The 115,343-nt window shown below is 69.9% G+C and carries 85 protein-coding genes, 4 pseudogenes and 2 CRISPR repeat arrays (1 of these 91 running past the window's edge); of the genes and pseudogenes, 29 read left to right on the top strand and 60 right to left on the bottom strand.

Annotated elements, in window-relative coordinates:
- The 15 genes from ACGH52_RS00445 to ACGH52_RS00375 all read right to left on the bottom strand — a co-directional run.
- A protein-coding gene (locus ACGH52_RS00445) for a LysM peptidoglycan-binding domain-containing protein (protein ID WP_399936652.1) crosses the window boundary here: on the bottom strand, positions 1-2,210 show its 5' portion. The gene continues 1,225 nt to the left of window position 1, outside the view; the window shows 2,210 of its 3,435 coding nt (coding positions 1-2,210); the start codon lies at positions 2,208-2,210; its stop codon lies beyond the left edge, outside the window.
- A 13-nt stretch (positions 2,211-2,223) separates the two neighbouring features.
- The gene (locus ACGH52_RS00440; RefSeq protein WP_399946576.1) at positions 2,224-2,664 is read right to left on the bottom strand and encodes a pilus assembly protein TadG-related protein; all 441 of its coding nucleotides are present in this window, start codon (positions 2,662-2,664) and stop codon (positions 2,224-2,226) included.
- Positions 2,665-2,666: 2 nt separating this feature from the next.
- Positions 2,667-3,143: a TadE family protein gene (locus ACGH52_RS00435; protein WP_362770663.1), complete on the bottom strand. Its 477-nt coding sequence runs from the start codon at positions 3,141-3,143 to the stop codon at positions 2,667-2,669.
- Positions 3,140-3,562: a TadE family protein gene (locus tag ACGH52_RS00430; RefSeq protein WP_399936649.1), complete on the bottom strand. Its 423-nt coding sequence runs from the start codon at positions 3,560-3,562 to the stop codon at positions 3,140-3,142. Before ACGH52_RS00430 ends, ACGH52_RS00435 begins: the two co-directional genes overlap by 4 nt.
- A complete protein-coding gene (locus tag ACGH52_RS00425; protein WP_210976154.1) occupies positions 3,562-3,777 on the bottom strand; it encodes a hypothetical protein in 216 nt (71 codons plus the stop codon). Before ACGH52_RS00425 ends, ACGH52_RS00430 begins: the two co-directional genes overlap by 1 nt.
- Before the next feature lie 62 nt (positions 3,778-3,839).
- Positions 3,840-4,727, bottom strand: coding sequence for a type II secretion system F family protein (locus tag ACGH52_RS00420; protein WP_399936647.1), 888 nt, complete (start codon positions 4,725-4,727; stop codon positions 3,840-3,842).
- A complete protein-coding gene (locus ACGH52_RS00415; RefSeq protein WP_399936645.1) occupies positions 4,724-5,677 on the bottom strand; it encodes a type II secretion system F family protein in 954 nt (317 codons plus the stop codon). Before ACGH52_RS00415 ends, ACGH52_RS00420 begins: the two co-directional genes overlap by 4 nt.
- A complete protein-coding gene (locus ACGH52_RS00410) occupies positions 5,674-7,164 on the bottom strand; it encodes a CpaF family protein (protein WP_399936643.1) in 1,491 nt (496 codons plus the stop codon). Before ACGH52_RS00410 ends, ACGH52_RS00415 begins: the two co-directional genes overlap by 4 nt.
- Complete coding sequence (locus ACGH52_RS00405; protein ID WP_399936641.1) at positions 7,154-7,981, bottom strand: hypothetical protein; 828 nt, start codon at positions 7,979-7,981, stop codon at positions 7,154-7,156. Before ACGH52_RS00405 ends, ACGH52_RS00410 begins: the two co-directional genes overlap by 11 nt.
- The gene (locus tag ACGH52_RS00400) at positions 7,981-8,703 is read right to left on the bottom strand and encodes an SAF domain-containing protein (protein WP_399936639.1); all 723 of its coding nucleotides are present in this window, start codon (positions 8,701-8,703) and stop codon (positions 7,981-7,983) included. The genes ACGH52_RS00405 and ACGH52_RS00400 overlap by 1 nt, the downstream gene beginning before the upstream one ends.
- 22 nt (positions 8,704-8,725) lie before the next feature.
- Entirely contained in the window at positions 8,726-9,589 is an 864-nt protein-coding gene (locus tag ACGH52_RS00395) for an ATP/GTP-binding protein (protein WP_399936637.1), read from the bottom strand.
- A gap of 17 nt (positions 9,590-9,606) precedes the next feature.
- Positions 9,607-10,017: a secreted protein/lipoprotein gene (locus tag ACGH52_RS00390; RefSeq protein ID WP_399936635.1), complete on the bottom strand. Its 411-nt coding sequence runs from the start codon at positions 10,015-10,017 to the stop codon at positions 9,607-9,609.
- Positions 10,018-10,473: 456 nt separating this feature from the next.
- Positions 10,474-11,394, bottom strand: a complete 921-nt coding sequence (locus ACGH52_RS00385; RefSeq protein ID WP_399936633.1) for a replication-relaxation family protein — start codon at positions 11,392-11,394, stop codon at positions 10,474-10,476.
- On the bottom strand, positions 11,391-14,006 hold the full coding sequence (locus tag ACGH52_RS00380; protein WP_399936631.1) for an ATP/GTP-binding protein: 2,616 nt from the start codon (positions 14,004-14,006) through the stop codon (positions 11,391-11,393). Before ACGH52_RS00380 ends, ACGH52_RS00385 begins: the two co-directional genes overlap by 4 nt.
- Positions 13,982-14,398, bottom strand: coding sequence for a hypothetical protein (locus ACGH52_RS00375; RefSeq protein WP_399936629.1), 417 nt, complete (start codon positions 14,396-14,398; stop codon positions 13,982-13,984). Before ACGH52_RS00375 ends, ACGH52_RS00380 begins: the two co-directional genes overlap by 25 nt.
- Positions 14,399-14,979: 581 nt before the next feature.
- Between ACGH52_RS00375 and ACGH52_RS00370 the strand changes: the two genes are divergently transcribed.
- Positions 14,980-15,525, top strand: coding sequence for an AAA family ATPase (locus ACGH52_RS00370; RefSeq protein WP_399936627.1), 546 nt, complete (start codon positions 14,980-14,982; stop codon positions 15,523-15,525).
- A 9-nt stretch (positions 15,526-15,534) separates the two neighbouring features.
- A pseudogene (locus ACGH52_RS00365) lies at positions 15,535-16,044 on the top strand (NUDIX hydrolase).
- Between the two features lie 218 nt (positions 16,045-16,262).
- Here ACGH52_RS00365 and ACGH52_RS00360 read toward each other — a convergent pair.
- From ACGH52_RS00360 to ACGH52_RS00335, 6 genes are all read right to left on the bottom strand, one after another.
- Positions 16,263-17,342: an NlpC/P60 family protein gene (locus tag ACGH52_RS00360; protein ID WP_399936625.1), complete on the bottom strand. Its 1,080-nt coding sequence runs from the start codon at positions 17,340-17,342 to the stop codon at positions 16,263-16,265.
- A 74-nt stretch (positions 17,343-17,416) separates the two neighbouring features.
- The gene (locus ACGH52_RS00355) at positions 17,417-20,248 is read right to left on the bottom strand and encodes a hypothetical protein (protein ID WP_399936623.1); all 2,832 of its coding nucleotides are present in this window, start codon (positions 20,246-20,248) and stop codon (positions 17,417-17,419) included.
- A 2-nt stretch (positions 20,249-20,250) separates the two neighbouring features.
- Positions 20,251-22,941 (bottom strand): ATP-binding protein, encoded by a 2,691-nt coding sequence (locus tag ACGH52_RS00350; RefSeq protein WP_399936621.1) that lies wholly within the window; start codon positions 22,939-22,941, stop codon positions 20,251-20,253.
- Complete coding sequence (locus ACGH52_RS00345; protein ID WP_399936619.1) at positions 22,938-23,531, bottom strand: hypothetical protein; 594 nt, start codon at positions 23,529-23,531, stop codon at positions 22,938-22,940. Before ACGH52_RS00345 ends, ACGH52_RS00350 begins: the two co-directional genes overlap by 4 nt.
- On the bottom strand, positions 23,528-23,860 hold the full coding sequence (locus tag ACGH52_RS00340) for a hypothetical protein (RefSeq protein ID WP_247700584.1): 333 nt from the start codon (positions 23,858-23,860) through the stop codon (positions 23,528-23,530). The genes ACGH52_RS00345 and ACGH52_RS00340 overlap by 4 nt, the downstream gene beginning before the upstream one ends.
- 5 nt (positions 23,861-23,865) lie before the next feature.
- Positions 23,866-24,801: a conjugal transfer protein gene (locus ACGH52_RS00335; protein WP_399936617.1), complete on the bottom strand. Its 936-nt coding sequence runs from the start codon at positions 24,799-24,801 to the stop codon at positions 23,866-23,868.
- Between the two features lie 705 nt (positions 24,802-25,506).
- On the opposite strand from ACGH52_RS00335, the gene ACGH52_RS00330 reads away from it, so the two are divergent.
- Positions 25,507-26,040, top strand: coding sequence for a CbrC family protein (locus tag ACGH52_RS00330; protein WP_210976138.1), 534 nt, complete (start codon positions 25,507-25,509; stop codon positions 26,038-26,040).
- Between the two features lie 18 nt (positions 26,041-26,058).
- Here ACGH52_RS00330 and ACGH52_RS00325 read toward each other — a convergent pair whose 3' ends face one another.
- The gene (locus tag ACGH52_RS00325; protein WP_399936615.1) at positions 26,059-26,625 is read right to left on the bottom strand and encodes a DUF4253 domain-containing protein; all 567 of its coding nucleotides are present in this window, start codon (positions 26,623-26,625) and stop codon (positions 26,059-26,061) included.
- Positions 26,626-26,917: 292 nt separating this feature from the next.
- Here ACGH52_RS00325 and ACGH52_RS00320 point away from each other — a divergent pair, with 292 nt between their 5' ends.
- Positions 26,918-27,403, top strand: coding sequence for a DUF4265 domain-containing protein (locus ACGH52_RS00320; RefSeq protein WP_399936613.1), 486 nt, complete (start codon positions 26,918-26,920; stop codon positions 27,401-27,403).
- Between the two features lie 38 nt (positions 27,404-27,441).
- Here the strand turns inward: ACGH52_RS00320 and ACGH52_RS00315 are convergent, their stop codons facing one another.
- The 4 genes from ACGH52_RS00315 to ACGH52_RS00300 form a co-directional block, all read right to left on the bottom strand.
- Positions 27,442-27,921 carry a barstar family protein gene (locus tag ACGH52_RS00315; protein WP_399936611.1) on the bottom strand — a complete coding sequence of 160 codons (480 nt, stop codon included), beginning with the start codon at positions 27,919-27,921 and terminating at the stop codon, positions 27,442-27,444.
- Positions 27,922-27,952: 31 nt separating this feature from the next.
- On the bottom strand, positions 27,953-28,324 hold the full coding sequence (locus tag ACGH52_RS00310; protein ID WP_399936609.1) for a hypothetical protein: 372 nt from the start codon (positions 28,322-28,324) through the stop codon (positions 27,953-27,955).
- A 62-nt stretch (positions 28,325-28,386) separates the two neighbouring features.
- Entirely contained in the window at positions 28,387-28,785 is a 399-nt protein-coding gene (locus ACGH52_RS00305; RefSeq protein ID WP_399936607.1) for a DUF6000 family protein, read from the bottom strand.
- Positions 28,740-29,372: a hypothetical protein gene (locus tag ACGH52_RS00300; RefSeq protein WP_399936605.1), complete on the bottom strand. Its 633-nt coding sequence runs from the start codon at positions 29,370-29,372 to the stop codon at positions 28,740-28,742. The genes ACGH52_RS00305 and ACGH52_RS00300 overlap by 46 nt, the downstream gene beginning before the upstream one ends.
- Before the next feature lie 411 nt (positions 29,373-29,783).
- On the opposite strand from ACGH52_RS00300, the gene ACGH52_RS00295 reads away from it, so the two are divergent.
- Positions 29,784-31,283 (top strand): hypothetical protein, encoded by a 1,500-nt coding sequence (locus tag ACGH52_RS00295; RefSeq protein ID WP_399936603.1) that lies wholly within the window; start codon positions 29,784-29,786, stop codon positions 31,281-31,283.
- A 954-nt stretch (positions 31,284-32,237) separates the two neighbouring features.
- Positions 32,238-33,188 (top strand): hypothetical protein, encoded by a 951-nt coding sequence (locus ACGH52_RS00290; RefSeq protein WP_399936601.1) that lies wholly within the window; start codon positions 32,238-32,240, stop codon positions 33,186-33,188.
- A 257-nt stretch (positions 33,189-33,445) separates the two neighbouring features.
- Here the strand turns inward: ACGH52_RS00290 and ACGH52_RS00285 are convergent, their stop codons facing one another.
- A complete protein-coding gene (locus tag ACGH52_RS00285) occupies positions 33,446-34,270 on the bottom strand; it encodes a hypothetical protein (protein WP_399936599.1) in 825 nt (274 codons plus the stop codon).
- 862 nt (positions 34,271-35,132) lie between these two features.
- On the opposite strand from ACGH52_RS00285, the pseudogene ACGH52_RS00280 reads away from it, so the two are divergent.
- Positions 35,133-35,364 (top strand): annotated as a pseudogene (locus ACGH52_RS00280) (hypothetical protein).
- A gap of 211 nt (positions 35,365-35,575) precedes the next feature.
- Positions 35,576-37,130: a CRISPR direct-repeat array (repeat unit 26 nt; unit sequence ACCATCCCCGCGGGTGCGGGGAGCAG).
- Positions 37,131-37,222: 92 nt separating this feature from the next.
- Here the strand turns inward: ACGH52_RS00280 and cas2e are convergent.
- The 15 genes from cas2e to ACGH52_RS00205 form a co-directional block, all read right to left on the bottom strand.
- Positions 37,223-37,579, bottom strand: a complete 357-nt coding sequence (gene cas2e, locus ACGH52_RS00275) for a type I-E CRISPR-associated endoribonuclease Cas2e (RefSeq protein ID WP_399936597.1) — start codon at positions 37,577-37,579, stop codon at positions 37,223-37,225.
- Positions 37,576-38,544: a type I-E CRISPR-associated endonuclease Cas1e gene (gene cas1e, locus ACGH52_RS00270; protein ID WP_399936595.1), complete on the bottom strand. Its 969-nt coding sequence runs from the start codon at positions 38,542-38,544 to the stop codon at positions 37,576-37,578. The genes cas2e and cas1e overlap by 4 nt, the downstream gene beginning before the upstream one ends.
- A complete protein-coding gene (gene cas6e, locus ACGH52_RS00265) occupies positions 38,541-39,329 on the bottom strand; it encodes a type I-E CRISPR-associated protein Cas6/Cse3/CasE (protein ID WP_399936593.1) in 789 nt (262 codons plus the stop codon). Before cas6e ends, cas1e begins: the two co-directional genes overlap by 4 nt.
- The gene (gene cas5e, locus ACGH52_RS00260; RefSeq protein ID WP_399936591.1) at positions 39,329-40,072 is read right to left on the bottom strand and encodes a type I-E CRISPR-associated protein Cas5/CasD; all 744 of its coding nucleotides are present in this window, start codon (positions 40,070-40,072) and stop codon (positions 39,329-39,331) included. The genes cas6e and cas5e overlap by 1 nt, the downstream gene beginning before the upstream one ends.
- Entirely contained in the window at positions 40,069-41,265 is a 1,197-nt protein-coding gene (gene cas7e / locus ACGH52_RS00255) for a type I-E CRISPR-associated protein Cas7/Cse4/CasC (RefSeq protein WP_399936589.1), read from the bottom strand. Before cas7e ends, cas5e begins: the two co-directional genes overlap by 4 nt.
- A complete protein-coding gene (gene casB / locus ACGH52_RS00250) occupies positions 41,262-41,969 on the bottom strand; it encodes a type I-E CRISPR-associated protein Cse2/CasB (protein WP_399936587.1) in 708 nt (235 codons plus the stop codon). Before casB ends, cas7e begins: the two co-directional genes overlap by 4 nt.
- The gene (gene casA / locus ACGH52_RS00245) at positions 41,966-43,735 is read right to left on the bottom strand and encodes a type I-E CRISPR-associated protein Cse1/CasA (protein WP_399936585.1); all 1,770 of its coding nucleotides are present in this window, start codon (positions 43,733-43,735) and stop codon (positions 41,966-41,968) included. Before casA ends, casB begins: the two co-directional genes overlap by 4 nt.
- Positions 43,719-46,529 (bottom strand): CRISPR-associated helicase Cas3', encoded by a 2,811-nt coding sequence (gene cas3, locus ACGH52_RS00240; protein ID WP_399946573.1) that lies wholly within the window; start codon positions 46,527-46,529, stop codon positions 43,719-43,721. The genes casA and cas3 overlap by 17 nt, the downstream gene beginning before the upstream one ends.
- A 327-nt stretch (positions 46,530-46,856) precedes the next feature.
- Positions 46,857-47,434: direct repeats of the CRISPR family, unit length 29 nt; unit sequence CTGCTCCCCGCACCCGCGGGGATGGTCCC.
- Positions 47,435-48,280: 846 nt separating this feature from the next.
- The gene (fxlM, locus tag ACGH52_RS00235; protein ID WP_399936583.1) at positions 48,281-49,477 is read right to left on the bottom strand and encodes a methyltransferase, FxLD system; all 1,197 of its coding nucleotides are present in this window, start codon (positions 49,475-49,477) and stop codon (positions 48,281-48,283) included.
- A 13-nt stretch (positions 49,478-49,490) separates the two neighbouring features.
- Complete coding sequence (locus ACGH52_RS00230; protein WP_399936581.1) at positions 49,491-50,633, bottom strand: lanthionine synthetase C family protein; 1,143 nt, start codon at positions 50,631-50,633, stop codon at positions 49,491-49,493.
- Positions 50,630-53,653, bottom strand: coding sequence for a lantibiotic dehydratase (locus ACGH52_RS00225; RefSeq protein WP_399936579.1), 3,024 nt, complete (start codon positions 53,651-53,653; stop codon positions 50,630-50,632). The genes ACGH52_RS00230 and ACGH52_RS00225 overlap by 4 nt, the downstream gene beginning before the upstream one ends.
- Before the next feature lie 100 nt (positions 53,654-53,753).
- Positions 53,754-53,936, bottom strand: a complete 183-nt coding sequence (gene fxlA / locus ACGH52_RS00220) for an FxLD family lanthipeptide (RefSeq protein WP_308293524.1) — start codon at positions 53,934-53,936, stop codon at positions 53,754-53,756.
- 238 nt (positions 53,937-54,174) lie between these two features.
- Complete coding sequence (locus tag ACGH52_RS00215; protein WP_210976196.1) at positions 54,175-54,597, bottom strand: ATP-binding protein; 423 nt, start codon at positions 54,595-54,597, stop codon at positions 54,175-54,177.
- A gap of 123 nt (positions 54,598-54,720) precedes the next feature.
- Positions 54,721-55,209 carry a DUF6302 family protein gene (locus ACGH52_RS00210; RefSeq protein ID WP_399936576.1) on the bottom strand — a complete coding sequence of 163 codons (489 nt, stop codon included), beginning with the start codon at positions 55,207-55,209 and terminating at the stop codon, positions 54,721-54,723.
- Complete coding sequence (locus tag ACGH52_RS00205; protein ID WP_399936574.1) at positions 55,197-55,625, bottom strand: DUF6415 family natural product biosynthesis protein; 429 nt, start codon at positions 55,623-55,625, stop codon at positions 55,197-55,199. The genes ACGH52_RS00210 and ACGH52_RS00205 overlap by 13 nt, the downstream gene beginning before the upstream one ends.
- 366 nt (positions 55,626-55,991) lie before the next feature.
- Between ACGH52_RS00205 and ACGH52_RS00200 the strand changes: the two genes are divergently transcribed.
- Positions 55,992-57,317, top strand: a complete 1,326-nt coding sequence (locus ACGH52_RS00200; RefSeq protein WP_399936572.1) for a DNA-binding protein — start codon at positions 55,992-55,994, stop codon at positions 57,315-57,317.
- Between the two features lie 50 nt (positions 57,318-57,367).
- Here the strand turns inward: ACGH52_RS00200 and ACGH52_RS00195 are convergent, their stop codons facing one another.
- Complete coding sequence (locus ACGH52_RS00195; RefSeq protein ID WP_399936570.1) at positions 57,368-58,381, bottom strand: NAD-dependent epimerase/dehydratase family protein; 1,014 nt, start codon at positions 58,379-58,381, stop codon at positions 57,368-57,370.
- Between the two features lie 1,002 nt (positions 58,382-59,383).
- On the opposite strand from ACGH52_RS00195, the gene ACGH52_RS00190 reads away from it, so the two are divergent.
- The 3 genes from ACGH52_RS00190 to ACGH52_RS00180 all read left to right on the top strand — a co-directional run bounded on the left by ACGH52_RS00190 (position 59,384) and on the right by ACGH52_RS00180 (position 61,343).
- On the top strand, positions 59,384-59,761 hold the full coding sequence (locus ACGH52_RS00190) for a hypothetical protein (RefSeq protein ID WP_399936568.1): 378 nt from the start codon (positions 59,384-59,386) through the stop codon (positions 59,759-59,761).
- Between the two features lie 269 nt (positions 59,762-60,030).
- Positions 60,031-60,663, top strand: a complete 633-nt coding sequence (locus tag ACGH52_RS00185) for an ATP/GTP-binding protein (protein ID WP_399936565.1) — start codon at positions 60,031-60,033, stop codon at positions 60,661-60,663.
- 371 nt (positions 60,664-61,034) lie between these two features.
- Positions 61,035-61,343, top strand: a complete 309-nt coding sequence (locus tag ACGH52_RS00180; RefSeq protein ID WP_210976107.1) for a hypothetical protein — start codon at positions 61,035-61,037, stop codon at positions 61,341-61,343.
- Between the two features lie 1,249 nt (positions 61,344-62,592).
- On the opposite strand, the gene ACGH52_RS00175 is transcribed toward ACGH52_RS00180, so the two are convergent.
- On the bottom strand, positions 62,593-63,972 hold the full coding sequence (locus ACGH52_RS00175) for an NF041680 family putative transposase (RefSeq protein WP_399946570.1): 1,380 nt from the start codon (positions 63,970-63,972) through the stop codon (positions 62,593-62,595).
- 1,519 nt (positions 63,973-65,491) lie between these two features.
- On the opposite strand from ACGH52_RS00175, the pseudogene ACGH52_RS00170 reads away from it, so the two are divergent.
- Both ACGH52_RS00170 and ACGH52_RS00165 read left to right on the top strand, forming a co-directional pair.
- A pseudogene (locus tag ACGH52_RS00170) lies at positions 65,492-65,686 on the top strand (ISAs1 family transposase); the annotation flags it as partial.
- A 133-nt stretch (positions 65,687-65,819) separates the two neighbouring features.
- On the top strand, positions 65,820-67,280 hold the full coding sequence (locus tag ACGH52_RS00165; RefSeq protein ID WP_399946567.1) for an NF041680 family putative transposase: 1,461 nt from the start codon (positions 65,820-65,822) through the stop codon (positions 67,278-67,280).
- A 166-nt stretch (positions 67,281-67,446) separates the two neighbouring features.
- Here the strand turns inward: ACGH52_RS00165 and ACGH52_RS00160 are convergent, their stop codons facing one another.
- On the bottom strand, positions 67,447-68,433 hold the full coding sequence (locus tag ACGH52_RS00160) for a replication-relaxation family protein (protein WP_399936563.1): 987 nt from the start codon (positions 68,431-68,433) through the stop codon (positions 67,447-67,449).
- Between the two features lie 502 nt (positions 68,434-68,935).
- On the opposite strand from ACGH52_RS00160, the gene ACGH52_RS00155 reads away from it, so the two are divergent.
- Positions 68,936-69,478, top strand: a complete 543-nt coding sequence (locus ACGH52_RS00155) for a hypothetical protein (protein ID WP_399936561.1) — start codon at positions 68,936-68,938, stop codon at positions 69,476-69,478.
- Between the two features lie 81 nt (positions 69,479-69,559).
- On the opposite strand, the gene ACGH52_RS00150 is transcribed toward ACGH52_RS00155, so the two are convergent.
- Positions 69,560-69,982: a hypothetical protein gene (locus ACGH52_RS00150; protein ID WP_399936559.1), complete on the bottom strand. Its 423-nt coding sequence runs from the start codon at positions 69,980-69,982 to the stop codon at positions 69,560-69,562.
- A gap of 585 nt (positions 69,983-70,567) precedes the next feature.
- A complete protein-coding gene (locus tag ACGH52_RS00145; protein ID WP_399936558.1) occupies positions 70,568-70,984 on the bottom strand; it encodes a hypothetical protein in 417 nt (138 codons plus the stop codon).
- Between the two features lie 419 nt (positions 70,985-71,403).
- Here ACGH52_RS00145 and ACGH52_RS00140 point away from each other — a divergent pair, with 419 nt between their 5' ends.
- From ACGH52_RS00140 to ACGH52_RS00110, 7 genes are all read left to right on the top strand, one after another.
- Positions 71,404-71,580 (top strand): hypothetical protein, encoded by a 177-nt coding sequence (locus ACGH52_RS00140; RefSeq protein ID WP_381260530.1) that lies wholly within the window; start codon positions 71,404-71,406, stop codon positions 71,578-71,580.
- A gap of 963 nt (positions 71,581-72,543) precedes the next feature.
- Complete coding sequence (locus ACGH52_RS00135; protein WP_399936555.1) at positions 72,544-73,062, top strand: hypothetical protein; 519 nt, start codon at positions 72,544-72,546, stop codon at positions 73,060-73,062.
- 124 nt (positions 73,063-73,186) lie between these two features.
- Positions 73,187-75,649, top strand: a complete 2,463-nt coding sequence (locus ACGH52_RS00130; RefSeq protein WP_399936554.1) for a hypothetical protein — start codon at positions 73,187-73,189, stop codon at positions 75,647-75,649.
- Positions 75,588-76,778 carry a hypothetical protein gene (locus ACGH52_RS00125; RefSeq protein WP_399936552.1) on the top strand — a complete coding sequence of 397 codons (1,191 nt, stop codon included), beginning with the start codon at positions 75,588-75,590 and terminating at the stop codon, positions 76,776-76,778. Before ACGH52_RS00130 ends, ACGH52_RS00125 begins: the two co-directional genes overlap by 62 nt.
- A 311-nt stretch (positions 76,779-77,089) precedes the next feature.
- Complete coding sequence (locus tag ACGH52_RS00120) at positions 77,090-80,917, top strand: hypothetical protein (RefSeq protein WP_399936550.1); 3,828 nt, start codon at positions 77,090-77,092, stop codon at positions 80,915-80,917.
- Positions 80,918-81,609: 692 nt separating this feature from the next.
- On the top strand, positions 81,610-82,149 hold the full coding sequence (locus ACGH52_RS00115; protein WP_399936548.1) for a winged helix-turn-helix domain-containing protein: 540 nt from the start codon (positions 81,610-81,612) through the stop codon (positions 82,147-82,149).
- Entirely contained in the window at positions 82,074-82,682 is a 609-nt protein-coding gene (locus ACGH52_RS00110; RefSeq protein WP_399936546.1) for an IS630 family transposase, read from the top strand. Before ACGH52_RS00115 ends, ACGH52_RS00110 begins: the two co-directional genes overlap by 76 nt.
- 5 nt (positions 82,683-82,687) lie before the next feature.
- Here the strand turns inward: ACGH52_RS00110 and ACGH52_RS00105 are convergent, their stop codons facing one another.
- From ACGH52_RS00105 to ACGH52_RS00095, 3 genes are all read right to left on the bottom strand, one after another.
- Complete coding sequence (locus ACGH52_RS00105; protein ID WP_399936544.1) at positions 82,688-83,458, bottom strand: hypothetical protein; 771 nt, start codon at positions 83,456-83,458, stop codon at positions 82,688-82,690.
- A gap of 410 nt (positions 83,459-83,868) precedes the next feature.
- A complete protein-coding gene (locus tag ACGH52_RS00100; protein WP_399936543.1) occupies positions 83,869-86,247 on the bottom strand; it encodes a BTAD domain-containing putative transcriptional regulator in 2,379 nt (792 codons plus the stop codon).
- 13 nt (positions 86,248-86,260) lie between these two features.
- Positions 86,261-86,527, bottom strand: a complete 267-nt coding sequence (locus tag ACGH52_RS00095; RefSeq protein ID WP_399936541.1) for a hypothetical protein — start codon at positions 86,525-86,527, stop codon at positions 86,261-86,263.
- Between the two features lie 1,077 nt (positions 86,528-87,604).
- Between ACGH52_RS00095 and ACGH52_RS00090 the strand changes: the two genes are divergently transcribed.
- On the top strand, positions 87,605-89,617 hold the full coding sequence (locus ACGH52_RS00090; RefSeq protein ID WP_399936539.1) for a hypothetical protein: 2,013 nt from the start codon (positions 87,605-87,607) through the stop codon (positions 89,615-89,617).
- A gap of 91 nt (positions 89,618-89,708) precedes the next feature.
- On the opposite strand, the gene ACGH52_RS00085 is transcribed toward ACGH52_RS00090, so the two are convergent.
- The 3 genes from ACGH52_RS00085 to ACGH52_RS00075 form a co-directional block, all read right to left on the bottom strand.
- Positions 89,709-90,647: an SMI1/KNR4 family protein gene (locus ACGH52_RS00085; protein WP_399936537.1), complete on the bottom strand. Its 939-nt coding sequence runs from the start codon at positions 90,645-90,647 to the stop codon at positions 89,709-89,711.
- Positions 90,648-91,010: 363 nt separating this feature from the next.
- Entirely contained in the window at positions 91,011-91,619 is a 609-nt protein-coding gene (locus tag ACGH52_RS00080) for a hypothetical protein (protein WP_399936535.1), read from the bottom strand.
- A 106-nt stretch (positions 91,620-91,725) separates the two neighbouring features.
- Positions 91,726-92,229, bottom strand: coding sequence for a lamin tail domain-containing protein (locus tag ACGH52_RS00075; protein WP_210976169.1), 504 nt, complete (start codon positions 92,227-92,229; stop codon positions 91,726-91,728).
- 234 nt (positions 92,230-92,463) lie between these two features.
- Between ACGH52_RS00075 and ACGH52_RS00070 the strand changes: the two genes are divergently transcribed.
- On the top strand, positions 92,464-92,697 hold the full coding sequence (locus tag ACGH52_RS00070; RefSeq protein WP_247700564.1) for a DUF6207 family protein: 234 nt from the start codon (positions 92,464-92,466) through the stop codon (positions 92,695-92,697).
- A 247-nt stretch (positions 92,698-92,944) separates the two neighbouring features.
- Here ACGH52_RS00070 and ACGH52_RS00065 read toward each other — a convergent pair whose 3' ends face one another.
- Together ACGH52_RS00065 and ACGH52_RS00060 are read right to left on the bottom strand one after the other, a co-directional pair.
- Positions 92,945-93,313 (bottom strand): DUF6193 family natural product biosynthesis protein, encoded by a 369-nt coding sequence (locus ACGH52_RS00065; RefSeq protein WP_399936533.1) that lies wholly within the window; start codon positions 93,311-93,313, stop codon positions 92,945-92,947.
- Positions 93,314-93,356: 43 nt separating this feature from the next.
- Positions 93,357-94,136, bottom strand: coding sequence for a hypothetical protein (locus tag ACGH52_RS00060; RefSeq protein ID WP_399936531.1), 780 nt, complete (start codon positions 94,134-94,136; stop codon positions 93,357-93,359).
- Positions 94,137-95,054: 918 nt separating this feature from the next.
- On the opposite strand from ACGH52_RS00060, the gene ACGH52_RS00055 reads away from it, so the two are divergent.
- From ACGH52_RS00055 to ACGH52_RS00045, 3 genes are read left to right on the top strand one after another with little or no spacing between them, the layout of a single operon-like run.
- Complete coding sequence (locus ACGH52_RS00055) at positions 95,055-95,714, top strand: HNH endonuclease family protein (RefSeq protein ID WP_399936530.1); 660 nt, start codon at positions 95,055-95,057, stop codon at positions 95,712-95,714.
- Complete coding sequence (locus ACGH52_RS00050) at positions 95,711-96,088, top strand: hypothetical protein (RefSeq protein WP_399936528.1); 378 nt, start codon at positions 95,711-95,713, stop codon at positions 96,086-96,088. Before ACGH52_RS00055 ends, ACGH52_RS00050 begins: the two co-directional genes overlap by 4 nt.
- Positions 96,085-96,456, top strand: coding sequence for a hypothetical protein (locus tag ACGH52_RS00045; RefSeq protein ID WP_210976164.1), 372 nt, complete (start codon positions 96,085-96,087; stop codon positions 96,454-96,456). The genes ACGH52_RS00050 and ACGH52_RS00045 overlap by 4 nt, the downstream gene beginning before the upstream one ends.
- Positions 96,457-96,662: 206 nt before the next feature.
- Here ACGH52_RS00045 and ACGH52_RS00040 read toward each other — a convergent pair whose 3' ends face one another.
- A complete protein-coding gene (locus tag ACGH52_RS00040; protein ID WP_399936526.1) occupies positions 96,663-97,790 on the bottom strand; it encodes a hypothetical protein in 1,128 nt (375 codons plus the stop codon).
- Positions 97,791-98,186: 396 nt separating this feature from the next.
- A complete protein-coding gene (locus ACGH52_RS00035) occupies positions 98,187-98,456 on the bottom strand; it encodes a hypothetical protein (RefSeq protein WP_076972320.1) in 270 nt (89 codons plus the stop codon).
- 960 nt (positions 98,457-99,416) lie between these two features.
- Between ACGH52_RS00035 and ACGH52_RS00030 the strand changes: the two genes are divergently transcribed.
- Positions 99,417-103,061: a LamG domain-containing protein gene (locus ACGH52_RS00030; RefSeq protein WP_399936524.1), complete on the top strand. Its 3,645-nt coding sequence runs from the start codon at positions 99,417-99,419 to the stop codon at positions 103,059-103,061.
- Between the two features lie 118 nt (positions 103,062-103,179).
- Positions 103,180-110,127 carry a polymorphic toxin-type HINT domain-containing protein gene (locus tag ACGH52_RS00025; RefSeq protein ID WP_399936522.1) on the top strand — a complete coding sequence of 2,316 codons (6,948 nt, stop codon included), beginning with the start codon at positions 103,180-103,182 and terminating at the stop codon, positions 110,125-110,127.
- 921 nt (positions 110,128-111,048) lie between these two features.
- Here the strand turns inward: ACGH52_RS00025 and ACGH52_RS00020 are convergent.
- The 3 genes and pseudogenes from ACGH52_RS00020 to ACGH52_RS00010 form a co-directional block, all read right to left on the bottom strand.
- Positions 111,049-113,716 (bottom strand): annotated as a pseudogene (locus ACGH52_RS00020) (Helicase associated domain protein).
- Positions 113,713-114,207 (bottom strand): hypothetical protein, encoded by a 495-nt coding sequence (locus ACGH52_RS00015; protein WP_399936520.1) that lies wholly within the window; start codon positions 114,205-114,207, stop codon positions 113,713-113,715. Before ACGH52_RS00015 ends, ACGH52_RS00020 begins: the two are co-directional and overlap by 4 nt.
- Positions 114,197-114,424 (bottom strand): hypothetical protein, encoded by a 228-nt coding sequence (locus ACGH52_RS00010; protein ID WP_121700720.1) that lies wholly within the window; start codon positions 114,422-114,424, stop codon positions 114,197-114,199. Before ACGH52_RS00010 ends, ACGH52_RS00015 begins: the two co-directional genes overlap by 11 nt.
- 243 nt (positions 114,425-114,667) lie before the next feature.
- Here ACGH52_RS00010 and ACGH52_RS00005 point away from each other — a divergent pair, with 243 nt between their 5' ends.
- Positions 114,668-114,964, top strand: a complete 297-nt coding sequence (locus ACGH52_RS00005; RefSeq protein WP_121700721.1) for a hypothetical protein — start codon at positions 114,668-114,670, stop codon at positions 114,962-114,964.
- Positions 114,965-115,343 lie beyond the last annotated feature (379 nt).

Here is a 115,343-nt window from a genome sequence, read left to right as displayed (position 1 = left end):
AGGGGTTGTGGGGTGCTGAGGGAGGCGTTGAGGATCGACGCGTCGGGGAAGTGCTGGGCGGCCGTGCTGGCCGGGGCCACCACGGTGACCGGGACGTTGCCTGCCTTGTCGATGAGGTCGGCGAACTCCCAGGCGGTGTCGGCATCGAGGACCGACGCGCACAGCAGCAGATAGGGCTGGTGCCGGGTGTCGGGCATCTGGTGGGCTTCCAGGAGCCGTTCGGTCAGGTCCCGCAGCGCGTGCGCGGGCTGGCGCATGTGGGCGATCCGCGCGGTGGGCAGCAGCTGCGGCAGATCCTCGCCGAACCCGACGGTGACGACCTCGACGTCGCCCGCCCACGGGCTCATGGCGAGTTCCAGCGCGAGCGAGGTACACATCTCGGTGATGTGCACGGGGTTGCCGTCCAGCAGCAGAGCGGGCATCCGGGCGAGGTTGAGGAGTACCAGGTCTCCCTTTTCGGTGCTGCCGATGGTGACCAGGCCCGGGCAGGGTGCCGGCATGTCACGGGCGGTGTCCTCGTCCAGGAGCACGGCGTCCGAGTCCAGAACCCACCACCCGTCCTTGTCGAGGTCGAACGGCGCCAGCGGCGGGGAGAGGTCGTCGGGCAGCAGGTGGAGGGTGCGGGCCCCGATCCGCGCGGCCCGCACTACCGGCACTCCGGCTCCGTCCTCCTGCCGGGCTGCGTGGTGGGCCATGGTCCGCAGGGCCACGTCCATGCGCGCGGTGCCGCCGGGTTCGGCGGCCGCCGCCAGCTGTGCCTCGGCCGGGGAGGTCTCGTCTGCGATGGCGATGGTCTCGCCGGGCTTGCGGCGGCGCCGTTGCAGGGTGCGGCGCAGGGCGAGCGCGCCGGTGACGGCAGCGGCCAGCAGCGCCCCGGACCCGAACACGATGCGCAGGTCCAGCGGCCCGTCGGCCCGGGCCGACGCCGGCGCGGACGCGGGGGGGTTGGTGGGGGTGGCTGTGGTCTCGGGCGTCTGCGCCGGCGAGGTCGGTGTGGACGGTGACGGTGACGTCGGAGGAGCGCTGGTGGCGGGCTGCGGCGTGGCGGGCGTTGTGGCGGAGGGAGAGTGTTCTGGGCTTGGCTGTGCAGCAGACGGGCTGCCCGGCGTGGCGGGAGGCGGCGGGCTCGTAGGGGGCGGGGCCTGGTCTGGCACGGGTGCCTGAGCAGTGTCCGGAGCTGGTTTGTCCGGCGTCTGTGCGCTGTCCGGTGTCTGAGCAGGTGGGGGAGTGGTCTCCTGTCGGTCGGACTCGCCGGGCGCAGGAGGCGTCTGGGCGTGCTGGTTGGGCACGGTGATCTGCTGTCCCGGGTAGATGACGTCCGGGTCGGTGACGGCGGGCAGACCGTCCGGTTGTGGTGTGCCGCGGCTGGCGGCGAATACGGTGGGCCACTCGTTGCTGTCCCCGAGTTCCTCCTCTGCGATGCGCGACAGGCTGTCGCCCTCATCGACGGTGACCACCTGCACGCTGCTCGTCTTGTCGTCGGCGGCCGTTGTGGCGGTCAGCTGGGTGCGGTCACCGTCCGCGATGGTGTGGTCGGTTGGCATTTGCAGCTGCCAGCCGGCTTGCAGGAAGTTGTTCGACTGGAAGACCTGGCCGTCGGCCATGGTGTGGCCCTCGTTCAGGGCGGCGATCTGGCGCCACCTCTCGCCGTCCCCGAGTTCCTCTTCAGCGATGCTCCACAGGCTCTCTCCCGCTCTGACGGTATGCACCGGTGCCGCCGAGCCCGTCCCGGAGTCCGGCTGCACCTGCGCGCTGGCCAACGGTTCGTTGGCCTGCCCAGGCAATCGGGCCGCGGTTGCAGCGGTCGCCGCTTGCGCGGTGGAGGCGAGAGCGGAACTGGCGGGCAGCAGCACCAGGATGCTGCCGACGAGCGCGGCCGCGGCCCGTTGCGAGGGACCGAACCCGCGCGGTACCCGCCAGGTACGCCCGCGCAGTTGCGCGGCCAGCTCCCGCACGGAGCAGAACGTGAACTGGGCCCAGCCCGTCCAGCCGACGACGAGTAGCAGCGCCAGGAAAGCGGCGCCGGTGTCCTGCCGGTCCAGCAGATGCGCCAGGTCGTCGCGGGTGGCAGCCCAGATGACCGGGCTCGCCCAGGCGAGCAGCAGCGGCAGTCCGATCAGAGCGCCGGCGAGGACGAACAGGCTCACGACGGCCGTGATCACTCCTGCCGAACGGCCTGCTGTTGTGGCGGAGGCGTGGGCGTGGCGCATCAGGGATCTTCCTCTACTCGGGTGCGGTGACGCCGTGCAGGAGCGTGGCGGAGCCTTGGCCGGTGACCGGCATGGAACCGATCCCGACCACCGGCAGGAACTTCGTGGCGTAGGTGGCGGTGGTGTGCACGGTGAGCGTCGTGCCGTCCGCGGCCACGCTCACCGTGCCGGTGGCACCGACCGAGTGGAGGTAGGCCTGCGCCGCGGCGACGGCATCCTGCGGCTTGACCACGATGCTCTCGCCGCGGATGGCCGCGGCCGGGTCGATGGCCTGTCCGCCGGCCCGGGCTGCTTCCCCGGCCACGTGGTCGGCGCGCTCGGTGGCCCGCATCTTGCCGCCCCCGTCGACGGCCACGCCGATGATGCCGATCAGCGCGACGACACAGACGGCCACGAACACGGTCACGCCTCCGCGGTCGTCCCACCGGTGCGCACGTGCCCTCACCCGGGCCATGGTCATGAGGTCCGGCTCCGGAAGGCATCGACCACCGACGTGGCCGTGGAGGTGAGGCTCTTGGACCCCGGCACCCCCGGGAGCAGCAGGTCGGACAGGTTCACGGTGCAGTTCACCGTCACCGTGACGGTGCCGACCTGTCCTGCCGGCACGCTCAGGCCGCTGGTGTCGATGGCGACGCTGCTGGAGGCGCAGGTGATGCCCTGGTCGTCCAGGGATTCGGCGGCCGCTGCCTGGGCTGCGGTGTGGGCGGAGGCGGCGGTGCGGTGGATGGACGCCTCCCGGGCGGCGTCCTCCGCGGCGGCATCGATCTTCGCCCCGGAGGTGACGAGGCGGCCGCCCGCGAGCGCCAGGCACACGAACATGATCAGCGGCGGGACGACGATGGCCGCCTCGATGGCGACACTGCCCTCATCACCACCTCGTGTTCCGCCCGGACGTCGCAGCAGGCGACCCAGCCTTGTTGACACCGATCTCATGGACCGGGCACCCACCTCTCAACCGGCCCGGAAGCGGACTGCGTGATGGCCAGCCCCTCAATCCCCGGGATCATGGACTGAGTGGTGCCGCTGACCTGCACACGGACGCGTTCACCGTCGCTGCGCGCGCTCACGCTGAGCGAGCGCAGGCTGTCCCCGGCCGTTCGGCCCAGGACCTGGCGGGCGCGGGCGGTGCCGTCGGCGGGCCCGGCCTGGTAGGCGCGGGCGGCGGTGACGCCTTCCCGGGCAGCGGTCAGCGCGATCTGCCGGGCGTAGTACCACATGGAGGCCTGGATGACGGCGATCGCGGCGAGCAGCACGAACGGGTAGACGATGGCCATCTGGATCGACGCGTCCCCGCGGTCGTCAGACCGTCTGCGCCCTTGCCACCAGTCCTGCAGGCGGCCGCTGGCCGGCATCAGATGCCGCTCAGGTTTCCGTTGTACTTGGCGATGACCGCAGCGATCGTCCCGGCGATCACCAGGGCGCCGGTGACCGCGGCGACCCAGATGATGACGGTGGTGATGCTGATGTCCCCACGGTCCGGGCGCCGCTGCAACTCGGCGAGGCGTTCTTCCAGCCGCGTGGACACAGCAAGCACGGCACGGCAGACGCGGGCGGCGGTGTACGTCACGAGATTCTCCTTGTCGGTCAGCAAGGTGGTTCCGGGGGCGTGCCGTCACGGCCGGCCCGGGTTCAGACGGTGAGCATGCGGATCACCGCGGGGAAGGCCATCAGGAGCATGACCAGCACCGCCAGCAGGGCGCCGGGAGCGGTCATCTTCTCGCTGGCGGCGTTCGCCTCCGCGGCCTGGCCGGCGAGCAGTTCGGCGCTGAGCGCGGCGGTCCGTGCCCGCAGTGCCTTGTAGACGGCGGCGCCGTCGGTGGCGGAGCCGCGCATGATGTCGGCGACGTCATCCAGAGCGGGCAATTCATACTGGGCGGCCAGCTCGCTCAGTGCTTGATAGGGCGGGATCTTCTCCAGCCGGGCCCGGCGCAGCGCACCCTGCAGATACAGGAACGGCCATCCTCGGCCGACGGCGGCGGCCTTCTCCAGGGCTTCGGTGGGGCCGGCGTCCGCGGCCCGCTTGAGCGCGACCAGGTCCAGGTAGGCGACCAGGGCGTGGGCGAACTCCTCCCGCGCCCGCCTGGCCTGGTCGCGCACGGCCAGGTCAGGGATGAGGAACAGCAGGCCGGCGACGGCGAGTCCGGCGACGGCCGGCACGTAGAAGGGCAGCGAGATGCCCGCCACGATCCACGGGATGGTGACCAGCACGGGGCACAGCAGCCCGAGGGCAGCGAGCGCGGTCTTCTTCAGCATGAACTGGCCGGGGCCCTGGCCGAGCAGGGCCAGGTTGGTTGCGGGCACGCGCACGCCGGGCAGGCGCTCGAGGCGGGCCAGCAGCCACCGCCCCCACACCTCGTCCCGGTCCAGGTCCCGCTCGGCGGCCACGGGCAGGCTGCCGGGGGCCGTGCGCTGCAGGGCCGGCGCCAGAGCGGGCTGCGGGCGCAGCATCTCCCGCACCAGCAGAGCAGCACCTGCGCCGACCGTTCCGCCACTCAGCACGATGGGCAGAAGGTTCACGTGCTCACTCCTTCGTGCGCGCGTTCAACGGCTGGTGCATCGAGATCGGTGGTGGTCGGGGCGGGTAGCCGTACGGTGCTGGCCGCATCGGTGACCAGGAACCGTGGGATGCGGCGGAAAGCGCCGAGCTGCCGCATCAGCGCCAGCGTGGCGACGAACCCGGCCGTGAGGAACGCGAGGACCAGCTGGCCCAGGAGCGTGGAGTACGGGGCGGTGTAGGAGGGGACGAAGAACCCGGCCACGACGATGCCCACAGTGATGAGGGTCATCCACCGCACCGTGGTCCGCGGTTTGGCACGGTCCGCCTCGATGCTCCGCTTCTTGGCGACCTCGTCGCGGACGCTGCCTGCCAGGTCCTCCAGTGCCTGGGCCAGGCCCGGCCCCCGGTCGCCCGCCGACAGGATCAGCGCGGCCACCACCTTGTCGCCGGTGACGTCGCCGAGCTCGTCCCCGAAAGCGCGCAGGGCGTCCTCGGGACGCCAGCCCAGCCGCAGCCGGTCGGACAGATTCACGATCTGGGCCGCGAGTTCGTCCGGCGCGCCCTGACGACTGGCGATCATCGCCTGCTCCAGGCCCATACCCAGACGCAGCAGACCGGCCAACCGCTGCGTCCACTCGCTGAGCGCCTCGAGCTGGCCGATGCGTTCCGCCGCGATCTGCCCAGGGGTGACCAGCCACGGCACACCGATGACCGCAGCCCCCAGCAGGATGCCCGCGACGAAGTTCCCCGAGCCCAGCCACACCGCGGCGAACACGATGGTCGCGGCGACGAACAGGGCCCGCCGACGCATCCGGACGTCTTCCGTCCGATCCGCGCGGCCGCGCCGGGCCAGCATCCGCTGCCACCACGGCGCCCGGCGCGGCACCGCCGTTCCCACGATCCCGGCGACGACACCGACCAGCCCCCCGACGACGGTCATCCCGCTCAGCAGCCCCCACAGCAGGATCACTGGACGCCTCCGACCTTCAGGGGCAGCGGCTCCGGCCAGGCCCCGTAGGGCTGTTGCAGCAGGCTGGAGTCGAATCCGACCCGGCGCAGATCGTCGATGCAGCCCGGGTCCATCCGCGGCACCGCCCGCAGCTCGCCGAACTCCAGGCCGGGGGAGAAGACCTCGTTGGTGGCCGGACGGCCGGACTCCCCGATGCCGGTCAGCTCCAGGACGTGGGAAACGTAGCGGTGGCGGCGCCCGCCGATCTGCGTCTCGTCCGTCATGTCGACATACACGATGAAGTCCAGCCCATTGGCGGTCTGCCGGTAGGCAAGCTGCTCGGACAGATTGCCCTGCGCCAGCGCGTACAGTTCCGCGATCCGGTCGAAAATGATGTCCGGGCGCCGGGCGTGGATCGTGCACAGGTTCCCGCCGGCCCCGTTGGTCAGCGCCTGCATCATCGCCACGACCTCCGGGCCGCGGACCTCACCGACCACGATCCGCTCCAGCGACATCCGCAGCGCCGGATGCATCAGATCCAGCAGCGTCACCTCACCGGCACTGCGCCCCGAGGCGTCTTTCTCCCCGTTGGACTCCCGGCCGATCAGGGAGACGACCTGGCGGTGGTAGCCGCCTGCGTGGGCGAACAGCTCGTCCTCGGTCTGGATGGTCGCGAACCGCGTCTCCGGGGCGAACTCCTTGAGCATCGCCCGCAGCAGCGTCGTCTTCCCGGCCTTCTGCTTCCCCGCGATCATGATGTTCTTCTCCGCACGCACACACGCACCCAAAAACTCGCGCAGGACGGGGTCGATCGTGCCCAAGTCCACGAGGCCGTCCAGGTCGGCGTGGGAGACGCGGTGCCGGCGGATGACCGCATACGTCATCGGCCCCAGCCCCGTGATGGCCTGCAGACGGGACCCGTCCTGCAACGACAGCGCCAGCGTCGGGTTGGCGGTGGAGATGGTCCGCTCCTGGTGCCCAGACCCCCGCGCCAGTTCCCGCAGCAGTTCGAGAAGTTCTTCTTCGGAGTCCGCGATGGGCCCGACCATGCGGCGCTCCCCGTCGCCGTAATCCAGCCACACCTCGCCCGGGCCCTGAATGATGATGTCCTCGACCCGCTCATCGTCCAGATACGGCTGCAGCCGCCCCGCCCGGTACAGCAGGTCATACACGGCCCGCCGCAGGCCCTCGTCCTCCTGCGGACTCATCGCCGCGGCATCCGACCACACCGCAACCGCCTCGGTGATCCAGTCCAGGCAGCGCTGCTCCTCACTGGCCCGGTCCATCCCGGGCGCCGTCTTCAAGAGCTCCTCGCGCTGCTTGGCAACCTGCGAGGCGATGTGCCGGGCGACCTTGTAGTCCACCGTGACCTGAGGCCCGGCCCCGAGCACCCCCGTGCCTGCGGCAGACCCGGCCGCAGTGCGCGCCGCCTGCCGGCTTGAGGGCTTGGCAGGCCGGCCGGGCGGCGGCATCACGGTCGGATCGGTGTGCAGGGGCCTACCGCGCATGGGACACCTCCGCGCCCCTCACCGGCGCGCCGGGCGGGCCCAGTCGGGCACGGCGGGCGGCCGCCCGCTGCGCCAGCAGGGCGCCCGTGGTGCGGGCAGCCTTCATCAGCGCGGATTTGGTGAAGTGGCGGGGCTGGTCGGCCCCGTCGGACAGCACCCGGGCCTCCTTCGGCGCGAACGGCAGAGTCGCCACGACGGGAACCTGCAGCACCCGCTGCACCTCACCCGCCGGGTACGGTCCCTCATCGATCACGATCAGGCCGACATCACCGACACGCTCTGACAGGGCGTTCACCCGACTCTGGGCGGCCTGCAGGCAGCGCAGCGTGTTGCGCACCACGACCAGGACGAGGTCGGCCTGCTCGGCGAGGACACCGGACGGGCCGACCGCCCCGCGGCGGCCGAGGTCGACCAGGACGTCGTGCCCGTGGTCGGCGTCGATGCCGCGGAACATCGTGGCGAGACCCTTCCAGACCGAACTGAGGCTCGCCGCCTGGGCGGGATCGGTGATCCCGGGCAGCAGCAGCCGGTCGCGCGGCGACTCCGGCTTGCCGTCCTCGCTGCTCAGGTCGATCAGCTGCCGCCAGAACGCCTCACCGAACTCCCCCTTGCGGGCCGCCACCGACAGATTCCGCAACCCGTACCGGTCCCCGAGCGTGCCCTGCAGCAGACCATGCAGCACCGCGCCCCCGTCCGGGTCGCACTCCGCAAGGATCATCCGCCGGCCCGGCTCCAACGGCCAGGACAGCAGCAGAGCGAGAGCACTGGTGGTCACCCCGGGAGCGCCGCTGCACCCGGCCAGCGCGATCACGGCCATCAGCTGTTCTCCGGAGCATCGAGGACCAGGCGCAGCGCGTCGGCCGAAACCCACGCGGCGACGGTCGGACCGTCATCTGCGGTCGTGGCCACGTCGACGACCACCACTCCGGTCCCAGGAGCCGCCTTCGACGCCTTCACCACCCGGCCGGCGATGCTCTGCGGACCGACCGCGCCGGATTCCAGGTCCGCCTCGGCGCCCGCTTCGGCCGCTCCCTGGACGGGTACATGCACCAGCTTGACCCTCTGCCCCGGCACCAGCGCGGTAGCCGGAACCTGCTCGGGCTTGAGCCCGACCGGCACCAACTGCTCACCGGCCTTCACCAGAGAATCTCTCGTGACCTGAGACGGGCTCAGCAGCGCCCCGGGCTTCAGCTCAACCGCTGCCCGCTTGCCCACCACCGAGTCCACATCGTCCGCGCGCACGGCCTTCACCGCCGGGTCCAGCGCGACCGAGGCCTTCCCGAGATCCTGCTCGGTGAGGACCTGGCCGACCTGCACGTCACGCACCACCGTCACCACATCGGTGCGGTCCCCGACCTGGAGGAGGAGGACGGCGACGCCCGCGCCCCCGGCCGCGATCAGCGCCAGCGACAGGGCGATTACGCCGGGCCGACGTCTGCGGGCGGACACCCGCGGAGGCGTCACGGGACCGGCCGCCTGCGCCTGATGGGGGAGGGGGTGCGCGGTGGGCGCCGCGATGCGTTCCTTGGTCTTGCTCAACGTTCTGTCCTTCCGGCGGCTTCTACCTGACGACCTGCAACTCGCCCACGGATACCTGCATATCGGACTGACGGATCTCTTCGAGCTGCCCGCTCTGGCCGCCGCCCTGCCAGTCGATCGCCCAGGTCGACGTCGCCATCACGGAGTACCTGCCGCCCGGCGCACCAGCCGACGTCGCGGAGTAGCGGTGCCCGCAGGTCGGTGACTGGACCATGGCGGAGGAACCCTTGTACGGCGTGCCCGGACCGGCGCACGTCACGGTGGAACCGTCACCCATCTGCCAGACAATCTTCGAGACCTTCGCGGTGGCCGTGACGGTCACGCCACCTGCTGATGCGGACGCCGTGTTGGGCCCGTAGGTCGTGGCGCTCTGGTTCACCCACATCCACACCTGGACACCGACCGTGTACCTGCCCGTCGCGCGGGGGCTGGCGATGTCCGGCCCGAGCAGCATCATCGAGTCGACCACGCGCTGTGCCAGAACAGCAGGGTCGATCGTCTCCTGCTTGGGCGGCTCGGCGAGCCACACCATCCGGGTAATGAGGTTCCCGTCGAGGTCTTCCCAGCCACAAGTCTGCTGGTACACGGCGCCGTCGCCCGGTTGGTGGCCTTCCCAGTCGAGGCTGCCGGCCGGGGGCTGAGGGTCCGCCAGTTTGTACTTGCAGACCCTCTTGTCCGTGGAGTTGCCACCGCCGGATGAGTCGCTCTTTCCAGGGACACCGGTGCCGCTGTTGCCCCCCGCCTGACCGTTGCCGGACCGCCCGGGAACGTCCACTTCTGCCTGGCAGGTGTACTTGGAGCAGTGCACGCCACCACTGCCGCGGGGCTCTTCGTCCGCGAAGCTGTTGATGGAGATGACGGCTGACGCGAGCAGCGTCGTTGCCACGACGGTGTACCAACGCCTTAGCACGCCTTTCCCTGCGGTTCGTCTCGGGTGACGCGCCAGCCTTCGGGGTACTTTTCGACAACGCTGACGATCTTGTAGGAGGTGAGTCGGTTCTCCGGGAGCGATACAGGCTCCCGAGACTTGGCGCTGGCGGTTACCCAGCGCGAGATGTCCAGGCAAGCGGAAACAGTCGCGTTCGGAACCTGGCCCGAAACGTCAACCTTGGCGACGTTCGCTTCACTCAAGGTGACCTTGCCGGTAATGACGAGGCCGCGATCATGGGTGCTCTTGGCATCTGTCTCGGCACCCTTCAATGCCTCCGACGCCGCATACCGGTCAAGATGAGCGTTCTCGCCGGTGGGGTCAGCGTAGAGCTTCTCCATCTCCTGCCAGTAAGCCTGGTAGGTAGAGATCGCCTCCTTCTTCACAGCAGCATGTGGATCGGCGGTAGCGGTCGTCTCCGGTGGGCGTGTAGGCGTGGGGGCTTTCTCCGCCCGGTCCTCACTGTGACCAGACGAGCCGCATGCAGTCAGGGTGAGAGCCGCGCACAGGCAGAGCAAGACGGTAGCGGGCTTGCGAGAGCGAAGAAGAATAGAAGCGTGCGCACGGTCTTTCACGATGCCTCCCCGTCGGCGCCATGCGGCACAGCCTGCGCCGCTACCTCCGGCGGCAGGCCAGCCCCACAGCTCGGTCAAGCTGCGGTGATGCGTTTGCGTGATCGCTAGGTTACGCATATGCCAGCCAACTCCCAAGTCTGAAACGTGAGTTCACTCGAAGGTTGGGGGTGCTATTCGGTCACTTGTGAAATAGGTTGTCGATTTGTTTTCGTGTAGCTTTGCGGAGTCCTTTGCGGGACGCACCGGCAACTTCAGGGCGGCATTGCATCACAGCTCGGTCCATGACCGAGGCTGCCCGTGGTTCAACGGTGTCCAGACTTCGCCGGTCGGCCCCTGCATCTCGAGTTCCTCCAGAACCGCGGCGCCCAATGGCACGGTGCGGGCCATGGCGGTGACGAGGGGGTGTTGGGCTGTCATGGCCTGCAGGTCGCTGATCCGGTTGTCCAGGACGTGCCGGGAGCCGCCGGTGAGGACGAACAGGAGGCGGGGGAAGACGGGGTACCAGCGCAGCCAGGCAGGCCCGGAAAGGGCCGGCTGGCGGGAGCGGTTCCGTCCCACCGGCTGTGGTTCATACGACCACAGGCGGGCGTAGTCGATCAGTTTCGAGGCGAGGCGTTCACTGCTCATGGTGGTGCGGTCGACCTCGACGAAGGCCCTCAGTTTGGTCCGCTGCCCCGGGCCGGTGAGGGTGTAGTGCAGCAGCGCGTCCGCGATGACCTTCTCTCCGTCGCCGAGGGAGTGGGACACCTCGGGTGTCCAGTCCAGAAAGCCGTGTTCGTCGTCGCGCTCGCGGGCGTCGGCCACGAATGCCAGGTGGGTACGCAGCACGGTGAGCGTGTGGGGGGTTTTCAGCGAGGCGGCGGTGGTGGAGGTGATCGGGTAGGCCGGCCTGCCCCGCAGGGCGGGGAAGTCCTTCACCATCCGGGCCCCGGCACTGGTCAGGTACCAGGCGCGCATCCCGCGGGAGCGGGGCAGCACCGTGCAGTCGACCAGGCCCTGGCGTCGCAGCTCATTGAGCGGGGTGTTGACGGTCTGGCGTCTGACGTGGGGGCGCAGCAGGGCCTGGAGCTGACCGGTGGTGGCCATCCGGTGCTGCCCCAGTGCGGTCAGGATCTGGTTCGGGAGCGGTTCGACAGGGCTGGGGACATGAGCAGGAAAGGCGGGCGCGGCATGGACGGTGGTGGTCACTTGTAGGTCTTCTCCTGGCTGTCTGGTGGGGTGGTGGGGGTGAGCTGGGCGAGGAAGGCGTTGACGCGGCCGATCTGGCCGCGGGCGCGGGTGGTGAGTTCGTCCAGGGGTGCGGTGCCGGCCGTGGAGCGGGCGTCGCGCTCGAACGCCGCGGCGTTGTGGGGGCGGGCGTAGGCGGCGAAGACGTCGTCGAGGTGCGGCCCCGTGATGTTGACCGGGCCGACGCGGCGGCCCTTGACCGTCAGTGACATGTAGTGGTCGAACCGGTCCAGGGCGGCGACGACGTCGGGCCCGGGCTCATCGCCCCATTCGGCGGTGACGGGTGCGATGGCGGACTGGGAGCCGGCGGTGGAGGCGAGGGTGGAGGCGTTCTGGACCAGCGAGAGCCGTACCGGGCCAGGGAGGCGGGCGAGGAGCTGGGTCATGCCGTGGACGTGGACCCGGTACTTGCGGAAGTCCTCGAACATGCTCGCGATCGTTTCGGGAGCGGCTCCGGTGAGGGTGATCAGCTCGTCGAAGTAGGCGCGGAACGGTACCCGCCTCGCTTCGGGCACGTCCCGGCGGGAACGGACGGCGCGCAGCAGGTCCCGGGCCAACAGTGCGGTGATGAGCCGGTCGGTGGGTCCGTTGCCGCCGGGGCACACCCACACGATCATCTTCGAGTCCATGGCGGCGCGGATGTTGTAGACGCCGGCCGCCTGGCCGAGGAAGGCGCGGGTGACCGGGTTGGCGGCCAGGCGGGTGAGCGGGTTGAGCACGACGGCGAACGCGTCGACGGGAAGAGTGGGGAAGACGGTCTGCCACCAGGCGCGGGTTTCGTCGTCCAGCCGTCCTTCCACTCCTGCCAGTGCCGTGGTGCGGAAGGCGGGGTCGGTGAGCAGAAGCCGCACCTGGAAGAGGGTGGTCTGGTCCTCGGGCCGTCCCGCCTGGCAGGCAGCACGGTTGGCCGCGACCAGGACGGCGAGGGCGGCGGTGAGGATGGTCAGCGCGCGGGGCGCGGTGGCGTCGTCCCAGCCGAGGACAGACGCGAAAGCGTCCGCGGTAGCCTCGACGACCTCGTGCGCGATTTGGCCCTGGCGCATGTCGAGCGGGTTCCACGAGCTGACCTGCGGGGCTGGCCCGTGTGCGCCCAGGTCGATCAGAGCTGTGCGGTCCTTCAGCGTGTCGTGGGCGAGGAAGGGCAGCGCGCGGGGCCAGGAGTCACGGTGCGGGTCGACGAACATCAGCCCGCCCCCGGCATGAGCCCAGCCGATCGCCTGCGCGAGGGCCCGCTCGGTCTTGCCGCCGCCCGCCTTGCCCACCCCCACCTCGAACAACGTCTCTCTGGCGTAGGTGGCGACCAGGCGACGGCGGCCGTCCGGGCCCTGGTGAATGCCCTGCAGCAGCAGCTCCGGGTTGCCGAACTCGAAGGTCGGCAGGTCACCGGCGAGCAGCGGCAGCCGGCAGTGCACGGTGGGCGGTTTGAGCAGTCCGGTCAGTTCTTCCAGGCGTACCCAGTTCGGGCGGGGCGGCTGGCAGTGCCCCAGCTCCCAGCGGCGTTCGAAGCCGCGCCGGCTGGGCCAGCGGTCCGCTCCCAGGCGCCACGGTCCCAGGTGCCAGCCGCGCATCGCCCACCGCGAACCGGACCCGAACACGTCCAGGGCGGCCTGGAGCTGAGCGAGTCGTGCTTCGGCCCGCCCCTCGGTGTCGGAGGCGCACATCACCAGCAGTTGCACGCGCACCAGATGATCGTCATCGGCGAGTTTCCCCAGCGCTTCCGCGGGTTCCACCCGGCGCGGCACCGGCGGCATCACCAGCCGCCGACCACCCCCAGCCCCGGCCGGCTTGCTGCCGATCAGCTGCTGCAGCTGCCAGCCCAGTGAGTCCTCCACCCCGCCGGCGTCCTGGCGCAGCCACCGTGCTGCCCGCTGCGCCTCGCGCCGCTCCCGGCGGCGGGCGTCCGACATCAGCTGCATGCGCCTGGCCCGCAGCGTCCATTTCGGGGCGCGCTGGATGTCGAGCCGCAGTTCGGCCAGGTCCCCGAGTCCGGCCCGCAGGTCGGAAACGGCATCGACCAGGGGCTGCAGCGGATCCGGATCGAGGGGGACGTCGCGCAGCGGGGCCGTGGGCTTCCCGCGCAGGATGAACTCGGCCCGCACGACATGTTTACGTGGCTTGTCGGCGACCGGTCGGCCTCGCTTCACGGTGACGGCCGGCCCGAACGGCGTGATGGACAGCAGCCGTTCACCACCGGCGGGTCCTTCGATGCGGTAGCGCAGCGGGCTGGAGCCGTCGGCACGGAGCCGGATCTGCACGGCCTTCGTACGGCGCGGCGCCCACCACGGCATGGACGTGGACGCCCTGGCGAGCTGCACCCCGCGTCTGAAGATCTCTTCCAGGCCCGGGTCGAAGTGCCGTGCGGGCACGAGTTCCAGCGCCATCCGTTCGGCGGAGGCCTTGCGTGCCAGGCGCCGCACGATCCACTCGGCCAGGCCCCAGCACCCGGCGACAAGGAGGCCGAGGAGATACCAGTGGGAGAGCAGCCAGCCTGCCGTGGCCGCCAGGCCGGACAGCAAGCCGATGCCGTCGCCGGCTGGTGTGGCGAGGGTCAGGTGCGGGGCTGCGGGATCCACGCGGGCTCCCCTTCCTTGGTCGGGGTGGTGCGGGTGAAGTGCAGGTCGGTGATGCGGCCGTCGGTGTGGGTGCCGCCGCGGTCGGTGCCCGCCCACACCAGATGCACCACCGCCCGGTCGGGCGCGCCGTCCCGACGGGCTACGGCGGCCTGGATACGGAAGCGAGCAGTGGCGAACGCCGGCGGCGCAACTCCTTGCCCGGCGGTGCCGAAGTAGGCGGGCCAGCGGTCGCGGCCGACACCGGTCGCGTCGGCGCGCAGCAGCGCGCGCCCGGCCGCGAGCAGCCGTCGCTCGTCGACGGCGTCGAGGTCGGCGGGCCAGGCGGTGTCCAGGGTTTGCTGGATGGCCCGGTCACCCGCCGTCCCCTCGCCGTGCGGCGGAAGCGCCGACACGGACGCCGACAGCGAAGGCGCCGGTCGCGACGGCGACGAGGCCGCGGCATTCCTGGGTGTGCTCTGGGCGGCAGGCTGCGCGCTCGAGGAAGAGGGTGACGGGTGCCCCTTCGGGAACGTGGCGGCCTGGCGTGCCGGGACGGCGGCTTCCCGAGGACCGGACTGGTCCGGCCACGTCAGCATGGCCGCCCCCGTCACAGTGAGGATGAGGGTGGCGGTCAGCAGCAGACGCGGGGAGCGGAGTGCGGGTGTAGGTTCCGATCTGGTTTGTCGACCGACGCTGCGATGACCTGCGGCCTTGCGTGGTTGTCTCGACGGTTTGTCGGTGCGTTTGTCCAGCCGGGGTGTCGGATTCTTCGGGCTGGATGCGGGCTCGGGCGGATCTGCCCGAGCCCGCAGGGCTCGTGGGGTGGCTTCGACAACGTGCGGTGTCCCAGTTCGGCAGCGGGTTCCGGTCCCACTTGGCGATCTTTCGGGCATGATCTGCAACGGTGTTCGCCTTCATCCAATTCGCGGGGGATGCTGATCCGACGTGCCGGGCTCGATGCGCTGGCCTGGCAACCGGGGTGGGGAGGATCGCGTTGATCGTCTGGGTGAATGGTGCGTTCGGCAGCGGGAAGAGCACGCTGGTCGACGAGCTGCGTCCGCGATGGCCCGAGGCCCTGATCTATGACCCGGAGATGGTCGGCTATGTGCTGCGGGAGATCGTGGAGGTGCCGACCGGTGACTTCCAGGACCTTCGACTGTGGCGGCGACAGGTCGCCGACCTGGCGGTGGGGTTGGTTGAGGAGTACCGACGTCCGGTTCTGGTCCCCATGACCTTGGTCAACCCCGGCTATGTCGGTGAGATCTTCGGCGTGTTGACGGATGCGGGCATCGACGTCCACCACTTCTTCCTCAAGGTCTCCCGAGAGGTTCTGGAGCAGAGGATCGAAGGTCGGAGCTTCACCCCGGACAACCCTGAGCAGGACGAGAAGGTTCGGGGCTGGTGCAAGGACAAGATTGCGCCGTGCATGGCTGCTGCCGACACCCTGCCCAGCGACACCGTGTTTCTGGACGGCGAGCTGACCCCGCAGGAGTTGGCCGACGTGGTGCTGGCTCGTGTCGGCGCGGCTGCGAGCCGGTAGGGCTGGATCATGGGTGAACTTGTTGAGCGGGTTGACGAGCGTGACGAGGTGCTGGCTGTTGTGGACAGGGGGGGGATGCGATTCGTCACCGGTGGCTGCATCGCATCGCGACGATCGTGTGCCGCGACCGTGCGGGGCGGTTCTTTGTCCACCGCCGTCCGGACGATGACACTCGTTTTCCCGGGACAGATCAACTGGATGCTCGGAGGCGCGGTGGACGTGGCTGAGTCGTATGAGGACGCTGCTGCGCGGGAGTTGGTGGAAGAACTGGGTGTTCATGCCCAGCCTCGTTTCCTGTTCAAGTTCTTGTGTGAGGGCGTGATCAGTCCGTATTGGCTTGGTCTGCATGAGGTCGTCGTCACGGAGCCGATCCAGCCCGACCCTTCGGAGGTCGCTTGCCATGACTGGCTGACTGAGTCCGAACTGGCCGACTTGGTCCGGCATCGGGAGTTCGTTCCGGATGCTCGCGAGGCGTTCGACCGATATCGCGCTCTGCCGATGCGGCCGGGAGCGATGTGAGCTGCGGTGCGCGTTGCTGGAGCTCGTGTTCCGCGGCTCGACGTCCCGCGGTGGTGAGCATGTAGTAGGTGCGCCGTCGTCCCGAGGCTGGACCTCAGACTCTGGACGTAACGACGGCGCAGCACGAGGGGCGGGTCGAAAAGAGAGTGTCGACCGACACATTGACGACAGATCACTTGGACACCGTCATCTCTTTTCGGAACCTACAGCGGGTGTGGTCATAGCAGGCGGGCTCCTCCCGCGTAGCCGGACATCGCGTCGACCGGGTCCAGGCGGACGACCGTTCCGGGGCGGGCGGCGTTGATCATCTGTCCTGAGCCGACGTAGATCCCGACGTGGTAGATCGTGGAGTCCCGGCCCGGGGCGTAGGCGTAGAAGACGAGGTCACCGGGCTTGAGCGCACGCGTTCCCGCGCCGGCGGGGATCCGCTGTCCGACACCGGCCTGGGCTGCCGCAGTACGGGGCAGGCGGATCCCGGCCTTCGCGTAGGCATAGGTAGTCAGCCCCGAGCAGTCGAAACCCCTGATACGTGCACCGCTCTTGCCGCTGGGGGAGCAGCAGATGCCGGTGCTGGGACCCTTCGCGGTGCCGCCGCCCCACGAGTACGGGACACCCCGCTGGGCGAGCGCCGCCTCGATGACGGTCCGGACGTCCCCGGTGACGTTGTCCAGGTCCGGGGTTTTGGCGGCGGCGGTGTACTGGTCGATCCAGCCGCGGACGTTGGCGACGTACGCGGTGGACCGGTTGTACTGGAAGATCGCTGCCCTCAGCTGCGACTCCCTGGCCAGGTCACGTCCGTTGCCGCACAGGTAGACCGCGGCACCGAGGGCGGCGTCGTCGGCATTGTGCGGGTCCGCGCGACCGTCGCCGCCTGCGTCCTTGCCGACGCCGTCCCAGATGGAGGGCAGGAACTGGAAGGGGCCGACCGCGCGCTCGCCGCTGGCAGAACCGTCCCAGCGGCCGCCGTCCGTGTCCGGGAAGAGGGTGGTGTTCCCGCCCGCACCGGAGCCGTTGAGGAGGACCCCGTAGATTCTGGGCCGGATGTCGCCGTTGCCGGCGACACTGCGGCCGATGGCGTGGTTCGACTCGACCTTGGCGATCCCGGCCAGGACCGGCCAGCGCATCCCCCGGCAGGTCGGCACATGCCTGCCGACCTGCCGGGCCGCCCTCTGGTAGGCGGCCAGCATCCGTGGCGGAATGTCGGCGACACGGCCGCCCACCGCGATCCCACCGCCATCGTCTCTGGCTCCGGTGGCCAGAGCCACATACGCGCCCGCCGAGGTGGCGATCGGGGCCACGCAGCACACCGCACCGAACAACAGCAGCAGCCCCGCACACCCCCACCGCGCCAGACGGCGACGCCGGACAGGCCTCACCCCTGTTCACCCCCTTCGCCTGACTGGTCGTCCGGCCGGGACCGTTCGCTGCGCAGACGCTCGGCGTCGGGCGCCGTCCTGCGCATCAACTCCTGCATCCGCTCCCGCGCTTCCTCCCGCGCCTGGCTGCGGGCCCTGCCACCGCCGGGCAGGACGGGGCCACCGTGGTTGCGCGGAATCGGCTCGCTGCCCGTCCGGCGAGCCGCCGGCGCTGCCGGGCGCTCCTCCGCCCTGCTCTCGGGCCGGGCTCCGCCTGGCCGGGCGGGAGCCGACAGGCCCCGGGAAGCCGTGGAGGGGCGAAGGCTGGTGGGCGGAGCGCTGGGGTGCGGGGATACCTCCGGGCTGGTCGCGTCTCGTCGCGTGGGTACGGGGGGCAGGCGGCGGCTGGTGAACGGGGCGGGTCCGCCGCGGTCGTCGGCGTGTTCCTGCAGGACCCGGCCGACGTGGCGGCCGGTGGCGGTCCAGGCCCGTCCGTCCTCGCGCAGTGTGTTGCCCCACACCCGGACCTGCTGGCGGGCATCGCGCGAGAACTGGGAGCCCTGTGTCCGGGCCTTGCCGACGCTGGCCGGCAGCCCGGCGGTGGCTGCGTAGGCGGTGCGGCCGCCGCGGTGAAGGAGGCGGTAGCCGCGGAAGCGGACCAGCCGGTTGTGCGCACGCGTCGACAGCAGGGTGCGGTCGCTGTTCTGGTCGTGCAGTACCTGCCCGGTCCTGCGGTCGACGACCTCGCCGTCCTCGTCGCGGTACCGGTCGGGCGGACCACCGGGCCGCGGCGGCCCCGCGACGCCTCCCGGTCCACCGGGACGTGGCGTCCCGCCCTGGCCCGGGCCGCCCGGCCCGGGAGTGCCGTGGTCGGGCCCACCGTTGTCGGGGTCGCCGGCTGCGGTGGGCTTGCGCCACTTCGCCAACTGCTCCGGGTCCGGACGGCGTCCGATCAGCAGCCCGTACCCGACCTTGGCGCCGAGCCGTGCGCCTGCTCCGCCGAGGGCGGCGGCCGCGGTCAGCGGGGCGAGTCCGCGTCCGGCCTCGGCCGTGGCATCGGCGAGGACCTGGCCGGTGTCCACGGGCATGCCCGCCCCGTCGACGAGGGAGCCGAGCGCCCCCATCAGCCGCTGCCGAGTGCCGAGCATCCCGAACCGGCCGCCCCCGCCGCCGGTGAGGGCACGCAGCCCGCCGCCTGTGCTGTATCCGCCCAGTGCGGCGGGGGAGTTCATGGCGAGGGTGGCGCCGAGTTCGGAGGTGTCGCCGGGCAGGTGGGTGCCGCCGACCTTGGCGTAGCGCATCCGCATGGCCATCCGCCGGCCGAAAGAGGCGATGCCCGTCAGCAGCCTGCGGTGCCCGGCCGCGCCGGCGATCGCGAGGACGTCGATCAGCAGGATCCGCTCCACCATCAGGTCGGGTCCGCTGGTGATGGTGGCATCCACGGCGATCCCGAAGAACGGGATGAACGCGCAGATCCCGACCACGGCCAGGACCGCGATCCCCCACAGCGACAGCCACTTCCACACCGACTGACGCGGCGGGCCCGGCAGCATGCCCGCGATGAACGCGACACCGCCTGCGGCGGCGGCCGCCGCGCACACGGCCTGGGTGCCCAGCAGCACGATCGCGGACGAGAGGAGCATGCCGCAGATGAACAGGGCGCCGATCAGGAGCAGGAGCGCGCCGCCGACCCGCCACCAGGTGGGCTTTGCGGCGTAGGCAGCGCAGGCTTCGCCGACGTCCCCGGCCTTCTTCATGTCCGACAGGAAGGCTGTGAACTCCTGCTCCTCTTCCGACGGCACGAGCGCTTCATTCAGCAGGTCGGAGCCAGTGCCGAACGACTCCGGGAGGGTGTCGTCGAGGTCTTCATTGCCGCGGTCGCCTCCCTCCTGTCCCCGTTCGCAGTACGCCTTGGCGGGGCCTTTGATCCGGGCGCAGGGGTCCTCTTCCTTCTCCGGGTCCTTGGCCCTTCCTGCCGTGTAGCCTCCGGAGATCCACTTGAGATGGACGGCGTAGGCCTTGCGGTCGCCTTCCTTGGCAGGGTCGAGGATCCGCCCGTACTGCAGCAGCATGTACGGCTTGACGATCAGAGCATTGGTGACCGAGTCCTGGACCGGGCGGGCCACCTCCGCCGCCGCGACGGGCCCATCGCCCTGCTCCTGCATGCACTTGAGTTCCTGACGGCCGGCCATGCCGTCACAGGGGGACTTGCTGGCGATCTTGCCGCCCCAGTCATAGGCGTTCACGCTGCGCTGCGCGACCTCGGCACCCACCTGCTGCGCCTGGCCGAGCGGCCCGTCGGCAGCGAGCAGGTAGTCGGGACGGACGAATGCCGAGGCTGCGAACGCCGCGATCAGCAGGGTCAGGAAGATCTCCCCCAGACCGCGGCCGACCCGGCCGCGTACGAGCATGAAGCCGGCGAACACGAACGCCCACGCCAGCAGCAGCCCCTTCAGCCCGAGCGCGTCGACGACCACATCGTGGTAGGCGTCCGCGACTTCCTGCGCCGGCCGGGCAAGGGTCCTCAGCAGCGGGAACCGGAAGGCCACCTCGATCGCCCACCCGGCCAGCCCCACCAGCAGCCGGATCAGCGTGAACAGCCCCGACAAAGCGAACGCCAGCGCCTGCGTCTTGAACGCGACGACGGATCCGCCCTCGGCGTTCAGCTCGTAGCCGTTGATCGGCACGCCCTCGGAGGAGCGGATGTTCAGCGGCGCCAGGAGGTCACCGGTCTCGCTGCTGCTGCCGGCCGCGTACACGACCTGACTGTTGACCATCACGAACACCACGGCGAGCAGCACCGTGAAGCCGGTCGAGCGGAGCGTGCCGGGACTGGGACGACGTGCCATGGTCAGACCTGCCCGCTCTTCACACCGGCAGAGTCGGCTGACGGCTCGGGTACATCGGTCGCCGTGGCTGCGGTCGAGGTGCTGCGATGCCCCGGGGTGGTGGTGATGGACGCGGCGATACGGGCGATGCGCGGGATGACGATCTTGACCCGGCCGGTGTTCTGCCGCGGGCAGGTCAGCAGGAACTCGCCTTCCCGCCCTTGGCGGCCGACGGGGGACAGCCCCGCGGTCACCAGCCGCACCAGCTCCTCGTCACCGGGGTTGAGGCCGATGAACTCCAGGCCGCGGCGGGCGCGCGCCCGGTCGGTGGTGCGGGCCAGCGCCCGGTAGGCCATCAGGCCGCGGTCCGGGCCGAGTTCCTCGGCGTCGTGGGAACCGGCGATCAGGCCGGCGCCGTGCTTGCGGCCGTCGTGGAGGATCTCGTGCACGAGGGCGGTTCCTTCGGCCGACGAGGTGAGCCAGTACAGCTCGTCCAGGACGACGGCGGTGAACCGCTGCGGGTCCTCGAACGCGGTCTGCCGCGCGAGCGCCGCGATCAGATACAGCACCGCGCGCCCGATCAGGGCCTCCAGCGGCTGCTGATGCAGGACCTCGGGGTTGTCGAAGGCGGCCTTGGGAGGCAGCTTCAGTCCGGCTGTTGTGATCACGATCATGTCGGAGGCGCTGGAAGCATCCAGCCTCACCGGCGGCAGCGCGGGATCGAAGACCATCGCTGCCAGCGCATTGGACGCCACGACCCGGACGAGGCCGGCGAGGGTGGCCGCCGCGTCCTGCCGCCTGCCCGCCTCGCTCGCGCTCATCTCCTCAAGGACGTCCAGCACGCGGTGCATGGACGGCTTCTCGCCGGCGGCGGCCCGCTCGACCGCGTGGTGGAGGACCTCGCCGCTAGTGCTCATCGGGCCGATCCCGAGCTGGAGGGTGAGGTAGGACAAGGCGTAATGGCGGCCCTGCGGCCCGTCGAACATCCGCAGCGGATCGATGGACACCTCAGCCCGGGCGGCGTCGACAATCTGCACCCGGCCCTTCGCGGCGCTTCGGGCGAACGTGGCCCACTCGCGCACCGGGGTCCGGTCGATACAGATCGCGCACCCGCCGCGCGCCCACACGGCCTCCGCGATCAGCTTCTGCAGCACGCTCTTGCCCGCGCCCAAGTCCCCGACGATCCCCATCGACGCCGACGCATCCTGCTTCGGAGCGTCCGCGACATTGATCATCACGGGGCGGGTGGTGCCGCAGTCCAGGTCCAGGCCGAGGAACATCCCGTTCGGGTCGCCGACCTCGCTGGTGGTGAAGGCCCCGGACAGGGCCCAGTCCTCGGAGACCTGGTGCTGGGTGAACTCCCGCACCACGCCCTGCCTCGCCGCACCGGGCAGTCCCAGGGTGAACAGGGCTTCCTGTAGTCCGGCGGGGCGCACGGCCCGGTAGTCGGCGCCGGAGAGCAGCGCGGTCAGGGCCCGGGCGCGGGCGTCACAGACGGCCGCGGTCGGCCCCCACACCGTCAGCACCGTCACCGACTGCACCTCCACCTCCACGGACGTGCGGGACAGGCGTGCGTCCAGCTCGCCCAGGTCGCGGGCGGCGTCGGTGAGGGAGGCGGGCATGCCGGTGGGCCGGGCGTCGTACTGGTCGGCCTGGTCGATCAGCTCGTTCTTCTTACGCCGCACCTGGTCCCGCGCCTTCTCCGCGGGCACCAGCGTCAGATCGACGGTGTAGTCGACGGGGAAGTCGAGCATGTCCAACTGCGCGAACAGATCCGCGGCCTCCGCACCGACCGCCGGCGGACACTCCGCCAGGACGAGCTGCGCCTGGTAGCCCACCCCGGCGTCGGACTCGACCTGCAACCACCGCCGCCGCAGCGGCGACCCGGCCCGCAACCGCCACCAGGCGGTGCGGCCCGACCGCGTGATCCGGCCCGAGCCGTTCAGCTCGCCGGCATCGTCCAGCGCCGGGTCGATGCCACCCTCCTGCAGGCGCGCCTGACCCAGGTCGGCGTAGCTGGGAGAACGCAGCACCCCGCCCTGCACGTGCCCGCCGTACAGGGTGCTGGTCTCGGCCTCGGTCAGCAGCGGTTCCGTCAGGCCGCGGTGCAGGGCGTGCTGGACCATCCACACGATCTCCGCCGGACGGGCAGGACGGAACGCGATCCCGCCGGCGAGCGCGGCCTCCACCCGGGTTGCCTGTTCACGGTACGCGGTCACCTTACGGCGGGTCACCGGTCCGGCCCGCATCCCGAGCACGGGGGCGACGTCTGCCCACATCGCTCCCAGCGACGCGGCCGCCTGCCCGCCCGATTCGCTCGGCAGGGGCACCGCCAGCCACAGCGTGCGGCGGTGCATCTCCTGGCCCTCCAGCAGGCCCAGGGTCGCCTCGACGTTCTCCACCCACGGATGCGCACCCGCACCCGGCGCCTGCCCGGCGGGCCCGATGCCCTCGATCATCCTCAGGGCGACCTCACCGGGATCGGCCTGCGCACACAGCCCGAACAGCCGCGGCGCCCCGGACAGGGACCTCACCAGATGCGTGACTTTGGCCAGCTGCTCCTCCCGGGCCGCGGCGGGCACGTAGGTGCCCTGCACGGTGTCCGTTCGTCTACCCTTCGCGTCGGGACTGGGGTGCAGACGGTAGACGGCCCACACGCTTCCCTGGGTCGACCAGACCAGGTTGCCTGCGATGTGACGGACCGGGACCCTCACCGCACACCCCCCGACTCCTGGACACGGGCCAGCAGCTGCTGCACACCCGACACCGGTGCCACCGGCACCGGCACCGGCCGCGTCCGCGGACGGCCGCGGCCGTCCGACGGCCGGCACACCGACCCGCGGGCCTCCCGGTCCCGGGGCGACCTACGGCCGGGAGCCGGCTGGGCGGCGCGCCGCCGAACTGCCGTAGGAACAGCCGGGCATGCGGCTTCGACGGTGAAGCCACCCAGTACAGGACGGGAGGCGTGGTCGCGGGCAGCTCTGCCCCCGGTACGGCCGCCCTGCGGCTGCCAGGCCAGGAGCACCCAGCCCAGCGCCGCCTGCAGCGGGGCACGCCCTTTTACCTTCGGCCGGCGTACCGCCCACACGGCCAGCACCCAGGCGACCACGGGGACCGGGCCCATCCACGACCACCAACTGATGGTCTTGACGAGGAGGAACCCACCGCCGACGAGGACGGCGATCTGCGCGGGGGTGTAGGGGCCGAGCGGAATCTTCCAGTCGGCGACCTTACCCAGCACCCACGGATGACGGCGCGCGCTTGTGTAGAAACGCCCCACCCGGCTCGCGGCGGCCGCGTTCACAGCAGGCCTCCCGCGCCCTCGGAGCCCACGCGCGCGGCCAGGTCGGTTCCCTGCACGATGCCAGGGACGGCGGGGGCGCCGTTGGCAGGGTTCCTCACCTCGTCGGTGAACATGTCCGCGAGGTCCTCGCGGGAGTCATACAGCCCCAGCGCGATGATCATCAGCAAGAGGGCGCCGATCCCGGCCTTCAGGCTGAACCGCTGGACCATGATGACGACGACGAGCACGATCAGTCCCGCCTGCAGGCCCTTGGTCGCCCAGTCCTCGAACATGGTGATCCAGCTGTCGCCGAGGTTGTCCATCTTCCCGGCCAGCACCACGCCACCCATCGTGTTCACCGCGCACCCCCGCCCTGGACCGTTCCGGACTGCAGCGCGGCGACGTCCCACCGGCCGGAGCGGGCCGTGAGCGCGAGTTGGTAGGCCAGCGGCCACCGCCCGGAGTCATCACGCGCCTCGGCCTGCACCCGGACCTGGACCTTCGTCCCGTCGGCCGGCACCGGCCCGGCGGCCGCGGCCTCCTCGACCGCCGACACCTCGCCGACGGTGACCGTCGTGTAGGGGGCGGGGGAGACGGGCGCGAGCTCCACCCTGGGAGCCAGGTAGCGGTCGACCTCTCCGGTACCGGTGAGGTAGGCGCCGAGGAACTCCCCGATCGTCGACGACAGGGCACCGTCGGACGGAACATTCACCGAGTACGGCGACTTGGGCACTGCGGCCCGGGCCGGACCGGCCACCACCCCCGGGGCGCCGGTTACCGCGAACGACGCACCACGTGTGTCGGCGGCGACGGGGACGTCGAAGTAGCGAACCGTGCTGTCGGCGTACTGCGCAGCGACCGTCACGGCCCACGCGCCCCCGTCGCGCTGCACACTGCGCACCGCGGTCACCGACCTCAGCTTCGACTGTGCACCGGCTGCCGGGTCCGGCAGGGCGACGTCCGGCGCGAGGGACTGCGCAAGCCGCGCCTGCACACTGCCCGCCTCATCCGCACTGCTGCGCAGCCACGCGTCGAGGAACACCTGCGCATAGCCCGCCGGGTCGGCCGCAGCGGCCGCCGTGCGCACCGGGGCCGGCCTGTCGGGGGCCGCGGCCTCGGCGCTGGCCGGACCGGAGACCACCGCCACGGCCAGGGCGACGGGCCCGGCGGCGATCGCGGTGAACAGCGCCAGACGCGACAGGCGCACGCGCCGCCGCATCTTCTCCAACTCGACCCCCGCTGCGATCACGGGGGCGGCCTCGCCGCGCGAGGACTTCTTGCCCAGAGGCATGGTCAGACTCCCAGGTCAGGAATGGTTGTTGCTGACCTTGAGGAAATCCGTCAGCCCCGACCCGACCACCGACCACGCAACCCCGACCACGATCACGAACCGGTCACGAAACCCATGGTCGGCCCCACCATGGGCCCGACCACGGCCCGCGGCAGGATGGGCGCCAGCACCGGGATACGGGTTACGGCACGCCGGATGTGCACCAGCGGAGCGACTGTGCAGCTGGGGGCGAGTGTGCATGCCCGCGTGCGCACTCGGCGAGCGTGCAGGGCCCTCATCCTCGTTGTGCAGGCGCCTGCACGATGAGCGTGGGGACCTTTGTGCAGCCGAGAGTGTGCACACTGCCTGGAAGGCGACAGGTTCTTCTTGGTCGGCCCAACCATGGAGCCGGCCATGGCTGGCCAGTGGGCATGCCGCGGTCTTGTGGTGGTGGTCGGGGGTGGTGGCTGCCTGTCTGGTCGGGGGCGGGAGAGGCAGGTTTGGGCGGCCCGACCACAACCCCGACCATGGGCCCGATTACGGGTTCACGCCAGGATGTGCGGGGTGTTCACGACAGCGCCTGGCCAGGCAGGCCTCGACGCCTTGAAGGTCTCTCTTCCCGCAGACCGAGTGATCATTCCCCGCCGAGCGCCCGTCTTCCGTTGCGAGGCTGGGATACACGCTGACCGCTTGATCACTGGGCTGCCTTGCGACCAGACTGCTCCAGTGAGTTCCGATCTGCCCGCCTTCCGCTACCACCCTGATCCGCTCGCCAGCGGCTCCATCCGTGAAAGCGCCGAGAGCTGTGCCTGTTGCAACCGTGCCACAGGGTGGATCTACACCGCGTCCTTCTACACCGCCCAGAAGGTCGGCGGGCGCTTCTGCCCCTGGTGCATCGCAGACGGCAGCGCGGCCGAGCGGTTCGCCGGCGAGTTCATCGACTCCTGCGGACTCGACGGCGTCAGCGAGGAGACTCTGGACGAGGTCACCCGCCGCACCCCCGGCTTCCATGCCTGGCAGGACCCGCACTGGCTCGTCCACTGCCACGAGGCAGCCGCCTTCATCGGCGAGGTCGGCTACAGCGAACTGGTAGCCCACCCGGAGGCTCTCGACCAACTCAGACACGACCTGCGCCTTGGTGGATGGCATGACGCAGCCCAACTCGAGCAGTTCCTCACCCACCTCGGCGAAGGCGCCACCGCGATGCTCTTCCGCTGCACCATGTGTGGCACCCACCTCGCCTACGCCGACGCCTCATAACGGCACTTGCGCCAAGGGTCAGTCCCACCAGAAGTCCCAGCTGTTCATGCCGACGAGGCGCTCCGCATAGGCAGCGAGGGTGTAGGGGTGGGAGCCCTGCCAGATGTTGTCCGGGCAGAAGGCGAAGTGCTCGGCAGCGACCCGGAGGGCGCCCTGCGTGTTCGTCGGGGGTGCTGCGACGCTGAGGTGGAGGGTGTCGAAGCCGACCGCTACGACGCGCACGCCGAAGCGGCGTTCCCAGTCGCGCACGACGGCGGAGAACTTGGCCGTGTCGTTGTCGTAGTTGACCGGCCCGCCCCAGCCGGCGGCCGTCAGCGCGTCCGCGCCGCAGGCTGCGGCGACGAGCCCGAGACGCGCCTGGGGGTGCTGGGCGGCGAAGACCTCTGCGTACTCCGCGGCCATCTCATCGGTACCCGTCACGAGGTCATCGCTGACGAGCGGGCCCGGCCAGGCCTGTCCGAATGGCGCGATGACAGCAAGCCGTTCGTCCGGCGGCAGCGAGTGGTCGCCCTCGTCGGTCTCCGCGTACGCGCTCCACCACTGCGCCAGGAGTTCGGCCGGGTTGTGCGCGTGGGGTGCGGTCATGCGTTCAGGGAACAATTCGCCGGACGCCCAGGGCCGGAATTCGGCGTCGCCTGGGTCGTGGGCGTCAAGAAGCAGTGGCCTCAGTCCTGAGGTGTTGTGCTCGGCGAGCAGCCGCGCCCACAGTTCGGCAGAAGCCGAGGGAGTCGCTCAGCCACAGTGGCTGCACCGCCCCGTCTCCTTCATCGGATGTGATCATCCGGCCCGCAGGGAGCGGGACAGCGAGAGAGGCCAGCAGTTCAGGGGTCACGAGCGGAGGCTAGTTCGAGGCGCTGACAATGAGGATGATGGTGCCGTGACGAGCGTGACTGATGACCATGTGAAGGTCCACTTCCGGATGGACGTGGACGAGGAGGGCTGGCCGCCGGCGAGCGTGGAGAGCCTGTGGGCGATCGATCTCGGTGACGGAACAGTCCGCTTGGACAACACCCCATGGTTCGTCCGCGGAGTCGCCAGCGACGACATCATCCGCGTGGAGCTCGACGAGGGCGGCGTCCGTTGGGCCGCAGAGACCGTTCAGGCGTCGCAGAACTGCACCATCCGGCTGATCGTTCTCAAGGACGGTGGCTCTGCCGCGGCCCGGCAGAGCGTGCTGGACGTCTTTCACCGCCTCGGTGCGACCGGCGAGGGCATCGAGCAGTTCCGGATGGTCGCATTGGACGTGCCGCCGGATGCCGATCTTCGGCAGCTTCGCCGGCTCTTGGAGCATGGTGCGGCCAAGGGGTGGTGGCACTGGGAAGAGGGATGCGTCACCGAGGCCTGGAGGTCCACGGCCGCGTGACAGACGCCGTCACCACGAGTTGCTTCCGGGCTGTGTTCTCAACGACGGCTGGAGTCGGCCCATTCGGCGCTGTTCCACATGACGGGCATGGCTCCCACCGGCTCGAACCGGATGCCGGGGTCGTTGCTGTGGACGAGGGCAAAGAAGCGTCGCTGGACTACTGCCGCTCGGCGGGCTTGGTCCGCCATGATGTCCAGCACGATCTGGGCCGCTCTGGGGGATGCGGCGGCGAAGCGGTCGTAGTCGGTGAGGGACAGTACGAGTCCGACTCCCTCGGCGGTCTCCTCGTAGGGCCCGAAGCAGGCGATGTCTCCGAGGCAGTCGTTGAGGGCGTCCAGGTTGTGCCCGTAGTAGTCGGGGAACCGCAGGGCTGCGGCGACAGTTTGGTGCATGTCACGTTCCGTCTCCCATGCATGCGCTTCGAGATGGACGACGCGGAAGCCGCGGTTCTCAAGTTGCCGGACAGCCTCGGCGAGGAGGCGGCGTCGCCAGAAGAGGGTCACGAACGTGTTGCTCATGTACTCGATGCCGGGGAGCCGATCCCACGTGTCATGCGAGGGCCGGCTTCCTGGTGATGTCGTGCTGGAAGTGGTCCAGGAGCCGGAAGAACTCATCGACCGGCGTGGAGTCGGCTGGCGTGTGCCGCTCGATCTCGGCGGCCCAGGTCAGAGAGCTTGACGTCCCGTAGTGCTCGTGGAGCCAGGTGATGAAGTCTTCCTCGGGCCAGAAGGCGAAGGGCTCGTGTGCGGAGTGAACGGCGAGCGCCACGCGGTAGCCGGTGAGGATGGACTGCAGGTGCTGGAGCGACCCACCTGGCAGCCACATCCCGGGGCGCAAACGGATCTGCTCCAGGAAGTCGTACACGTCGGAGTACTCCTGCCAGTGCTTGACGACGCTGTCGGCGCTGTTGTCGGTCGGCATGCGGGCAGCCTACGGTGGCGTTCACCGTGCTGTGCGACCGGGCGACTCCCGGCAACTTGGGGTTATCGCCCTCCTCCTGCCGCCCAGTGCCGAGCGGCTTCTTTTACGAAGGAGCTGAACCGGGTCATGGTCTCCCGGCATTCCGCAGGTTCCAGCTCACGCCGATGGGAATGCGCCTGCGTCCACAGTCTGTCCGGCGTGAGGAAGTGGTCGGCGCGGTCGGTTCTGTGGGTTGCATCGAAGTGGAGCTGGGCGCCGAGGGCGGACGTCTGGTCGTAGTCCAGTTCGGGCCGGTCCAGGGAGCGAACGAGGTAGGCAACCAGCAGCTCGGCGTGGGCCGAGGTACCAAAGGCGGGCAGGGTGAGGCAGGACGTGTCCGGTGTGCATCCGGGCTGTGCACAGTCCGAGCTGGTGGCTACTGTTCTTGAGGCGTGAACGGGCCGATCGCGGGGGCTACGCACATTTCGACGACGGTCTGTTCGCCGGCCGCCAAGCCGTCCAAGCAGAGTCGTCCGCCTCGGTCGCGCAGGTCTACGTAGAACCGTGTGGTCGTTCCGGACTGCTTAAGGTCGTGGATGCGCTCGTCGATGTAGCCGAGAGCGTTCAGGATCGCCCTGACCTGAGTGGGGTTGGGATCCGCCAGATCCCACAACTCCTGGGCGATGCGCTGTTCATGGCGAACGCCCGCGCACCAGTCGCGAGCGTTCAGCTCCACTTCCGGCCCCGCCGTGGGGGCGATCGGCTCGATCGCATCGCTCGGCGGTGTCTCCACCGAACCAGGCGGCAACGTCTCCGCCGGACCGGTCGGCGGCGCCTCTGGCGCAGCGCTCGGGGGACACGACTGCGCGACCTGTCTCAGCATCTCCGTGAAGGCCGAGTTGGGCCGGGCCCCGGCGGTGTCAACGTGCTTGCTTTGCGGTCTGCCGGCGTCCGCCTTCTCCGTGCCGCAGGCGGTGAGCGCCATAGTGGTGAGGGCTGCTACCACGAGCGTGGGCCGCAGGCAGCGCGAGGAGCGAGCGACCGCGCTCGTCGAGACAAGGGTTCTCATGTGCCAAGTCTTCGATCAAGCCACCGCCTCCACGTGAGTGCGCGTACTCACAGCGGTAGCGGTGGGGTACTCACTCAGACGTCGACGACCCGTGACCAGGATTCAGCAGCCGTGTCAACAGGATCAAGATGCTGAAGTGTCAGATGTTCGGCCTCGCTCGCCGGCTTTGACCTCCTGCGCAAGCGAGCTGGCTCTCCTGGTCGGCCCGACCACGGCCGTTTAGCGCGGCTGTTGTCGGTTCGTGACTGGTGGTCGGGGGTTGTGGTCGTCTGTCTGGTCGGGGTTGGCCGGTGGGCTGACCTGCATGGATCTTGTGTGTGTCTCCTCATCCGGTGGGCTGGGCGGTGCCGTGGTCGTGGTCCGCGTCCAGGCCTTTGGCGGCCGCGTGTACCGGGCGTGTGGGGAGCCGTGGTGAGCGGCTTCGGTGCGGGGATCCGCCGGGGCGTGATGGCCGCTGATCAGTTCACGCAGATCGCGAACGGTCTGTTCCGGGATGGCCGGTTGTCCTACCGGGCGAAGGGGATCTTCGGGTACGTCAGCACGCATCGCAGCGGCTGGCGGGTGACGCTCGCCGACCTCGTCCGCCTGGGGCCTGATGGCCGGGACGCGGTGCGCGCCGGTCTGAGGGAACTGGAGGAGCACGGCTACCTGGTCTGTGAGCGCCTGCGCCACCCGGACGGCACCCTCGGTGAGAGCGTCTACTGCATCACCGACCACCCCGCCGTCCTGAGCGATGTGCCGTCCAAGGCGCGCTCTGCGGCTGGAGGCCCGCGGGCAGCGGTTGGCGGTGGGTTCGGTGCGGGGATCCGTCGGGGTGTGATGGCGGGTGATGAGTTCACGCAGATCGCGAATGGACTGTTCCGTGACGGCCAGCTGTCCTACAAGGCGAAGGGGCTGTTCGGGCTGATCTCCACGCACCGGGAGGGCTGGCGGATGAAGGTCACCGACCTTGCCCGCTGCGGCCGGGACGGCGAGGCGGCCGTCAGGAGCGGAGTGAAGGAGCTGGAGCAGCAGGGCTTCCTCGTCCGCGAACGCGAGCGCGGTCCGGACGGGACCCTCGGTGCGGCGGTGTACTTCATCACCGACCTGCCAGCCCTGCAGAACCGCAGGTCACAACCAGAGTCGGGTTTTCCACCGGTGGATGAACCTACGGTGGTTAACCGCCCCCTTAAGAAGACTAAGAGACAGAAGACCAACAAGCAGAAGACCAGACCCCTCCGTCCCTGCGCCCGCGCCACCGGCTCGAGGGGCACCTGGGGGACGGACCGGTCGGAGGCAGCACCGCCCCTGGCCCACAGCTCGCCCGCCGACGCTTCGCCGGCTGTCCCGCTGGTGCCTGCGGCTGATGAGATGCATCCCGGGCTCCAGCTGCTGCTGGAGATCGGCGCCGCTCAGCCCGAGCTGCTGCTGACCGGGAAGGCACTGACCGATCAGGGCCGGATCGTGACCGTGATGCTGGAGTCCGGCTGGACCAGCGCCCAGCTGCGCCACGTCATCGCCAGCCGTCCCCTGCCCGCCCCGGTGCGTACCAGCGTCGGTGCGATCATCGCCGCCCGCCTGCGTGCCGCCCAGGCATACCCACCACCCACCACCCTCACCGGCTCTGCACACTCCGGCGATGTCCTGGATGACGAACCGCCTGCCACAGCGGCTACTCCCGAGCGGTCGTCCACCGGGCCCGCGGCCCGCACCGTCACCGAAGCCCTCACCTACCGCGCCCTGGTCGAATGCGCTGGCTGCGGCGTCCCCTGTACCGCACCCGGTGAGGACCTGTGCCCGGCGTGCCTCGACTGGCCGCTGTGTGCCACCTGCCCCGGCCCCACCCCGCGCCGCGCCCACCCCCACGGCGACGGACGCTGCACCACCTGCGCCACCGCCTTCACCGGCCCGACGCAGGGAAGTACGCCATGACCACCCCGACACCACCGGCCAGCGGCTTCCCAGAACCGTTGCGCCCGTTCTGGCTGCAGCCACGGAGGTCGCCACGCCCGCGGCCCAAGATGCCCCTTCGGCCCACCCCGGCCGGACGGGCAGACAGCCGGCGGGCCGGGGCGGACCCACGCCGTGCATCAGTCCTCAGCCGAACCCTGTGCCCGCTCTGAAGGAGGAAACCGACATGCCCCACCACGGTTCTGAGCAGTCCACCGGCGGTGTGTACCTGCTCTTCGCCCACGAGGCCTACTACCCGACCCCCGGACAGGAGATCAACACCTCGCTCGTGGACGCAGCCACCCTGCTGCATTCCCCGGGTCCGCCACGCCGACGGCGCCCGCATCCGCGAACGCCTCACCCGCGGCCGACGCCCGGGCGAGATCGTGCCCCTGGCCACGCTCACCCACGAACTGGACGGTGGCCGACTCTGGCCCCAGGTCGGCGACTGGCAGGCGGTCACCGCGGAACTGCTCCAGCTCAATTACGACCACGGGTGCGACGCCCTCGGCCTGGGACTGCCGCCCATCGCCCGCGCCCTGGTGGGCACCGACCCGCGCAGCAAGGTCCGCGTCTACGGTCCGACGACCGAGGATTACCAGATCTTCGGGCCCGCCGAAAGGATTGAGGTCCTGGTCGAAATTCGGCACGCAGCCCGCCCGGGCGGAAGCCGGCCGCCCTCTGGGGCCGGGGAACGTTTCGCACCCTGTGGGCGACACGGCAGGGGAGGAGATCTTCTACCTGCCCCACCCCCAGTAGGCGTGAGTGGTGTCGCACTACGACCTGCTGCAACGGTCCTGGCCGGTGAAGCGAGGCCGGTCCTCTTGCCGGCCTCGAGGGCCGGCCTGCGGCTGGCGTTGGCCGTCCAGCCAAGCATGGAAGTGCCGTGCGGCCGAGGCCAACCCGGCCGGTGCGCGGGACCCGAGCGCCCCATTGATGCTCCGCCAGGCCGTGGTCCGGCTGCAACCCGAGCATGTCCCGTGGCCAGTTCGCATCCTTGCAGGGCAGTTATCCCCACTCCACCCTATTCAGGTCACTCGTGCCTATGAGGGGGGAACCGTGCCATTCGGCAGCGGCGACAGGGCTCAGCTCCAGCAGATCCTCGACCAGCTCTCCAGACTGGCCACCGAGGTCGCGGCCATCAAGCAGCAGGCGGCCGACCAGCAGCACACCCTCGACCAACTCCGCCACGACACCACCGCCGCCATCAACTCCGGCCTCGCCGACATCCGATCCGTCGCCCGTGACGCCATGACCCGCACCACCGACCTCGTCGGCGGCCCGCTCACTCAGGTCAGCAACGAGATCGTCGCCATCCGAAGCGCTGTCACCCAGATCGATGGACAGCTCCGCGCCACCGCGAGCCACGCAACGGCCGCGCCCGAACCGGCTCCCGCCGCGGACCCCGAACCGCCGAGCCACCCCCTCCCGGGCCCGGACCCTGAACCCGTATCCGACCCGGAAGCCGGATCCGAGACCGAGGCGGAACCCTCCAGTCCTGACCCGGCCGTCCTGCGGGCTGCGGCCGGCATCGCCCACGCCATCGTCGAAGCCCACCGCGACACCTGGGCCTTCCTCATCCAGACCGCAGGCAACGAGCAGCACTTCCACATCCCGGGCAAGGTCGACGACCACGAAGGCTTCGTCAGTGTCCGCTTCTCCGGCCCCAGCCTCGTCGCCGCTCTCACCAGCCTGAACCACATCGCGCAGACTGCGGCCAACCCGGTCACGCAAGCCATCGCAAGCCACATCCAGCAGAAGATCACTGCCGCAGTGCACGAGATCATCACCCACCCGAGCACCGACGGAGAAGGCAAACCCGTCCGCATCGTCATCGACGACCGTGCAGCACCCGCCGAACCCGCCCACACCACAACAGCCGCCTGACACACCATCACCCTGCCCGGCGCGGAACACGCCCTCTTGGCCATAGCCCACCGGAAGAAGGCCGACGAGAGCGGCGTTCGGCTTGGCGGCTTGGAAACCACAGCATTGCGGTGCCCGCGCCACCACGCGCGGGCCCGCGTCGTCATCAGCATCGGCCACCAAGGCCGCACCTCGGGCGTGGGGGTGGAATCGCAGTGGCCTATGTATCCCGGATACGGCTAGAGCCACCACGCCCTGCCGCGCCCGTGGCCCGGAGCTCACTTCTCCAGCGCGCGGGGGGAGGCTGGGCCGGCCTTCTTGTAGAGGCTCTGCACGTCCTCGACGATGTCGGTGTGGTCGTGCAGGTTGATGTCCAGGGCGTGGCCGATGAGTCCGAACATGTCGTGCACGAGGCGGTCGAAGGCCACCGGCGCCAGCAGGCCCGCAGGTGGCCGCGTGTCCTCCAGCGGGCCGGGGATCGCCGCCCGCATCCGGTACTCCCGGTCGGCCTGCTGATGGGTTCGGTAGGCCTGCACTGCTTCGTGTAGCCGCGCCGGCCACGGCATCCGCGGGGGCGGCGGGGCGGGCCGGCCCTCGAAGACCGCACCGTTGGCCGCCCGCTGATAGGCGGCAAGGGCGGCGGGCGAGTTGTCCGCGCGCTGCTGCAGGCCGGACACAGCGTGCAGACGCAGCGCCAGCGAGATGATCGGTGTGGCGTGGCTCGTGGCCCAGGTGTACTCGGTGCGGCGGTCACGCCGGGCACGGGCTACTTCGACGCGCTCGGCCTGGGTGAGGACGTCACCGGCCACATCCTCGAGGTCATCACGCAGTTGCAGGAACCGGCGCTCGGCTGCCTGCCGGCTCTTGAGCTCCAACGCGTTCCCGATCCTGCTCCATGTGATCTTGAGGGTCCGGGCGGTGCTGATGAGTTTGCGCTCGTCGGCTTCCAGCTTGTCGCGCAGCGTACGGATGACCAGGAGCGCGGCAAGCACGCTGGTTTCGTCCATGCCCGGGTCGCGGTAGCGGGCGCGCTGCACCACCAGGTCGTATTTCGCGGCGATGCTCGTCAGGTCGCGGTCGGCTACGGAGAACTCGCTGGTCACCCGGGCCAGTTCGCCTTCCCACTCGCTGGGATCATGCTCCGGCGGAGTGTGTAAATGCTGCCAGGCCGCTTCCCGGCTGAATTCCTCAACGGGGCGTGACTCTGTCGTCTTGCTGACGACGCTTTTTGTCGTCCCTCGGACGACGTTTTTTCGTGAGGGCATGCGATCTCCATTTCATGGCGGTGTGAAATCAGGTATCAGTCGTCCGAGCGCGGGTGATCCGCCTGCCGGCGGGCTAGCGTCCGGCGCCGCAGGGCGCGTACCAGAGCGCCGGTCAAGGCCCCGGTTGCCAGGACCAGCAGCCCGGCGAGGTACTCGGGTCCCGCCTCTCGCAAAATGTTGCTCATCACCACAGGTCAGCACGCGCGGACAGGGCCGCTGCGTGCCCCCCTCTCCAAGAATTCTCGGGCAGCGTGAAGCCGCCCACGGATAAGACCGAGCCGTCCCCCTTGCGGCACCTCGACAGGCCGGCTCCATTCCCCGAGTCCGCCCTCGGGGCATACGAGCCGCCTACGACGCCACAATTCAATGAAGGAGTCGGGTATCTCGTCACACGATTCGAAAGAGCGCCACCCTCCGCCACCCCTTGCGAAAAACCGCTCACCCCAAATTAATCGGCATTGCGCCGATATGTGACGACGGTGCGCACAGCTTGGCCGGCTGTCCAGATTCCGGAGTGAACGTTCGCTGCATTGAGTCGGTGGGAGGTGTCTTCGCGGTGGCCATCCGGGCGAGTGTGGCAAGCCGGGCCCCGATGATGAATGCTGCGGGATCCGGCATGTCGGCTTCGAAGCACCCGAGACCCCGCGTTCGTGCTACGGGTACGTACCCGTAGCACGGGGGAGTGGGAAGGAGCACGAGAATGACTGATGCCAGCGTTCGCATCCCCGAGGAAGCCCAAAACCGGCTCGCTGCCATAGCCGCTGCGGAAGGTCTGTCACTGCGCGCCTACCTGCCGTGGATGGCACAGACCCTGCTGACGCCCGCAGAGCGGGCTGAGCGAGCCGAGAAGGCGCGGGCCGCCGTCCGTCGATCAGGAGAGGGACCTCGACCATGAGCTGGACCGCCGTCTGGCACGGGTGACCGCCCGATGAGCGACGCCATGCACATCGTCCTGGACGACACCGCGATGGCCGCGGCCGGTCAGGGCAACCTCCTTGCCTTCCGCCTCATCCACCGTGCTCACGTCGAAGCCGGCTGGTTCCTCTACATCCCCGCGTGTGCGGTGGTGGAAGCCGACCGTGCCCGGCCCGGCACGGCGGAGCATCTGGCGTCCCTGCCCGGCATCGCGGTCCTCGCGAACGCGGGACCCTCCCCGCGGGTGCGGGGAGCAGAGACCGGCACTGAGTCTGGCGCCAGTGAGCAGGGGACCACGCCCGCGGGCGCGGGGCGCGGCCTGCCGCCCAACAGTTGTTCAGGGCGAAGTCGGGTCTATCCCCCCGGGCGCGGGGAGCAGCCAATGGCGATCGGCACGCCGATGCCGCTGATGGGACTATCCCCGCGGGTGCGGGGAGCAGCCCAGGGACTGGCAGTACGTCGCGTCGATCGCGGGACCATCCCCGCGAGTGCGGGGAGCAGGTACTCCTGCTTGATCACTCCGACGTGAATTCGGGACCATCCCCGCGGGTGCGGGGAGCAGATGTGACCGACCAGAAGACCCGGAGTAGTGGCGGGACCATCCCCGCGGGTGCGGGGAGCAGGCCTGCGTCCGCCGGGTCCACGCGTCCGAGCCGGGACCATCCCCGCGGGTGCGGGGAGCAGCGAACCCCGGCCCGCCGCTGGAGGTCGCCAGCGGGACTATCCCCGCGGGTGCGGGGAGCAGGAGTCGTACCGGCCGATCTTCCTGCCGTCCGCGGGACCATCCCCGCGGGTGCGGGGAGCAGCACAGCCGGTCGCCTTCGCGGCAGCGGCGGGAGGGACCATCCCCGCGGGTGCGGGGAGCAGAGCACGGCGGAGACGGAGACGATCATGGGGTGAGGACCATCCCCGCGGGTGCGGGGAGCAGGACGTCGACTCCCTGCCTCTGGAGGCGGCGACGGGACCATCCCCGCGGGTGCGGGGAGCAGGACGTCGACTCCCTGCCTCTGGAGGCGGCGACGGGACCATCCCCGCGGGTGCGGGGAGCAGGGGCGACCGGGGGTCACAGACAGAGGCAGCGAGGGACCATCCCCGCGGGTGCGGGGAGCAGGCGTTCTCCAGGATCTCGTTGTGCGGGAACAGGGGACCATCCCCGCGGGTGCGGGGAGCAGGAGGAAAGAAAGGATGCGTTCGCGCGGAAGTCGGGACCATCCCCGCGGGTGCGGGGAGCAGTCGCCGATTCCGGAGTGGCTGGCCTTGTTCTGGGGACCATCCCCGCGGGTGCGGGGAGCAGTGCACGATGGCCCCTTCCGGGCGGTGATTGGTGGGACCATCCCCGCGGGTGCGGGGAGCAGACTACCGGCTCCCTGAGAGTGATCCACCAGTAGGGACCATCCCCGCGGGTGCGGGGAGCAGGGCGAGCACGGCTACCTCGAACGGCACGAGGTGGGACCATCCCCGCGGGTGCGGGGAGCAGGCGGTCATCGACTTCAGCGTGTCGACAGACCCGGGGACCATCCCCGCGGGTGCGGGGAGCAGTTGATGTCGGACCAGACCATGGCGTAGCGGACGGGACCATCCCCGCGGGTGCGGGGAGCAGGCGCCCTGGGCCTTCTCCTCCGGCGTGGCCTGGGGACCATCCCCGCGGGTGCGGGGAGCAGAACCAGAGGTGCATGAGCCACTGGTCCCGGCAGGGACCATCCCCGCGGGTGCGGGGAGCAGACTCCGGCCTCGTCTCCCTGCGGCTGGGACATGGGACCATCCCCGCGGGTGCGGGGAGCAGACTGGATGACCTGCGTTTTTACGGACGCCGGAGGCGGCTTTTGGGTAACTTCATTGATTCTGGCAAATCGACCTTAAGGTACTCAACCTGTATCAGCCTCTGCCGAAGCGTCGGCGTTTGGCGGCTCTGCTCCAGCCGGATGGTGGTCCGTTCTGGGGAGCTGGGCCGGGGGTGTTGGGGTCGGGGCGGTGGATCAGGGTGATGCCTTCGTGGTCGGTCGGGTGCCAGGCGTGGTCGTGCGTGCGGAAGGTGAAGCCCTGCTCGTTGTTCGTGGTGTGAGCCAGCAGGGCGCGGCCCTGGCCTGCGTACTGCTGGACTTCTTCCCAGAGTGCGTCGCGGATGCGGGCTGAGGGGTTGCCGACAAAGACTCCGGCAGAGATCTCCAGCAGCCAGCGAGTGAGGAAGCCGCGCAGGCCGGCCGGGCAGTTGGTGAGGACGATGACGGTCACCAGAGCTCGTCCCCGTAGTCCTCGGGGCCGTCGTAGTTGGTGCCGGAGGCGACCTGGTGGCCGTGATCGCTTTGGAGTGTGACCACGTCCCGGTCGTCGGCGGGGCCGCTGGGTTCGGCTGCTTCGGGGAGCAGGAGGCGCCGGATGTCGTTGACGCATCGGTCGAGCAGGGACGTTTCGTTGATGCGGTCCCGTAGCGCGCGGCGGGTGCGTGGGCCGGTGTCCTCCTCGTCCTGCGCAGCGATGTCGAAGGCGAGCGGTATGCCGATCTCCGTCTTGTAGAGGTCGGCGATGTCCAGGACGAAGGACAGCTCGTGGCCGGAGTGGATGAAACCGAGGGCCGGACTGCACCCCAGGGAGGTGACGACGGCGTGGGCGATGCCGTACATGCACTGGGCGGCCGCGGTGATGGCCTGGTTGACGGCGTCGCCGCTGGTGAAGTCGCCGGGGGTGTAGCGGCGGCCCCGCCAGGGGACGCCGGTGCGGGCGGCCTCGGCCCGGTAGCAGTCCTTGACCCGCCTTCCCTCGCGACCGAGGAGTTCGTGCCGGGTGAGACCGGTCGGGTCCTCGTCCGGGAAGCGCAGCCGGTACATCGCGCGGGCCACGGCGAGGCGGCTGCGCTGGTTGGCCCACTGGCGGGCCTGGGCCTCCATGAGGGCGGCGGAGCGGCTGAGGGCGCGGCCGGAGGCGTAGTAGCGCACTCCGTGTTCGCCGACCCAGCAGACGGCCGCGCCGGTTTCCCCGAGCACGCTCATGGCCTGGTGGGTGACGCGTGTTCCGGGGCCGAGGAGGAGCGTGCCGATGGTCGCCGAGGGGATGTGGGTGGTGCCTTCCGCGTCCTGGGCCGTGATGGCGTTGGCGTCACGGTGGACCGTGCAGCGTTCCAGGTAGACGAAGGAGAGGCGTTCGCCGGGGCGGGTGAGCTGCCGTGGAGTGAGTGCCGTGCGTTGGGAGATCGTGCTCATGGGGTGGGGCTCGCCGGCTGGGTGAGGGGGGCCAGGGTGAGCAGGCCGCAGCCGTACGCGCGGGCCCGGCCGATGCCCTGGGTGAGGGAGCGGCGCAGCACGGCGGGATCAATGACCTCCAGCCGTCCTTCGAAGGTGACGGTGACGACGGTGACCGGCTTGTCCCGGCGGCTGCCGGAGCCGCGGGACTTGTCGAAGGCGAGGGAGCGGCTGTCCTGTACGGCCAGCTCGTACCGGTCGCCGGAGTGGGGCCGCTTCTGGTGGGTGGAGCCCTCGGGCAGGAGACGCCGGTCTGTCGGCTTCTCGCAGATCCGGAAGCCGAGGCGCTTTTGCCGTTCCTCGTCGAGCAGCCAGCCCATCTGGTGAACGGGCGTGAGGTGGGCGGTGAGCTTGCGGGGTTCGCCCTCCTTGCGGCGGACGGTGTGCACGGGGTTCGCCGTCAGGCGGAACGCCCAGCGGTCGCCGGCGGCCAGACGGTCGAGAAGGGGGGCGTAGGGGCGGGTCTGCCAGCCTGGGTTCTCGGGGTCAGCGACGGCGGGCCAACCGGCCTGCTCGACCAGATGGGTCAGATCGGGACGGTCGGGGCTGACGACGTACAGCAGCACCTCGGCGCGGCCCCGCTGGTCCAGACGCCACAGCACGCGCGGTGCGTCGGGCTGCGGACTGTCGGAGGGCAGGATGTGAGGGAAGGACGACATGACCGCCGCGTGCATGGCCTGGGGCGACGACAGCAGACGGCGAGCGCCGGGCCGCGCGGTGTTGACACGGAAGCGGGAGAGGAACATCAGGCGCTCTCATTCTCCAGGGCATCGAGGGCGGCGAACGGGTCGTGCGGGCCCTGTGGGCTGCCGCCGCCGGCAGGAATGGGAGTGGGCACGGCGGTGGTGACGACGGTGCGCAGCGCGTGCTTGCGGTGGGCGGTGTCGAAGCTGACCGGCTGGTCTCGCAGGACGTCGGCCGACTCGGCGGGCTCGTTGCCGGCCCTCTCACGCAGGACGGTCAGGGACTGCGGGGTCCGGTGGCGCCTGCGGTACCAGGCGGAGGCCTGCCACGGCACGTTTGTCAGCGCGTTCTCGAGTGTCGTGTCCTCGTACTGCGCGAGGTCGACCGGCTCGGAGGGCGGGCAAGAGCGCCGGCCGAGGTACGGCAGGTAGACCGGGGCGCGCAGGGCGTCGTGCAGACCGGCGAGCAGGGCCTGGTCGCCCTCGACGGCGGCCACGAAAACGGCGTCGGCCAGGTAGAACCGCTCGGACAGCGGCATGGACGCCCCGGTGACGCCGTGGTGGGCGGTGTGGAAGTCCCGGATACGGGTGCCGGGCTGGTCGATGCGGACTCCGAACCGCAGTGCTGCCAAGGGGGCCAGGTTCGTGTCGTCGCTGCGATCGATGCCGGCCGCCGAGGCGAGCAGGCCGATGACGCCGCTCTTGGTCGGTGCGGATTCGGTGGTGCGGCGGGTGAAGCGGGAGGAGGCCCCCCAGGACTGCAGGGGGCCTGCCAGGCGAAGGACGAGTACGCCGGTGCTGCTCATGCGGGCGTGTCCAGGCGTTCGGCGACGGCCTGTCCGACGGCGGCGGCGAGTTCGCGCAGCGTGCCGGCCTCGATGCCGAGGGCGGCGAGCTTCTGCGTGGCGGGGCCGACCCGCAGGACCCAGGTGCGGGTCGTGTCGAGGTCGCCGTAGGCGCGCTCGACGTCCGAGGCATAGGCGGCGAGCCGGTCGGCGGCCTCGCGCAGGTGCCCGCCGCCATCGCTGCGGACCGGGTCCTCGAAGGCGGCGACGTAGCTGATGGGCCGGGTGGTGCGGAGCTTGACGACCACGGCGTCGGGCTCGGTGTGGTGCCCGAAGGTGTTGATCTTTCCGGTGGGGAGGGATTCCACGAAGGCCCGCACGAACGCCTCGACGGCCCGTCGCACCGGCTCGGTGCGCGGCTCCTCCTCACGCAGACCCTGGCCGAGGTTGTCGGCGAGCAGGTGCACGCCGAGTGCGGCGTAGCGGTAGAGCGTGGCGGAGTTGAAGTCGACGGTGCCGATCATTCCGGCGCCGGTCTCCTCGTCGGTGTTCTCGTCGTCGACGGCCGTGTAGTAGTCGGACTCGTTGTCGACGCGGTGGACGCTCAGGGCGTGCGCGACCTGGACGGCGGCGTCGACGTTGATGTCGGCGACGTCGGCGACCATCCGGCCGAACAGCGCGATGTCCACGGAGTGCCGGGTGTCCGCGAGCTCCTTGGCCCGGGCCTTGTTTTCCTTGGCCTTGAGGAACGACGTGATGTCGGCGGCGCCTTCCAGCGCGAGGCGGGCCAGGCCGTCGAGCTGCCGGGAGCTGAGGAAGACCAGGTACTTGCTCTCCGGAGCGGGTGCGGGGCTTCCGTCCTTCTTCGCCTGCTCGGCCTTCCGCTTGGGAATCTCGGTCTTGAAGCCCGCGGCCCTGACCGTCTCGTCGGCAAGCTGTAGCGCCGTCTCCCGCTCGACGGAGTCGTCGAGTTCGGTGATCCGGTCGGCCAGGAGTTCCACGATCTTCTTCGTCCGCACGCCCAGCTCGGCGGGGTCGAGCAGGTGCTCGTCCGCGAAGCAGGTACGGATGGCCCGCTTCCACGCCTGGCTGGAGACCCGGGCGCGGGGGACTCCGCCGTAGACGGCCGTCTTGGGAGCGCCCGTGTCGTCCCGGTTGAGGTTGCTGGGCGGGACGGTCTGCAGGGCGTGCACGTCCAGGAAGATGCGGTTCACGAGGCGTCCTTTTCGGTGTCCGGGGTGGCGTTCTCGTCGGTGTCCGGGGCGGTGTCCGGCCGGATTCGCAGCTGCTCGTGGAAGGAGCGGCCCCATCGCCGCCGTACGGCGGCGGGCCCGTCGGGGCACTGCCAGAGGTAGAGCTGGCCAGCGAGGAGCGCGTAGTCGAGTGGGATGGGCGTCTTGGCGCTGCGCAGCAGAGCGACGATGTCGCGCAGCCGCTGGGTGAGCGTGGCGAGGTCGGGGGCGGTGCCCGCGCGGACCAGGCGCTTGCGGACGGGGGCGTCGGTGCCGTCGGCCGGCATCAGGCGCCGGACCGCCGCGCCCAGGCCGCCCGGCCGCTCACGGGTGTGCCGACGGTGCATGGGAACGCCGCGAGACTGCTGGTGGAACGCCCACAGGGTGAGGGCCGCGTGCAGCGCGTTCTCCGCACGCACCAGTTCCAGTTCGCTCAACGGCCGTGCTCCTGCGGCCGTGGCGTGGAGCGGACCGGTGTCGATCAGACTCCACAGATCGGGTGTCTCGCCCGCCTCACGGCCCGCACCGCGGCGCAGTCGGGCGAGAGCGCCGACGGCGTGGGACCTGTCCTTGAGGTACCCCTCCTGCCAGGACCCGATGAGCGTGGCGGCGAGCTCCGCGACCTGCTGCTGAACCGGGATTGCAGCGTGCGGGGCGGAAGCGGATGCGGAAGCGGTCGTGGTCATACGTGGACCTCCGGGTCGGTCGCGGCGTGCTCGGTCCCCATCAGGCTGGTGGGTCCGGGCCCGGGCGGCCCGCCCTCGGGCGGGGCGGTGCCCTTCTCGCCGGATTCCGGGGTGCCGGGGAAGTCGGGATCGCCCAGCGCCTTGGCCAGCCGCCCCCGGAACCACACGTCGGCCAGGCCCGCGTTCAGCCAGTGGGTGCCGCCTTTGTGGTCGGTGTGGATCCGTCCCTCCCAGGCCGCGTCACCCGCGGCGGCGATGAGACGGTCGCCGAGACGGCCCACCGTGTGCCGTACCTGGCGCTGCCAGATCTGCCGGTGCGCGAAGGGGTCGGGCGCCTTCGCCATGCCGGACAGCCAGCCGCGGTACGGATGGTCCAGCGCGTCGAACCCCTCGGCACGGGCGGAGATCTTCGGACCCTCCTGCTCGGAACCACGCGCCCGGGCCAGATCGGCCGCGAGATCCCCCAGGATGCGCACCGCCCGGTCGGCGTCCTCGGCCGCGGCGACGGCCTGCGTGGCGTAAGCGGGGTCCTGCGCGTGCAGCAGGACGACCGGCATCTCCAGACGGTCGTCGATCACCTCGTCGATCACGGACTGCTGGGTCCCGTACCGGGCACCCACCACCCGGGTACGGACGAGGAAGCGGCGGGGGAGGTGGCCCTCGGTCACCAGCCGCGCGACCCACTCGAGGATCCGCGGCCGCAGCCAGGAGGGACCCTTGGCGCCGCTGGTGTCCTGCAACCGGTCGGAGAGGAGCGCGGCGATGCCCCGCCAGGCCGCACGGGCCGGATCGTGTTCGAGCGGCAGGAACACAGGGGACTGCCCCAGCTTCTTCTCCTGCGCAGGGCTGCGCCGCCACGGAGTCATCGGCTCGTCGCGGTGCATGTTCCGGGAGACGAGTGGATCGCCGTAGCCGAGGACGACACCGTGGACGCCGTTCGCGTCGTGGTGCAGTCGCACCCGGCGCGACTGCCAGGTGTACAGGTCGCGCAGACCGGTCGCGGTCCGCCCGTCGGCGCCCGGCCCGCAGGGCTCACGACGCCAGGCCGGCCGGTCATCGGCAGAAAAGTTGAACAGCTCGGTGTCCGCCGCCACCAGATTGAGCAGCAGCGTCTCGCGCAGCGTGTCACCCTCCACGAAGACGCCACCCAGGCCTCCCGCCCACCCGGTGCCGAGCGGGTAGACCTTGCCGCCCTTGACGCGGTCGTCGCCGACCATGCCGGACTTGATGCCGGAGGTGTCGTACGCGTGGACGTGGACGACCCAGCGGGCGGCCTCGGCGAAGGACAGCCGCTGCACGTCCGGCATCCGCGCGCTGAAGAACGGCTCACCGGCCGGCACGTCGGCCACGATCCGGTTGAGGGAGAACACCTCGTCCTTCGCCGTACGCAGCCCGGCCGTCTGGCCGAACGGCGCGACGGGGTGCAGCAGGTCGAACCGGTCGTGGTGCTCGTCCAGATACGTCTGGACCGGAGCGAAGCAGTCGGGGTCCTCCCAGAGCTCCGCCCACTCCTCGATGTCGCCCGGGCCATCCAGCGCTTCGTGCGCGACGGCCAACAGGAGCCGGACCAAGGAGAACTCCTGGGTGGCCAGTTCACCCACGATGCACCGCAGATCGCCGGCCTGTGCGAAGACCTGGCGGAGCGACAGCTCCTCCTGAGATCCGTCGCCCCGCAGCACACCGATCCACGGCTGGCTCGTCAGATCGAAGGACAACGCCTCACCCACCACCTCACCGGCGCCGGAGGGTTCAGTCGTCTTCGTCACGGGTCACCTCAAGACCGTCACTTGGGCTGTAGCGGAGTACGAACCCTGCCAGGAGGGTCTGACAATCCTCGTCGAGAGCGAGAATCAGCTGGTCGGCGAGCCAAGGGCTGTCCTTGCCCTGCCAGTTGGGCAGATACAACTGCTCCAGCTCCTCGATGGCCCGGTCCATGGTCTCGCCGGAGAATTGCAGGGGGAGCCGCAGTCCGCAGCTCGCGGCCGTACGGGCCGCGAACCGTGTCGGCGTCGCGTCCTGCGCCAGCTCGAGGCCGGCACGTTGCCGGCCTTTGCCGTCCGGTTCGAGCCACGGAAGGGTGGCCAGGCTGCCGTCGCCGCGTTGCTGCACGACGACGACCTCCAAGCTGTCCCGGCTGTCGCGGACCTGGGCACGCCCTGTGGGGGTGTCGTCGGTGTCGCCCACGCCGGCGGCGACCCAGCCGAACAGTGGCCGCCCCGCTTTGCCGACGTCTCCCAGCCGGAACACGGCGGCGCGCTGGGCCTGGTCGTCGCGGTGCTGCTCGAACCGCTCGGCCGCCACCTTCATCGCGTCCTGCCAGCCGTCCGGCCCGACCGGGTCTTCCCCGTACGCGCCCTGCACGAGAGGGCTGATGTCCTCCGGGAGGCGTACCGGCCGCCGGGGCCCGCCGTCCAGGTGGGGGAGCAGCACGGCCGCCGACCGCAGCAGGGCGTGCCACCCGTACACCGCGACGGACCCGCGCACCGGTACGGGAACCTCCGCGTCCCAGCCGGTCCCCGTCACCAGACAACGCGCGGTGCGCAGGCGTTCGGGGCGATCCTGCTGTTCCTCTCCGCGCCGGTGGCGGTGCAGGCGGCCCATGCGCTGCAGGAGCAAGTCGACCGGGCACAGGTCGCTGACCAGCAGGTCGAAGTCGACGTCCAGGGACTGTTCTGCCACCTGGCTGGCCACGACGATGTGTCGGCCCGCGGGCCGGTCGTTCGTCTTCTCCGGGGGTCCGAAGAGGCGGAGCAGTGCCTTGTCCTTGCCCGCCCGGTCGAGGTCGACGAAACGGGAATGGGCGACCGTCACGTTCTCGGCACCGAACCTGTCGCGCAGCGCGTGAGCCGTTTCCAGTACGCGCGTGACGGTGTTCCGGATCACCAGAGCGCACCCGCCGTCGGCCAGCTCTTCCACCAACCGGTCGGCGAGGACATCCAGGCCGTCGGCCAGACGCTCGACCCGCACCTGCGTCGACCGGGCCGAGGCCTGCGGGCGCCGGACCAACGGAATGTCGCCCGGAGCGACGGCGGTCAGCAACGGGTACTCGTTCGACTCAACCTTGTCCCCGGAGACGACCGCCGCATCACCACGGCCGGAGTAGGCCGCCAGGAGCTCCCGCCTGCGTGAGGCCGGCAGAGTGGCGGACAACACCACGACCGGAACCCGGTACGCACCCAGCCAGGACAGCACCCGGTCCAGGTACACGCTCATGTAGGTGTCGTAGGCGTGCGCCTCATCGATGACGACGACCTTCCCGGCCACGGCGAGGTGACGCAGCGCCAGGTGCCGGCTCTTCAGGCCGGCGAACAGCAACTGGTCGATGGTGCCCGCGACGAACGACGCCAGCATGGCCTTCTTACGGCCACGCAGCCAGGCATGCGCCACGAGCTCGGCTCCCGCACGACGCTGTCCGTCCGATCCCGGCCGCGATGCGGGCGCCGCTTCGTCCACATCCACGGCTGCGACCCCTCCGGTACGGGCCATCAGGCCGGCGAAGTCCTCGTTGAGGGCCGCCTTGGAATGGGCCAGGTGTACGGAACGGCGTGAGCCCGCCACTCCCGGGACCCGGTCCAGCCAGTCGAGCAGCCGGGGGAACATGGCGTTGCCGGTGGCCATCGTCGGCAGGGCGAAGAACACCCCGCCGGCGCCCGAGCGTGCGGCGAAGACCTCGGCTGCAACGAGGGCCGCCTCCGTCTTCCCTTCGCCCATCGGCGCCTCGACGATCATCAGCCCGGGTGTCTCCAGCTCCCTGGCGAGTCCCAAGGCGGCTTCCTGGACGGGGCGTACCTCCGCTCCCGCGGGCAAGTCGAACCGGGCGGTGAACAGCTCCTGAGCGCTGCCCGCTGGTTCTTCGGCCCGCCAAGGCTCTGGCAGGTCCAGGCCCTGCCAGGCCGCGGCAAGACGCTCATCGTCCCTGCGGGATGCGCCGTCGGGAAAGTACGGGAAGAGGTCCGGATTGCTGGCGATCCAGTCGGAGACGATGACCAGCGCGGTGAGCAGCACCTGCACCGGCTGCGGCAACCTGACCCCGCGCCATCCGCCGAGCAGCTCGGCCACGCCGAAGTGCTCGGCACAGGCGCCGAGCAGCTCGGTCTGCACCTGCCGCCAGACATGGCTGCTCGTGCCCGGCGTACGCAGCAACTCCTCATGCTCATAGAGGGCCTTGATCTGTCCGTGCTCTGGCGGCACACCGTGATGCCCGCCCACAGCAACCGTGAACTGTCCAGTCCGGGCGGGCGTCCACCCGTGCCGGTCCTCCAGCCATTCCCCCAGCAGTACCTGCCCGGCCAGACCGTGCGGGGCGATCCGTCGATCCGGTCCCAAGGCCCTCGCCGAACGCATCTCCAGTCCTTGGCCACGCATCGCGTCGGCGAGCTGGTCGACCTTGCACGCGAATGCCGGAGTGGCCTTGCCGATGTCGTGCACACCAGCGAGCCACACGGCGAGGGCACGCGCGTCCGACTCCCCTCGAGGCAACGCCTCGGCGATCAGCCGCCGCACTCCTACGGGCAGCCATCGGTCCCACAACAGGCCCGCCACTGCGGCACTGTCCTCCATGTGCCGCCACAGCGGGAGCCACTCATCGGTCTTGCAGTCCTGCTTGGCCCACACCGCCCTGGCCGGCTGCCCAAGCCGACGCAACAGGCTGGAACGGGCGTTCCCCCCATCACTCATGAGTGATTCATACAGGGAAAACCAGGATCGCCCCATCAAAACCAGCAAAGAGAAGAGTCTGCTGAGAGACGGCACTTCCTGGTCATATGATGACCGGCTAACCATGGACGCGTCTAAGGGATCTCCCATCACCTCATGTCCTATTTGCCGGAATCTTCAAACCTTGCTGAAAACACGCCTCTGCGGCCATAAACTCGCAGGTCAAGCAGTCTGCTCCCCGCACCCGCGGGGATGGTCCCCGACTGCCCCTGCCCGAAGGCGGCGTGCGGCCCTGCTCCCCGCACCCGCGGGGATGGTCCCGACGACGCCACGGACCAGGCCGTCTACATCGGCTGCTCCCCGCACCCGCGGGGATGGTCCCCCCACTTGGAGGTAGTCGGCGTAGCGCTCGGCCTGCTCCCCGCACCCGCGGGGATGGTCCCGGCTACGCCCGCCGCATCATCCTTGAGGAGACCTGCTCCCCGCACCCGCGGGGATGGTCCCAGGTCGGTGCAGGAGACGGTGACGGTGGAGGCCTGCTCCCCGCACCCGCGGGGATGGTCCCCCCGGCTCCACCAAGGCCGCCGGCGCGCTGCTCTGCTCCCCGCACCCGCGGGGATGGTCCCGGCCAGTTCGCTGACGGGGTGGTGCCGCCGTTCTGCTCCCCGCACCCGCGGGGACGGTCCCGGCTCGGGCCGCGCGGGACGCGTCGCCGGAGCCTGCTCCCCGCACCCGCGGGGATGGCCCCGATAAGGGTCCGTTCGGCCCGGTCAACGGCGTCTGCTCCCCGCGTCCGCGGGGATGGTCTCCCGTGCACCCCTGCGGGACGTCGCCCCTGGGCCCCCGTTTGGGCATGAAGGGATGCTTCCTGCCCTGCTCAGCTGCTGTTTAGGGCAGTGAGCACGTGGTCCAACTCATTGGGCATTACAGCAACAAGAAGAGCGCCCTCGGGAGAGCTGCACTCGATGATTCTGGACCCACCGTTTATCTTCACCGCCTCGCGCCATGACGCTGACCTGACGCAGACCCTCGGGGAGGGACACTGCCGCCCCGGCTTTGGTCCGTGGCTCCCAGCCCACTCCAGAAGGGGCGACCTACAGTCGCCCACGCAGCCACTGCCCTTCTAGCGAAGGATGCCGGAGCAGGCAGGGAATCCTGATCTCATTTCCCTGAGCGGCACTGTCTGCCCGCTGCTTCACTCTGCGTCGGAACAGCCACGTCGTCAGTCCTGCCGCCGCCAGGACAACCACCAGTTCGATCACCGGAGCATTCAAGCAGCGCAGAACCTTAGTGCCCAGCCCTGCCAACGCCCGCCATTCCAACGGATTCGTATACAGTCGGCCTTTAGAATCTGCGCAACCCGCCAGCTTCGGGTTGCGATCTGCTCCCTGCACTCGCGGGGATGGTCCCATGCCGGCCCTGTACTTCGGCTGCATGATCTGCTGCTCCCCGCACCTGTGGGGATGGCCCCCACGAGATCCGTGAGAAAGGCAAGGAAGGGCACTGCTCCCCACCCGTGGGGATGGTCCCAGTACCGGGATCACCGCGTGCATGGCGACGCCCTGCTCCCCGCACCCGCGGGGATTTCTCCGCCCGACGGCCCCCTCGGGCGGCGTCCCCATCCGGGTGGGTGGGGACGCTCGGGAGGGACTGTCTCAGTAGGCGAGCGTGATGCGGCTCTCCGGCTTGCTGATGACGTGGCCGGGCGCGGCACCGGCCGCGGAGGGGGTGACGGTCATCCGCGGTACCGCCAGGCGGGCGGAGCCCCACGCGTCGATGTGGGCGATGAGGTCGTTGGCCAGATCCTCGCCGCGCGGCCCGTATGTGGCAGCGCCGAGCCGGAACGGGCGGTCCGGGTCGGCGCCTTCACGGGTCACGGTGAGGTAGGCGAGGGAGTCGTCTTCGACCAGGACGGGGCTGCGGCCCGGTGCGGCGGGCCTGGAGACCAGGTCCTGCTCCACGGCTTCCGGGGTGACTTCGAGGCGGCATACGCGGTCGTCACCGGCTGTGGCGCGGAGCCAGACTCCGTCGAACGACTCCTCGCCGCCGATCCGCTGGGCGGACAGGAAGTGGCCGGCCGGCTTGTCCGCCGCGAGGGTGGCGGCGAGAGCGTCGGTGTCGACGGCCTGGTCCTGGTCGTAGTGGAGGCGGATCGTGTCGGCGGCGTTGAGGGGCACCGTCTGCTCGCCGTTCTGTCCGATGATGGGAACGAAGCCGCACAGTTCCATGCCGTCGGAGACCAGTTCGTCCCCGCGGCGGGTCAGGGCGACTGACCGTGTCTGTCCGCGCCAGCGCAGCGGCAGTACGAGGCGGCCGCCGTCCACCAGCTGGTCCCACCAGGTGGCCGGGATGTCCCAGACGCCCACCGTGGCGATGATCCGGTCGTACGGGGCGTTCTCGTGGACGCCGAGCAGGCCGTTGCGCTCGATGACCGTGACGCTCTCGTAGCCGGCCGTGTTGAGGGTCGTCCGGGCGTGCAGGGCGACGTCGGAGTCGATGTCGACCGTGGTGACCTTGTCGCCGCCGACGAGCTCGGCCAGGAGCGCGGCGTTGTAACCGGTGCCGGCACCGACCTCGAGGACCTTGTCGCCGGGGCGGGCATCGAGTTGACCGAGCATCATCGCGACGACGGACGGCACCGACGCGCAGGACAGCGGGAGGGGTTTGCCGGGGTTGTCCTTGATGGTCACGGCCTGGTCCGTGTACGCGTTCTCCAGCTCGATGCCAGGCAGAAACGCGTCCCGGGGCACGGTCCGCATGGCGCGCTCCACGTCGCAGGGCACGCCGCGTTCGCTGATGATGGCGTCGACGAGCCGGTTGCGGAGTCGGTCGGCCGTGGGGGTCTGGCTCACAGTCGTTTCGCTTTCAGTTGAGGAGGAGACACGTCTCCCACCCCAGGTCGAGGGGGCGGGGGGTGCTGAGGGTGTGCTGGGTGAGGCGGACGCCGGCGTTGCCGGTGAGCAGACCGGCGTCCTCGGTCGTCTCGTTTCGCGCCATGGCGGACTCGAGGCCTGCGCGCAGTGCGGGCAGCGCGCCGGTGAGGTCGGGGCGCGCGGCGTCGGAGGCGGTCCGGTCGGTGGACAGGAGCAGACCCGCCCACCCGTGGCAGACCGATGCGTCGGTGATCTGGCGGATCTGCCGGGAGTCGGTGACGGCCTGGAACGCCGTATGTTCCGCGAGGCCGCGGGCAGTGTCGTCGTGGAGGACGAGCGCGGCGAGTTGCAGGGCGCGCGCGATGCCGGGGGTGCCGTAGCACCACGACGGGCGGCCCGGTGCGGCTCCGGGCTCGGGGCCTTTCCGGTAGGCGTCCAGGGGCAGGAGTTCGGGCCAACCGATGCTGCCGTTGGAAGAGGGCTGTGCCCAGGCGGTGAGGTGGGTGATGCCCCCGGCCAGGGCGTCGTCCAGCCCGTCGACGGCGTGGCCGGCACGGCGGGCCAGGGCGAGGAGGGCGAGCGGGCCGGCCATGCCGTGCGCGATCCCGAAGTTCGCGTGGCCGTGCGCGAATCGTCCGGCGCCGACGACGTCGCGCGGTTCGGTCGCTGCCCACCATCCGGGTACCTGGTGACCGTCGACGGTGAGAGGTTCGGTGAGCAGCCGCACCAGGTAGCGCAGCACGCGCTCGAGGACGTTGCCGCGGTCTCGGCGGAGGAGGTACGCGCCGAGGCCGGTGAGGCCACTGATCAGGTCGTATTCCCGCAGGCGCGGCGGACGCCCGCCGCCCATGCGGCGGTGCGCGGCGTCCAGGCGGTCCGCGACGATCGCGACCGTCTCGGCGTCGAGTTCGGCGAGGGAACGGGTGTAGGCCGGATGTCCCGCGATGTGGAGGACGTAGGCGACCGCGGGCGCGCCTCGGTAGAGGTTCGCGTGTGCCGGGTGGGCGGAGACGGGACGGGAGCCGGTCGCCTTCGCCGCGGCATGGGCCGCCGTCCAGTCGCCTCGCTCGCGGGCGATCACCATCTCGTACAGGGCATTTCCGGCGAGGCCGCCGCCGAGGTCGTCGTGGTTCATGGGCTTTTCCTCAGCACCAGGGATCGGCAGGCCTGCCGTGCTGCGTGGCGGGACGCGGCCTCGCTGTCCCGGTCGGGTCCGATCAGCCGGTTGTGGTGCATGTGGAGCAGGGATTCGAGGGCTTGTCCCAGACGGCTCGCGTCGGCCTGCGACCGGTATGCCCCCAGCGCGGCCCGACGCCGGGCGATGGCCCTGGCGAGGCGGGGCGTCGCGTTCAGCAGAGGGTCGGCCTGCACTTGATCGACGGTTTGCCGTGTGACGTCGAGGCGGACCGTGCCACGCGCCGGAGTCTGTGCTGGAGTTCGCGCCCGAGTCCGCGAGGTCCAGGCCCGGCCCTCGTCGGTGCCGAGGAACCCCTCCGCCAGGTCGACCATGTTCAGGGCGCAGACCGCTTCCCTCTCCAGGGTGGGCACGTCGGTGAGAGCGTAGCGAGCCACGAGGCTGTCGGCGACGAACACGTCCTCGGCCGCGGCCATCGCGGCACCAGTGCCGTAGCGGCCGGTCTCGGGACGGTAACCGTCGAGGACGAGCCGGGAGGCGAGGCGCTCTTCGGTGAGCTGCTTCGTCCAGTCGGACAGGGTGCGCAGGCGCAGGGCGGCCTCGCGGCCGTCCAGTCCACCGGTGGGCACGCGGATCCGGAGATGGTCGGTCTCCTGCAGGGACCTGTACCGCACGAACCACACGTCGGGGGTCCCGAGCGCGTCGAGCAGGCTGGGCAGCCACAACGTCAGGATGTGGTCCATGGCGGTGGGGTGGGTGAACACCTTCGCCTGGGTCCACCGTTGCTCGATGTCTCCTGGGTGCGCCAGGTCCCGGTTCGTCACCACTGGGGCGCGGTTCAGGTCCGGGTGCGGCGCCTGCGGGCGGGTCGTGGCGAGCGGGACGGTGAGCTCGTGGGCGTGGCCCAGCCAGCCGAGGTCGTCGTCGTTCACGGCCTCGGTGAGTACCGCGTGCTTGGTGCGGCAAAGGTGTTGGTGGATGAGGCGTGCGTGGAGGGGTTCGGTCCGGTCCACGGTCATGCTGCGGTCGTCGTCCAGCAGTTGCACCTGTGCGGGGCATCGCCAGGTGGCCGCCCATTCGTCCAATGCCTCGTGCCAGGTCGGCCCGAACGGACCGGTCGGCAGGTCCGCGGCGGACAGCTTCCAACGCGCCGGGACCAGCACGGTACGGCGATGGCGCACACGCGGCAGGTAGGGGAGCGGGGCGGCGACCGGACCCCAGTCGAACGCGGTCCACGCCGTCGCGAAACCACGCCCCAGTTGGGCCAGGAACCGGACCAACGGAGGAGCCTGCTTCTCCAGAGCGAGGGGGTGAAGGACGTGCGGCTCGACGATGCGCCGCCGGGACATGCTGACGAGGTGCAGCTGCTCGCCGGTGGAGACCACGGCGAGGTCGTCGATGGTGATGAGGCCGACTGCCGCCGTCCGGGTCTCGCCCACGGGGATGACGTACGGCAGCAAGGCGGGGATACGGGAGACGTTCTGGGCGTGCGGGAAGCCGGGCACGAAGGAGAGCTGCGGGGACAGGGCCCTTTCGGTCATGGTGGGCAGTGTCCGGTACAGGTCCGACAGTCGGTGCCCCAGCACGGAGGCGAACCGGCCGGACAGGACGCCGGCCGTCCATGCCGGTCGCACGTCGAGCGTGAAGTCTCCGCCGCACACGGCCTCCCTGCTCACGGCCCGGATCCTGAAACCGATCTCCACGTGCGGCGCCGTCGGCCGCTCCGGATCGCCGGCGGCGAGATCGTCGATGTCCTGCTCCGAGAAGACGATCTCGCTGTCCCCAGTCATGGCCGCCCGCATGGCACGCGCCGCCAGTAGTTCGTCGCGCGGCAGCACCCTGAGCGGCTCCTCGCCCCACACCGACATCGGGTAGTCGGCGGGCAACCCGATGCCCGCGGCCAGATCGGCGGCGTCACGGACCGGGACGAGGACCCCGGAGCCGTAACGCTCCCAGAAGTGCGTCTGATAGGCGGCCCATGCAGGCGATTCCCCCTGTGCCCGGGTCAGCCGCAGGAGCGTGTGCGCGGCACGTTCCACCTCGTCCAGGACCTGGTGGGGCACGGTGACCTGAGCATCGAGCCGCAGGTCCAGGCTGATCCTGCTCCGGCAGTCGGCCGGCTCGATCTCCTGCATCCCCTTGTCGGCCAGGGCGCGCAGTCCGGGGGCCGCCCCGGGCGCAGCTCGATTGTGCAGGGCGAGGACCCGTTCCGTTTCCCCGAGGCGTTCGATGATCCGGACCGTGTCCGGCTCGAGAGTGTCCACGTGCGGCCGCAGGGTGCTCACGATGTGCCGGACGGGATCCTGGTCCGTCATGGGCGCGGTGAGATCGCTGGTCAGGTACCCGTCCTCCAGGGCCTGCCCGATCAGGCGGACGGCCTGCTCGGACGTGCCACCCGCCTCGGTCAGCGCCTCGAGGAGACGGCGGCCCGGGGCCGGTGCGACCGCCGCCCTCAAGAGGACGGCCAGCGGACGGGTCACCGGCGCGCTCGCCAGGCGTCCGCCCGGCCGGGGAGCGCAGATGGCGTTGCCGCGCCGGAAGGACAAGGTGTTGACCTGGAGGGTCAGATGCGGAAGCACGTCGGCACGGCGCTGTAGCGTACGGCGCACGTGATCCACCCACAGGGTGTCAGGGCGCGCCACAGCTCGGTGACCGGTACCGACGTTCGCGGACACCGGCCCGATGTCGGCCAGCGCGACACCGGCGAAGAGACCGAAGGGCGTCGCTCGGGTCGAGGCCCGTAGAAGGTAGCCGGTGACGGACAGGGTCGCGCTGCGGACCCGCTTCTGCCGGACCTCGTCGCCGTCCAGGATCCTCTCGACGAAGTCGGCCAGCCGCGGAGACGCCGCGCGCAGTGGAACGACGAGAGCATCGTCGGACCACACCCGGGTGAGCCACTCGCGGCAGCTGTCGGGCGATTCGACGTCGGGCCAGGCGTCCGGGCGGGCCCGCACCGGCAGAACAGCGGCACGCAGGACCAGGATGTCACCGTGCCTGCGGAAGACGGGACGCGTCGTCATCGGCCATTCCTCATCATCAGCGGTTCCTTGGGGGCGGTGCGTCGGTACGGCGGTGCGGGCGCGGTAAGCCACACCCGCACCGCCGCGAGCTGCCTGCGCGTCAGCTGGACGCGCAGGACGAGGCGCAGGTCTTGGCGCAACCGTCACCGGTACCGCAGGCCTCGACGATCGGCGTCGGAGCCCGGGTGACGGTGGTGTCCAGCTCCCACTCGTCGCCGGACACGGGCAGGGGCTCGGCAACGACTGCGGTCGTCGGCGGAGGCTGGTAGGTCGGGATCGACACGGACGCTCCTTGGTAGTCGGTCCGCCCCAGAACGGGGCGGGGGATCTCAGGACCCCAGGTGCGGGCTGCCATGCCGTGGCGTAGGGGTGCAGCCTGCAACTGGGGCACTGCTTGGCACTGGAGCGTGTGCCGGACCCACCGCCCGACCCTGCGTCGTCCGCCGTCCGGGCTGTCGGGCAGCGTGCCTGGGGCGGTGGTGGGCAGGGCCGGCCGTGCGTTTGCCCGGTGACCATCGGCATCACTGCCGCCGCCCGGCGGGTACGCGAAGGCTGCACCAGGTCGCCGTGCCGTCCTCGCTGGTGCCCCAAGTGCCTCCGCTCTGTTCGGCCAGGGCATCGACGAGCCCCAAACCACGCCCTGTCTCGGCCTCGTCGTCGGCCTCCCTGCGCTCCGCCCGTCCCGGCATGCCGTCGGTGACTGTGATGCGGAGGAATCCGCCCCGGACGGCCAGGTTCAGCGTGATCTCCGTCGTCGCGCTGTGCAGCAAGGCGTTGGTTAGCAGTTCGGAGGAGATGAGGAGGACGTCGTCGATCATCGCGTCGAGCCCGCGGTGCTTGAGCTTGGCGGCGGCGATCCGGCGGAGGACGCCCACCCGCGCCGCATCCCGTGAGCGGGGCACGCCGTCATCGCGGCGCGGGGCCACCACGATCCGCTCGTTCATCAACTCCCCGTCGACGAGCAGGGGTGTGGGTGTGCGATGCGTTCGTACCGCTGTTGTTGCTCCGGCAGGAGTGGGGGACATGGGAAGACTCCTTGATCCATGAATGCGCATGTCCGGTCCTTTTCAGCGAGGGCCGCGGCCGTACGGAGCTGCGGAGGAACAGCTGAAGTCGGCGGGGGAGGAGGGCCGGGCGCGGTCGTGGCGACCGGATTCGGGTCCGAGGCCAGGGCGGGGGGCAGGCCGCCTGAGTCCGTAGAAGGCCAGGCGCTCGTTGTCGTCGAGCCACGTGGCCGGAGGACGGTCCCCCCACTCGACGGCGTACGACGAGCGCGGTGCGCACCGCCACGTGATGCGCGCGCCGGGGAAGCCGTTGAGAGGCGCCAGGACGTCACGGACGGCCAGCGCCACGGCGAGGTTGTCGGCGCCGAACCAGCCACCACGCCTGATCCCGCCCACTGGCACGGCGAGGAGCGGCATGCGGAACACGCGGACGGCAATGCTCCGCGACAGGAGTACGGCATCCACCCGGGCTCGGAAGTACTCGAAGTCGTATGCCTCGGCCGCGGGCATGACGACCACGTCGGCCGCCGCCGGTGGAGTCAGGCCGGACACGGCGCCGCCTCCTCGTCGTCGGGCAGCAACAGCTCCAGCAGGTCCTGAGCGGCGAGAGCGAGTCGGCGAAGGTGACCGAGCCGTGTCATGCCGTCTGAACACGCTGGCGTCCCCAGGGCGTCGTTCGCTCTCGCGATGAGCCGCGCCCTGACTTCCGGCTCGCCGGACTGGTTTTCGGCTACGGCGTCGACCAGGGCCGCGAGGTGGCCCGGTACTTCCCGGGTTCCGCGGAAGCGCTCGAGGAGGACCGGGATGTCGTCCTCGGCCGGGTCCCTCCCGTCGCCGAAGACCGCTGCCACGTCATCGAACGCCTGGTCGACCGGAAGGCCGGCCCGGAGCATGACGACGATGCGCTTGAGGTCCTCCCTGCGCTGCGTCCAGGAAGGAACTGCTGGAACGGGCGTGACGAGCCGCATGGGCGGGGGAGTGGGCGCAGCTTTCGCGGCAGTCGCGGCAGGGGCCATGGTCGGTTTCCTCCAACGGGGCGTGGGTGAGGAGGGGGAGCGCGAGGCAGCGAACGGACGGCCGGGTCAGGGTCGACTGTGTTCGGGCGTGCACTTTCGGTGAGGGTGGCGATCATCGTTCACCCGCCGCGCGTGGCCCCGCCATGGCCCGGCCCATGGCTCCTGGGGCTCCTACGGGTGACATACGTGGCCTCGGGATAGCTTTGAAGTGGCTTCCCTGCGAGGTGTATTGCCGCCCGATGGACAGCCGGGGTCCCCTGCAGGGGAAGGGATCCATCCGCAGGCCGTGAGGCGCGGCTCCGCAGACTTGGGGGCGGGATGAGAAGCGAACCGAGGACACTGCTCGCCAAGCTGTGCGACCGGGACAAGCTCACCTACCGGCGGTTCGACAAGAAGTTCAATGAGACCGGCGTCCGCCTTTTCGGGAACAGCCCGAACAACCCGACGTGCGGAGAGACGCAGTTCCGGCGCTGGACCGGCGGCAAACTCACCGGGTTACCGGGGCCGGAGACCTGCCACGTCCTGGAGGCCATGTGGCCCGGGTACACGGCAGCTCAACTGTTCGCGGCACCGCCGGCGGAGGATCCCCAGGTACCCGTGTTCGACCTGGAAGAGCGAGTTCAGATGACCGCACGTGAAGCCCACGACGGCGCCGGCGCGACCGCCGCGGCGTCCATCTCCGACAACACCATCGACGAACTCCGCGACCAGGTGGTGAGCCTGGCCCGGCGCTACCACAGCCTGCCGGCCGCAGGCGCCTACGTAACGGCCGACAACCTGCGTCGCGACATCGAGCGGCATCGGGACCGCACGCAGGTGCCGTTCCAGCAGCAGACCCTGATGATCCTCAACGGGCAGACGGCCGCACTTCTTGCGGTCGCGGCGTTCGACCTGGGGTACTTCCCCAGCGCCCGTACCCTGGCCCGCACCGCGGCCGTGTACGGCGAGAGCACGCGCTTCGCGCCCTTGCAGGCCTACGCCGACGGCACCCTGGCCTACATCGCGTACCACTCGGGCGAGTCGAACGAGGCCCTGTCGAAGGCGCGGCGAGCCCTGACGTACGGCGGTATCGGCGATGTCGCCCGACGGCGCCTGCACGCCATCGCCGCTCGCGCGTACGCCCACCTCGGCGACATCGCCTCGGCACGCCGCACGATCCGGCTCTCCGAGGACCGGGGCCAGGACACGCGCGACGAACTGCACGACGAGGTGGGCGGCGAGTTCGGCTTCTCCGAGGAGCGGTTGGCCATGTCCAACAGCACGACGGCGCTGCTCATGGGGGACGCAGAGCAGGCCGAGACCGAGGCCGGGCGCGCCATCGCCCTTCTCGGCCGGCGGGCGCGGGACGAGCAGTCCCTCCACGTCCTGGCGGGCGCGGCGGCCGATCTGGCGTACGCCCGCCTCCTGTCCGACAACGTGGAGGGCGCGGCCGAGGCGCTGGCGCCGCTCTGGGACGTGCCGGCCGAGCAGCGCAAAACGGGTGTCGTCGTCCGGACAGCCCGGATCGGCAGGCACCTGGCACGGCCGCACTACCACGGTTCGTCACTCCCGTCGCAGCTGCGCGAACAGGTCGAGGAGTTCACCCGGGTCTCCCCGCCGTACCGACTCGGCCCGTCCGCGGCGCTCCTGGCGATCGGGCCCTGATCACGGAGAACACGGGGATCGGACGAGAGGGGCGCTCGGACGGCAGTGGTTCACAGGGAGGTGAGGATCCGCGCCTCCTTCTCCGCCGCGATCCCGTGCTCCGCCCGTCGTGGATGCTCCACGGGACGCCCGTCTCCCGCCCACCACTCCCAGGTGTCCCGCACCGTGTCGGCGATCGGCCGGCAGCGAAGACCCGCCTCGACCGCACGCCGGGAGTCCACCGCCCAGACACCGGCGTGGGTGCGCCACAGGGGGACCTCGGTCCACTGCTTCACGCCGTGCTCCGCCAGCACGGCCGGGTCGACCCAGACCGGCGTCCCGTCGCCCCTGGTGACCCGCAGGCATTCGGTGAGGAAGTCTTCGAACGAGATTCCGTCGGGATGAGTCACGTTGAAGGCGCCACGTTCGGTGCCGGCGACCAGGCGCACGGCGAAGGCGGCGACGTCCCGGACGTCCACCGGCTGGATTCGCTGCTCCGCCGGTGCGGGCGCGAGCATGCGTCCACCGCGCTGTGCGCGCTCCAGCCACCAGGGCAGCCGGCCCACGTACTCACCGGGCCCCAGGATGACCCCCGGCCGGAGGAAGACCGCTTCGTCGCCGAAGGCCTCGGCCACGGCCCGCTCTCCGCCGGCCTTCTGGAAGCCGTACTTGGTGGGGCTGCCGTCCTCCCCGGTGTAGCCGAACGACCCGTCGGCATCGGCCGGGCACCGCAGCAGGGGGGAATCCTCCGTCAACGGCTCGTGCGGCCAGCCTTCGTAGACGGAGACGGTGGACAGGTGCACCCAGCGGCGCGCATGCCCGGCCAGCGTGGTGGTGGCCAGGCGGACCTCGCGGGGCGGCAGCTCCGAGCTGGACGTGTCGACGACGGCGTCCCACGGACCGCGCTGCGCGAGCTTGCGCAGATCCTCCTGGACCGTACGATCACCGTGCACCGCCTCCACACCGGGGACGTCCACACCGGACTGACCACGATTGAAGGTGGTCACGCCCCACCCCTTCGCCAACGCGGTCTCCGCAATCGCCTTGCCCAGGAACCACGTTCCGCCCATGACGAGAATCCTCATGCCCTGATCCTGCCCTGCCCGGGGCGCGGACGACAGGGCGGGCTGCGCCGCTGGCCGAGCTGCGAGTGCAGGGGCCACGCATGCCAGAGGCGACTGCAATGCTGGGAGGGTGATCGGTGGTCCCCCTGGAAAACCTGCTCGACGTCGACAGACGGCACCCTGTGCACGGCAGCTGGGCTGCCAGCACCAGCAGGTGAGCTTCACGCTTGACACTCGAGCAGTTCCACGCGGGGCTCATTCAGCACTGTGCGAGGGAAGACCTTGTCCAGCGGCACGGACGATAGGCCAGCTCCGAAGTGCCCCATGGATGGACACCGCCCTATGTCTCATTTGTCGATTTCTGCAAAGCTTGCTGAAAACGCGTCCACACGACCGTAAACTCGCAGGTCAATCAGTCTGCTCCCCGCACCCGCGGGGATGGTCCCGTGCGCCTCCACCGTCCTCGCTTCGATCTTTCCCCGGACGCCGTGCCGTTGTTCGGCGCGTGACGGCGTTTCCCCTTTGTGCAGGCGCGTTTCGGCTGCCTCGTCTTGCCTGTGCAACAGGCTGTGCAGCGATGGTGCGGGGTGCGGACTGTGCACGGCGCCGGCCGTCTGCACAATTCAGCCGTTGAGGCTGCACAACGTTCTGACCTGCGGTGGTCGGTCCCGTGGTCGGGGCTGCACAGTGCATGGCCGGGGTTGTGCAGGCCGTGGTCGGGCTGCGCATTGGCCCGTTTGTGCTGTTACCTGGTGTGCGCAAGCGACTACGGTGACGGTCGACTGATGGTGATCACTGGGGGCTGGGATGCGTGCGACTGTGCAGGGACGACGAACCGCGGCGCTGTGCTGCGCCGTGGTGCTCGCCGGGGTGTTGGCCGGGTGCGGAGACTCCGGCGGCGACGCCAAGCCTGCGGCCTCTTCGTCGGCGTCTGCGCAACCGTCGGCGCCAGGCGCATCGACGGCTGCGTCACCGGATCCCGAGGCGGCCGACGAGTCGAAGGTGCTGGCGGTGTACCGGGCCATGACAGAGGCGGAAGCCGAGGCGTATCGCACGGGCACGGACAAGGGCACCGGCCTCGAGCGCTACGCCTCCCTGGACGCCCTCGGGCAGACACGCCTGGATCTGGCCCGGATGAAGGAGGCCGGGACGGTCGTACGCGGCGAGATCGGCCATGATCCGGAGGTGACCAGCCTCAACCTGGAGGCGAAGACGCCCACGGCGAAGCTGTCGGACTGCATCGACATGTCGAAGTACCAGACGTACGACGTGCGGGCGAAGAAGGTGATCCCGCTGCCGTCCGAGCAGCCGCTGCGCTACACCGCCACCGCGACGGCAGTACGCTGGGACGGCCGATGGATGATCACCGAGGTGAACACCCAGGGCGGGGGAGCATGCTGAGCAGACGCCGCATCACGCTCGCGGGTCCGACTGCCGCTGCGGCCGTGCTCCTGATGTCCGGCGCCGTGCCCGTCCACGCCGATAACGGGGGCACCGGCGTCGGTGGACCCGGTTGCCGGGGGGCCTCGAAGTACGTCAAGGTCTGCGCCTCCGACCGATCCAGCCGCCCTGGTGAGTCCGGGAGCTCGGGGAGGCCCGCGGCGGACTCCGGCGTCGGAGCGGGTGGTAAGGGCGGTGCGTCGGCGCCGAAATGCACCTACACCAAGCTCGTGCCGCAGCCACCGGCGGACAACCTCGCGGTGCAGGAAGGCAAGCGGCAGGGCGGCAGGGGAGCGGCGTACCAGGTGGTGTGCCCGGACACGGGCCGTATCGGTGTGGTTTGGATCCCGGACGGTGAGCAGGCGCCCGCGCAGCCCGCGATCGACCCGGAAGTCCTGGCCCGCCGCGCGGTCGATGCGATGCGCTTGGACGGCCCGGATGTCGCTTCTCCGCGCCCGGGCGGCACGTACACGGTCGGGGTGCCGATGTGGCTGTGGGTCCGCCAGGGCGAGACCGCCTACGGCCCAGCCACCGCCACGGCGTCCGCGGGCGCGGTCACGGTGACCGCCACCGCCAAGGTCACCTCGATCCGCTGGACGATGGGCGACGGCTCCACTGTCACCTGCACCGGTCCCGGCACCCCCTACCGCGGCAGCGAGAGCATGGCCGACTCACCGGACTGCGGACACCGCTACGCCAACACCAGCAGCGGTCAGCCCGACGAGCGGTTCCCGCTGACGGCCACCTCGACGTGGACCGTGGACTGGGAGGTCACCGGCGGGGGAGCGGACTCTGGCCAGTTCACCGAGACCCGGGCCAGTACCGTCGGTGTCCGCGTCGGTGAGGCACAGGTCGTCAATTGAATCGCGGTACCAAGCCCGGTGCTCCGATTCCCTTCACAGGCGTCGGGCTGCACTGCGTTGTGGCCGGCATGGTCGGGGCTGCTCCAGCGGTGGTCTCGCTAGCTTGATGGTTGCGCCCTCTTACGAGGGGTGTTACGAAACCTTTCTCCTGTCTGCTGCTATCGACGAGCTTCTGACCTGCGTAAATGCACTGCTCACGCGCCGAGCGGGGCGAATGGACTGGTGGGTGGCTAGAGTCGGCTGCGGACGGGCAGAACTGTGCCTGTACACCCGACCCCGCCTCGTGCGGGGTTTTTGTTGTCTTCTTCGAAGGGCCCCGACACGGCTGGTGTCGGGGCCCTTCGGCGTATCCGGGGAGGAACACGCTCGAGATGGAAGTTGTCATCATGGCGGCCGTCTGTGCGCTGGCGACGCTGGCGGTCGTGGTGGTTGTGGGGATCGTGGCGTTCACCCACATCGCGGCGAAGGTCGTTGGCCGTAGTCGCAAGGAGGACCTGCCGAAGGTGCTGGAGACGGTGGGCAGGACGCAGTCGGGCATGGTCGGCGTGCTGAGCCGCGGTGTGCGCCGCATGCTCCTGACGAGGGGTACGTCCGCGCCCACTACGGTTGCGGAACAGGCGTCGGCGGCCGATGGGACGTTCACGGACGGCGCCGGCGGCGCGGGGGTGGGCGGCCAGTGAGCAGTACGCAGACCAGCAGGATGCCGGCATACGGGCCAGCAAGGCGCCCCAGGCGCCAGGGCGGTAGATCGTACGGGCCCGACCGGGATCCGGTGGCCAGGCACGTCGGTGAGCCCTGGATCGACCGGGCCCTGCGCAAGGTACTCAAGCCCGCAGAGGTGCGGTTGCTGTCCGATTGCCTCTGGGGCGCCCCGCCAGACCAAATCGGCCGCCGCATGGGCATCGGCGAGGCAGACGTCCAGAGACTGGTGGCGGCCCTGCTGCACCGCATCAAGACCTCCGACTACGGGCCCGCCCTGCTTGAGGAACTCCGTTCAACAGGCGGACCACGGCTCTCCCGACTGCTGTGGGAGGGCCGCAAGGAAGTACCGGTGCACCGGTGTGAAAGAGCCGGATGCACCGCCCCGCCGTTCCTTCAGCGCACCACCGGACGGGCCCGCCACTTCTGCAGCGACGCCTGCAAGCAGGCTGCCTATCGACAGCGCCGCAAAGCGAAGGAAGCGTCCACCCCCACCACACCGAAGCGGCGGCCCTCCCCCACCCCAAGGCCCCGGGGCTACCTGCTGCGCGCCTACGACGAAGTACCGGAGTTGCCGGCGCCGAGGCGTGAGCAGGGCTGGTTCTTCCAGTACGTGCAGCGCCGCATGCGCAGTCTGACCGAGCCTGCCGCCCTTTATCCCGGTCCCGTCGCCAGGCCCAAGCGCACCAATGGCAGGGCGCCGCTGACCTTCATCGGCTTCGGGCCCCTTTCTACCCTCTCCAGGGGGCAGCTCTCCGACACGTTCTGGCTCCCCTACGCCGGCTTCATGCTTGATGAGGTGCACAGGTCGTCGTCTATTGGACGCTTCGGGCTAGGACGCCGCTTCGCTCTGGAATCGGCGCTCTTGAGTAACGTCCACAAGTCCGTTTTGAGGCCATCGCCTACGTTGACCAGCCCGTTGGAGGGGTCGGTGCCGGGGCGAGGACCGGTGCCGAGGGTCTTCTGCCCTGGGCCAAGCGCCAGGTATCCCTTGCTTTCCCCTCCCACGTGCGGCCCGCCCCCACAGCCCCGATACCCGAGCACCACGCCAGCTCGGTCACGATCACGCGTCCCGATTAGGCGTCGTCACACACGTAGAAGGAGGTGACAGACGCCCCACGGCGGACGGTTTCACCAGTCGCGGCGCGGACTCCGACAAGTTAATCGAGATCCGCGCCAACACCGTCGACGTCCTGGTCGGTGATTCCATGCCTTCAGCTTGTTCTTTATCTACCAAGATCTTCCAGGCTTGCCGATGGCCTTGAGGGTCTCTGGGCGTTTGACGGTCTTGCCGACGTCGTAGCGGGGGGCCCGGTGTTTGTTCTTGGCGCCGGGTGGCCGTCCGGGGCCGGTTCCTCGGGGTTTGGGAACACGGGTCGTGCAGGCGAGATGAGCGCGGATGTTCCTGAACCCTCGGCGGACCCGGGCCGGGGTGAGCCGGAGCTGGGTGTGGGCGACGATCAGGAGCCAGGTCCAGCGGTCCGCGGCGTCGGGAGTGCGGAGTTTCGGGGTGGTCCAGCCGAGGGTCTGTTTCGCGAAGCGGAAGGTGCGCTCCAGGTCGAAGCGGCGGAGAAACGCCTGCCAGAAGCGGTCCACGTCGTCCGGGGTGGCACCGGTCTTGGAGGACCATAACCACACCGGCGGGGCATCCCGGTCCTTCGACAGGTGCTCGACCTTCAGCCGTATCAACGTGCCCTCGATCACGGGCAGTTCGCCGTCGTGGTCGAGCCAGGAGGAGCGGTGGGTGAGCCGGGGGTGGACCCTGTCCCATGCCTGCGTTTCGGCCTTGCCGTAGTTGCTGGTGTCAGTGACCGTGGTGATCGCGGGCTGGGGCCAGGTCTCCGGCTTGGTGAAGCGGAACTCCGGGCCGTGCTTGGGCGGCCGTCCGTTGACGCCGTGCATCCTCGGCGGCTTCGGCAGGCGCATGACGCGGTCGGAGCGGACCCGGCCGACCATCTCGACCGGCAGGTCGCGCAGAACCCAGGCCAGGCGGGTGACGTCGTAGCCGGCGTCGCTGACGATCACGATGGCCGGGTCCCCGGCTTGCCACTGGCCTGTGGCGATGAGCCGTTCAACGACTCCTCGGAGCTGGGCGGCGGTGACCGCGGTCGCATCGTCCGCCGGGCCGAGCCGAACCGTGTCCAGGATCGCGGTCCAGGAGGTGGCACCCGGCTCCAGCACGGCCACGAAGGAGTAGGGCCAGCCCGGAATGAACTGCGATGCTGTCTTCGCGCGGCCGTAGACGTGGCAAAACAGCCGCTCTGCTGAACATGGCGCATCCGAGCGGAGCCATGGCGACACGTCGACCGCAAGGACCAGGCGCCCGCCCTCGAAACGCGGCAGCGGCAGCCCGGCCAGCACCGTCTGGAGCCGGTCGACGTCGATCCGGCCGTGGTTCAGGCCGCCGTACATCGCTCCGTGCCCGCGACGATGCTCGGGCAGCAGCGTCAGGTCCACCGGGGACTTCACCGCCCCGTCCGCACACAGCACCGCGTCCACGAGCTCGAACAACTCGTCGCGCCGGGCGGTCAGACACTCGTAGAACTCGCCCCGGAAGCGTGACGCTTCCGCGAACGCCTCCCTTCGGACAGCATCAGGCAGCAGACTCACCCTCACGGCCTTCGTCGTGGTCACGTGCACCTTGGTCGGAGCACATGATCAGACGAAGGCCGCTCCCACGTCCGGCGAATCCCCATGCGAGCGAATCCGTTCGAGACGCCATTCGAGCCCGTGGCACCATGTACCGCATGACGACGAACCGAAAGGTCCATGCCGCGTAGACGGCCAGGACAGATTCGTGCCGGCGCCCTCGGCAGCCACCTGACAACCGGTGCAAGGCCAGTCATCGACGGCCTGTCTTCGCGTGCACTGTCCGAGATCGCCCGTCTCGAGCACACCCGCAACTATCTGCAGCCAGGCGATGTCAGCACAGCTGTGGGCCTGTGGAAGAACTACGTCCTCCAGCCCGAGCGGGATCTGTGGCACGACTACGAGTGGGGCAACGTGCACTGGTACTGCTGCGGCGACCCCCTCGAAGCCCGAGCCCTCCTCGACACCGTCATGCAGGCCATATCACCCCGAAGTGCCCGCGCACTTCGAAAGGTTGTCAGCCGGTCAGACGCCGTCTGGGCCCGCCCATCCCCGCCTTATGACGCGGACGGTAGATAAAGAACAAGCTGAGCCCGGCGGGATCAGGGCGCCCCAGCACGCTGCGCAGGGCCTTCTCGCTCGGCACCCGGTAGCGGCCCAGGAGCGGGTGGTAGTGCGGGCCGAAGGCGGCCAGTTCCGTTGATATGCCTTCCGAAATCGCTATTGACATATGCACCTCGGGAGGGGGTGGCGTAGCGTCAGGTCAGCAAGATTCTGTGCTCCGTCGGGAACTGATCGGCCGTTAGCTTCGTTCCCCCTCTACAGCTCAGGCGCTGTACGAGTGAATTGGATCTTTGGACTCCGGGAAGGGGCCCCGATGCATGACCCATAGCGTGATCATCCGCCAGTGGTGCAGCCACGCATACGTACTTCGGTGACGTGATCTTCGACCCTAGGAGAACCGCGATGCATGACCCTTAGCGTGATCACCCGTAAGCGGCACGGTCATGCCACGTCGTAGCCGACGTGGTGATGCGTGATTGCCAGAACCGCGGAGGGCGGGGCAAAAGAAGTCCCCCCGGCAATCACGCCCAGTTTGCACAAACCGGCGCACAAATCTCAATGCGCCTCTCGTGAGGAGAAATCCCATGTCATTCACACACTCAACTCTGAGGAGAAGAAGATGCAGAAGCCCAATCCGGACGTAGATCGACTCGTTCGAATCGCCAAAATCGCTCTCAACGTGTTCGTTGTACTGCTGGTGTCCGCCCTTCTAGCGCTGGTGGTTGGACTCGTAGCGCAGGCGAGTGGGACTCCAACTCCGGCGGCCCTAGGGGTCGCAGGGGACTCTTTTGTGAAGATCGCAGGTGTACTTCTCGGGGCGGTCGGTTTGATCTATGCCGTCGCACCACCTAAAAAATAGTTGCACCTGTACCGCTAGATATGTTCTAAACAGCGTCTGAGCTTAACCTGATTGAATGGATGGCCCCGGAGTGGACGCACTCCGGGGCCATCTCCATGTGTGGGCCGCTGGTGCCGTGACGGCGGCCAAGGGCGCGAACAGCGCCGGGCCTCCAGGGCTGCTGCTCAAGCCGCTCCAGTGCGCCGCATGCGTCGCGCGATCGCGGTGGACGGCAAGTGGCTGCGCGGTGCAAGACTGCCCCACGGCAGCCGGGATCTCGTGCTGTCCGCGGTCCGCCAGGGCGACGGCATTGCCTTGGCCCCGCCTGAGCTTGTTCTTTTTCTACCGGCCTCGAACAGCGTCCCGAACTGTGTCGCTCACCTGGGTGTTCGCGGGACGTGGGGGCGGCCTTCGTCTGATCGTGTGTTCCGACCAAGGAATGCACGTGACCGGGACGAAGGCCGTGATGGTGAGTGTGCTGGCTGAAGGGGTCCGTCGGGAGTCGTTCGCGGAAGCGTCACGCTTCCGGGGCGAGTTCTACGAGTGTCTGACCGCCCGGCGGGATGAGTTGTTCGAGTTGGTGGACGCGGTGCTGTGCGCGGATGGCCCGGTGAAATCGCCGGTGGATCTGACGCTGGTGCCTGAGCATCGGCGTGGGCACGGCGCGTTGTACGGAGCCCTCAACCGCGGCCGGATCGACGTCGACAGGTTGCGGGCTCTGCTGGCCGGCATGCCCCTGCCGCGCTTCGAGGGCGGGCGCCTGGTGCTCGCGGTCGACGTGTCACCGTGGCTGCGCTCGGATGCGCCGTGCTCGGCGGACCGGTTGTTCTGCCATGTCTACGGGCGGGCGAAGTCCGCCTCCCAGTTCATCCCGGGCTGGCCGTACTCTTTCGTCGCCGTCCTGGAGCCCGGGGCCACCTCGTGGACCGGGATCTTGGACGTAGTCCGGCTCGGGCCCGAGGACGATGCGACCGCGGTCACCGCCGTCCAGCTCCGCGCCGTGGTGGAGCGGCTCATCGCGGCCGGTCAGTGGACGCCTGGGGACCCGGACATCACGATCGTCATGGACGCCGGCTACGACGTCACTCGCCTGGCCTGGGTCCTGCGGGATCTGTCCGTCGAGCTGGTCGAGCGGATCCGCTCGGACCGGGTGATGCGCTGTCCGGCGCCCTCGCGTGAGGAGTTCCATCGCGCCCCTCCCCGCGGTGGCCACCCGCCCAAGCACGGGTCGGAGTTCCGCTTCGCCAAACCGGAGACCTGGCCCGAGGCGGCGATCACCACGGCCACCGACACCGTGAACTACGGCAAGGCCGAAACCCAGGCGTGGGACCGGGTCCACCCGCGACTGACCCACCGCTCGGCCTGGCTGGAGCATGACGGTGAACTCCCCATCGTTGAGGGCACCTTGGTCCGCCTCAAGGTCGAGCACCTCTCGAAAGACCGGGAGGCGCCGGCAGTATGGCTGTGGTCCTCGCAGACCGGGGCCGCCCTGGCGGACGTGAACCGCTGGTGGCAGGGGTTTCTGAGGCGATTCGACCTGGAGCACACGTTCCGTTTCGCGAAACAGACGCTCGGCTGGACCACCCCGAAGGTGCGCAAGCCCGAAGCGGCGGACCGCTGGACCTGGCTCCTGGTCGTCGCGCACACCCAGCTCCGCCTCGCCCGGCCACTGGCCGCCGACCTCCGCCGGCCCTGGGAGAAGCCGACCAAGCCCGAACGCCTCACCCCGGCCCGGGTCCGCCGCGGGTTCAGGAACATCCGAGCACACATCCTCTGCCCCGCCCGTGTTCCCCAACATCGCGGCGCCGGTCCCGGACGGCCACCCGGCACCAAGAACCGCCGTCCCGCACCCCGCTACGACGTGGGCAAGACCGTCAAACGCCCCGAGACCCTCAAGGCCATGGGCAGACCTGGAAGATCTTGGTAGCTGGAGAACAAGGGCGAGCATCGCGCCGAGGTGCGGCTGACACACGCCGCAGCATGTGCAGTCCCGATCGGCCATGCTCTCTGTCCGCAGTGACGTGCCGAAGCATTGGGTATGCGTGACAGCACCTGAATCATACCGAGGGCATCCGCCAGGTTAAAGCTCAAGCTCAGCTGACGCCCCACGCGAGGCGGGGGCCTGTCCTAGTCGGGCCTGTGGCCCCGGCGTTCGTGGTCGGGCCCGGGAGGGCGCGCATCGTTTGCGTCCATCCGACTCGCTGGTCGGGGCCACCGATGGGGTGCCAGACGGGTGCGGTTGGGCCGTGGCGCAGGAGGTCGGTCATGGGTGTGGCGAGGACGGGGACGTCGCGCAGGAGCGCGGTGAGGGCTGGTTGCCGGGCGGCAGCCTCGAGGGCTGTCAGGCGGGTGTGGATGCCGGCGGGTCCGGTGCCGTCCAGGACGAACAACAGCCGCGGAAACAGGGGGTAGCGCCGTCGCCAGCTCTCCTCTGGGACGGCCAGGGTCCGGCGTGTGCCGGGTGGAGGTGCGGCCACGTACTGGTGGAGGCGGGCGTAGGCGCCGAGTTTGGCGGCCAGCCGCTCGGGTCCCATGGTGGCCCGGTCGACTTCCACGAAGGCCCGCAGCATTGCCCCGCTCCCGCTGTCCGACCCGCCGGCGCCGGTGTCGTGGCTGCGGTAGTAGAGCAGTGCGTCAGGGATGACAGCCTCCCCGCTTCCCAGGGGGTGGTGGACTTCAGGGATCCAGTCGAGGGGCTGGCACAGGTCGCCGCGGCGGCGGGCGTCCTGCAGGAACGCCAGCGCGGTTTCGGTGACGGTCAGCCCGTGCCCGACACCCAGCCGCACCGCGGTGGGGTCGTGCGCGCCCCGCGGGGGCCGGCGGCCGCGGAGCTCGGGCCCCTCGGACGCCACCTGCGCCCCGTAGCGGGTGGTGTACCAGACCCGGGTCCGTCCGGCCTGAGGCAGTGTCACCCGGTCGATGAGGCCTTCACCGCGCAGCTTCACCAGCCGGCGCCGCGTCTGCTCGATCCGCACGTCCGGGGACAGGATCAGGTGCAGCTGCTCGGTGGTGGCCATCCGGTACTGCGCGAGCACCGCGACGGCCAGCCGGTCCCGGCTACTGGTGTCGACGTCTGTCAATGGTCCGCTCCCTCGTCCAGCGGCACCCGTCCTTGTTCGGGTGCCGCGTCTCCGAGGCAGGGCATCAGCCGACCCCGACCACCAGGGCGACCACCAAGGCCCGACCACGGTCACGATGCGACAACACCGCCCTCGACCACGCCCACAACCCCGCTGATAACCCCGCCGACAACTGTTCCCGCCCCACCCGCGGCCGACTGGTGAAGCAGCAGGTCACCATGCCTCATCGGCGTGGTCGGGAGCCCGACAACCCCCTCTGCACACCCCCGCGCTGGTCCCGGACCGAGAAGAGAAAGAAGGGAAGGGGACGGGCGGGCGGCGGTGCGGTGTGCGCCGGGGGCCAGGCGGGCTCCTGGTCTCGTTGCGCGTCGGCCGAGCCTCCGCGCATCCGCAGCCGCACGACTGGCGCCCGAAGCGCCCCGGTGCCGGGGTCCCGTGCTCAAGAGCCACGGCCGGAACCTCGAGAGGGGATCTTGTCAGTGCTCGTTCGTAGGATCACGGCATGTCTGATGCCTTCACCGTGTTGTGGACCCATGACGTGTGCTGTGCGCTGCGCAAGGCCGGCCGTGTGGGGGAGCGGCCGTCGGTCGCGTTCAGCGGTGTTCATTCTTCCCTGCCCGCCTGGAGCGGGGCTCAGGCGGGAGATGAGGTGTACGCGTTGCATGTCAACCGGCGTGAGGTGTTCGTGGTGAGCCGGATGCGGGTGATCGACCGCGAGCGGCGCGGCTGCTGTGGCACGGCTCCCGCGACGTGGGAGGACCCTGCCTACCCCGGGCATGACGACTGGTCGATGCTCGGCGCCGAGGGCTGCGGCGCCGATGCGGTGCACGTTAACGCCACACCCATACGCTTCGATACGCCCATTTCCGGCGACCTACTCGCCAGGCTCACCTGGCGCAACCGCCGGGGCCAGACCCGCCAGCTGAAGTACGTAGTGGACGGCCGTCTCGAGAACTCGGTCAGCCTCCAGGGCTTCTACCGCCTGACACCCGAGTCGGCCGCAGAGTTGGCGGCCGTCACCGCCGACGCCGTCTCCAGCCGCTGACAGACAACCCGGGGCTCGGTAACACACCCCGCGACGACCACAGCTGAGCACCAACCAGGCTGTCCCTACCCGAAGGCTTCGTCACCTGCCCGCGGCGGTCTGCTCGCGCTTGTACTGGGCGCGGGCTTCGGTCATGGCGCGCTGCCAGCTGCGTTCGTTGCCGCCGTGTTCGCGGGCCAGATGTGCGGCCATGCCGCGCCGGTAGCCGCCGGCCTGGCGGAGTTCGGCGAGGGCGAGGGCCACAGCTCGGTCCCGTCGGTCGCGGCCCCAGCCGCCTCCGTGGTTGCCCCGGCCGTCTCCGGGACGCCGTCCCGCAGTCTGCAGACGGCCGGTGCCGACGTCCTGCCCCCAGGCGCTCCAGAATGCCTCCACGGCCTTCTGGTCGTAGTAGTGGGTGCGTTCCAGCGTGCACGCCACCTCCGGGAACCGGAGCTCCTCGGAGTACTGATCGCGTTGGGTGTACCAGCGGTTCACGGTCGCCGCCGACGCTCCCGTGTGCTGCATGACCCACGCCCGGCTCACCACCCATCGGCCATCCACGATCCGACGCAACGCACTGTCCTCGCTCGTCACCGACACTCCCTCGCCCTGTGCGCAGCGCAGCATCCCGACCACCAACTCCCGTACAATAGACCAGTCTCACCAGAGATACGCTGGCGGGAAATGCAGAAGAGGGTTTGCCGACCCGCTCGCATTCTACATTTCCCGCCAGCACTCATACCCACTCCGTACCTTTCATAAAGAAAAGCCCCACCATAAATGGCAGGGCGCGGGGCGCAGCGCAGCACAGAATTAACTTCCCCCCTTTATTCCTCTTTTCCCCGCGGAGCGGGTGTCCCGGGGCGCTGCGCGCCCTGGGGAAGCGAAATGGCGGGCGGCTGTGCCGCCCGCAGGGTGGTGGGCGGGGCGCTGCGCTTCCCGCCGCGGGGGCACGGTCCGCTGCGCTCCCCTCCCCGGGTTGGTCGGCCGGGGAGGGGAGCTGTGTGCGGCAGGGCACCGGGTCGCCATCCGCGTGTGCCCTGCCGCGCCCCGGGCGGGCCAACGGGGCGGGAGGCGGGCCCCGGGGAGCCACCCCGGGGCCCGCAGGGCTTACAGGACGGTGTAGGCGACCGGCGGATAGACCGCCTCGCACCCGTCCCCGTCATCGGCCGCGTGCAGGGTGAAGGCGTCCGCGTACGCGCCCAGATCGCAGCCGTCGAGGAGTTCGGCGGCCTCGGCGGCCGGGCACTCGTTCAGCACCCCCCAGGACAAGTGCCAGGCCCGCACCGTGGCCCGGCCGTCCGCGCCGGTAGAGCGCAGGTACATCACGCCCGAGCACAGCGTCTGCGCCAGCCCGCACATCAGCAGGAACGCGAAGTTGTCGAAGTACGTCGACTCCGCACCCACCAGGTCATCAGAACCGCCGTCACCCTCCACCGTGACCGGCAGGACCGCACTCACCGGCCGCTGCCCCTCCATGTCCACCCCGAGCCGCACCACATGCTCACCCGGCGCCAGCCGCGCCATGTGACAAATCCATGAAGGATCACTGCATGAGTGATGCGTTGAGCTGCTGATCTAGTGATCGTTGCGGGATCCCTAGTCGTCGTGGCGGATTGATCTGAGCTGGGGTTTCCGTGGAGGTTCAAGAGTCAAGCAGTCCTCTGAAGTGCGAGGTCATTGATCGTTCCGGAATTCAGTGATCGTCGAAGGATTCGCTATTGCCGGGTGGATCAGGCGGAGCGAGTCTGTGCTGGTCAGGTAGGTGTGGGGGAGTGGGGTGGGGCATGAGCGCGGCTGCGGGCGTGGTCGGTGTTGACAAGTTGGTTGGCTGGCCTCGTGCAAGGAGGTTGATCTCTGTGTATCCGTGATCAAGAGGAGGACCTGGCAAGGTGCCCGGCGTACCGTTTCCCGGTGGGTGTCATTGCCCGTCCTCGGCTGTGGACATGACGTCAGCGAGGCCCGAGCGCCCGGTCGGTGAACTGCTGGGCGATCTCGCACGGTTGTATCTGGGCGCCTGGGCGGCCTGCGAGCGGCGGGCCTGGACCGACGGCATCCTGCCTGACCCGGGATCTCAGTACGGGGTCTACGAGTTCTGTACGAGTGTGGGCTTCGCCGCCTGACCGCGCGAGCTCCCACGCGCAACACGGTGCTGTCTCTCGCCGTCTTCTCGGCATGGCAGAGGGCCGACCTGGAGCAGGTCGGCCCTCACGGTTGGGTCGGGTGCTGCCACGCACGCCGGTGCCCGAAGGTTCGCAACTTGGCGCATCAGGACACCCCGCAGGCCGTGTTGGCGCACGCCCTGCCCCACTGGGGCCGGCACACCATGTGTCGGCCCCAGCGCATGCTCACCCCTCCGCCGCCGTCGTCGTGCGGCCGTGGAGATCCGTGAGGGCCCTGGGGACGCGGTGCCGGGGCGAGGCCGTCACCCGGGGTTGGCGGCCGGCCCGCTCGAAGTGCTGCTCCCTGTCCGTCCTCGGCGTCGCAGGGCACCTCATGATGGCCGTCCTCCCGCACCGGAGGCTTTCACAAGTTCACACACTTTCACGCACGCGCCCATGCGGCAGCAGGCGGCCGCATGACGACGTCTGCCGGGCCTCGGGGCGGCGTTCATCGTCCGCTTGCCTGCCCGGGACCACGGTGGCCGCCCGCCCTCGGAGGTCCGTCGGCCGTCGTACGACGGCCGGTGTGCCCTTCCGTAGAAGTTGCTCGACGACCCGGTGGAGAGATGGAAGGGTCGGTGGGTGGCGGGCGGCGGGTGTCTGGCCGGTGTGGCCGGAACTATGCGGTGCTCGTGGACGCGGGAGTGCTCATGAGGGTGTGGGAGCCGGCGGGATGGTCAACGCTGCCCTTCTGCTGCTGCGGCCGCTGCCGGTGACGGGAGGACCGGAGCCGGCCACGGGATGTTCCCGGCTGTCTTCTTGCGCCGCTGTCTGCCACTGAACAGAGCGGACGGTGACGTCCTGTGGGACTTCGACGGCCCACTCTGCCGTCTGTTCGGCCGCTGATGGCCCCGTTTCGCCGCTCGTTGCGGCATCGCGCCCGTGAGCCGCCCGGATTGTCCGGGCGCCTCGTACCGGGATCTCGTGAGCCCGTTTCTGTCTGCAGAGGCGGGTTTTGTGCTGTGCGGCGGCGTGATGCCGCAACGCGCGGCATGCGCCGGGGGCCACGGCTTCACCCTGTTTCGAGAGGACGTGGATCAAGTGATTGTGACCTGGCCGCAGTTGGGGCTGTCCGGGCTGGTGATGGCCGTGTTCGGGGTGATGGCCGTGTTCGGGGTGGTGGCCGGGCTGTTCGTCGGGCGTCGGCGCTCGGACTGGCGCGCGCCGATCGGGACGGCCCTGAGAATCGCGGTGGTGGTGCTCCTGGCGGTGGTGACCGCGCTGCGCAAGGCGCCGGCGGCGGTGACGTGGAGCCAGCTCAGGGCGGTGGTGCTGGTGACGGTGGTCGTGCTGCTGCTGAGCGGTGGCGGGTTCCACCTCGTACGCAAGCGGCCGGCCTGGCAAGAGGCGCTCGATACGGCGCTGCTGATCCTGGTGGTGCTGTTCGTCGTGCTCCTGGCGGTGGCGGCCCTTGCCGCGATCGCGGGACGGCAGATCGGCTGACGGCGGCGGGCGGGAGGGCGTCGTCGGCCGGCACGGTGCGGAGCACGGGCAGGTCGGGCGGGTGGCTACGGCGGATCTGCGGTATCGGTGCGGGGGTGGTGGCCAGCTGGTCTACGGTGCTGCGGTGAGTGACCAGGTGGCGCCGGTGGGCGCGAGTGTGCTGCCCGAGGTCGACGATGTCCTCGCGGACGCCCTGCGGGCTCAGGGCGAGGCGGGCGTAAGGGCGTTGGGGCTGCTGCGGGATGCCCGCCGGGTCCTGACGGGCGGCGGGTTCGAGCAGCGGGAGGAGGTCGCCGCGGCGTGTGTGCGGTCCGTGGCGGACGGGCTGCTGGCGCCCGGCACTCCGGGCGCTGTAGGTCTGAAGGACGCGGCGAAGGACCTGCTGATCGCGGTGGACGCCCTCCCACGGCCCCCGGCCGGCACCGCGCGGCTGGCCGACGCAGTGGTCGCCGAGGCCGAGGCCGGGGTGTGGGAGCGGATGCGGGAGGCGGCCGCGGTGCTGCGCGGTGAGGTGGAGAGCCCGGGGGGCTTCCACCGGGCCCGGGCCGCCGGCGTCTTCGAGCGGCTGACGGGCGTCACGCCCGGTGCGGCGCAGGAGACGGCGCTGGACGTGTGGAGCAGGATCTACGGCGCGGCGTCGAGCATCCTGCACGGCCGCAGCGCCGGTCCCGGCGAGGCCGCCGCCCTGTACGTCGCCATCCTCGGTGCGGCGCGGAACCTGCTCGTGCCGCTGCCCGCCAGGGCCGCCCGCGTTCTCGAACTTGCCGCGCTCCAGCACCCGGGTGAGGCCGAGGCGCGGGAGCTGGCCGGCTGGGCGGACCCGCGCGCCACCGGGTACTTCCTCCGTTCCGGCCCGGCCGCGGCCTGGCTGGAGGTCCTTGACCAGTACGCGCCGCACCTGCTGCTGGCCGACGGGGCGGCCGGACTATGGCCGGCAGCCCCGTTCCTGGAGCACCTGGCCGCCGTCGCCCCGGAGACGGCCCGGCCGTGGCTGCACGGGCACGCCGTCCAGCTCGCCGCCGTCGGCCCGCAGGTCTTGGTCGACCTGCTGCTTCTGGCCCAGGACGGCGCCCTGACGAGTGCCGGTGTCCGGCTGCTGCTCCCGTACGTTCTCGTTCCGGTCCGTGACGGGGAGCCGGTCAAGAGGGCGGACTGGCCGCGCGGGCTGACGGCCCGCTGGGCGGGAAGGCTCCCGATGGCCGGGCGTGACAGGGACTGGGTGTTCGTGGTCGAGGCGCTGCTGCACGACGTGGTCGACTCGGGCGGCCTGGCCTTCCAGGCCATGATGAAGCGCCCTCACCCCGGCCCTGAGCTGTCCCCGGCCGACGCCGTCCGGCTGGCGCATTCCGATCCGGAGGTGGAGAAGGAGATCGCGCGGACCTGGGCCGTCCTCCTGCCAGCCGGCGACGTCATGGTTCTGCTGCGGGAGCTCGTGGCGACCATCCACGGCCAGGGCCCCGGTCCGTTCCGCTCGGCCCGTATGGTCCGGGCCGTACTGGCGGGCCTGCTGTGCCGCAACGTCGAGTCCGGCACCAAGGGGGCCTTCAACCGGGGCGACCTGGACGAGGTCTGCCTCCAGGAGGACTGGGTCGTCTTCCAGGCCGAGGTCCTCGGCCCGTTCCTGGGACCGCTGCTGGCCCGGGCGGTCCTGGACCTCGCCGCGGCGGACGCCGCAGCCGGCCTCCCGCTGGCCGAGCGGGTGCGGGCATGGAAACGGATCGCCGATGCGGACGCCCACCTGCACGACCGGCTGCTTGCCGCCCACCTGGCCGCGCACCCGCCCGCTGGTGCTGCGGGCGCGGGGGAGTGGTGGGACCGGGCGGTCGAGGTCACCGTGCGGCTGCTGGCCGCCCGCCCTGCGCCGGAAGGCGCGCGGCTGGCCGCCCTGATCCTGCAGGACTGCCCGCCCCAGCGGGCCGCCGGCCTCGACCAGCGGGCGCGGGCGGCGCTCGGCCCGGGCCCGTCCGCCCGGGAAGCGGACCAGGTCCTGCCCGCCGGCATCGACGCCGGCCTGGCCGAGGCCGCGGTAGAGCCGCTCGCCTCGTGGCTGCGGGTGTGGGAGTGGTCGCCGGTCCTGCCCGCCGGGCTGCTCACCGGCTTCGCCCCGCTGCTCGCCGCGGTAGGCCGGCTGAAGCCGGCCGGGCCGCCCGACCCGCGCGCCGCCGTCCGCCCGGCGCCGCGCAACTCCGTCGCGCTGGAGGTGGTGGACCTGCTGGAGTTGGCCGCCGTGTCCGGCCCACTCGCAGCGGCCGCCGCCCTCGCCGCCGCCGAGGACGCGGACAGTTACGCGAGGGTGCTGCAGCGCCTCGGGGGGGGCCGACCCGCGCGGCTGGACCGCCGACGTCCCCCGGGTGCTCGCCGCCCTGCAGCTGCCGGAGCTCGGCGCGTTCTACCTTGCCGCGGCCGCCGGCGTAGCGCGCCGCCGCGGAGCCTTTCCCGCCGGCCCGGCTCCAGCCGCCCTCGCCGCCCTCACGCTGCGCCGTGCCCTGCCCGCCCCCGCGGCCGGCCAACCGCCGTCCACCGCGGTGACGTTCGCCGACCAGGCGGTGTTCGACCTGCTGAGTATCGTGTGGCGCACCGGCGCTGACCTGGCCGACGACCTGCCGGCCGTCCTGGACCACCTGCACGCCCTAGCCGAGCCCCTCGCCCGCCCCGCCGCCCCCACGCCGCCCGCGGACGGCCCGCAGGAGACCGCCCCCGCCCCCGCCTCCGCAGACGCCGGCTCCACCGGTGACGGACCGGGCGGGGCCGGGGAGTTGGCCGGTGACCTGGCGGATTCGCACCCGGCGGTGCGCGCGCTGGACTGCCTGCTCGAGTACGCCGCCAGCCGGGCACCCGTGGACGGCGCGATGCCCGGCGACGTCCTCCACCTGCTCGCCGGTGTCCTTGCCGCCCGCGGCGGCGACGAGGCGGTCGCCGGCGTGATCGGGGTGCGCCTGCCGGTCCTGCACCACCGCGCCACCGCCTTCACCGCCGCCCACCCCGAGCTGTACGCCCTTGCCCCCGGCCGGCCTTCACCGGCTGCCGCGTGGCTGGAGCACGGCGGACGCGATCCGCTGCTGCTCGCCGCCCTGGACCGCGGCGAGCTCCTGGCCGTCCTGCGCGAGCATCCGGTCCGCGTGTCCCTCCGCGTGGTGGACGCGCTGCTGGACGGCCATCACGATCTGCTCGGCGACCCCGCGGCCGCCTGGCGCGAGGTGGCCGCGGGCCCGGGCGGCGGCGAGGCGGTCGCCTGCCTGTTCCTGACGCTCGCCCTCCTCAGGCCGCAGCGCCCCCGGACCGGCAATGCCGCCTCGGCCCCGGCAGGCCGTGACGCCGAGGACGTCGCCCGTGTGTGGTGGGCGGCGGCGCTCGACGCCGGCCTGCCGTCCGGCGCGCTCGCCGGCGCCGGCCACCTCGCCAAGCTCGCCGTCGCGGACGAGGTGTGGCTGCGCCTGGCGCGGCGCAGCGCCGAGCACACCCCGGCCCTGATCGACGCCGGCGATGTCGCCGAGCGCGCCGCCGGCCACCCGCGCAGCCCCGATGCCCTGCTCCTGGCCGCGCACCTGCTCATCCCTACCGAGCCCGGCCCCGGGTACGACACCGAGGTCCGCCGGCACGCCTGGGCCCTGCTGGAGGCCGCCGTGGCCCTGCCCTCGGCCGAGCGCCCGGCCGAGACGGAGCAGCTGCGCCGGGCGCTGATCGACGCCGGCGAGATCCAGGCCGCGCGTACCTGACGGACCGGACGGCGGGCCAGCCCGCTGCGCCCCGGTGCCGAGGCCGTGGTGGGGCCCGCGGGCGATCAGGCGGTCTGGCTGCTCTGGTCACGCATCCGTACGGCCGCCGCAGTCGCCGGGTGATCGCTCCTGCGGCGGTGGTGGTGAGCTGCAGCCGGCCCTGCCGTACGTCCGTCTCGCCCGCGGTGCGCGCCGGGTCGGGCAGGGTGGTGCGGCCGACTCCGCGGATGAATCGTGCTGGTGGGGCGGGTGGTTATCGCGCTTGTGCGATATCGGTTCGGGGTGGTGGCCGGCGGGGCTACGGTGCTGCGGTGAGTGACGAGGTGGCGCCGGTGGGCGCGAGCGTGCTGCCCGAGGTCGACGACGTTCTCGTCGGCGCGTTGACAGCTCAGGGGGAGGCGGGCGTACGGGCGTTGGGTCTGCTGCGGGATGCCCACCGGGTCCTGGCCGGCGGCGGGTTCGTGCGGCCGGCGGAGGTTGCGGCGGCGTGTGTGCGTTCGGCGGCGGACGCGCTGCTGGGCCTGCCCGGCGCCCCGGTCACGGTGGGCTTGAAGCCCGCGGCCCAAGGCCTGCTGGCCGCGGTCGACGCCGCCGCGTCCCCCATCGCCGGGGCCTTGGAGCCGGACGAGCCGGCCGAGGCTGCACCCTCGGCCGGCGATGCCGCCCCGGCCGACCCGTCCGACGGGCCGGCCGTCGATGCCGGTTCGGCCGGCGCCGCCACCGCCGACGACGGCGCGGACGGTGGCTCGTCCGGCGCATCCGCCGAGGCGCGTGCGGCGTGGGGGCGGGTGACGGCGGCCGCGGGCGTGCTGCGTGACGAGCTGGTGAGGCCGGGCCGGTATCACCAGGCGCGGGCCCGCGGGATCGTCGAGCGGCAGATGGGGGTGGAGCTCGGCGCGGCGCAGGAGACGGCGCTGGACGTGTGGGGGGCCGTCTACGGGGTGGCCTCCGGGATCCTGCACGGCCGCGCGGCCCACGACGGGGAGGCCGCCGTCCTGTACGCGGACATTCTTGCCGCGGCCCGCGAGTTGCTGGTGCCGCTGCCCGGCCGTGCGGCCCGGGTCCTCGAGCTGGTCGCCCTCGAACACCCCGGCGTGGCCGAGGCGAAGGAACTCGCGGGCTGGGCGGATCCGCGCGCCACCGACTACTTCTTCCGCTCCGGCCCCGCGACCGCGTGGCTGACGGTGCTGCAGGAGCACGCGCCGCACCTGCTGATGCCGGACGAGGCGGCCGGCGGACGGTGGCCGGCCGCCCCGTTCCTCGACCACGTTGCCGCCGCCGACCCGGCCGCCGCCCGTATTTGGCTGAACGCCCCGGCCGGCAAGGCCGCTCCCAACGTGCTGCGGGCCCAGCAGATCGCCGCCGCCGGCCGCCTCGCCCTGGACGCGCTGCTGGGCCTTGCCGCACGCCGCTGGGACGCCGTGGACACCGCCCAGCTCCGGGCCGTGCTGGCTGGCCCCGGTGTCCGGGATGGGGGCGGCCCGGAGGCGGGGGCGACGCTGCGCCTGGCGGCGCGGTGGGCCCGCGCGGTCCCGCGCGCCGAGCGGACGGGGCAGTGGATCGGGGTGGTGGAGGGGCTGCTGACCGGCGCGGTCGAGGACGAGCACACCGGCCGCGTGGGCCTCGATGCGGTCGCCGAGCGCGTGAGGGCCCAGATGAGGGCCGCCGGCCTCCTCGACGGCGCCACCGAGGACGTCGACGGGGACATCGCGGGCGAGGCGGCGGACGCGGACTGGGTGGCGTCCGAGGAGGAGATGCGCGAGCTGGCAGCGCTGCAGGTTGCCTCCCGCCTGCCCGACCACGGCGTCGCCATGCTGGTGCGGGAGCTGGCGCGCACCGCCTATCCGGCCGGCCACCGCGGCCCGGCACACCCCAATGTCGGCGCCGTCCGGGCGGTCCTGGCCAAACTGCTGGCCCACGACATCGAGCTGACCGCCGAGCAGGCCCGGCCGCTCGTCTTCCGCGCCGACCTGGACCAGGTGCACATTGGTGACATCGCGGCGTTCGGCGGGCCGCGGCTGGCGCGCGCCGTGCTGGACGTGGCCGCGGCGGACGCGGACGCCGGAGTCGGCCTGGCCCAGCGCACCCGCTACGTCCGGCGGCTGGCCGGCCTTGATGCCTGCCTCCACACCCGCCTGATCGCCGCGCACCTCGCCCATCGCCCGCCGACCCCCGACGCCCTGGACGGGCCCGAGTGGTGGCAGCAGGCGATGGCGCTCGTCCCGCAGGCCCTGGCCGACGATCCCGACCCGGAGCCGGCCCGCCTCGTCGAGCTGGTCCTCACCGCCTGCCCGCCCGAGCACGCCGCGCAGCTGGCCGCGGACGTTCGCACTGCCCTGGGCACGCCGCCGCCCGCCGCCCTCATCGAGGAGGTCCTGCCCGCCCGCGCCGACCAGGCCGACGGCCTCGCCGAGCCGCTCGCGACCTGGCTGCGGGTGTGGGACTGGTCGCCGGTCCTGACCTCCACGGTCCTTGAGGGCTGGGAGCCGCTGCTGGACGCCCTGCGCCGCCTGGAGCCCGCCGGCCCGCCCGACCCGCGCTTCGAGACCGTGCTGGAACCCGTGACGGCCACCACGGCCCTGCAGGCCGAGGACCTGGCAGAACTCGCGGCCGCGCGAGGGCCGGTGGCCGCCGCCACCGCGCTGGCCGCAGCCCCGGACGCCGGCGACGACGGGTACGCGATGGTCCTGCACCGCCTCGTCGCCGCCGCCCCGGCCGCCTGGACGAGCGACGTGCCCGCCGTCCTGGCCGCCCTGGGCCGGCCGGAGCTCGCCGCGTTCTACCTCGCCGCGGCCGCCGCCCACACCGACCGGCCCGGCGCCTTCCTCGACGGTGCGCTGCCGGCGGCCGTCGCCGCGGCGCTCGAGGTACGCCGCGGCCTCGGCGAAAGCGCCCCCACCACCGGCTTCGACGGCGTACGGCGCCGGCCCGCCGGGGTGGTCTTCACCGACCAGGCGCTGTTCGACCTGCTCACCGCCGCCTGGCGCGCCGATGCCCTCACCGGTGAGCAGGACAAGGACGCCGTGGCGTACCTGCAGATCCTGGTCGCCCCGCTCACTCGCCCCGCCGGGGACACCGCCCTCACTGAGGAGGCCGAGGACGGCCTCAGTCCCACCGGAGATGCCGCCGACACCCCGGCCCCGGAGGCTCCCGCGGACGGCACCGCGGCAGTCGAGTCCGGGGGAGGGGACACCGTGCTGCTGGGGGCGGATCCGGAAGTGCGGGCGCTGGGCTGCCTGCTGGAGTACGCCGTCCGCCGGGCCCGTGCCACCGGCGAGATGCCCGCGGAGATCCTGGACACGGTCGCCGGCGTCCTCGCCGCGCACGCCGGCCAGGAAGCGCTTGCCACCGCGATCGGGGTGCACCTGCCGGCCCTGCACAGCTACGCGCCCGCCTTCGCCGCCGCCCACCGCACCGCCCTGTACGGGATCGTGCCCGGCCACCCGTCACCGGCCGCCTCCTGGCTGTACTGGGGAGGCACCGACGGGCAGCTGCTCGCCGCCCTGGACCGCGCCGAGCTCCTCGCCGCGCTGCGCGCCGCTGTGCCCGGCGCTGCCGAGCACCTTGCGCACGCCCTCCTTGACGACCCTGCCCTCCTGGGCGAACCCGCCGCCTGGTGGACCGAGCTGGCGGCCGGCACCGATGATGGCGCTGCCGCGGTCTCCCGCCTGCTGGAGGCGATCGCCGCCCGCACACCGCACACCGGCACCGACCGCCCGCTCCCGCCGGCCGAGCAGGACCGGGTGGGGGCGGCGGAGGGTCTGTGGCGGGCCGCGCTCGCGGCCGGCCTGCCGCAAGGTGCGCTCGCCGGTGCGGGCGCCTTCGCGGACGCAGCCATCCAGGAGAGGGTGTGGCTGGAGCTGATGCGGGCCAGCGCCGCGCACTCCCCGGCCCTGACCGACGCCGATCTCGTCGCCGAACGCGCCGCCGCCTACCCGGACCGTGCCGACGCCCTGCTGCTGGCCGCGCAGCTGGTCACCCACGCACCCGGGACATGGCAGGAGGTGGCCATACGACGCCACGCCCGCGCCCTGCTGGACGCCGCAAACACCCCGCCCCACGCCGAACACCCGGCCGCACGTGAGGAGTTGAAGACAGTGCTGGTCAACGCCGGCGACGTCGACGCCGCCCGGCCCTGAGCCGCGCCCCTCGTGCCCGCCGCAGCTCGGGCAGGCACCTCCCTCGGTGTGGGCCCGAGCCGCAGCGTACGGTTATCCGCCGTCGTGCTTGGGGCGGGGGTACACCGGGGCGGCTTGTCGTGTCCGGCGGCTGGGGCCGTCCACGCCGGCTGGGACCACCGTGAGGAACGCGACCTGACCCAGTTCGTCGCCGACGTCCTGCACGGCCGCCTCGTCCCCAGAACGGCTACCACAGCGCAACACGGTGGTGTCTCTCGCCGTCTCCTCGGCATGGCAGAGGGCCGACCTGGAGCAGGTCGGCCCTCACGGTTGGGTCGGGTGCTGCCACGCACGCCGGTGCCCAAAGGTTCTGTCCCGATCGGTAGGGAGGAGTCCGCAGCCGCCGGGGGAGTTGGAACCTGTCATTTGGAGCGTCGCATCCCTGCATGTAGGGGTGCAAGCGCGCCGTGCCGAAGCTGGGTCGCAGGCGCATCAATCGTACGGAGCTCCGTACACCGCGCGAGAAAATTGCAGGTCAGCGGGGCTGATCCGCGTGGATTGCTTACGGAGCCTGCCAACAGAACTGCCAAGGGGCCCGTAGACGCATCAACTGCTGGGGTCCCTGCAGGCGGTAGGGCACCATGGCACTTACTGAGGTTTTCGGGTTGTCGTCGGGTGGTGACGGTTCATGATCCCCGCGGTATGCCGATGAGGTGAGGTATCCAGAGGGTGGGGGCCTGACCGCTGAGCGGCGGGCGTTTCGTGAGGGGATCCGGCTTCAGGCCGGCGAGAGGTTTGCGGCGGGCGAGAAGACGGCGGCGATCGCGAAGGATCTGCGGGTGAGTGTGCGGTCGGTGGAGCGCTGGCGTCGTGCCTGGCGCGAGGACGGCATGGAGGCCCTGCGCTCGGCGGGTCCCGCGAACTCCCCGACCGTCACAGACGCCCAGTTCGCCGTGCTCGAGGAAGAACTCGGCAAGGGACCGGCCGCACACGGCTTCGAAGACGAACGCTGGACCCTGATGCGGGTGCAGACGGTGATCCGCCGGCGTCTGCGGGTGAGCCTGTCGGTGGCGACGGTCTGGCGGTTGCTGAAACGGCACGGCTGGTCCTGGCAGGCACCCGCCCGCAGAGCACTCGAACGCGACGAGCATGCGGTGGAGCTGTGGAAGAGGGAGGTGTGGCCGCAGGTAAAAAACTCGCGGCGGCGTCCGGTGCCTGGATCGTCTTCGAGGACGAGGCCGGCTTCTCGATGACTCCGCCCCGCGCCTACACCTGGGGCCGACCCGGACATACCCCCTTCGTCCGCGTCCGCGGCAGGTCCCGCCGCCGGACTTCCATCGCCGCACTGTGCTGCTACAAACCCGGCGAGAAGAGCCGCCTCATCCACCGGCCCCGCGCTCACCTCCGTCTCAAGGGTGCACGCAAAAGCTTCTCCTGGCAGGACTACCGCGACCTCCTGGTCCGCGCACACACCCAGCTCGACGGCCCGATCGTGGTGGTCTGGGACAATCTCAACACCCACCTGGCCACCGGGCTGAAGCGGTACGAGGCCGACCACGACTGGCTCACCACCGTCCGTCTCCCACCCTACGCACCTGACCTCAATCCCGTCGAGGCCGTCTGGTCGCTGGTACGCAGGGCGATGGCCAACACCGCCTTCGACACATCCGACGACCTCGACCGCACCCTTCGCCGCGAGTTACGCAGGATCCAGCTCCGACCCCACCTGGTCGACGGCTGCCTGACCGCCACAGGTCTGGCTATCACCCCACCGACCCCGCCGTGAAAACCTCAGTAAGTACCAGCGATGGCACAGCGCGTCGTCGCGGGCGTCCTGCCGTGCGGCGTCCGCGACGATGCGCCGCCGGAAGGCCGGCCCGTCAAGCTCGAGCAACTCGCGCACCACGTCGGTGACCGGCGCGGCGAGCCACCCATTGTCGATGCAGCGCGTGATCTTTTCCGGGATGGAACGAATGTGCACGGTGGCCGAAGGAGCGACGCCTGCATCTGCCGCCAGGCGGCGTACCAGCGTCTCCTTCTCCTCCGGAAGGTAGCGGCCAGCCACGCCCGTGCCAGGCGCCGGGAGTCGTCGGTCGCCGCGGGGAAAGGGAGGACCCCTGCGGCAGTGAGCTCCGCGATGCGCTGCCCCTTGAGGCGCCGCTCCGCATCGCGCAGACGGCCCCGTACTGCGCGCTCCTGTACGGCCAAGTCCTCCACGTCCTCGGAACGGCTGCCGGACAGGACGCGGACTTCGCGCCGGATCTGCCGGTCGTGCACCGCGTAGGTGGGGGCATCGATACTCTGCTCGATGCGATCCGGACCGAAGAGCAGCTCGTCCAGGCCGGTTCGCTGGAGCCCGCATGCGTGCGCGGTGACCACCTTGGCCAGGTCGAGGAAGCTCACGGTCACCAGATCCGCCAGCTCCTGCATAGGGAGCCGCCACGGCTGCAGGTGCGGCGTACGGGTGGCCCTGAGGCCCACGCCGGAGAGCACGGGACCGGTCCGGTGCTGGACGGGGCGTTCGTGGGGCTCGGCGAGGTCGAGGGCGAAGCGCATCTTCACGTAGCGGATCGTGCGGCCGCGGTGCAGCGCGGCGGTGGGACGGTCCCACAGGGTTCGGCACGGGGCGTTTCTGGCAGCCCCGCAGGTCGGGCATACGATCGTCATGACCTCGCACGACCGCACATTCCACAGGGCCCGCTGCCCCGGGGCGGTGCTGAGTGCATCGTCGGCCCGCGCGCAGTCATCAAAGCTGGAGCACATGGGCCGGAGGCTGCCAGGCGCGTCTCGTTCCCTGGCCGGGCCACACCGCGCCGGCGCTGTGAGTGACCCGGATGGCAAGACTTGTGTTCCAGTCGTGCACTCGCGTTCGCATTTTGTCGCTCTATCGAGTGAACTCCGTAGTCGAGGCTGTCGGAGGGGCGTCGACGGCCTGGCACTTCTGCTGTGCGGGGAGTCGCGGGACGCAGACGTCAGGGGCAGGGGAGGGTTCTCGCGTAGAGCCGGACCAGTAGGGGTATCTGATAGATCCCGCCTCCGGCGGGTGTCAGCAGTCCGCTGTCGACGAGGGCCTCCGTCAGGCGCTCGGCATCACCCATGCCGCAGTCGAGGGTACGTGCCGCCTGCTGCAGGGACACGAGCGCGTCAGCTGTGCTCAACATACGTAAAGCGGCGGCTTGTTCGGCATTGAGTTGACAGTAGCTGCTTTCGATGACCGGCTTTACGGACATGCTCCCTGCCTGCAGCTCGTCCAGCCGCCTTTCCTCGTCTGCGAGTCTGTCCGCGAGATCTGAGACCGTCCAGGTCCGGTGCGCCAATAGACGGCAGGCAGCGGCACGTACAGCGAGCGGTAGGAAGCCGCATGCGGCCGTCACGTAGCGGGCCGGTCCCAGGTCGTCAGTGGGCTGGCGGCCAGCGATCCGGGTGAAGAGGTGGAGTGCCTCGGCGGGGGACATCTCGTCAAGCTCGACCAGATGGGCGCCGGGGAGGTCGATCATTCGCGTGCGAGAGGTGACCAGTACGGCGCATCCCTGTGCGGCGGGTAGCAGCCACTGGACTTGTCCTGCGTCCTTTGCGTGGTCCAGGACCACGAGGATGCGGCGGCCGTGAAGCGCCGAGCGGTACAGCGCGGAGCGCTCCTCGAGCGCTGCTGGAACGATCGTCTCTGCCACCCCCAGTGCGCGGAGTGCCGCAGCGAGCGCTGCTTCCGGCGTCGTCCGTTGCAGATCTACAAAGAGGTGGCCGTCCGGGAAGAACTGCGCAACTGCATGTCCGGCCTGCACGGCCAGGGCGGTCTTGCCCACACCCACCGGGCCGCAAACAGCTGCGACTTGCAGGCCGTCGCCAGCGCTGCTCAGTACCCCCGTCAGTTCAGCGAGCACGCCTGAGCGTCCTACGAAGTCGGGGAGGGCGGCTGGCAGCTGGGCGGGGCGCACGAACGCAGCAGTCTGCGTGCCGCCAGAGGATGCAGCCGCCCCGAATGAGAGTTCCGGGTCGGCCTGGAGGATCCGCTGCTGGAGCCGGGCCAGTCCCTCCCGCGGACTTACCCCCAGCTCGTCAGCGAGCAGCCTGTGCACATCCGCGTACACGGCGAGGGCCTCAGCCTGCCTTCCTGCGCGGTACAGGGCGAGCATCAGCAGCTCGCGCAGACGCTCCCGCAGTGGATACTCGGACACCAGCGAAGTCAGCTCGGGCACGACGTCCGCGTGCAGACCGCATGCGAGGTCCATGTCCACGCGGCTTTCGAGCAGTTGCAGCCGCCACTCCTCCAGACGAACACGCTGGGTCTCGGCGAAGGGCCCTGGAACTCCGGCAAGTGGTTCGCCCTCCCACAGTCCCAGAGCGTGCCGCAGAAATGTCCGGGCACGCTGCAGGTCCCCCTGTACGCGCAGTTGCTCGGCCTGCCGTGCCAGGTGAGCTGCTACGGCTACGTCGCACCCCTGGTCAGGGAGGCGTACGGCGTAGCCGCCGGACTCGCTCACGAGCGTTCCCGGATCCATCACCTTACGCAGCCGCGAGGCGTATGTCCGTACAGCGGCCAGGGCCTGGGACGGCGGGTCTTCACCCCACAATGCGTCAACGATCTCCGCTGCTGTCGCGGTCCGTCCTTCCCGCAGCACCAAAACCGCCAGCAGGGCTCGCTGCTGGGGCGAGCCGGTGGGCAGCAGCCCGCCGTCCCGCCACAGCCGCACCGGTCCCAGCGCCGCGGCGTACAGGCCAGATGCGGGAACCGACGGCCGCACAGGCACGGCCGGAGCCGCAGGCCTGTGCAGTGGAAGGGGAGACAGCACTTTGGCGTGCTGCTCGCCCCGGACGCGCTCCCATGCCGCGACCCACGCCGCATGCTCTGACGAGGCGATCAGGCAGGCGGTGAGGAAACCGGTCAGCTGGTGCGCGTCACGCGGCACCGTCCGGCCGAGCACGATGCGATGGGCGGTGCTGTGAGGGAGCCGCCCCGCACCCGCACGCCTCTCCATCACACGCACCGAGGGCCGCCCGGCCAACTCGTACAACTCCCGCAGTGCCGCGCGGAGCATCTCGACGCCGTCGATGTCCTGCGGGCTCGCCGGGGCAGGGCCCGCACTGCGAAGCCTGCCCCGTCGAGCCTGCCGCCACAGATCCATCGCTGTGTCCACCGGCGCACCGCAGGCGATGGCGTAGGCGCGAACGCTGCTCTCACTAGGCACGGACTGGCCCGATGCCGCCCGCTGCAGTGTGGTGGCGTGAAGGCCCACGCGTGCAGCCAACTCGACGTATGAGCAGCCCGTGTTCGAACGCTGATCGCGCAGCCACCTGGCCAGCCTCACCAGGGCCCGGTTCGACGAGGCGATCGGCCTCTCCTTGCGCCCCACAGCCGTATGGTCGTCAGCCGGCGGCGAGAGCGGTCGCAGCCTGCACCACAGATCGGTGCAGACGCTTACCCGCTCCACGAACGGCAGCCAGTGTGCCGGCCGCCACGAGACCGGCCCCGCCCAGCACAGCCAGAACCGAAGAGAGCTCCAGGCCATAGACGGACAGGACGCAGGCAAGCACGGCGATCACCACGATCACCACGGCATCGGCGAACGGGGACCGGTGCCCGGCCGATGAGCCGTGCAGCACGCACCGCACTGAAGCGAAGGTTCGAGGCATGGTCTTCTCCTGGAATCAAGTGCACCCCGCCCAAGGCGGGGGCGCGTTGCGGGCTCCAATGTCGAACAGCCGGAACGGCGTTTGCCGACGCCGTCCGGGGCCTGCATCCTGCCACCCGCCCCGCCGATCAGGGGATACCCCCAGAATTGATGATGCGTAGACGTCCAAGACCTTCGTGCGGGGCCGTCCAAGCGCTGCTGCCGGAGATCACCCGGCAGGCCAGCACGTTTACCGCCGACGGCAGACCTTCCTGCCTCCGGCACGCCACATAGATGCCGCGCCATCCCAATCGTGTTCAAAGCCCGTTCAAGGACCCCAGGCAGCATTCGACCGGCACGACGGCATGTGCCACTCCTGACAGTTGCGGGCTCCACCCAGCAGATCAGGAACCCAGCGCGATCACGTTGCCGCGTGAGACCGCTCCAGGCCGGCATCCCCTCAAGACGGGGGAGGCCGGCCTTGCCGTGCACCCAGCGCGCTCCAGAAGCAGCGAGAGGAGCGCGGGACGAATCGGTCCGGCTCGTGGCCCAACTCCCCGCAGCACTACGTTCTGGCGGCCTGGCGAGCGCGCCAACGAAACCGGCCGCTCTAGCGGGGTGTTGGGGCCGACGCGGATCGAAGGTCTCGACGCTGGTCATGGAGGGACTGACACACCGGCAGCCACCAGATGCGGTCCTGCTCGATGATCCTCAATGCGCGGTGAACTTGAGCAGCCCGGCGAACTGTTCGGGCAGATCGTCGGCGTCGATGGCAGGTCCCAGACCGTCGCGGGGGAGCCTGGCGCGGATGGAGAGCCGGCCCGTCTTGTACAGGCGGGAAACTCTTACCCGGACACCCGGGGCACAGTGCCCGGCGGCAGATAAGTCACTTGCGTGCTGGCCCGGCCTGTTGGCCTGAACGAAGTCCCCCTCCGGTAAACCGTGATGCCGGTCATGTCCTCGTGGAAGTGGAAGGTGTTGGGTGCGTGGGCGCGTACATGCCACAGATTGTTTGGAGAGGACAGACCGAGTGAGACTCTTACGTACGTTGTTGTGGCGGCACATCGCTGCTGGCGCCACACTGGCACTCCTGGCAGGGATGGGCACCGCAGTAGCGGCCCCGATGCCGCCCACGCCAGGCACAGGCACTTCCCCGGCAGCGCTGGCAGCCGCGGGGGAGCAGGACCTGGCGGCCATCGCCGCCGGCGGGCAGCGCCCGGCCTCGGGCAACGCCCCCTCGGCCGGCCCCAAGTTCACCAAGTCCGGCTCCGTCTGGCGGGTCATCACCCCAGACGTGGTCCTTCAGAACACCGTGACCGATGCGGACGGCGACACCGCGAACCTCACCTTCCAGGTGTACACCACGAACGCAGACGGGACACCGAAGGCGCAGGTCGACCTCGACGGCACCGGACAGTACGGAGTTCTGGTGTCCTCCTATGTGGCCTCGGGCACCCTGGCGAAAGTTCCGGTCCCGTACGGCAAGCTGAAGCCCGGGGTCCTCTACACGTTCCGCACCTCCGCCTTCGACGGCAGCCTGTACGAAACGGACTGGTCTCCCTGGGCCGACTTCCGCATCGACCCCTACGTGAAGTTCCCCGCTGCCCAGGCGTCGTCGGCCATTGACCCGACCACCCAGGAGGTAGCCGAGGTCACCCGCACCGCCCCGGGACCGGCTCTGCCGACGCTCGACGCGAACGGCGCCGTGAAACGCGAGGCCACACAGAAGCGCACCTGCGGCGCGGCAGACGCCAAGGGCCGGAAGATCTGCATGGAGCTGTCCCCGCCCACCGCGGAGTCCCAGGCGCGCGCGAAGCAGCGTGCCGAGGCGCAGCGCAAGTCCGAGGAAGCCAAAGCCCGCAAGGCCGGAAAGACGCCCGGCGAAGCAGCTGCAACAGCCGCGGCGGCGCCCGCGGTGGAACTGGTCGACTGGTGCTACGACAAGCCGGTGGGCAAGGACTACATGACCCGCGGAGAGGCCTGTCTGAAGAACGTCGGGTCAGCGAATCTGGTCTTCCTCGACCCGGACGAGGCCACGATCGGTTTCGCCAAGTTCGACTTCGAACAGCGGATCAAGGCCTATCCCAACAAGGGGTCATCCGGATCAGACTTCGCGGAGTTCGACCAGCAGATCGTCATCGTGCCCGTCTCGATCGACCCGGTGCTGGAAGGCGTCACGATGAAGTGGAACACCGGGGTGACCTGCACCTCGTGCACGACGTCCAAAACCCGGTGGGCCGACAACCAGAACAACTCCGCAGGCGAGAACGCCTACTGGGACGCGAACGACTGGAGCCAGTACAGCGGCCGGTGGGGGACTGTCCAGACCACGTGGTCCGGCACGGGCAAGGAGATCATCGACCTGGGATGGTCCGTAAGAGCGACTGTGGATGCCAGTCTCACCGCCTCCGCGACGGCAGACTTCGGCAGCTCCGGAATCCAAGAAGTCCGAGAGCTTGCACCGCGCTGCGACGACATCGTCAAGGGCTCTGCGCCGGGCTGTGTGCTGCCGTACTTCAAGCTGAACTGGACGGTGGACACCAACCTGTATCCGGCCGCCGGTGGCTACTACTGGTACATGCAGCAAGTGATGCCTGATCACGCCGGCTCCAAGCGGTGGGACTCACTGATGCACTACCTGGGCCCCGACACCCCCGTGAAGAACAGCGCCGGCGGCACGTGGACATCGGACAACAGCCGTACTCGCGTATGCGACAACACCTGGAGTGTGCACGCGTCCGACGCGTCGGTGGGGTCGGTCGACTGCGATGAGTTCGCCATGGCCTCCACCCATGAGTCCGGCGGCTACCCCAAGAGCGTGAACCTGGTGACGTCCGGCAGCAAGTGTGCACAGCTGTTCACCGACAAGATGGGCGACGGCTCTGCGAACTACGGGCTTCTGGCGGACACCCGTGCGGCGACCAAGGGGCCGAATGGTTCGGAACGGTGCGGGCGTGCCGCTATCCCCAGCGTGCAGAATCAGCGGGCGTTCAGCGGCTTTCCGGCCCCGTCGTGGCGGATGCTCGACGGTGACGGCTTCTTCGTGACCCTGCCGGGCTTCGAGCACTGCACCTCGACTGCGTCTACCTGCACCTGGCGCAAGGTCGGCTGAGGCAGCCGGAGCTGCTGGCACCCGAGCTGCTGCAGACGAAGGAGGGGCGGGGGAGCCCAGTCTGCGACTGGGCTCCCCCGCCCCTCCGCGGTCAGCCGGTCAGGGGCTGCCACCGGTCTTCCTGCGCCGGATCGAGCCTGCTGCCCCACACCAGTACCCCGTCGATCAGGCCCGGTTTGTCCCGTGTGGCAAGGTCCGGGGATTCGAGCATGTCGGCGACGTCTTCCAGGTAGGTGAGGAGCGTCTCGTCCTCATCGTCCTGGCCCTCGTTGTATCGGGACCATCGGCCGAGAGAGCCTGATGAGGTGTCCAGGTATAGCCCTGAGGTGCGGTCGGTCACGCCGTAGGAGACCACCGGAAGCCATGATGCCTTCCAGACGGTGGTCTGGTCGTATTCCGGGCGGCCGGCGTTGAGGGTGTCCTGGTGTGCTTGGGAGTCCATCTGCTGCCGGTAGACGGAAGCCACGGCCTCCAAAGACATCAGAGCCTGGTTCCCGGGCAGGCATCCCGCACCGTTGACCCCGTCATCCCCTGCGGTCAAAACCCAAAGGGCCCGCACGTCAGCAGGTACCTCAAGGCCTAGCTCCTGTTCCAGAGCAGCGATGGCGGCAGCGTCGGCGCCAGCACGGAGCGCCGCTTTGGAGGCCGGAGCGTGGTACTCGAGCCAGCGGGTGATGCGGCGCCAGGCTTCGGTAACCAGCCGTGCGCTGATCACCTCGACGGCAGAGTTGGGCTGACCCGCACTCTCCGGTTGTTCCTCAGTATCCGGAGCGTGTTCAGCGGGAGCGACGGCATTCACGTACCGGATCTCGACTCGGTCGGGTTCGCGAATGTAGCCGACCATCAGGTCGGGGCAGTCCTCGAACGTGGCTCCGCTGATGGCCACGGAGAGAACCCCAGGCACTCCTGACGGCTGGCCGAGGTCTGGGTCGTCGGCCAACCGGCCGGCCAGGACCTTCAACGCGTACGGAACACCGGCCCCTAACCGGGCCGCGGTATCGCCTATGTTTGGATGGATCTCCACGTTCACAGCTGCTCCTTGGCGGCGAGAGGAAGGTGCTCTCACACACTAGGACGGCTCGTCTTCACAGCGGTGTGGATCCTGCCCTGCGCGTGTGGGACGCCGGGGTGGGTCACTGCCCGTCCCGGCGGAGGCATCGCCGGTGTCGGTCCGGCGTCCCTTGCCTGTAGGCAGTGGGCCTCTTTGACGACACGGACCCCGCGGCCGATCGCCCACGGGTGGGTCGCCAGCAACGTCTCGCCGCTGGAGTAGGCCGTGGTGGAATACAGCACGATCCGCGACTTCGTGGCCCGGAACTCCACCAGTTGCCGCAACACTGCCCCGCGCGCGGCGCAGAACCCCTGCCGGGGGCGCCGCCGGGCTGCGCCTGACCTACGCGCTGTCCGTGCCAGCCGAGTTGGGTGGCAGGCAGTAGAGGGCGATGTCGAGGTCCCGGGGCGTCCAGGCGTCGGCCGGGGTGGGGGCGTGGGTGAGGAGGTGGTCGAGGGCGGCGATGTAGCGGCTGTACCGGCCAGATGCGTGGGTGAGGGGTATGCCGAGTGAGCGCAGTGCGGTGTGGGCGCGGCTGTCGTAGACGGCCATGCGGCCGGGTGCGGCTGCGGTCAGGACGGTGGAGGCCAGTGCGTCGCCGCGGGTGAAGCCAGGAAGGCCGGTCAGCGCGGCCCGTCCCGCCCGGGCCGCTTCGCTGAGGCTGACGGAGGCGTCGAGCACGGCAGTCATGGCGGCCGCCGTCGCCCGCCGTACGTCGGCGTCTGCGGTGGCCATCAGCGCGGAGGCCCAGCGGGTGTCGGCGCGCAGGCGTTTCCATAGCAGCAGCGCTCCGATGTCGGCTTTGCTGATGCTGCCTTCGCTGTGGGCCCGCTGGGCGACCTGGTCGAGGACTTCGTCGTAGTGGACGCCGGCCGATCGCGTATACATCTCGCGTGCGGCAATCAGCCGCTGCCAGCCGTCATTGCCGGTCTCACCGGTCTGGTACGTCACGCCCTGCCGTTCCCTTCGACCTGCAGTCGTCCGGTGTGCGGAGGAGGTGCCGGCTGCCGGGCGTCTGCCCGGCAGCCTTCTGCCTGCTCAGATCGGGACTGTTGGGTCAGCCGTGGTAGGTGATGTAGCCGTTGCCGTCGCGGTCGTTGGCCTTCTTGGTGTAGGCGTGGACGTCGGCGCGGGATCCGCTGGGCTTGTAGAAGTAGATGGTGTCCTTGTCGTTGTTCCAGATGAAGTTGCAGTTCTGGCGGTAGACGACGTTCTTGGCGTCGGAGTCGGTGCCGCGGCCGCCGCGCAGGCTGGCATAGTCGCCGGGCTGCAGGGTGTGGCTGTTCTTGAAGGTGAACGTGTTTCCGGCGGCGTCCTTGACCTTGTAGCCCTTCAGGTTCACGGTCGCCGTCTTCGAGTAGTTCTTGATCGTCAGGTACTCGTTCTTGGTGTTGCCACCGGAGCACTTGTTGGAGTCCCGGCCCGGCGCGTCGTACTGCACGCCCTTGATCTTCAGCGCGGAGGAGTACTCGGCGGCCTGCGCCGGAACAGCGACGGCGAGGCCGAGCGCGGCAGCGGCCGCCGTTGCGGCGGCAGTGGTCAGGGCGTAGCGGAAACGCATGAGGATTCCCCCCTCAGTGGTGCGAATGGAGCGCCCGGAGCTTACCGGAAGTGATCACACCATGGCGGCAGAGTGAAGAACTTGTGACCATGACAGCTCCGTGGCAGCAGCCCGGTACCCCGGCCGCTCACACAGCCCCCGGTCGGCGTGCGGGCAGCAGGTGAAGAGAGCTCGGTCGGGTGAATCCGGGATCGTGGCCGAACCGTCGTACCGGCGCAGTACGTGGTGCGGGGCATGGAAGCGATCAACGAAGTTCATGTGTCGGAGCCGGGACTGGTCGTGGTCGATGTCGCCGCGGCCGACGACGAGACCGCGTTCGCGTTCCACACGGTGCTGGCCGCCCGCTGGGCGACTACGTCGGTGGAACGCACGACACGGGAGCCGGGCCAGCCGGGGGTGAGGCTGCGCTGTTACCTCGACCTGCGCCAGACCCTGGACGGGCCCGGTCAGAGGCCGGCGCCCCGCTGAGAGGCCGTCTGCAGTCGTGGTGTTGGCCGAGCCTGGTGCTGGGCGGGTCGTGCCGGAGGTCGTAGGGAGCGGGATGCCCGGGCGGTGCCGTCGGGGCGTTGTGGAGTGGTACGGCGTGAGGCCCCTGCCCAGCTTGCTGGCCGACGATTCCGGGGCCTCCTCCCCATGCGGGGGCGGGTGACCTCGGTTTCGTCGTCAGCGCGTGTGCGTGCGGGCCTGCCGCGTATGCGGTTGGTTAGCAGCGTGCTCAGTCGGTGAGGGGCTCGGGTCCAGGCGGCAGGTGGTGTACGGCCAGTGCCACCGCTTCGCGCGGGGCGGCGAACAGGCCGAGGTCCGGGGTGAGCATGCCTGTACCCACCCCGTACGTGCCGTCGCTGTTGGCTGTCAGGCATGGCCCTGTCGGGGTCAGCTCCGGGCGTGCGGTGGTGGAGAAGCGCAGCGCCCAGTGGCTGGTGAACGGGTAGAGACTGCGTAGTACCGGCTCGGCGTACGCGGTTTCGATCAGGCTCCGGTAGGTGGGTGCCCAGGAGTAGGACAGCTCGCTCGCCTCCGTACGAAGGAGTTGCCACTCGCTCTCCGTCTCACGCGTGTAGTCAGCGGCGGAATGTATCGGCATGACCCATAAGTCTGCCGTAGTCAGTGCCGATGTAGATGCGCAGTCACACAAACTTCGATGGCAAAGATCGAACTACGCCGTCATGAGCAGCGGGTGTCCTGTGCCAACGGACTTCGGGCGCGTGGCACCGAAGTTTGACTACTCGCTTGCGGACAGCCGTCTGTGGTCCGGGCTGCCCGGTACGTTGGCCGAGCCACAGGGCTTGGGGCCCGGGTGGCCGGGCAGCCTGCGTCAGCTGGGGGTGCTGGCGAACAGGGGGATCGAGTGGATCGCCCTCGTATCCGACGACGAGACAGGCTGCGGCGACCGGTCCTTGGGAAAGCTCCAGGAGCCGGTCCAGGGCTGCCGCTTCGGACGGCAGTCCGGCCGGATCGAGGCCGAGCGCCCGGGCCGCGCGGTCTCGTAGTCCGTCGAGGTCTGGCATGTCTTGCCGGTACTCGTCGGCGACCGCCTGGAGCTCTTGGGCTGTCCGGCCGGGAGCGTCCCGCCACCACGGTGCTACCAGACACAGCCGCACCGCTTCTGGCAGTCCGAGGGCGAGCGGTCCGGCCTCGCCGTCGAGACTGATGTACACCACGGGGCGTTCCTCCCCGCCTTCGCCGACGAAGCAGAACGCGTCACCTGATCCTGCCCGCGCAAACTGCTCCAGCCGGGCCCCAGTGGCGAGCCGGACCCCGTCTTCCAGCTGGTGGTCGGCCGGGTTGGCCGCGTCGAGATCCGCAACTCCGGCGAAGAAGTCGATGACCTCCTGGTTGGAAGCCAGGAGAGGCAACAACGCGCCGTGGTGGGCGGACACGTCGGCTGGCGCATTCGATCCGTTCACCCGGCCACCGTAACTGGGGCATCCGACAGCGGCGGCGTCAGACCGGCAACCCTGGGCCGGTCAGCATGACGAGACCCGCAGGCGCGGGTGCGCGGCTTCATCTACAGACGGGCTCAAGCTTCTAGGGGGCGAAGCGGGCGGTCGTCGACCTGTGCGGCCGATGGGGGTGCTACTTGAGGATCTGCAGGCTCCATCTGTCCGCCTCGGGACTGCGCCGGTAGAAGACGTTCGGCTGAACCGGCTCGCAGGCCGCCAGCACTATGTCTCCCTGGCCGAGCACCACTGTCCGCTCGACTTGTGTGGAACCTCGCCTGCAGGTTCGAAGAACCTCAAGCCGAAGTGAGTGCCGGCCTGGGAGAAGAGGAACGAAGCGAACGGTTCTGATGGTGCTCCGCTCAACGCTGCAGACCTGGCGCTCGCCTTCCGTGACGGACACCAGGCACCGCCTGGGTGACATGCTGCGGGGAGGGTCGCGCAGGTCCACCTGGATCAGCAGGCCGGTCCTGCCTTGTCGGCGGGCTCTGCGGATCAGGTAGCGAGAGCGCCACTTCAACCGGCCCTCGAAGACGTTGACCACCTGCACCGCAACGTCCCCCACGCTTCCCCCCGCCTGCTAGCCGATCAAGTGCCCCGGTCGTCCAGGCTGGCACGGCCGCGCTGCAACCAGAAGCGCCCCAACCGGCAGCGTGACCGATGTACCGTCACCCTGGTCGATGAGGACACCGGCGGGGTGCTGAGGACCTGACCGAACGAGCACTGGCCCAGTCCGCCCTTCCCGGCACCGTAACAGGCCAGGCTGACCGCCCACCGTGCAGGAGGCTCGGCTGATCGTTGGCCGGTATGACGAGTGCACCCACACGGGCGGCGCACTCGCCAAACGCCTGACAGCGCCCCCTGAAGGGCCGTTATCAACGGTGCATGCTCAAGTCTGTGCTGCGCGGCCTGGCTGCCGCTGCTCTCGCCGTCCTGCCCCTGACCGTCTCCACGCCCGCCCACGCGGTCGAGACGCTCCCGCTGTCCGAGGCTATCGTGCGTCTGCCGGTGGCGGTCGAGTCCCGGGAGGGCTACGACCGGGACGCCTTCAAGCACTGGAACGCCGGCGCGAACCCGTCCGACGGATGCAACACCCGCGCGGAGGTGTTGATCGCGGAGGCGGTGGAACCGCCGACGGTGGGACCGAAGTGCCGCCTGACGGGCGGCCGCTGGTGGTCGTACTACGACCAGGTGTGGGTGACCTCGGCCTCCGGCCTGGACATCGACCACATGGGCCCGCTCGCCGAAGCCTGGGACAGCGGCGCCTCCATGTGGTCGGCGCAGCGCCGGGAGGCGTACGCCAACGACCTCGGCGCCGCGACCAGTCTGGTGGCGGTCACGGCCCGCTCGAACCGGTCGAAGTCGGACCAGGACCCGGCCCAGTGGCTGCCCCCGGCAAGTGAGGTGCACTGCCGGTACGTCGCCGAGTGGGTGGGCACGAAACTCCGCTGGACCCTGTCGGTGGACGAGGCCGAACTGGCCGCCCTGCGCGAGGTAACTACCGGCTGCCCGGAGCAGACCGTGACGTACGAGCCGGCCCCGTGACCGGGGTGGGGGAGTACGTGGTCCTGTTCGCCGAGGACTGGGACAGCGGCGCCGCGGCGTGGTCGTCGCAGCGGCCAGAGGCGTACTCCAACGACCGAGGCGCCGCCACCCGTCTCGTCGCGGGCACCGCCCGCTCCCACCAGTCCAAGTCGGACCAGGAGCCGGCCGAGGGGCTGCCGCCGACGGGTGAGGCGTACTGCCGCTACCTCGCCGAGTGGGAAGACATGAAGCTCCGCTGCGCGCTGTCGGCGGACGAGGCCGGGGCGGCGGCGCTGCGCGAGGTGGCGGGCGGCTGCCCGGAGCAGACCGCGACGCACGGGCCCACCTCATATCCACGGGATGCCGGAGCACGCGAACAAAGGGGAGGGTCATGACATCAGTACGAAGGACACGACGGCGGATCGTCACGGTCACGGCTGCGCTCACGGCCGCCGTGGGGCTGCTGTTGATGACGGCGGCGCCGGCGAGTGCCGAGGTGAAGTCCACCTGTGGTACGTACATCTGTGTCGCCACCGCCTACCAGGGCCGCGACTACGTCCAGGACGTCACCGTCACCACGAGGGACGGCCTGCCGGGGACGCTGCGTGCGTTCGTCGGTGATTACCGGGGGAGCAAGGCGAACGTCTCGCGGTGGCGGTTCGTTGTTAATCGGGAGATCAGGGCCTATCCGAGGCTGGCCGTCTGCGGCGGACTCGACCGTGGTGGCAGGGTCATCGAGAACCACTGCGTGATGATCCCCTGAAGCTTGGACAGGTCCCGCGCCACCACACCACGAGCCTTGAGTGGACTTCCAGGTGGACCCGGGTCCCGGTGTAGGAAGAGCGCGGGGGTACGAAGCCACTTCGCAGCCGCTGCGGAGGTGTAGAAGTCCCGTCCCCGACACTTCCCGGAGCGGGTGGGACGCGGGCGGTGTCTTGGATCTGCATGTCCCTGCAGTTCGTCAGGCGGTTAGAAGAGGCCAGCTCGCATGTGGTGCGTGAGGTTGTTGAGGATCGCGCGCAGCCATGGGCTGCGGGTGGCCGGTAGCCGGACCAGGGTGCGCCGGAATATTTCCGGGTCGGCCCGGAACAGGTGATGGGGGTGCGGTGCCGGTGGATCGAAGTCGTCGCGGAGGGCGCCGTCAGGGAGCACGCCTGACGTCGGGACGGGCAGGTCCGGCTCGGGGAAGGCCAGCCACAGCCACACCCCGAACGGCAGCGGCACCTGGTACTGCGCCGGGACGGCCGGGGTCCAGGCCTTCCCCGTCTGAGGATGGGACGGCACGAGGAGGATGGAGACGTCTTCGCTGGGAGCGGGGAGACGCGGCCCGGCCAGTGCGGCGCACCGAGTCGGCGCACCTGCGGGCAGCAGGGCGTCAAGCGCGCGTTGGAAGACTTGCCCGACCAAGCCGCCTGGGACGGTGACCGGTTGGCCCTCCGATGCCGCCAGCAGGTGGGCGAGCGCCTGGCCGGCTGCTGCCTCCCACTGCGGGCTCCACGACCACCAGTAGTTCGACCAGTGGCCGGCCCCGCACCGCGACGCCCACGTGGCGATCGGCTCGAACGGGGGCGTGCCCTTACCTGTCTCCATCAGCTCAGACCAGGAAAGCGGCGCGGCGTCGGTGCCGGTGCCGTCCGCAGGGACGCGGCATACGGCGTTCGGGGCGAGCCACGTCGCCTGCCAGAGCGAGCAGTCGTCGATCCGGCTCGCCACGGGAAGCGAGCACTCCACGCACGCCACGTTGGGGCCGTCGGCGCCGTCGAGGCCGCAGCAGTAGCCGCTGGCGCGTCTATCCGGGATCAGCATCGTGCCGCTGGCGTCGCCTGGCGCGATGACGGCCGCGCCCGGCGCACCGTCGGAGAGGGCGAACACCGGTGCGTAGACACCGCGGGCGGTCGCTTCCTTCGGATGGATCTCTTCCGGCCGCCGCCACGGTGGCCCCCAGGGCTCGGGGTCCACGGCGAAGGTGCCCGACTCCATGAGCACCGGGAGCTGGATTCCGTTCCCGTACTTCTGATGAGCGTGGGCCGGCAGCGCGACCTGCGACAACGGGATGGTCAGCCTGGCTCCGCAGCCAGCACACAGAAAAACGAACAAATATCCTCCGCTGGAGAAACAAGAGCATCGTTGCAGCACAACGGCGCACCGGCCAACGTGTTTTCCATCCGCCGTCCACCGCCACCAGCTCGAGCCGCCGAGACTGCGGTGCCGGTCAGGGTGAGACGCAGTCGCTACAGCCGAAGGTGAGCATGTACGCCCGGCGCAGTGCCTCTCTGCCTTCCTCAGCGGTGCGGATGAGGACCAGCATGAGGACGAACCAGGCTGCGAAACATCCTGTGATGATCAAGGCCCAGAGGGGCCCGGAGAAGCAGACGACGACTACTACGGCGATGACCGTCACCACCAGGCCGAGTGAGCCCCGCCGACATCCGTTTTGCCGTCTGCCCTCGCAACCGTTCGACGAGCACGTTCGATCCGGCGGAGCAGGGTTGATCAACGCCAGTGAGAGGGAATGTTGGCGAGCTGAAGCACCACGTGCCAGGGGGCCGGCCGCGCCTCTGGTTTGTGCCACGGGGCACCGTTGGTGACCCAGGATCTGCGCAGCGCGCGGATCTGGGAGAGGTTGCCATCGCCGATACCGGACTCGTTGTGGCAGCACGGGCAGATGACGTACAGCGGAAGGCCGTACTCATCGAAGAGCACATCTCCGGCGTCCAGCCCACAGATCCGGCACGCGGTCTCAGTTCTGTCTTCCCTGCTCATCGTGGCCTCAGCTTATCGGCCAACGTCCCGTTCTGACCCGACCCTTCAACCTGCCTCCGCTCCCCACGTCGCTTCGAGAGGACGCCCGCAACGGTCCCGCGCGACGTTCTCATCTGCGCGACCTCGACAGCCCGGAGGTGGCTGGCGCTGCGGCTCGGCGCTCCGTGCGCCGACTCCCGCCGAGCGTCGCCGCGTGATCCTGCACGTCGACGAGTCCTGGTCCCTTGAAGTGGCAGAACGGTCCGCCCACCGCGCCCCGGCTGCCGGTGACTACGGCGTGCCCGTCGCAGCCGTCGCCCGCCACCCGCGGTGAACTGCTCGACACCCGTCTACGACGGCGCCTATGCCCGCGCCGCCGCCCTGGCCCGCATCCTGGGTCGCTGCTGCTGGCTTGGAACACTCCAGCTGCGCCGTTGCCTGCACTGCCGCCGTCGCGTACCTCAAGGCCCGCAACAGCGCGGTCAACTCCATCCGTGAGCAGCTCATCGCGCTGGCCCGCGAATGGGTTACAACCCCCGTTGCGCGGCGCGCGCATCGTCCTTTCTGGTAGCTGGGAGCCCTGACCCCGGGTGGGTCGGACTGCCCGCGACCGGGGGCTTACGTACAGCAGAGGCAACACGTTGGAGACGAGTCTCCGCGGTCAGGCTGCCGCTTAAGCGGGGCGTGATGGATGCAGAAACGTGATCATGCATCGTACAACCATGCTCAAACGTGGGCTTCCTCACGTGGCCTTCCGGAACTTGGCGTGTTGATGTCCGTTTCCTTCCCGTTGACCTGGCGTTCTGTTGGGGCGTTAGTTACCTCTGGCTACTTTGTGAATCTTGTGGGCGGGGTGTGGTGGGGATGTGGAACCCATTGCGGGCCGGGCAGCGAGCGCTGCCCGGACGGAGGGGCCGTGCGGGGAGACCGGACGGAAGGCGCGGGCGCGCTGTTGGCGCCGGTCTGACTGCGGCGGTGTGCATGACGGTCGTCGCGGCCGTCGTCCCGGGCCCGGCGGCCTATGCCGCGGCTGAGGACGAGCCGCCTGCCGCTCCGTTGTCGGAGGGGCAGAAGGCCCTGGAGCAGGCGCAGGAGTCTGGTCAGCGGGTGGAGGTGACCGGGGAGCGCACGGCGCGCACGACGGTCTTCGCCAATCCGGACGGTCACACGTTCACGCTGGAGGAGTCCTCCACCCCGGTCCGTGCCCCAGAGACTGGGGGCGGGTGGCAGGCGCCGGATCCGACCTTGGTGAAGCGTTCGGACGGCACGGTGGGTCCGAAGGGGGCTGCCGTGCAGATGGCGTTCTCCGGCGGCGGTGACACCGGCCCGCTGGCGCGGATCGAGGACCAGGGACGCTCCTTGGCGCTGGACTGGCCGGGCCAGTTGCCCGCCCCGCGCCTGGACGGGCCCAGTGCCGTGTACCCGGAGGTGCTCAAGGACGTCGACCTGCAGGTGACCGCCACGCCGGAGAGCTTCAAGTACGTCCTCGTGGTGAAGACCCCCGAGGCCGCCGCCAGTGATGAGCTGGAGAAGCTCACCTTCGGCCTGGACACGCAGAACCTGACCGTCCGTGAGGGCGCGGCCGGAAACCTGGCCGCGGTCGACGGCAACGGCACCACGGTCTTCAAGGCGCCGCCGGCCCGGATGTGGGACTCGGCCGGCCAGGACGCCAACGGCGGAACCCAGCCGCAGCTGGTGACCGTACAGTCCGCCGACGCTCCGGGCGGGGCCCCGGAGGGGCAGCCGTCAGACCCTGCGGAGAGCGCACCGTCCGGCTCGGGCCAGGAACCGGGCCAGGGGGACACGGTCGCCCGCATCGACGTCGAAGTCACCCAGGACGCCGTGTCGGTCATCCCCAACACCGACATGCTCACCTCCACCAAGCCCTCGGCCTTCCCGGTCTTCATCGACCCCCCGATCACGTGGGGCGAGTCGGAACGCACGCTGCTGCGCAGTGACGGCTACGAGTCCTACGGCTGGGGCAACGGCGAGGACGACCTCGGTAAGGGCGCGGGCAAGTGCGGCTCCTGGTCCGGCTACTACTGCGGCCCCGGCTACGTGCAGAAGCTGTACTTCGAGTTCTCCCCCGAAATGCTGGCAGGCAAGAAGATCCTGGACGCCACCTTCCGGGTCACCGAGCCGTGGGCGTTCCAGTGCGATCCGCGCTGGGTGGATCTGGTCCGCACCAACAACATCTCCTCCTCCACCACGTGGTCGGCACGGCCGAAGGAGCTCGACTGGATGGGCGACCGGTGGGTGTCGGCGGGCAGGGGCTCGCTGTGCGACCCGGACTCGCCGGATGCACCTATCGAGTTCAACGACAACCCGGAGGAATCGAACGAGAACCTCACTCCGACCGTCCAGAGCTTCGCCGCGGGCAAGTTCTCCCGCCTCACCCTGGAGATCCGGGCGCACGACGAGTCGGACGCCTCGGCGTGGAAGCGGTTCAAGAACGACGCCGTCCTCGCGGTCGACTTCGTCGGCCTGCCGGAGAAGCCCAGCGATGTCGGACTGCAGGGGGGCGGGAGCAGCACCAAGCCCGTCTGCAACAGGACGGAGAGTGACCCGGCGATCGTTTCCTACCCCGCGCCGAACCTCAAGGCCACTCCGCAGACCAAGGCCGGCGGGGAGAAGGAGGCACAGCTTCGGGTGTACTTCGATGTCGACGTGAAGAACGCCGACGCGAGCTGGTCGGACGTCACCCCGCCCTCGACCGGCTCACTCAGTCCCTCCACGGGGTACGTCGGGGACAACCAGGGTGTTTCACTCAACTGGTCGAGTCTGGCCGAGGGCAAGCTGTACCGCTACCACGCCTGGACCTGGTCCTACTACAACAACGGATCCCACCTGAGCAGCGACCCTTCCAACGGTTTCTGCTTCTTCAAGGTCGACCCGACACGCCCCAAGGCGCCGAAGATCACGGTCGGAGCACCGTACAGCGAGTGCGTGACCAACGACTGCAAGGCCGGTGGCGGGCCCGGGACGGCCGGCAAGTTCACCTTCGCACCTGCCGAAGGCGACACGAACTCCGCCTACCTGTACCGGCTGTCCTCCGATGACGGCTGGTCTACGGTGCAGGGCTCCACAAAAATCGTGACGATCGTGCCACCCAAAGCGGGCCTGTACAGCCTGTATGTGATGCCCAAGGACGTGATCGGCAGGATTGGGGCGGCCTCCGTGGTCGACTTCTTCGTCGATGTCGGTGAGAAGGAAGTCGGGCGCTGGGACTTTTCGGAGAATGACGGAGCAGCCCTCGACTCCGCCAAGACCGTGGACGACGCCGACGACGCGAGCCTGGCCGGGGGAGCGGAACGCGACGACCACGGCCGTCTCGGCGAGAAAACCCACGACCGCAACGACATTTCCCAGACGCCCGAGACCGACAAGGCCCTATCCCTGAACGGGACTACGAGCTACGCGGCCACGGCCGGCCAGGTCCTGGAGACCCGGGCCTCCTACACGATCTCCTCGTGGGCACGGCTGACCGAGGCACCGACCCACAACTCCACGGTCCTCAGCCAGGACGGCGAACACCGCAGCCCCTTCGCCCTCGGTTACGAACACTCGAAGGGCAGATGGGCGCTGCGCGCGGTCAACAAGGACGCCCCGGTCACCGACACCTGGTCATACGCCCAGGTCAACTCGGCCAACGCGCCGACGATCGGAGCGTGGACTCTTCTGACCGGCGTCTACGACGCGGAGAAGCAGGAGATCCGGCTGTACGTCAACGGCAAGCTGCAGGGCACCGCGCCCTACACGACCGCGTGGGCGGCGACCGGCCCGCTGCAGATGGGCCGCATGCACTGGTCGGACACCTACAGCGACTACTTCAAGGGCAACGTGGATGAGCCCGCCGTGTGGCAGCGCGCTCTGCAGCCGCAGGAGATCGCGGACCTGGCACAGCCGATGAACTCGCCGAACCGGGCGGCGGTGGAACTGGTGGCGGACTGGTCGGCCGAGCACGGCAGCGGCACCACCATCCCCGACAGCATCGCCTCGGGCTACGGCAAATCGCTGACCCTGACCGGCGGAGCGTCGCTGAACGACCAGGCCATCACCCTGGACGGCGTGGACGACGCAGCCACCGCGCCAGGACCGCTGGTCGACGACTCCGGCTCGTTCACCGTCACCACCCTGGCGGCTCTGGACCCGGACAAGCTCGCCTCCAAGTCCGCGCCCTACATCGGGCAGGTCCTGGGCCAGCGCACCGCGGACGGCTCGGCGTGGGGGATCTGGTACAAGCAGACCGGCACCAGAACCGAACTCGACGATAACGGGGAGCCGAAGACGGTGCCCGAGGGCATGTGGTATTTCGGCCGGCTCAACGCCGACGGAACCCTTGATGCCGTGGCCTCGGAAACAAGCGCAGCCATGGATGACATGGTCCGGCTGACCGGAGTCTTCAACGCCGCTGACGGAACCATCACCCTCTACGTCGGCAACATCGCCAACGGCACACCCCAGGTCTTCACCGCGCAGGCCGGAACGGGAGACTTCGCCCTCGGCAAGGGCTTCAGCAGCGGGACATGGCAGCACTACCTGCCCGCCCGGGTGCGCGAGGCACGTCTGTGGGCCGGAGCGATGACGACGCCAGAACAGATCAGCGAGACAACCGTGGGCGATTGACGGTCAAACGGTGCGGGGCGGACACCGGCGTCCGCCCCGCACCACATCAAGCGATGGCACACGCGGCGGCAGGCTGCGCGACGGACTTCTTTCGTAGGGACTGGGTGGGGCAAGAACCATGGTCTTTGGCATAGGCACCTCAAGACGCCGGGACGGAGCAGGCCGGCACGGCAGGGGCCGGCTGCTGGCGCAGGCAGTGGCGCTGGCGCTGATCGTCCCGACCGGCCTGGCGCAGGTTGCGCTGGCCGCGGAGCAGGAAGGCCTGGGCCGCCCCGACGTGCCCAAGTCCCCCGTGACGAAGGTCAAAGCCTTCGAGGCCGGCGCGAACAAGGCACGGGCCAAGGTCGCCAAGGAACGCAAGGCCAACGCCCAGCAGGCCAAGAAGGCAACAGCAGAACGCAAGGCCGTCTGGCCGAAGCAGGCCACGACAACGCTCACGCTGAACAGCGGCAGCAGCGCCAAGATCGCTCCGGGTGGCCTGCCTGTCACCATCACTCCGACCACCGGCACCAGCAAGCGCTCCACCGCCCCGTCCGCTCAAGCGGACGGCGAGGCACAGCTGACCGTCCTGGACCAGAAGACCGCCCGCAAGGCCGGGGTGATCGGCGTCCTGCTCACAGCCGCCGCCGAAACACCCGGCACAGCGAACGTCCGCGTGGACTACAGCAGCTTCGCCTCGGCGATCGGTGGCGGCTGGTCCCAACGGCTGCACCTGGTCCAGTTGCCATCCTGTGTGCTGACGACTCCGGACAAGGCAGAGTGCCGCAAGCAGACGCCCGTTCCTTCCGACAACGATCTCAACGGTCAGGCGGTGTCTGCGAAGGTCACCCTCAGCCAGGCGACCGCCGGGCCGTCCGCTCAGTTGCTGGCCGAGGCGGGCAGTGCCGCCCCGAACGCGACGGTGCTGGCGGTGACGGCTGCCTCGGCCGGGTCAGGTCAGTCACCCAAGGGCGCGGGCGACTATTCGGCGACGAAGCTGTCGGAGTCCTCATCCTGGCAGGCAGGCGGCAGCTCCGGCTCCTTCACCTGGTCCTACGACTTCACCATGCCCCCGGCTGCGGCGGGCCCGGTGCCGCCCCTGTCGCTGTCGTACGACTCGGGCAGTGTCGACGGACGCACCGCCACGACGAACAACCAGACCACATCGGTGGGCGAGGGCTTCACCCTCACCGAGTCCTACATCACCCGCACCTACGGTTCCTGCGACGACGACGGCCACGACGACGTCTTCGACCAGTGCTGGAAGTACGACAATGCGAGCCTGGTCCTGAACGGCAAGTCGACCCGCCTGGTCAAGGACAACACCAGCGGCACGTGGCACCTGGAAGACGACGACGCCTCCACGGTGACCCGTTCCACCGGCGCCGACAACGACGATGACAACGGCGAATACTGGACCGTCACCACCGGCGACGGCACCAAGTACGTCTTCGGCAAGAACAAACTCGACGGCGCCGGCACCCAGCGCACCAACTCGACTTGGACCGTGCCCGTCTTCGGCGACGACTCCGGCGAGCCCGGCTACAGCGGAGGCGACACCTTCGCCGACCGGGCGCTGACCCAGGCCTGGCGCTGGAACCTCGACTATGTCGAAGACACCCGCGGCAACGCCTCCACGTACTGGTACACCAAGGAGTCGAACTACTACAAGAAGAACAAGGCGACCAAGGCCAGCGAACCCTACGACCGCGGCGGCCACCTCGACCGCATCGAGTACGGCCTGCGCAAGGACGCCCTGTTCACCGACAAGGCCGACGCCAAGGTCACCCTCACCTACAAGGAACGCTGCACCGCCTCCGACTGCGGCAGCCTGACCAAGGACACCGCCGAGAACTGGCCGGACGTGCCGTTCGACGCGATCTGCTCCGAAGACGACGACGAATGCAACGCCGCCGGTCCGTCCTTCTTCACCCGCAAGCGCCTGACCAGCATCGACACCTCCTCCTACAACGCCACCAGCAGCGCCTACGACCCGGTGGACTCCTGGGCCCTGACCGAGAAGTACCTGGACGGCGGTGACATCGGCGACAGCTCCGACCAGGTCCTCACCCTCACCGACCTGAAGCGCACTGCGAAGGCCGGCGACACGGCCATCACGGTCGACCCCCTCACGTTCACGTATCAGACGCGGCCGAACCGCGTCGACGGCACCGACGACATCCTGCCCCTGACCCGGCCGCGGATCTCCACCATCACCTCCGAGACCGGCGCCGTCACCGCGGTGACCCTGTCGTCACCGGAGTGCACGCGCAGCGAGGTCCTGGACGCGGCGCCGGACACCAACACCCGCTCCTGCTACCCGCAGTACTGGCACATCAACGGGAACGAGACCGCGGCGATCGACTGGTTCCACAAGTACCGCGTCACCGCCGTCGGTGTCCACGACGCCGCCGTCACCAACCCCGCCGTCGAGTACGCCTACTCCTACAGCGGCGGCGCCTGGCACTACAACGACGACCCGTTCGTCCCCAAGGACGAGCGGACCTGGTCCGACTGGCGCGGCTACCGACAGGTCACCGCCTATACCGGCGCCGCCGGTGGCACCCGGTCCAAGAGCGTCTCGCTCTACCTGCAGGGCATGCACGGCGACAAGAAGAAGGACGGCACTACCAAATCCGTCACCGTCAACCCCCTGCTCGACACGGACGTCGACTTCTCCGGCACCTCGGACGTGGACCGCTGGAAGGGCCTGCTGCGCCAGCAGGTCACCTACAACGGCAGCCAGCCCATCAGCAGCGTCTTCAACAGCTACACCTACAAGAACACCGCCACCCAGACCGTCCCGGACGCCGCCGACCACACCGCCCTGTGGATCCGCAACACCACGACCAACACCGGCACCTACCTCACCGGCACCCAGGCCTGGCGCAGCCATGTGACCACTAAGCGGTACGACGACCTCGGCATGGTCAACGCCGTCGACGACTACGGCCAGAACGCCGTGGGCGGCGACGAAACCTGCACCCGCACCTGGTACGCCCGCAACCCCGAGGCCGGCATCACCAGCCTGGTCTCCCGCACCCGCACCGTCGCCAAGCAGTGCTCGGTCACCGACGCCAGCCTGAACCTGCCCGCCACCAGCACCACCTCCGGCGACATCCTCGCCGATACCGCGACCGTCTACGACAAGACTGACGCCACCACCTGGCTGGCCACCCAGAAGCCCACCAAGGGCCAGGCCACCTGGACCGGCCGCGCCACCGGCTACACCGCGACCGCCGACAGCGACGGGCAGCGCCAGCCGTCCGGCTGGCAGACCGTCGCCACCACCACCTACGACACCCTCGGCCGCCCGCTCGCCGTCACCGACACCGCCGGGGGCACCACCTCCACCGCCTACACACCCACCGACGCCGGCCCCCTCACCAAGACGGTCTCGACCGACCCCAAGGGCTACCGCTCCTACACCTTCCTCGACCCCCGCCGCGGCCTGGCGACGATGAGCTTCGACATCAACGCCAAGCTCACCGAGCAGAAGTACGACGCGCTCGGCCGGGTCAAGGAAGTGAGGCTGCCCAACCGCAGCAGCAGCCAGAAGCCGAACGTCACCTTCGACTACCACCTCGACAACACCAATCCGTCCTGGGTGTCCACCTCCACCCTGACCAACAGCGACACCTACGTCACCAGCTACGCCGTGTACGACTCGCTGCTGCGTCCGCTGCAGACCCAGTCCCCGACCCCTGATGGCGGACGGCTGCTGACCGACACGCACTACGACACTCGCGGTCTGGCCTACAGGTCGTTCGCTGACATCTTTGACAACAAGAGCACTCCCAACGGCACCTACACCCGGGCCGAATACGGGGGCGCCCCCAAGCAGACCGAGACGCTCTTCGACGGCGCTGCCCGCCCCACCACCAGCACCTTCTACGTGGGCGGCGTCAAGAAGTGGGCCACCACCACCAGCTACACCGGTGACTCCACCGCCACCACCGCCCTCGACGGCGGCTCCGCCCAGCGCACCATCATTGATATCCGCGGCAAGACCACCGAAACCCGCACCTACGCGGGTGAAAGCCCCGCCGACACCGACTTCGGCACCGGCCCCGGCACCAGCTACACCACAACAAAGTTCACCTACGGTCTCGACGGCCGACAGAAGACGATCACCGGCCCCGATGGCGCCACCTGGACGTACGGCTATGACCTGTTCGGCCGCCAGACCAGCACCGACGACCCCGACAAGGGCAAGGCGACCAGCCAGTACAACGCCGTCGACCAGGTCATTAAGGCCACCGACTCCCGCGGCAAGTCGATCCTGAGCGCCTACGACGAACTCGGCCGCCCCACCGGCACCTGGTCCGGCTCGAAGACCGACGCCAACCAGCTCACCGGCTACACCTACGACACCCTCCTCAAGGGCCTGCCGACCTCGTCCACCCGCTACATAGGCGGCAAGAGCGGCGCCGCCTACACCCAGGCCGTCACCGCCTACGACACCATGGGTCGCGCCACCAACACCGAACTGCAGCTGCCGGCTAGTGACCCGTTCGTGAAAGCCGGCCAGCCTGCCACGGTCGCTTCGGAAACGCACTACAACATCGACGGCACACTGAAGCAGACCACAGACCCAGCCCTGGGCGGCCTGCCCTCCGAAATCGTCGGCTACAAGCACGACGACCTCGGCAACCTCACCGCCATCGGCACCTACCTGCCCGAGATCGACTACTCAGCCCTGGCCAAACCGCTGCTGCTCACCATGGGCACCGACGAAGACCGGGTCTACGTCGCCAACCGCTTCGAAGAAGGCACCGACCGCCTCACCCAAACCTTCACCCAAGACCACACCCACGACTACCACCTGCAAGAGCTGAACTACAGCTACGACCAGGCCGGCAACGTCACCTCCATCAGCGACCCCACCACCCTCGGCGGCACCAGCAGCCCAGAAACCCAGTGCTTCACCTACGACGCCCACCAGCGCCTGACCGAAGCCTGGACTCCCACCACCCAGAACTGCACCGACACCCGCAACGCCAGCGCACTCTCGGGCGCGGCCCCCTACTGGACCAGCTACACCTACAACACCGCAGGCCAGCGCACCACCGAAACCCAGCACACCAGCACCGCCACCACCAAAACCACCTACTGCTACACCAACACCAACCAGCCCCACACCCTGACCGGCACCACCACCAAAACCGACTGCACCAACCCCGAACGCACCTACACATACGACACCACCGGCAACACCACCCAGCGCCCCGGTGTCGCCGACGACTCGACGCAGGACCTTGCCTGGTCGGACGAGGGCAAGCTCACCCGGCTCACCGAAGGTGACCAGTCCACCGACTACCTTTACGGCGCCGACGGCACCCTCCTCATCCGCACCACCGAAAACGGCGAACGCGTCCTCTACGCCGGCACCACCGAACTCCACCTCCGCGCCGACGGCACCACCTGGGCCCAGCGCTACTACGCCGCCGACGGCATCACCGCCGGCATGCGCACCAACCAGACCGGCGCCACCAAGGTCACCTTCCTCATCAGCGACCACCACGGCACCTCCAGCCTCGCCGTCGACCGACTCGACCAGAAATTCACCAAGCGCTACACCAGCCCATTCGGTGAAGACCGCGGCAAGCCCCTATACGGCCCTTGGCCGGACGACAAGGGGTTCCTCGGAAAGACACGCGACACCAGCACCGGCCTCACCCACATCGACGCCCGCGAATACGACCCCACCATCGGCCAATTCATCAGTGTCGACCCACTACTCGAAGCCAACAGGCCCCAAACCTTCAACGGCTACAGCTACGGCGCAAACAATCCACTCACCTTCTCCGACCCTTCAGGTATGGGCCTCGGTTGCGGCGGAGCTGGCGGAGCACCAGAGGGTTGTCCACAACGCCCCGACGGCTCCAAGGGCAACGGTCGGCCCAACGAAGGTGTTTCTACACCGCCCCCGAATTGGAACAATGAAGGTCAGGGCGGTGCGGGTCCAGTAGACCTCGATGACGACGGCCAAATCACACTCCTCCCTAACCTTTACATTCCGAGCAAAACAAAAGATCTGCAAAGATTCGTGCAAGCCTTTTATGGTCAGCTTGAACAAAATTCGGCCCCCTACGGAATTGGCTCCCTCGTCGATCACGAAGGAGACTTCGGTGTCCAGCAGACCATCTACGAAGCGCTAATGCATGCGTGTTACGCAACCCGCTGCTCAAATTGGAAGCAACATTGGGCTTCGTTCGCAAAGATGACTGCAGCCGTGGGTATATCGGCCGGCGTGTTCAGCAAGGGAAGGGCCGCCGGTGGAACAAGAAAGGGAAGCTGCAACTGTTTCCTGGCTGGCACGGACGTACTTATGGCCGATGGCAAGAAAAAGGACATCGAAGACATTCGAGTCGGCGATGAAGTATTGGCTAAAGATCCGGAGACGGGCGAAGAGGGACCGCGGCGGGTTACTGACCTCATCAGCACCGATAAAGACAAGCGTTTCAACAAACTGACAATCGCCACCGACAGCGGCGACGAAACCCTGATCGCAACCCATGAACACCCGTTCTGGACACCTTCGCAGGAGCAGTGGACCAAAGCTGAGGACCTCACTCCAGGCACGTCCCTGATCACTGATGCTGGCACCACCGTCACCGTCACCGCGAACTACCCATACACCCAGCGGGCTCGTACGTATAATCTGACCGTCGACGACATCCACACGTACTATGTGCTGGCGGGGACCACTCCGGTACTTGTTCACAACAGCAACTGTGGTGACGTAATTCTGGGGCCGGGCGAGGGAACTGCTGATGCCTTGAGGGCTTTCACCTCAACGAAGCCGGAGACTGAATTCGTGTTCGATTCCGGCGCCGGAAGGTTCCTGGCGGGAGATCGTGAAAGAATTCCCGGAGGCCTCAGCCCCCACGAGCAACTAGCAGAAAAGGCGGGCATGGACAGGGGAACAGTGCTGGGTGGCACACTCTTCCGAGATAACGGCCGCCTAGTGTTCACGGAAAATAGTGGTCACTATGGCCACAGGTGGACGGACGCTACACGCCAGCAGTTCCAGAAGTTTATGAGCGATCAAGGGATTGACTTCGACTACAGGCCGTGGGGTTGAGATGGGAAACTGGACTCCAGTGGTGTATCGGGGAGACGGGGCGTGGATTGGGGTCATGCCCGATGGTCGGATCGGCGTAGGTGTGGAGTCGGAAGGCCGGTCCTCCCTAGTGGGATCGGGATTCGTTCCCATGTGGCCATACATGGAGCGGGACCTCTCTGCATGCCTGGCCGATTTTTCCCGCTCGTGGGAACATCTCGGTCAGGGTGGCGTGCCAACCCCTGAGAAGCTCATCGAACTGACAGTGGAGACGGCGTGGAAGTCCGGCCGGTCATACTGGATGGAGCTAGCCGCGATTTGGGCTATCGAGATGGTTCGGCAAGAGGGTTTTGATCAAGAGGCCACCCGAATGCTTCTCCTCGAAATGGCAGCCTCGGAGGCGTTGTCGCCGGAATTGCGGGATCGAGCTCGGGGCGCTGGCGGGTAGGTGACCCGGTACCCGAAGGGCTCCCAAGGCTGGAATTGATCAGCCCTGAACGCATCTCGAAGCTTTTGCTTCGGAAAACCTGAGGCCCCACCAAATGTGACCGGTGGGGCTTCAGGGGCATTTGACGGCAGTAGTTGACGGCAACGTTAGCGGACGAGGCGGCAGGGTGGTGGTTCGTCGCCGTTGCCGTTGGCCGTCTCGGTGATCGTCGGGCCGTTGAGCACGGTGCCGAGGGTGTCGATGGCGTCGCGCTGAAGGCGGAGCCTGACATGAGCGTAGACGGCGGCCGTGACACCGATGTGTGCGTGGCCGAGGAGCTCCTTGTCGCTGTACTCGTAGCAACAGGCGCGGTCAGGCTGGCCCGCATGGACGGCGCCAGCTACCCCACCGCCCTCACCCGTGTGCCGCAGCCTTCACCGCCTCCCTGACGCTCGCGGCCGCCCTTGCCACAGTCCTTGCCGCATACCGGTGACTGGCCGGTCCGCCGGCCCCGGCTACGCCCACTGCATGCCCAGCTCCCGCAGCGCGTCGAGTTGCTCGGCGGTGAGCTTGTCGCGTCTGGCGCGGGTGTTCGATACCCATACGCCCAGGCGCACCGGTACCGGCTCGGCCTCGCCGTCGACCACGAGCTCCACGACCGCGCCGCGCGGGACGGGCCGCTGGGCGCCCTCCCGTTCGACCCACTGGGCGAGGGCTGCCAGGCCGCGCTGGAAGGCCTGCTGCGCCTTGGTCGGCCCCTTTGCCGCGCCCTTTGTCGCGGGGGCGGGAGGCGGCGCCTGGGCGGGCTGTACGCCCATCGCTGTCAACCGCTGCTGCTGTCCCTCGGAGAGCTCCACCCAACTGCGGCGTTGCCGCTGAAGCCATTGCCGAGGTCATCGCCTTCGTAGAGGACGCCGGGTGCGATGTCGGGCACGATTCCGCCGGGTTCGTCGGCGGCGAGGTGGGCGAGGTGGCGGTAGTGGCGTTGCCAGTCCAGTGGCCAGGGGCAGTTCCAGTCGGGGTCGATCCCGGAGAGCTGGGCGCCCCGTGTCTGCGCCCGTTCGGACTTCTTGCCGAGGCCGCCCTTACGCCTGAGATTCGCCAGTAGCTGACCGATGGGGACAGGCTTGCCGTCGGCGGGGTCGTCCCACACCGCGTCCTGCCTCGGGGCCAGGTGCCCCGTGGCGCGCCGGTACGAGCGCAACACCGCCAGCTTCGTCTCCCAGGCTTCCTCGCCGGGCTCCCAGACCATGCCGGCCTCCGGCGCGTCCAGCAGTGTCTTGCGCCGAGGTTGCAGCTCTGCGGCCCGCAGGGCTTTCCGCTGTTGGTGGACCCATCGCCCCAGCGGAAACGCCTTCGTCGCTCCCACCTCGGTCTCTACGTCATACGGAACGGCGTGGAGACCGGTGATCTCGTGTTCCTTCCGCCAGCGCAGCAGGGCCTGGTAGCCCTCCAGCCAGACCAGCGACTCGGGCCGGTAGACGCGGGAACGCAGGAACGCCGCGATCGTGGCCGCGTCCCTGGGGGTGGAGAAGTGCAGCAGTGCGGACTCGACCGCACTGGTGTCGTCCTGCCCCTGGTCCTCGATCCCCTCGACGCCGCTGGTCCCGATGATCCGGCCGGTCTCGTCGCGCTGGATGTGGACCTTGCGCTTGCCGCTGGTGAGGGCACGCGAGGCGAGCTGCTCCACGAGTCGTTCATCGTGCGAGCGCAGGCCTTGGAGCACAGCGACCAACCCCGTATACGAGGCGGAGGCGATCATGTCGGTGGGGTCTTCGCCGGGCTGGAGGAAGACGGGCACGATGATCCGCGCGACCTTGGTGGAGCCGTCTCGGTTGAGCCGGAGTGCCCGGCCGATGTTCTGCACGATCTCGACCTGCGAGCCGCGGGTGTCCGCGAAGCAGACGGCTTCCACGCCTCGTTCGCCGGTGATGTCGACGCCTTCCCCAAGGACTCGGCAGCTGGCGAGGAACGCCCGGTGCACGCGTCGGCCCTCTGCGTCGATGCCGTTGGCGAACTGCCGCAGCACCTCACGCCGCTCGGACACGAGGTGGTCGCCGCACAGCCACGCCGACCAGACGCGGTCCGGCGGGACGTGGCGGCCTGCCTCCAGCTCGTAGAACTGAGCGCCGATCGACGACGCGGGCAGCTCCTCCGCGGCCGCCAGGTCCTCGGCCGAGGTATCGCGCGCATACAGCGCGGCTGCGGTCTTCGGCAGCTTCTCCGCGAACGCAGCAGCTTCATCGACCTTCTGGTGGAAGGTCATGACCGTACGCAGGTTGTACGCCGCGGCGTGTTCCAAAAGTGCGGTGTGTAGCAGCGCCAGGCGCCGGCCTCGCCGTGCCTCCTCGGCTTCCCCGGAGGCGGGGGAGGGTCGTGGATCTCGAGGACGTCGATCTCGAATCCGGCGAGGATGCCCCGCTCGATGGCCTCCGAGAGCCCCAGTTCGGCGCCGGGAAGCCAGGCCCCGAAGGTGCCGTTCGGGTCGTCGGCCATGCTCGCGAGTTCCACCTCCTGGCCCTCCTTCCCGTGCTGAGGTCGGGGTGAGGCGAGGATCCGTGGGGTGGCGGTGAGGTAGAGCCGGTAGTCGGCGGGGATCCGCTGGTTGTCGTGGATCGCCGCCCACGGCCGACCAAGATCGCCTGCGGTCGAGTGGGCCTCGTCCACGATGGCGAGGTCGAACGGGGCCATTTGCTGGCCGTAGAGCCGTTCCCCGCCCGCCAGGGCGGCCTCCAGCGGCCCACGGACCGTCCGCTGGCCCGTCGGGTCCTCCGGGTCCTCGCGGTCCACCAGCGAGGCGTAGGTGGCGAACACGACCACGGGCCCGGTTCCAGCCCACAGCGCCAGCTGGATCGCATTCGTGGTGGTGCGCACCCCCAGCGAGCCCAGCACCTGGTCGTTCTCCAGCGAACACACCGCCACCATCAGCGCCCGGTGGCCCACCGCCCGCCACGCCTGGGCGGTCTGCGCGAGCAGATCCAGGGTCGGCACGGTCACCAGGATCCGCCCGCCCGGGAAGCACTCCAGCGCGCTCACAGCAGCCGTGATCGTCTTGCCCGACCCGGTCGCGGACACCAGCGTGCCCCGAGCCCCCTGCCCGGGCGCAGAAGATCTTGCAAAGAATTTGACCCACTCCCGAATGGCCGTTTTCTGGGTCACCTGATGTTCCCGGAGACTGATCACAGATTTCGACCTTTCCTTTTTCCGGGCGACATCAGGTTCTTCCACCACGTACCCGTGCTCGAAAAGACCGCGCCCCCGTCGGGGGCAGGAGCGAGGTAGGGGTACCTGTCGATCCCGCCGCGCGCGGGCAACTCGTCCTCGAAGTCGCAGGCGGCTACAGCTTTGAAGCCACCGTGCCACAGCGCTTCGAGCACGGCCGTGACGGCCTGCACCACCTCGGCACGTGTCCCCTCGGAGGCCTCGCACTCCAGCACGGTCGGCCATTCCAGGAAGTCGAAGGGGTGAGCGCGCCGGCCTGTGGCGTAGTCGTTGGGCTCGCCGGTCACGCGCACCGGCCCGATTGCCAGCTCTGGACCGTCGTCCTCGACGAGGCCGAGGGCGTCTCGAAGCCGGGCCATGATCCGCGGGGCGGCATCCGCGTCCACGTAGATCGAGGCGTCGCTGTAAGGGGAGCCCGGGCCGAGGGGCGACGGCCCGTGATCATTCGTCACGCGCGCTCCCTGCGGATTTGGCCGGGGTGAGGGTGAGGAAGCGCTGGAGCAGCCGCTGGGGCAGCAACGTGAGCCCGAAGCACACCTCGTTCGGATCCGCCTCAGCATCCAGGAGTATGGAGAGGGTCTCGTACTCACTGATCTCCACGGCCTGATGCGCCGGTGTCCGCGGCTCCACCTCAGGCCAGGAGCCCGGCCTCAGCGCATCGGAACCCATGGCGCCCTTCCCCTCTCCACTGGCCCTGATGGGCCGTGGCTGTCAGATAGCAGACGGGCCACGGACCTAACGCGCCGAAGCCGATACGCCCTCAATCCCCACTACCGGGTGTCCCCGCTTTACGCCAATGCTACATGCTGCATCACATCGAGATGCGGACATGCGTGATCTCTCGACAGAGCACTTCCACAAGACCTCACCCGACCCCGATGGGCATCACGCATCGGGGGTACACGGTGCCGCATGGCACCGAAGACCGAACGCATCCAGTTCCTGCGGGCCGTGCGGCAGCTGCGCCGGATCCGCTCCTTCTACGCTGCGGCCGTTCTGCTGTGGACGGGGACCACTGCCTGGACGGGCTGGCAGGCTCCGGGGAGCCGGCAGATGTGGGTGTCCGTTCTCCTCCTGGCCGTCTTCGCCGTACTGCTCGTCACCGCGAGCCTCGCCCTGCGGCGTCTCGCCGTTCCCGCAACGGGCCGGCCCGTGCACCACACTGCCCCGCACAAGCTGCCGAGTACCCACCGGCACGCTCATGCCTGAGGGCCCGTCACCCTGCTCACGCGTCAGCCAGGCCCCAGTCACGCCTGCTTTGGGCGGGGCCGTGTGGCCTGTTGACAGACCGTGACCGGACCGCACAAGCCCCAGTCTCTGTAGGCGCCCGGGCCGAAGGCCCGTTGACCGGCCCGCGCTAGCGGCGTCCGGCCTTCGTGGCGCGTAGCGCCATCAGGTGGCTGGAGCGCAGCGGAGGCCACCCCGGGGCCGCAGGCCCCCAGCTCCGGGAGCGCAGCGGACGGAGCGTCACTGGCCCGGCGCAGCCGGGCCAGTGAGCGGGACGCGCAGCGTCCCGCCGGCGCTCCCGCGGGCGGAGCGCAACGCCCGCGCGCAGCGCGGGTGTTCGCTTGCCCATCGCGCAGCGATG

Origin of the sequence: Streptomyces sp. BBFR25 (assembly GCF_044590125.1) — a bacterium.
Classification (GTDB): Bacteria; Actinomycetota; Actinomycetes; order Streptomycetales; family Streptomycetaceae; genus Streptomyces; species Streptomyces canus_D.
Note: the sequence above shows the minus strand (reverse complement) of the source record. Positions and strands in the feature narration are given on the sequence as shown.

Coding starts and splice junctions, on each gene's coding strand:
- ACGH52_RS00405 (WP_399936641.1), bottom strand. CDS start 7,981: ATGGCCGTGATCGCGCTGGCCGGGTGCAGCGGCGCTCCCGGGGTGACC.
- ACGH52_RS00325 (WP_399936615.1), bottom strand. CDS start 26,625: ATGACCGCACCCCACGCGCACAACCCGGCCGAACTCCTGGCGCAGTGG.
- ACGH52_RS00090 (WP_399936539.1), top strand. CDS start 87,605: ATGGGCACCGCAGTAGCGGCCCCGATGCCGCCCACGCCAGGCACAGGC.
- ACGH52_RS00430 (WP_399936649.1), bottom strand. CDS start 3,562: ATGCCGGCCAGCGGCCGCCTGCAGGACTGGTGGCAAGGGCGCAGACGG.
- ACGH52_RS00440 (WP_399946576.1), bottom strand. CDS start 2,664: ATGGCCCGGGTGAGGGCACGTGCGCACCGGTGGGACGACCGCGGAGGC.
- ACGH52_RS00355 (WP_399936623.1), bottom strand. CDS start 20,248: ATGGCACGTCGTCCCAGTCCCGGCACGCTCCGCTCGACCGGCTTCACG.
- ACGH52_RS00145 (WP_399936558.1), bottom strand. CDS start 70,984: ATGGCGCGGCTGGCGCCGGGTGAGCATGTGGTGCGGCTCGGGGTGGAC.
- ACGH52_RS00035 (WP_076972320.1), bottom strand. CDS start 98,456: ATGAGCAGGGAAGACAGAACTGAGACCGCGTGCCGGATCTGTGGGCTG.
- ACGH52_RS00215 (WP_210976196.1), bottom strand. CDS start 54,597: ATGAACGAGCGGATCGTGGTGGCCCCGCGCCGCGATGACGGCGTGCCC.
- ACGH52_RS00435 (WP_362770663.1), bottom strand. CDS start 3,143: ATGAGATCGGTGTCAACAAGGCTGGGTCGCCTGCTGCGACGTCCGGGC.
- ACGH52_RS00025 (WP_399936522.1), top strand. CDS start 103,180: ATGGTCTTTGGCATAGGCACCTCAAGACGCCGGGACGGAGCAGGCCGG.
- ACGH52_RS00315 (WP_399936611.1), bottom strand. CDS start 27,921: ATGAGCAACACGTTCGTGACCCTCTTCTGGCGACGCCGCCTCCTCGCC.
- ACGH52_RS00095 (WP_399936541.1), bottom strand. CDS start 86,527: ATGCCTCGAACCTTCGCTTCAGTGCGGTGCGTGCTGCACGGCTCATCG.
- ACGH52_RS00290 (WP_399936601.1), top strand. CDS start 32,238: ATGCTCCGCCAGGCCGTGGTCCGGCTGCAACCCGAGCATGTCCCGTGG.
- cas6e (WP_399936593.1), bottom strand. CDS start 39,329: ATGTTCCTCTCCCGCTTCCGTGTCAACACCGCGCGGCCCGGCGCTCGC.
- ACGH52_RS00180 (WP_210976107.1), top strand. CDS start 61,035: ATGGAAGTTGTCATCATGGCGGCCGTCTGTGCGCTGGCGACGCTGGCG.
- ACGH52_RS00200 (WP_399936572.1), top strand. CDS start 55,992: ATGAGAAGCGAACCGAGGACACTGCTCGCCAAGCTGTGCGACCGGGAC.
- ACGH52_RS00225 (WP_399936579.1), bottom strand. CDS start 53,653: ATGACGACGCGTCCCGTCTTCCGCAGGCACGGTGACATCCTGGTCCTG.
- ACGH52_RS00190 (WP_399936568.1), top strand. CDS start 59,384: ATGACAGAGGCGGAAGCCGAGGCGTATCGCACGGGCACGGACAAGGGC.
- cas3 (WP_399946573.1), bottom strand. CDS start 46,529: ATGGAGGACAGTGCCGCAGTGGCGGGCCTGTTGTGGGACCGATGGCTG.
- ACGH52_RS00070 (WP_247700564.1), top strand. CDS start 92,464: ATGGAAGCGATCAACGAAGTTCATGTGTCGGAGCCGGGACTGGTCGTG.
- ACGH52_RS00030 (WP_399936524.1), top strand. CDS start 99,417: ATGACGGTCGTCGCGGCCGTCGTCCCGGGCCCGGCGGCCTATGCCGCG.
- ACGH52_RS00075 (WP_210976169.1), bottom strand. CDS start 92,229: ATGCGTTTCCGCTACGCCCTGACCACTGCCGCCGCAACGGCGGCCGCT.
- ACGH52_RS00150 (WP_399936559.1), bottom strand. CDS start 69,982: ATGCAGCACACGGGAGCGTCGGCGGCGACCGTGAACCGCTGGTACACC.
- cas1e (WP_399936595.1), bottom strand. CDS start 38,544: ATGAGCACGATCTCCCAACGCACGGCACTCACTCCACGGCAGCTCACC.
- ACGH52_RS00310 (WP_399936609.1), bottom strand. CDS start 28,324: ATGCCGACCGACAACAGCGCCGACAGCGTCGTCAAGCACTGGCAGGAG.
- ACGH52_RS00010 (WP_121700720.1), bottom strand. CDS start 114,424: ATGGGTTCCGATGCGCTGAGGCCGGGCTCCTGGCCTGAGGTGGAGCCG.
- ACGH52_RS00410 (WP_399936643.1), bottom strand. CDS start 7,164: ATGCGCGGTAGGCCCCTGCACACCGATCCGACCGTGATGCCGCCGCCC.
- ACGH52_RS00045 (WP_210976164.1), top strand. CDS start 96,085: ATGACATCAGTACGAAGGACACGACGGCGGATCGTCACGGTCACGGCT.
- ACGH52_RS00155 (WP_399936561.1), top strand. CDS start 68,936: ATGTCTGATGCCTTCACCGTGTTGTGGACCCATGACGTGTGCTGTGCG.
- ACGH52_RS00065 (WP_399936533.1), bottom strand. CDS start 93,313: ATGCCGATACATTCCGCCGCTGACTACACGCGTGAGACGGAGAGCGAG.
- ACGH52_RS00005 (WP_121700721.1), top strand. CDS start 114,668: ATGGCACCGAAGACCGAACGCATCCAGTTCCTGCGGGCCGTGCGGCAG.
- ACGH52_RS00205 (WP_399936574.1), bottom strand. CDS start 55,625: ATGCGGCTCGTCACGCCCGTTCCAGCAGTTCCTTCCTGGACGCAGCGC.
- ACGH52_RS00140 (WP_381260530.1), top strand. CDS start 71,404: ATGACGTCAGCGAGGCCCGAGCGCCCGGTCGGTGAACTGCTGGGCGAT.
- ACGH52_RS00335 (WP_399936617.1), bottom strand. CDS start 24,801: ATGCCTCTGGGCAAGAAGTCCTCGCGCGGCGAGGCCGCCCCCGTGATC.
- ACGH52_RS00055 (WP_399936530.1), top strand. CDS start 95,055: ATGCTCAAGTCTGTGCTGCGCGGCCTGGCTGCCGCTGCTCTCGCCGTC.
- cas5e (WP_399936591.1), bottom strand. CDS start 40,072: ATGAGCAGCACCGGCGTACTCGTCCTTCGCCTGGCAGGCCCCCTGCAG.
- ACGH52_RS00195 (WP_399936570.1), bottom strand. CDS start 58,381: ATGAGGATTCTCGTCATGGGCGGAACGTGGTTCCTGGGCAAGGCGATT.
- ACGH52_RS00165 (WP_399946567.1), top strand. CDS start 65,820: ATGGTGAGTGTGCTGGCTGAAGGGGTCCGTCGGGAGTCGTTCGCGGAA.
- ACGH52_RS00230 (WP_399936581.1), bottom strand. CDS start 50,633: ATGAACCACGACGACCTCGGCGGCGGCCTCGCCGGAAATGCCCTGTAC.
- ACGH52_RS00340 (WP_247700584.1), bottom strand. CDS start 23,860: ATGGGTGGCGTGGTGCTGGCCGGGAAGATGGACAACCTCGGCGACAGC.
- ACGH52_RS00300 (WP_399936605.1), bottom strand. CDS start 29,372: ATGAGAACCCTTGTCTCGACGAGCGCGGTCGCTCGCTCCTCGCGCTGC.
- casB (WP_399936587.1), bottom strand. CDS start 41,969: ATGACCACGACCGCTTCCGCATCCGCTTCCGCCCCGCACGCTGCAATC.